This window comes from Thioalkalivibrio sp. ALMg13-2, from assembly GCF_000381185.1.
In the GTDB taxonomy this organism is placed as follows: domain Bacteria; phylum Pseudomonadota; class Gammaproteobacteria; order Ectothiorhodospirales; family Ectothiorhodospiraceae; genus Thioalkalivibrio; species Thioalkalivibrio versutus.
This window is the reverse complement of sequence record NZ_KB906109.1, coordinates 1-101,454: the sequence shown is the minus strand read 5'-3', so window position 1 is coordinate 101,454 and position 101,454 is coordinate 1. Positions and strand designations below refer to the sequence as shown.

General features: G+C 65.8%; 89 protein-coding genes, 4 tRNA genes, 1 other RNA gene and 1 pseudogene. 53 read left to right on the top strand and 42 right to left on the bottom strand.

What is annotated here, in order from left to right:
• Window positions 1-254: 254 nt before the first annotated feature.
• Window positions 255-455, bottom strand: a pseudogene (locus tag F618_RS0108530) (GGDEF domain-containing protein); the annotation flags it as partial.
• A gap of 35 nt (window positions 456-490) precedes the next feature.
• Window positions 491-1,987, bottom strand: coding sequence for an FAD-linked oxidase C-terminal domain-containing protein (locus F618_RS0108525; RefSeq protein ID WP_019568306.1), 1,497 nt, complete (start codon window positions 1,985-1,987; stop codon window positions 491-493).
• 81 nt (window positions 1,988-2,068) lie between these two features.
• On the opposite strand from F618_RS0108525, the gene crcB reads away from it, so the two are divergent.
• The 4 genes from crcB to F618_RS0108505 all read left to right on the top strand — a co-directional run bounded on the left by crcB (window position 2,069) and on the right by F618_RS0108505 (window position 5,399).
• Complete coding sequence (crcB, locus tag F618_RS0108520; RefSeq protein ID WP_018145538.1) at window positions 2,069-2,479, top strand: fluoride efflux transporter CrcB; 411 nt, start codon at window positions 2,069-2,071, stop codon at window positions 2,477-2,479.
• Between the two features lie 85 nt (window positions 2,480-2,564).
• Window positions 2,565-3,851: a serine--tRNA ligase gene (serS, locus tag F618_RS0108515; protein WP_018176703.1), complete on the top strand. Its 1,287-nt coding sequence runs from the start codon at window positions 2,565-2,567 to the stop codon at window positions 3,849-3,851.
• A 55-nt stretch (window positions 3,852-3,906) separates the two neighbouring features.
• Window positions 3,907-4,947 carry a thioredoxin fold domain-containing protein gene (locus F618_RS0108510; RefSeq protein WP_019568305.1) on the top strand — a complete coding sequence of 347 codons (1,041 nt, stop codon included), beginning with the start codon at window positions 3,907-3,909 and terminating at the stop codon, window positions 4,945-4,947.
• A gap of 29 nt (window positions 4,948-4,976) precedes the next feature.
• Window positions 4,977-5,399, top strand: coding sequence for a hypothetical protein (locus F618_RS0108505; protein ID WP_018169893.1), 423 nt, complete (start codon window positions 4,977-4,979; stop codon window positions 5,397-5,399).
• 21 nt (window positions 5,400-5,420) lie between these two features.
• On the opposite strand, the gene cyaY is transcribed toward F618_RS0108505, so the two are convergent.
• From cyaY to F618_RS0108490, 3 genes are read right to left on the bottom strand one after another with little or no spacing between them, the layout of a single operon-like run.
• Window positions 5,421-5,744, bottom strand: a complete 324-nt coding sequence (gene cyaY, locus F618_RS0108500; RefSeq protein WP_018951914.1) for an iron donor protein CyaY — start codon at window positions 5,742-5,744, stop codon at window positions 5,421-5,423.
• Between the two features lie 52 nt (window positions 5,745-5,796).
• Window positions 5,797-6,183 (bottom strand): DUF423 domain-containing protein, encoded by a 387-nt coding sequence (locus F618_RS0108495; RefSeq protein ID WP_018951915.1) that lies wholly within the window; start codon window positions 6,181-6,183, stop codon window positions 5,797-5,799.
• A complete protein-coding gene (locus tag F618_RS0108490) occupies window positions 6,183-6,518 on the bottom strand; it encodes a hypothetical protein (RefSeq protein WP_018145544.1) in 336 nt (111 codons plus the stop codon). The genes F618_RS0108495 and F618_RS0108490 overlap by 1 nt, the downstream gene beginning before the upstream one ends.
• Before the next feature lie 371 nt (window positions 6,519-6,889).
• Between F618_RS0108490 and F618_RS0108485 the strand changes: the two genes are divergently transcribed.
• Entirely contained in the window at window positions 6,890-7,450 is a 561-nt protein-coding gene (locus F618_RS0108485) for a hypothetical protein (protein ID WP_018169891.1), read from the top strand.
• A 129-nt stretch (window positions 7,451-7,579) separates the two neighbouring features.
• On the opposite strand, the gene F618_RS0108480 is transcribed toward F618_RS0108485, so the two are convergent.
• The 7 genes from F618_RS0108480 to F618_RS15940 form a co-directional block, all read right to left on the bottom strand.
• Window positions 7,580-8,350, bottom strand: a complete 771-nt coding sequence (locus tag F618_RS0108480) for a class I SAM-dependent methyltransferase (protein WP_019568304.1) — start codon at window positions 8,348-8,350, stop codon at window positions 7,580-7,582.
• A 5-nt stretch (window positions 8,351-8,355) separates the two neighbouring features.
• Window positions 8,356-8,574 carry a SlyX family protein gene (locus F618_RS0108475; RefSeq protein WP_019562587.1) on the bottom strand — a complete coding sequence of 73 codons (219 nt, stop codon included), beginning with the start codon at window positions 8,572-8,574 and terminating at the stop codon, window positions 8,356-8,358.
• Window positions 8,575-8,579: 5 nt separating this feature from the next.
• Window positions 8,580-9,551 carry a D-2-hydroxyacid dehydrogenase gene (locus F618_RS0108470; protein ID WP_026331198.1) on the bottom strand — a complete coding sequence of 324 codons (972 nt, stop codon included), beginning with the start codon at window positions 9,549-9,551 and terminating at the stop codon, window positions 8,580-8,582.
• Window positions 9,552-9,654: 103 nt separating this feature from the next.
• Window positions 9,655-10,344 (bottom strand): Bax inhibitor-1/YccA family protein, encoded by a 690-nt coding sequence (locus F618_RS0108465; RefSeq protein WP_019568302.1) that lies wholly within the window; start codon window positions 10,342-10,344, stop codon window positions 9,655-9,657.
• 122 nt (window positions 10,345-10,466) lie between these two features.
• A complete protein-coding gene (locus F618_RS0108460; protein WP_018938583.1) occupies window positions 10,467-12,539 on the bottom strand; it encodes a SulP family inorganic anion transporter in 2,073 nt (690 codons plus the stop codon).
• Window positions 12,540-13,029: 490 nt separating this feature from the next.
• Window positions 13,030-13,119: transfer RNA gene (locus tag F618_RS0108455), tRNA-Ser, on the bottom strand.
• A 68-nt stretch (window positions 13,120-13,187) separates the two neighbouring features.
• A tRNA-Ser gene (locus F618_RS15940) sits at window positions 13,188-13,347 on the bottom strand.
• A 145-nt stretch (window positions 13,348-13,492) separates the two neighbouring features.
• Here F618_RS15940 and F618_RS0108450 point away from each other — a divergent pair.
• A tRNA-Val gene (locus F618_RS0108450) sits at window positions 13,493-13,567 on the top strand.
• A gap of 95 nt (window positions 13,568-13,662) precedes the next feature.
• Here F618_RS0108450 and F618_RS15490 read toward each other — a convergent pair.
• The 3 genes from F618_RS15490 to pdxH form a co-directional block, all read right to left on the bottom strand.
• Window positions 13,663-13,793, bottom strand: a non-coding RNA gene (locus tag F618_RS15490) — RtT sRNA.
• 53 nt (window positions 13,794-13,846) lie between these two features.
• Window positions 13,847-13,936: transfer RNA gene (locus tag F618_RS0108445), tRNA-Ser, on the bottom strand.
• 105 nt (window positions 13,937-14,041) lie between these two features.
• Window positions 14,042-14,686: a pyridoxamine 5'-phosphate oxidase gene (gene pdxH, locus F618_RS0108440; protein WP_018938584.1), complete on the bottom strand. Its 645-nt coding sequence runs from the start codon at window positions 14,684-14,686 to the stop codon at window positions 14,042-14,044.
• Between the two features lie 120 nt (window positions 14,687-14,806).
• Between pdxH and F618_RS0108435 the strand changes: the two genes are divergently transcribed.
• The 3 genes from F618_RS0108435 to F618_RS0108425 all read left to right on the top strand — a co-directional run bounded on the left by F618_RS0108435 (window position 14,807) and on the right by F618_RS0108425 (window position 19,334).
• Window positions 14,807-16,369 carry a glutamate synthase-related protein gene (locus F618_RS0108435; protein WP_019568301.1) on the top strand — a complete coding sequence of 521 codons (1,563 nt, stop codon included), beginning with the start codon at window positions 14,807-14,809 and terminating at the stop codon, window positions 16,367-16,369.
• Window positions 16,370-16,486: 117 nt separating this feature from the next.
• The gene (locus tag F618_RS0108430; protein ID WP_018938586.1) at window positions 16,487-16,885 is read left to right on the top strand and encodes a globin; all 399 of its coding nucleotides are present in this window, start codon (window positions 16,487-16,489) and stop codon (window positions 16,883-16,885) included.
• 139 nt (window positions 16,886-17,024) lie between these two features.
• On the top strand, window positions 17,025-19,334 hold the full coding sequence (locus F618_RS0108425) for a YgiQ family radical SAM protein (protein WP_019568300.1): 2,310 nt from the start codon (window positions 17,025-17,027) through the stop codon (window positions 19,332-19,334).
• Between the two features lie 12 nt (window positions 19,335-19,346).
• Here F618_RS0108425 and F618_RS0108420 read toward each other — a convergent pair whose 3' ends face one another.
• Genes F618_RS0108420 through hpnD form a run of 3 tightly spaced genes read right to left on the bottom strand, consistent with a single transcriptional unit; the run spans window position 19,347 to window position 22,343 of the window.
• Window positions 19,347-20,135: an SDR family NAD(P)-dependent oxidoreductase gene (locus F618_RS0108420; protein WP_018938588.1), complete on the bottom strand. Its 789-nt coding sequence runs from the start codon at window positions 20,133-20,135 to the stop codon at window positions 19,347-19,349.
• Entirely contained in the window at window positions 20,132-21,478 is a 1,347-nt protein-coding gene (gene hpnE / locus F618_RS0108415; RefSeq protein ID WP_018938589.1) for a hydroxysqualene dehydroxylase HpnE, read from the bottom strand. Before hpnE ends, F618_RS0108420 begins: the two co-directional genes overlap by 4 nt.
• Before the next feature lie 4 nt (window positions 21,479-21,482).
• Window positions 21,483-22,343, bottom strand: coding sequence for a presqualene diphosphate synthase HpnD (hpnD, locus tag F618_RS0108410; RefSeq protein WP_018176714.1), 861 nt, complete (start codon window positions 22,341-22,343; stop codon window positions 21,483-21,485).
• Between the two features lie 178 nt (window positions 22,344-22,521).
• Here hpnD and hemN point away from each other — a divergent pair, with 178 nt between their 5' ends.
• Entirely contained in the window at window positions 22,522-23,910 is a 1,389-nt protein-coding gene (gene hemN, locus F618_RS0108405; RefSeq protein WP_018938590.1) for an oxygen-independent coproporphyrinogen III oxidase, read from the top strand.
• A gap of 301 nt (window positions 23,911-24,211) precedes the next feature.
• The gene (locus F618_RS0108400) at window positions 24,212-24,409 is read left to right on the top strand and encodes a DUF2283 domain-containing protein (RefSeq protein ID WP_018145559.1); all 198 of its coding nucleotides are present in this window, start codon (window positions 24,212-24,214) and stop codon (window positions 24,407-24,409) included.
• Between the two features lie 48 nt (window positions 24,410-24,457).
• Here F618_RS0108400 and hpnC read toward each other — a convergent pair whose 3' ends face one another.
• From hpnC to F618_RS0108360, 8 genes are all read right to left on the bottom strand, one after another.
• Window positions 24,458-25,321, bottom strand: a complete 864-nt coding sequence (hpnC, locus tag F618_RS0108395) for a squalene synthase HpnC (protein ID WP_019568299.1) — start codon at window positions 25,319-25,321, stop codon at window positions 24,458-24,460.
• A gap of 49 nt (window positions 25,322-25,370) precedes the next feature.
• On the bottom strand, window positions 25,371-26,060 hold the full coding sequence (gene gph / locus F618_RS0108390) for a phosphoglycolate phosphatase (protein WP_019568298.1): 690 nt from the start codon (window positions 26,058-26,060) through the stop codon (window positions 25,371-25,373).
• Window positions 26,057-26,803, bottom strand: a complete 747-nt coding sequence (gene ubiG, locus F618_RS0108385; RefSeq protein WP_019568297.1) for a bifunctional 2-polyprenyl-6-hydroxyphenol methylase/3-demethylubiquinol 3-O-methyltransferase UbiG — start codon at window positions 26,801-26,803, stop codon at window positions 26,057-26,059. The genes gph and ubiG overlap by 4 nt, the downstream gene beginning before the upstream one ends.
• A 284-nt stretch (window positions 26,804-27,087) precedes the next feature.
• On the bottom strand, window positions 27,088-28,422 hold the full coding sequence (locus F618_RS0108380; protein WP_019568296.1) for a TRZ/ATZ family hydrolase: 1,335 nt from the start codon (window positions 28,420-28,422) through the stop codon (window positions 27,088-27,090).
• An 82-nt stretch (window positions 28,423-28,504) separates the two neighbouring features.
• Window positions 28,505-28,897: a DoxX family protein gene (locus tag F618_RS0108375; protein WP_018951927.1), complete on the bottom strand. Its 393-nt coding sequence runs from the start codon at window positions 28,895-28,897 to the stop codon at window positions 28,505-28,507.
• Window positions 28,898-29,029: 132 nt separating this feature from the next.
• The gene (gene wrbA / locus F618_RS0108370) at window positions 29,030-29,650 is read right to left on the bottom strand and encodes an NAD(P)H:quinone oxidoreductase (RefSeq protein WP_018951928.1); all 621 of its coding nucleotides are present in this window, start codon (window positions 29,648-29,650) and stop codon (window positions 29,030-29,032) included.
• Between the two features lie 108 nt (window positions 29,651-29,758).
• On the bottom strand, window positions 29,759-32,551 hold the full coding sequence (locus F618_RS0108365) for an EAL domain-containing protein (RefSeq protein ID WP_019568295.1): 2,793 nt from the start codon (window positions 32,549-32,551) through the stop codon (window positions 29,759-29,761).
• A 192-nt stretch (window positions 32,552-32,743) separates the two neighbouring features.
• Window positions 32,744-33,643: a phosphate/phosphite/phosphonate ABC transporter substrate-binding protein gene (locus tag F618_RS0108360; RefSeq protein ID WP_019568294.1), complete on the bottom strand. Its 900-nt coding sequence runs from the start codon at window positions 33,641-33,643 to the stop codon at window positions 32,744-32,746.
• 340 nt (window positions 33,644-33,983) lie between these two features.
• Between F618_RS0108360 and F618_RS0108355 the strand changes: the two genes are divergently transcribed.
• Together F618_RS0108355 and F618_RS0108350 are read left to right on the top strand one after the other, a co-directional pair.
• Complete coding sequence (locus tag F618_RS0108355) at window positions 33,984-35,039, top strand: hypothetical protein (RefSeq protein WP_019568293.1); 1,056 nt, start codon at window positions 33,984-33,986, stop codon at window positions 35,037-35,039.
• A complete protein-coding gene (locus tag F618_RS0108350) occupies window positions 35,039-35,806 on the top strand; it encodes an OmpA family protein (protein ID WP_026331197.1) in 768 nt (255 codons plus the stop codon). Before F618_RS0108355 ends, F618_RS0108350 begins: the two co-directional genes overlap by 1 nt.
• A gap of 11 nt (window positions 35,807-35,817) precedes the next feature.
• On the opposite strand, the gene glnD is transcribed toward F618_RS0108350, so the two are convergent.
• Together glnD and map are read right to left on the bottom strand one after the other, a co-directional pair.
• Window positions 35,818-38,493: a [protein-PII] uridylyltransferase gene (gene glnD / locus F618_RS0108345; protein ID WP_019568291.1), complete on the bottom strand. Its 2,676-nt coding sequence runs from the start codon at window positions 38,491-38,493 to the stop codon at window positions 35,818-35,820.
• Window positions 38,494-38,551: 58 nt separating this feature from the next.
• Window positions 38,552-39,337 (bottom strand): type I methionyl aminopeptidase, encoded by a 786-nt coding sequence (gene map, locus F618_RS0108340; protein ID WP_019568290.1) that lies wholly within the window; start codon window positions 39,335-39,337, stop codon window positions 38,552-38,554.
• A 244-nt stretch (window positions 39,338-39,581) separates the two neighbouring features.
• Between map and rpsB the strand changes: the two genes are divergently transcribed.
• The 13 genes from rpsB to lpxA all read left to right on the top strand — a co-directional run bounded on the left by rpsB (window position 39,582) and on the right by lpxA (window position 52,171).
• Entirely contained in the window at window positions 39,582-40,358 is a 777-nt protein-coding gene (gene rpsB / locus F618_RS0108335) for a 30S ribosomal protein S2 (RefSeq protein ID WP_018938603.1), read from the top strand.
• Between the two features lie 59 nt (window positions 40,359-40,417).
• On the top strand, window positions 40,418-41,287 hold the full coding sequence (tsf, locus tag F618_RS0108330; protein ID WP_018145573.1) for a translation elongation factor Ts: 870 nt from the start codon (window positions 40,418-40,420) through the stop codon (window positions 41,285-41,287).
• Window positions 41,288-41,390: 103 nt separating this feature from the next.
• On the top strand, window positions 41,391-42,128 hold the full coding sequence (gene pyrH / locus F618_RS0108325; RefSeq protein ID WP_018145574.1) for a UMP kinase: 738 nt from the start codon (window positions 41,391-41,393) through the stop codon (window positions 42,126-42,128).
• On the top strand, window positions 42,121-42,678 hold the full coding sequence (gene frr, locus F618_RS0108320) for a ribosome recycling factor (protein ID WP_018169869.1): 558 nt from the start codon (window positions 42,121-42,123) through the stop codon (window positions 42,676-42,678). The genes pyrH and frr overlap by 8 nt, the downstream gene beginning before the upstream one ends.
• Before the next feature lie 12 nt (window positions 42,679-42,690).
• Entirely contained in the window at window positions 42,691-43,440 is a 750-nt protein-coding gene (gene uppS, locus F618_RS0108315; protein ID WP_019568289.1) for a polyprenyl diphosphate synthase, read from the top strand.
• Complete coding sequence (locus tag F618_RS0108310) at window positions 43,433-44,269, top strand: phosphatidate cytidylyltransferase (protein ID WP_019568288.1); 837 nt, start codon at window positions 43,433-43,435, stop codon at window positions 44,267-44,269. Before uppS ends, F618_RS0108310 begins: the two co-directional genes overlap by 8 nt.
• A gap of 21 nt (window positions 44,270-44,290) precedes the next feature.
• A complete protein-coding gene (gene ispC, locus F618_RS0108305; protein WP_018145578.1) occupies window positions 44,291-45,493 on the top strand; it encodes a 1-deoxy-D-xylulose-5-phosphate reductoisomerase in 1,203 nt (400 codons plus the stop codon).
• Entirely contained in the window at window positions 45,490-46,851 is a 1,362-nt protein-coding gene (gene rseP / locus F618_RS0108300; protein WP_019568287.1) for an RIP metalloprotease RseP, read from the top strand. Before ispC ends, rseP begins: the two co-directional genes overlap by 4 nt.
• A 72-nt stretch (window positions 46,852-46,923) precedes the next feature.
• Window positions 46,924-49,257 carry an outer membrane protein assembly factor BamA gene (bamA, locus tag F618_RS0108295; RefSeq protein WP_369772993.1) on the top strand — a complete coding sequence of 778 codons (2,334 nt, stop codon included), beginning with the start codon at window positions 46,924-46,926 and terminating at the stop codon, window positions 49,255-49,257.
• 44 nt (window positions 49,258-49,301) lie between these two features.
• Window positions 49,302-49,805 carry an OmpH family outer membrane protein gene (locus F618_RS0108290; RefSeq protein ID WP_018176726.1) on the top strand — a complete coding sequence of 168 codons (504 nt, stop codon included), beginning with the start codon at window positions 49,302-49,304 and terminating at the stop codon, window positions 49,803-49,805.
• Complete coding sequence (gene lpxD / locus F618_RS0108285; RefSeq protein WP_018176727.1) at window positions 49,783-50,796, top strand: UDP-3-O-(3-hydroxymyristoyl)glucosamine N-acyltransferase; 1,014 nt, start codon at window positions 49,783-49,785, stop codon at window positions 50,794-50,796. The genes F618_RS0108290 and lpxD overlap by 23 nt, the downstream gene beginning before the upstream one ends.
• Before the next feature lie 101 nt (window positions 50,797-50,897).
• Window positions 50,898-51,392: a 3-hydroxyacyl-ACP dehydratase FabZ gene (gene fabZ / locus F618_RS0108280; protein WP_018145583.1), complete on the top strand. Its 495-nt coding sequence runs from the start codon at window positions 50,898-50,900 to the stop codon at window positions 51,390-51,392.
• The gene (gene lpxA, locus F618_RS0108275; protein WP_018145584.1) at window positions 51,389-52,171 is read left to right on the top strand and encodes an acyl-ACP--UDP-N-acetylglucosamine O-acyltransferase; all 783 of its coding nucleotides are present in this window, start codon (window positions 51,389-51,391) and stop codon (window positions 52,169-52,171) included. The genes fabZ and lpxA overlap by 4 nt, the downstream gene beginning before the upstream one ends.
• Window positions 52,172-52,237: 66 nt before the next feature.
• Here lpxA and lpxB read toward each other — a convergent pair whose 3' ends face one another.
• From lpxB to F618_RS0108260, 3 genes are read right to left on the bottom strand one after another with little or no spacing between them, the layout of a single operon-like run.
• Window positions 52,238-53,404: a lipid-A-disaccharide synthase gene (gene lpxB / locus F618_RS0108270; protein ID WP_019568285.1), complete on the bottom strand. Its 1,167-nt coding sequence runs from the start codon at window positions 53,402-53,404 to the stop codon at window positions 52,238-52,240.
• A 40-nt stretch (window positions 53,405-53,444) separates the two neighbouring features.
• On the bottom strand, window positions 53,445-54,542 hold the full coding sequence (locus tag F618_RS0108265) for a DegT/DnrJ/EryC1/StrS aminotransferase family protein (RefSeq protein ID WP_019568284.1): 1,098 nt from the start codon (window positions 54,540-54,542) through the stop codon (window positions 53,445-53,447).
• Window positions 54,539-55,540: a Gfo/Idh/MocA family protein gene (locus tag F618_RS0108260; protein ID WP_019568283.1), complete on the bottom strand. Its 1,002-nt coding sequence runs from the start codon at window positions 55,538-55,540 to the stop codon at window positions 54,539-54,541. The genes F618_RS0108265 and F618_RS0108260 overlap by 4 nt, the downstream gene beginning before the upstream one ends.
• Window positions 55,541-55,659: 119 nt before the next feature.
• On the opposite strand from F618_RS0108260, the gene rnhB reads away from it, so the two are divergent.
• The 16 genes from rnhB to F618_RS0108180 all read left to right on the top strand — a co-directional run bounded on the left by rnhB (window position 55,660) and on the right by F618_RS0108180 (window position 72,670).
• Window positions 55,660-56,268, top strand: a complete 609-nt coding sequence (gene rnhB / locus F618_RS0108255) for a ribonuclease HII (protein WP_018145588.1) — start codon at window positions 55,660-55,662, stop codon at window positions 56,266-56,268.
• Window positions 56,265-59,738 carry a DNA polymerase III subunit alpha gene (dnaE, locus tag F618_RS0108250; RefSeq protein WP_019568282.1) on the top strand — a complete coding sequence of 1,158 codons (3,474 nt, stop codon included), beginning with the start codon at window positions 56,265-56,267 and terminating at the stop codon, window positions 59,736-59,738. The genes rnhB and dnaE overlap by 4 nt, the downstream gene beginning before the upstream one ends.
• Window positions 59,739-59,843: 105 nt before the next feature.
• On the top strand, window positions 59,844-60,809 hold the full coding sequence (locus F618_RS0108245; RefSeq protein ID WP_019568281.1) for an acetyl-CoA carboxylase carboxyltransferase subunit alpha: 966 nt from the start codon (window positions 59,844-59,846) through the stop codon (window positions 60,807-60,809).
• Between the two features lie 76 nt (window positions 60,810-60,885).
• Window positions 60,886-62,082 (top strand): tRNA lysidine(34) synthetase TilS, encoded by a 1,197-nt coding sequence (tilS, locus tag F618_RS0108240; RefSeq protein WP_026331196.1) that lies wholly within the window; start codon window positions 60,886-60,888, stop codon window positions 62,080-62,082.
• 98 nt (window positions 62,083-62,180) lie between these two features.
• Window positions 62,181-62,906, top strand: coding sequence for an ABC transporter substrate-binding protein (locus tag F618_RS0108235; RefSeq protein WP_019562560.1), 726 nt, complete (start codon window positions 62,181-62,183; stop codon window positions 62,904-62,906).
• On the top strand, window positions 62,899-63,489 hold the full coding sequence (locus F618_RS0108230) for a SiaB family protein kinase (protein ID WP_018145593.1): 591 nt from the start codon (window positions 62,899-62,901) through the stop codon (window positions 63,487-63,489). The genes F618_RS0108235 and F618_RS0108230 overlap by 8 nt, the downstream gene beginning before the upstream one ends.
• Window positions 63,489-63,881 (top strand): DUF1987 domain-containing protein, encoded by a 393-nt coding sequence (locus tag F618_RS0108225; protein WP_018938619.1) that lies wholly within the window; start codon window positions 63,489-63,491, stop codon window positions 63,879-63,881. Before F618_RS0108230 ends, F618_RS0108225 begins: the two co-directional genes overlap by 1 nt.
• Before the next feature lie 59 nt (window positions 63,882-63,940).
• Window positions 63,941-64,747, top strand: coding sequence for a GGDEF domain-containing protein (locus F618_RS0108220; RefSeq protein WP_019562557.1), 807 nt, complete (start codon window positions 63,941-63,943; stop codon window positions 64,745-64,747).
• The gene (locus F618_RS0108215) at window positions 64,747-66,423 is read left to right on the top strand and encodes a SpoIIE family protein phosphatase (protein WP_019568279.1); all 1,677 of its coding nucleotides are present in this window, start codon (window positions 64,747-64,749) and stop codon (window positions 66,421-66,423) included. Before F618_RS0108220 ends, F618_RS0108215 begins: the two co-directional genes overlap by 1 nt.
• Window positions 66,424-66,528: 105 nt before the next feature.
• Window positions 66,529-68,196, top strand: coding sequence for a CTP synthase (locus F618_RS0108210; protein WP_019562555.1), 1,668 nt, complete (start codon window positions 66,529-66,531; stop codon window positions 68,194-68,196).
• 61 nt (window positions 68,197-68,257) lie between these two features.
• Complete coding sequence (kdsA, locus tag F618_RS0108205; RefSeq protein WP_018169851.1) at window positions 68,258-69,100, top strand: 3-deoxy-8-phosphooctulonate synthase; 843 nt, start codon at window positions 68,258-68,260, stop codon at window positions 69,098-69,100.
• 66 nt (window positions 69,101-69,166) lie between these two features.
• A complete protein-coding gene (gene eno / locus F618_RS0108200) occupies window positions 69,167-70,444 on the top strand; it encodes a phosphopyruvate hydratase (protein WP_019568278.1) in 1,278 nt (425 codons plus the stop codon).
• 190 nt (window positions 70,445-70,634) lie between these two features.
• Window positions 70,635-71,042: a cell division protein FtsB gene (gene ftsB, locus F618_RS0108195; RefSeq protein ID WP_018145600.1), complete on the top strand. Its 408-nt coding sequence runs from the start codon at window positions 70,635-70,637 to the stop codon at window positions 71,040-71,042.
• A complete protein-coding gene (gene ispD, locus F618_RS0108190; RefSeq protein ID WP_019568277.1) occupies window positions 71,035-71,781 on the top strand; it encodes a 2-C-methyl-D-erythritol 4-phosphate cytidylyltransferase in 747 nt (248 codons plus the stop codon). Before ftsB ends, ispD begins: the two co-directional genes overlap by 8 nt.
• A complete protein-coding gene (gene ispF, locus F618_RS0108185) occupies window positions 71,778-72,278 on the top strand; it encodes a 2-C-methyl-D-erythritol 2,4-cyclodiphosphate synthase (protein ID WP_018169848.1) in 501 nt (166 codons plus the stop codon). Before ispD ends, ispF begins: the two co-directional genes overlap by 4 nt.
• Entirely contained in the window at window positions 72,275-72,670 is a 396-nt protein-coding gene (locus F618_RS0108180; protein WP_019568276.1) for a VOC family protein, read from the top strand. The genes ispF and F618_RS0108180 overlap by 4 nt, the downstream gene beginning before the upstream one ends.
• 680 nt (window positions 72,671-73,350) lie before the next feature.
• Here F618_RS0108180 and F618_RS0108175 read toward each other — a convergent pair.
• The 7 genes from F618_RS0108175 to F618_RS14795 form a co-directional block, all read right to left on the bottom strand.
• Window positions 73,351-74,199 carry a pirin family protein gene (locus F618_RS0108175; RefSeq protein ID WP_019568275.1) on the bottom strand — a complete coding sequence of 283 codons (849 nt, stop codon included), beginning with the start codon at window positions 74,197-74,199 and terminating at the stop codon, window positions 73,351-73,353.
• Window positions 74,200-74,284: 85 nt separating this feature from the next.
• Window positions 74,285-74,650: a hypothetical protein gene (locus F618_RS0108170; RefSeq protein ID WP_019568274.1), complete on the bottom strand. Its 366-nt coding sequence runs from the start codon at window positions 74,648-74,650 to the stop codon at window positions 74,285-74,287.
• Window positions 74,651-74,655: 5 nt separating this feature from the next.
• On the bottom strand, window positions 74,656-75,522 hold the full coding sequence (locus tag F618_RS0108165) for an ABC transporter ATP-binding protein (RefSeq protein ID WP_019568273.1): 867 nt from the start codon (window positions 75,520-75,522) through the stop codon (window positions 74,656-74,658).
• Window positions 75,522-76,493, bottom strand: a complete 972-nt coding sequence (locus tag F618_RS0108160; protein WP_019568272.1) for an iron ABC transporter permease — start codon at window positions 76,491-76,493, stop codon at window positions 75,522-75,524. The genes F618_RS0108165 and F618_RS0108160 overlap by 1 nt, the downstream gene beginning before the upstream one ends.
• Before the next feature lie 139 nt (window positions 76,494-76,632).
• Window positions 76,633-77,544, bottom strand: coding sequence for a cobalamin-binding protein (locus F618_RS0108155; protein WP_019568271.1), 912 nt, complete (start codon window positions 77,542-77,544; stop codon window positions 76,633-76,635).
• 246 nt (window positions 77,545-77,790) lie between these two features.
• Window positions 77,791-79,737 (bottom strand): sensor histidine kinase, encoded by a 1,947-nt coding sequence (locus F618_RS0108150; RefSeq protein WP_019568270.1) that lies wholly within the window; start codon window positions 79,735-79,737, stop codon window positions 77,791-77,793.
• 5 nt (window positions 79,738-79,742) lie between these two features.
• Complete coding sequence (locus F618_RS14795; RefSeq protein ID WP_019568269.1) at window positions 79,743-80,474, bottom strand: response regulator transcription factor; 732 nt, start codon at window positions 80,472-80,474, stop codon at window positions 79,743-79,745.
• Between the two features lie 240 nt (window positions 80,475-80,714).
• Between F618_RS14795 and F618_RS0108130 the strand changes: the two genes are divergently transcribed.
• The 10 genes from F618_RS0108130 to cobS all read left to right on the top strand — a co-directional run bounded on the left by F618_RS0108130 (window position 80,715) and on the right by cobS (window position 98,253).
• Complete coding sequence (locus F618_RS0108130; RefSeq protein ID WP_019568268.1) at window positions 80,715-89,015, top strand: GLUG motif-containing protein; 8,301 nt, start codon at window positions 80,715-80,717, stop codon at window positions 89,013-89,015.
• A 266-nt stretch (window positions 89,016-89,281) separates the two neighbouring features.
• Entirely contained in the window at window positions 89,282-89,893 is a 612-nt protein-coding gene (gene rrtA / locus F618_RS0108125) for a rhombosortase (RefSeq protein ID WP_231362668.1), read from the top strand.
• 259 nt (window positions 89,894-90,152) lie between these two features.
• Entirely contained in the window at window positions 90,153-90,914 is a 762-nt protein-coding gene (gene bluB / locus F618_RS0108120) for a 5,6-dimethylbenzimidazole synthase (RefSeq protein WP_019568266.1), read from the top strand.
• Window positions 90,911-91,813 (top strand): adenosylcobinamide-phosphate synthase CbiB, encoded by a 903-nt coding sequence (gene cbiB / locus F618_RS0108115; RefSeq protein WP_019568265.1) that lies wholly within the window; start codon window positions 90,911-90,913, stop codon window positions 91,811-91,813. The genes bluB and cbiB overlap by 4 nt, the downstream gene beginning before the upstream one ends.
• Before the next feature lie 10 nt (window positions 91,814-91,823).
• Entirely contained in the window at window positions 91,824-92,831 is a 1,008-nt protein-coding gene (gene cobD, locus F618_RS0108110; RefSeq protein ID WP_019568264.1) for a threonine-phosphate decarboxylase CobD, read from the top strand.
• Window positions 92,831-94,315 (top strand): cobyric acid synthase, encoded by a 1,485-nt coding sequence (locus tag F618_RS0108105; RefSeq protein WP_019568263.1) that lies wholly within the window; start codon window positions 92,831-92,833, stop codon window positions 94,313-94,315. The genes cobD and F618_RS0108105 overlap by 1 nt, the downstream gene beginning before the upstream one ends.
• A complete protein-coding gene (gene cobU / locus F618_RS0108100) occupies window positions 94,312-94,833 on the top strand; it encodes a bifunctional adenosylcobinamide kinase/adenosylcobinamide-phosphate guanylyltransferase (protein WP_019568262.1) in 522 nt (173 codons plus the stop codon). The genes F618_RS0108105 and cobU overlap by 4 nt, the downstream gene beginning before the upstream one ends.
• A gap of 801 nt (window positions 94,834-95,634) precedes the next feature.
• The gene (gene cobT / locus F618_RS0108095) at window positions 95,635-96,696 is read left to right on the top strand and encodes a nicotinate-nucleotide--dimethylbenzimidazole phosphoribosyltransferase (RefSeq protein WP_026331192.1); all 1,062 of its coding nucleotides are present in this window, start codon (window positions 95,635-95,637) and stop codon (window positions 96,694-96,696) included.
• The gene (locus F618_RS0108090) at window positions 96,693-97,259 is read left to right on the top strand and encodes a histidine phosphatase family protein (protein ID WP_019568260.1); all 567 of its coding nucleotides are present in this window, start codon (window positions 96,693-96,695) and stop codon (window positions 97,257-97,259) included. Before cobT ends, F618_RS0108090 begins: the two co-directional genes overlap by 4 nt.
• A gap of 220 nt (window positions 97,260-97,479) precedes the next feature.
• On the top strand, window positions 97,480-98,253 hold the full coding sequence (cobS, locus tag F618_RS0108085; protein WP_019568259.1) for an adenosylcobinamide-GDP ribazoletransferase: 774 nt from the start codon (window positions 97,480-97,482) through the stop codon (window positions 98,251-98,253).
• Between the two features lie 11 nt (window positions 98,254-98,264).
• On the opposite strand, the gene F618_RS0108080 is transcribed toward cobS, so the two are convergent.
• The gene (locus tag F618_RS0108080; RefSeq protein WP_018937530.1) at window positions 98,265-98,474 is read right to left on the bottom strand and encodes a hypothetical protein; all 210 of its coding nucleotides are present in this window, start codon (window positions 98,472-98,474) and stop codon (window positions 98,265-98,267) included.
• A 17-nt stretch (window positions 98,475-98,491) separates the two neighbouring features.
• Window positions 98,492-98,914, bottom strand: coding sequence for a putative toxin-antitoxin system toxin component, PIN family (locus F618_RS0108075; protein ID WP_026331191.1), 423 nt, complete (start codon window positions 98,912-98,914; stop codon window positions 98,492-98,494).
• Between the two features lie 86 nt (window positions 98,915-99,000).
• On the opposite strand from F618_RS0108075, the gene F618_RS0108070 reads away from it, so the two are divergent.
• A complete protein-coding gene (locus tag F618_RS0108070; RefSeq protein ID WP_019568257.1) occupies window positions 99,001-99,627 on the top strand; it encodes a YIP1 family protein in 627 nt (208 codons plus the stop codon).
• A 509-nt stretch (window positions 99,628-100,136) separates the two neighbouring features.
• Here the strand turns inward: F618_RS0108070 and F618_RS0108060 are convergent.
• Entirely contained in the window at window positions 100,137-100,634 is a 498-nt protein-coding gene (locus tag F618_RS0108060; protein WP_019568255.1) for a hypothetical protein, read from the bottom strand.
• Entirely contained in the window at window positions 100,631-100,930 is a 300-nt protein-coding gene (locus tag F618_RS0108055; RefSeq protein WP_018951967.1) for a nucleotidyltransferase family protein, read from the bottom strand. Before F618_RS0108055 ends, F618_RS0108060 begins: the two co-directional genes overlap by 4 nt.
• Between the last annotated feature and the right edge of the window lie 524 nt (window positions 100,931-101,454).

The window sequence follows — 101,454 nt, the reverse complement described above, 5'->3', positions numbered from 1 at the left end:
GGGCCAGGGCATGAGAGGCCGGTGAGGAGAACCCCTGGCGCTCCTATGAGGTGCGCCCTTCCCCGGAAGGGCCGACCCTCGACTGTAGAGAAGGGCAGCTCCGCGACGAAGTGAAGTCCGGTCGGTAACCAACCCACGTATATCAGAGTGATCCACCGTCGCAATTCGCTTCTCGTGCCCTGACCCGAAGACATTGAAACAAGGAGGCCTCTATCGAACGCTATAGCCAACCGTTGACAGGTCAATCCATATCAGGAGTGCTGCCAGCTGAATGCGGCCCCGGGGCGGATGCGCGGTGCGTGGCCGTGGGTGTGCAAAACCACCCAGTCGTCGGACTCGACCCGCGTGAGCATCCACATGTCCAGCGGGATCAACGCCTGCAGGGCGCTCAGCGTGGCGTCGACGGCTCCGGAGAAGTCGTCGGCCAGCGCGGTTGCAAGGGTGGCCCTGGGCATCGGAGGCTCAGCTCGGTTGGGTCGAGCCTGTCATCCTACAGGCGCGGGAGTTCCGGGTGCGACAGCTGCCCACCGTGGACGTGCTGGCGCCCGAACTCGGCGCAGCGGGCGAGCGTGGGGATGGCCTTGCCGGGGTTGAGCAGCCCCAGCGGGTCGAACGCGCGGCGCAGGTGGTGAAACTGCTCCAGTTCCGGCGCGGCGAACTGCACGCACATGCCGTCCAGCTTTTCCACGCCTACGCCGTGTTCCCCGGTGACGGTGCCACCGACCTCGACGCAGAGTTCGAGGATCTGCTGGCCGAAGGCCTCCGCGGTTTCCAGTTGCCCGGGCTGGTTGGCGTCGTAGAGGATCAGTGGATGCAGATTGCCGTCGCCGGCGTGGAACACGTTGCACACGCCGAGGCCAACCTCGCGCGACAGGGTGTTGATTCGTTCCAGCACCATCCCGATCTGGTGGCGCGGGATGGTCCCGTCCATGCAGTAGTAGTCCGGCGAAATACGCCCGGCGGCAGGGAACGCGGCCTTGCGTCCGGCCCAGAACAATGCGCGTTCGGCGTCGTCACGGGCGGTGTGCACCTCGGTGGCGCCCAGATCCAGGAGCTTCTGGCGTACCACCATGACGTCCTCGGAGACCTCGGCGTTGGTGCCGTCGAGCTCGCACAAGAGGATCGCGGCCGCGTCTACCGGGTAGCCGGCGTGGACGAAGTCCTCCGCAGCGCGGATGGCAGCGTTGTCCATCATTTCCAGCCCGGCGGGAATCAGTCCGGCGGCGATGATGCCTGCCACTGCGCGTCCGGCGGCCTCGGCCTGGTCAAAGCTGGCCAGCAGGACCTGGGTGCGCTCGGGGCGGGGCAGCAGGCGCACGGTGACTTCGGTCACGATGCCCAGCATGCCCTCCGAGCCAACCATGAAGGCGAGCAGGTCCAGTCCGGCACTATCCAGCGTCTTGCCGCCGAGGCGGATGATCTCGCCATCCAGGGTGACCAGCTCCAGCCCGATCACGTTGTGCACGGTGAGTCCGTACTTCAGGCAATGCACGCCTCCCGCGTTCTCGGCCACGTTGCCGCCGATGGAACACGCGATCTGCGAGGACGGGTCGGGTGCGTAGTAGAGCCCCTGTGGAGCCGCCGCCTCGGAGATCGCGAGGTTGCGCACGCCGGGCTGGACGACCGCGCAGCGGTTGTCGGCATCGATCTCGAGGATGCGATTGAAGCGCGCCAGGGACAGCAGCAGCCCAGTCTCGCTGGGCAGGGCGCCGCCGGACAGCCCGGTGCCAGCCCCGCGCGGCACGATCGGGACCCCGTGCTCGCGGCAAAGCCGCAGGCAGGTCAGCAGTTCCTCGTGGGTCCGTGGCAGGGCCACGGCCCCGGGGATCTGGCGGTAGGCGGAGAGACCGTCGCACTCATAGGCTCGGCGTTCCGCGGCCTCGACCACCAGGGCGTCCGAGGGCAGCTCGGTGGTCAGACCCTCAATGACCGCGGCCAGCGCCTGTGCGGCGGCCTCGGTCGGCGGTGTGGCGGGATGGGCGCTCATGGCCTCGATGGTAGGGGTCTGCTGGGTCCGTGCGAGGTGATCGCATAAACTGTGGGTCTTTTCCGCAAGCGGGACGTGATGATGGGCATTGGGCTGGGCTCGTATCTGGCAGTGGCGGCAGGCGGTGCGCTGGGCTCGGCACTGCGGCTGGGGATGCAGGAGTGGATGGTGGCGCACTTCGGGCGTGCCTTTCCCTGGGGTACGTTGAGCATCAACATCCTCGGCTCGTTCCTGATCGGTGTGCTGGCCGTGGTGCTGGTGGAGCGCCTGGAACTGCACCCGGCCTGGCGCTTGTTGCTGGTCGTCGGGGTGCTGGGTGGCTTTACGACATTTTCCACCTTCTCCCTGGAAGTCGTTCACATGGTGGATGTAGGCGCCTGGGCGCGTGCACTGGGCTACATGCTCGCGAGCCTGCTGGTCTGCGTGCTGGCTGCGGCAGCCGGGCTCCACGGAACTCGATTCCTGCTGGGGGTCGGGCCGGTCGCCTCGTGAGGGCATTGGCCGCGACCGTGGACGCCACGGGACGGCAACCGTAGACTTCCCCGTCGTTCTTTCCACCCCTTGCCGGAAATCCGTCATGCTTGATATCCACAGCCTGCGCCAGGACCTGGATGCGACTGCCACCGCTCTGGAACGCCGTGGCTATACCCTGGACCGCGAACGCTTCAAGGCCCTGGAGGCCCGGCGCAAGGCGTTGCAGATGCGCACCCAGGAGCTGCAGGCCGACCGCAACACCCGCTCCAAGGGTATCGGGCAGGCGAAGGCGCGGGGCGAGGACATCGAGCCGCTGAAGGCCGAGGTCGGGCGCCTGGGCGACGAGCTCAAGCAGTGCGAGACCGATCTGCACGGGGTCCAGCAGGAGCTGGATGCGATGCTGATGCAGATCCCGAATCTGCCGCAAGCGGACGTGCCCGACGGACTGGACGAGAAAGACAACGTCGAGGTCCGCCGCGAGGGGACCCCGCGGACCTTTGATTTCACGCCGCGCGATCACGTGGACCTGGGCCTGCCCGGTGGCTGGCTGGACTTCGAGGCCGCGGTGCGGGTGGCCGGTTCGCGTTTCGTGGTGATGCGCGGTCAGATGGCGCGCCTGCACCGGGCACTGACCCAGTTCATGCTGGATCTGCACACCGGCGAACACGGCTACCAGGAGACCTACGTCCCCTATCTGGCCAATCCCGAATCGCTGGAGGGGACCGGGCAGTTGCCGAAGTTCGACGATGACCTGTTCTCGGTCGACTGTGACCAGCGTTACCGTCTGATCCCCACCGCCGAGGTCACCCTGACCAACCTGGTGCGCGAGCAGATCCTCGATGCCGAAGCCTTGCCGCTGAAGATGGTGGCCCACACCCCGTGTTTTCGTTCCGAGGCGGGCAGCTATGGGCGCGACGTGCGCGGCCTGATCCGGCAGCACCAGTTCGAGAAGGTGGAGCTGGTGCAGATCGTGCAGCCGGAGAGCTCGGATGCCGCACTGGAGGAACTCCTGAGCCATGCCGAGCGGGTCTTGCAGGCGCTGGAACTTCCGTACCGCGTGATGCTCCTGAGCGCCGGGGACATGGGCTTTGCCGCGGCGCGCACCTATGACCTGGAAGTCTGGCTGCCGGCCCAGGATGCCTACCGCGAGATCTCCTCTTGCTCGAACTTCCAGGCCTTCCAGGCGCGCCGCATGCAGGCGCGCTTCCGACCGAAGGCGGGCGAACGCCCGGAGCTGGTGCATACCATCAACGGCTCCGGGGTTGCGGTGGGCCGGGCCCTGGTCGCGCTGCTGGAGAATCACCAGCAGGCAGACGGCTCGATCCACATCCCCGAAAAACTGCGCCCGTATCTCGGGGGAACCTCGGTAATGGAGCCGCCGTCCGAATAGGAGGTCCACCGGGAGTCTTCTCGACGTGAATAACGCCCTTGGCAGGAAGAATTGGTTGGGTTGGCTGGCGAGCGTCGTCTCGCTGGTGGGCATGGTGGTGTTGTTCGCGACCGCCTCTGTGGCGGACGAATCCGTCGAACCCGACGAGGGGATCGTGTTCGATGACACCCCGCGCCCGATTGGGCTGCATACGCCCGACTGGTTCGAGCTGAGCTTCCTCGATCTGCGCGAGGACCTGGAAGACGCGGTGGAGCAGGGAAAGATGGGGCTGGCCGTCTACTTCGGCATGGATGACTGCCCCTATTGCGAGGCGCTGTTCGACAAGAACTTCGCACAGGACGATATCCGCGAGTACCTGGCGTCACACTTCAACGTGGTGGCCATCGACGCGCTGGGCACACGTGAAGTCACGGACCTGGACGGCGAGACCTGGCTCGAACGGCGCTACGCCGCCGAACAACGGCTGAACTTTACCCCTTCGATTGCCTTTTACGATGAGGACGGCGAGCGCATCCATCAGATGCGCGGTTACTACCCGCCATACCGGTTCCGCGCGCTTCTGGAATACGTGATTGACCGGCATGATCGCGAGGAGAGTTTTCGCGACTATCTGGAGCGTGCCGACCCACCGCCGAAGTTCGATCTCGACGACATCAACCAGCGGGAGTTCTTCATCAACCAGCCGTATGCGCTGGATCGGAGCCGAATCCCCGCCGAACGCCCACTGGTGGTGTTCTTTGAGCGCGAGGCCTGCCATGCCTGCGATATCATGCACTCCGAGCCGCTGCAGCAGGACGAAGTGCTGGAGCGCATCGGCCTGATGGATGCGGTGCAGCTGGATGCCGACGATGCCGATACGCCGGTGCTGACGCCGGGTGGCGACCGCACCAACGCAAAAGACTGGGCCGCGGAACTGGGTGTGCACTGGGCGCCCACGCTTATATTCTTCGACGAGCGTGGCGAAGAGATTATCCGCATCGATTCGGTCGTCCATCAGAATCGGCTGCGCAACGTGCTGGACTTTGTCCTGACCGGTGGCTACGAGGAGTATCCGACCTTCGAACGCTGGCGTGCCCAGCAGCCGCCGCGCCCCTGACCACGCCGCTGACTCAAGGAATCATCCCTTTGCATTTCGACCGTGACTTCGTAATCCGCAACCGTGAAGTGCTGGAAGGCATCGTTGCCCGTTCCCACCGCGTAGCGCTGGGAATCTTCGCGCTGACCTTCGGGGGCTACGGGGCAGCGGTATGGCTCTGGTTCCAGGACAACGTGTGGGCCGCCCTGGTGGTGGCGACGCTCAGCTATCTGGTGTTCCGCCAGTTCCGCATGCTGGCGCTGGGAGTCGCGCGCATGCCGCTGCGCGGTGATGCGGAGGCGGTGGAGGCGCTCAAGGCGATCGATATGGCGCTGGAGCAGGACAAGCCCCACCCGGTACTGGCCGAGGTCGAGGCGCATCTGCGGGCGCTGGAAGAGGCGCCCGCAACGCAGGAGGAACGCGAGGCCGCGGGCCCGGACGATTCGAAGAAGGGCGCCGGCAAGGGCGACTGACAGCGACCTGTGGTCGCCGGATCAGAGCTCGACGGGTACGCCCAGTTTCTGCTCGATGACCCGCACCAGGGTCGCGTGCAGCTCTTCGCCATTGCGATCGTCGATCCAGGTGCCTTCCTCCTCGGAATAGCCGAAATGGGCCGGTCCTTCGGGCGAGGAGAGCCAGATCTGCTGTGCGGCCTCCTGGCGGTTCAGGATCAACTGGGCGCCATCGTCGAATTCGATCGTCATCACGCCGTCGATCAGGTCAATGTCCAGGTCGTCCAGCGCGCTTTGCTCGGTGAGGCGGGTCTGGATGTCGTCCAGGGTGTTTTCGGCGAATACGGCGAAGGAGGTCTGGCTCATGGGGATCTCGATACGGTCGGGAAGAGGGGGGTGACTGCGCCGTGATTATAGGTCAGCCGCGCCAGGCGGCAATGGCCAACCCGGCCCAGCCGAGGATAAACGCGGTGCCGCCCAGCGGTGCAATCGCGCCGAGGATACGGGGTGCGCCGAGCGCCAGGGCATACAGGCTCCCAGAGAACAGCAGGATGCCGATCACGAACGCCACAGCACTGGCAGCGGCCCAGCCGTTGGCCAGGTGGGCCCACAACGCCGCGACCAGCAGCAGGGCCAGGGCATGGATGAAGTGATACTGGACGCCGGTATGCCAGGTCGCGAGGGCCTGTTCCGTCAGGCGTTCCTGCAGGGCGTGGGCGCCGAAGGCGCCGAGGACGACGGCAGTCCCTCCCAGCAGGGCAGCGATGACAACAAGGGGGCGAATCAGCGGTTCGCTGGCCCCCATCAGGCGTCGTCGCCCATCTCGCTGTCGATGTCCTGGCCGGCGACCCAGCCGTGCTCGCGGGCGCGCTCGATGGCTTCGTTATGGATGCGCTCATGGCGCTCGCGCAGCTCGGGCGGGAGGTTGCTGATGCGCAGGCTGTATTTGTCCCACTCGGCGTTGACCTGGTCATGCAGCATCTGGATGCGCGAGACATCCCAGCCATCGCAGGTTTCGTCCTCCGGGAGGATGCCGAATACCCAGGCATCGCGGATGAAATTGCCGATGGGGGTCATGCCGGCGTACATATCGTTGTACAGGCCTACGTAGGTGCGACTGGAGCGTTTGGGTTCATTCATGCTGCATAGTCTAGGGAAATACTGATGAATGTACACACTCGCGTTGGCACCCCAGGTTGCCCGAGACAAGGCGCGCCGTGCAGCGGGTAGTGGTTCTACCCGCAAGCGGCGCAACGCAGGATCGGGGAACCTGGGGTGCCAACCCCATAAACCATTGAATGAAGGGGCTCGGCCGCTTTTGCGTGCGCCCAGCGTTGCGGCTCGCTTATGTAGCTCGGCTACACTTCGCTCACCGCGCCTTGTTCGCACGCAAAAGCGACTCGAGCGCGAGGGTGTACATTCATGAGTATTTCCCTCGGCGTGCGTCCGTCTCAGGCAAAGCGATTTCGACGCGGGTTCCGGGGGGTTCCGGACGCGAACGGGGATACCAGGTGCACGCAACAAACGACTCGCTGACTCGGGTACGCATCCGCGCCCTGATCAAACTGATGGTTCTCGGGGCCGCCCTGCTGCTGGTTGGGGTGATGCTCCGGTACGCCTTTTCCGGACCGGGCGATACCCGTGGCGAGACGCTGCGGGTGGATCTTGCCGAGATTGCCCCGGGCGAGGCCCTGCGTGTGATTCACGGTAGCCGCCACGTGCTTGTGGTCCATCGCGATGCTGCGTGGCAGGCCGCCCTGGCCGGTGATGACGAGCTGGTCGACCCGGAGGCCCGCCGCGGCCAGCAACCGGACGGGCTGGATCGGCCATTGCGCAGCTTCCGGCCCGAGTGGCTGGTGGTGATCGGCGAAAGTGCGGATCTGGGTTGCGAGCTGGACCTGGTCCATCCGGACGAGGCCGACGGCTGGAGCGGTGGCTTTGTCGACCGCTGCCGGGGCGGACGTTACGACGGCGCCGGCCGCGTATATGCGGATCAATCGGCCCGGCGCAACCTGCCCATCCCCGACTATCGCTTCGCCGGGGATGACCAACTGATCCTGGGCAGACCGTGAAGGTGACCTCCCAAGCTGCCCTGGCTCTTTCACCGGGCCCCAGGGGTGACGTGGTTCCGGCAGGCGCCAACTCGCTATGCGGGTGCCTCTGCGGACGCGGAAAACCGTGTCCGGCCTGGACGGTCTGAGTCAGCCGTCCTCCACCTTCGCGAGGGTGATGGCAGGGTAGAGGTCAAAGCGCACGCTCTTGCCCTTGATGCTCGCCTGGGGCGAGTCGGGACCGAGGGCGGGCGCATGCAGCGGGCGCTTGACGATGACGCGACGTTCCACGTGCTGGCGCAGGGTGGCCAGGGTTTGCTCCGAGTCGGGGTCGGCCGCCTCGGGCATCAGCGCCTGTATCAGCTGCATGTCCTTTTTCACCGCGGCCCGCTTGGCCCGTTCCGGGAACATGGGATCGAAGACCGCGGCCATTGCCGGGACGGCGAGATGCGCTGGATCGGCCTTCCCCTCGTGCAGGGTGATGCGTCCGATGATGGGCGCGAGTTCCGGACTGGCCGCCGCGCGTTCCAGCGCGTCGGCGAGCAGGTGGTACACCACGGGATGCCGCTCCCAGGCCGTGACCCGGAAGCCGTGCGCGGCCAGCAGGAGGGTGTCGCGGCCCAGGCCGGCGGAGGCATCCAGCACATGACCGTCACGCGGGAGTCTGCCGAAGGCGCGGATCAGGCCCTCGCGCTGGTGACCGGCATGGGCGAGGCGGTAGCCCTGGCGCCCGGCGGCAAAGTCCAGCTGCAGTCGCAGCGGCGGGTGTACGTCCTCGCGGACCAGTTCGAGCCCGCGGTCTCCCGTCTCCAGCACGAGCGTGGCTTCCCCGGCATGGGCGTAGCTGCGCGCCGCCAAGGCCAGGCGCAGTGCGTTGGCGGCGGACTCGTGGCCGGGGGCCGCGCGTACGGTGAGTGGCATGGGCGTCAGTAGTGCGGCGGGGGTGGTTCGGCGCCCTCCGGCCCGCCGCCGTGCTCCTCGAGGTCGCGCATGCGAGCGCGCAGCCACTGGACCTGCTGGCGCAGCTCGGTATTGGCCTGTTGCAGCTCCAGTTGCACGCGGGCCTGCTCCTCCTGGGTGTATTCCTGATGGGCCAGGCGGATCTCCAGATCCTCGATGCGTTTTTGCAGGGCTTCCGAATCCATGTGCGTTACTCCACCACGTTGCGCGGCTGGTCGCTCGCGTAGCCGTGGATATTGGCCGTGACCTCGTCGATCACCCGCTGCCGGGCGGTTCGCGCGGCCCAGGCGGTGTGGGGCGTGAGGACGAGGTTGGGGATATCGTCGGCCAGCAGGGGATGTTCCGCCGGTGGGGGTTCCGGTTCCAGTACGTCGATGCCGGCGCCGCCGAGATGCCCGCTGCGCAGGTACCTGGCCAGGGCCTCGGGATCGACCAGGCCACCCCGGGCGGTGTTCAGCAGCAGGGCCCCCGGACGCATCTGGCGCAGGGCGGCATCATCGATGAGGTGCCGGGTCGTCGCGGTCAGGGGGCAGTGCAGGCTGATGACGTCGCATTGTCCCAGCAACCGTTCCAGCGGCACGCGATCCTCTTGTGCTGCGCGGTCCGGATTCAGACTCTCGGCCACCAGCACCTCCATGCCAAAGGCCTCGGCGACGCGCGCGGTGGCCCGGCCCAGTACGCCCCAGCCGATGATGCCGAGGCGCATTCCGGCCACCGTGCCGATGGGGTGGTCGAGGAGACAGAACTGATCGGAGGCGCTCCAGCGACCGGCGCGAATGTCCGCGCGGTAGGCGTCCAGTTGGGTGACCAGCGTCAGCAGCAGGGTGAAGACGTGCTGCACCACGGAGTCGGTGGCGTAGTCGCGCGCATTGCTGACGACGATACCCAGGCAGTGGGCTGCTTCCTCGTCGATATTGTTGGTTCCGGTGGCGGCGACGCAGACGAGTCGCAGGCGAGGGGCTGCGGCCAGTACCTCCGCATTCAGCTCGACCTTGTTGGTGACGATCACCTCGGCATCACCGATCCGGCCCAGCCGCTGATCCGGCTCGGTGTGCTCGTGGAAGGACCACTCGGGAAGGCTGGCCCGGAGTTCGGTCAGGTCAAGATCGTCGCGGTCGACCGTGGCGAGATCGAGAAAGACGCCGCGTTGAAGGTGGCTCATGATCGGCGTGTATCCGTATTCAATGAAGATGGTGTCCAATGAAAAGGGCCCCGCTGTGCGGGGCCCTGGAACGCATTCCTGCCGTGCTGTGCAGCGCGGAACCCTAGTTGTCGCCCATGAAGGCGTGGAACAGGTTCAGCAGGTGCAGGAACATCACATAGAGGTTCGCGTACAGCGAGACCGTCATCACGATGTAGTTGGCCTCGGGATCGTGAATCATCCGGCTGGTGTCGAACAGGATGGCGGCCGACAGCAGCAGGACAACCGCGGCCGAGATGGCCAGCGACAGGGCCGGGATCGCCAGGAACAGGTTGGCGACGATGGCCAGCAGGGCGACGATCAGGCCGACGACCAGGAAGCCGCCGAGGAAGCTGAAGTCCTTCTTGGTGGCCAGGGCGTAGCCGGAAAGCGTGACAAACGCGACCGCAGTGGCGGCGAAGGCGTTGCCGACGATCTGTGGCCCGTTCGGCAGACCCAGGTACATGGTCAGGATCGGGCCGAGGAAGAAGCCCAGCACGCCGGTGAAGGCGAAGGTCAGCACGATGCCCAGCGCCGAGTTGCGCGCGGCGTGGATGGCGAACGGGCCGCCGATCAGCACCCCCAGCATGATGATCCAGTGCACTGGCGGCGCGTTGACCGCCATGGCGATGAACGCGGTGATCGCGCTGAACGCCAGGGTGAGCGACAGCAGCATGTAGGTCTGCCGGATCACCTTGTTGGTGGAGATGGTCTCGCTGATGGAACCAGTGCTGGACGGATTGCGACTCGAGCGGACGATCTGGTCTCGGGACACGGGTCAACTCCTCATTGGATTCGAAACAAGCACAGTGTAGCGACAAGCGTTCCCGGTTGCAGCGTTTCCCTTGCGGTTTCAGGGCATGCGGGCCGATCACGCGGTGATCGGCCCGGCGCGGGTTACTTGATCGGCTCGCCGACCTTTTCCGAGATGGTCTTCACCGCATGGTCGGTGGACTTGAAGATGTTGTCCTTGCCGATGATGTCGTCCAGCCCCGTGCGCTGCATGACCTCCATGATCTGGGCCTTGACGCCGGCGAACACGAGCGTGATGCCGCGCGCCTTGAGGCGGTGCACCAGTTGATGGATGACCTCTTCGCCGGAGGCGTCGATCTCGTTGATGCCCTTGCCGACGACGATCAGATATTTGGATTGTGGGTGGCGGGCCAGCAGGTCCAGTACGGCATCTTCGAAGTAGGGCACGTTGGCGAAGTACAACGACCCATCGAAGCGCATGATGCCGACCTTCTCGTTGGTCTCCAGGCCGTAGCGCTGGGCCTCGCGCAGGGTGCCGTCCTCGTAGCGTGCCAGTTCCGAGACGCGCGGCTTCATGGTGCGGTACAGATACAGCACGATGGCCAGACCGGCACCGGTGAGGATGCCGTAGTCCAGGTTCGGAGCCATTGCGAGGGTCGCAACGAAGGTCACCACCGCGGCAGCGCCATCGTGCTTGTTGGCCACCCATGCGTGCTTGATGGCCTTGAAGTTCACGAGCCCGGCAACCGCCATCATGATGATCGCAGCGAGGACCGCCTGTGGCAGGTGATAAATCAGCGGCGTCAGGAACAGCAGGGCCAGGCCGATGATCACCGCGGTAAAGACCGAGGCCAGGCCGGTCTTGGCGCCCGAATTCAGGTTGACCGCTGATCGCGAGAACGAGCCGCTTACCGGGTAACCCTGAGTGAAGCCGCCGGCGATGTTCGCCAGACCCTGACCCATCAACTCCTTGCTGGGGTCCAGGCGCTGCCCGGTCCGTGCCGCCATGGCCTTGGCGATCGCGATGGCCTCGGTGAAGCCCACCAGCGCGATGACGAAGGCGGTGGTCAGCAGCGTGGTGAAGGTGCCGAAGGTGATATCCGGGATCGAGAACCCGGGGAGGCCCTGGGGCACATTGCCCACTACGGCGCCGCCGCCATTCAGATGAACGGAATCTTCACCGACCCGTTCGATGCGCCATGCGGCGCGATCGGCGCGTGCACGTTCGGCATCGGTCAGGTGATCGTCTGCAATGAACCGCGCAGGCTGATCATTCTCGCCGGGGACGCGACGCAGCGTGATGTCGCGGATCTCCTCGCGCATGCCGGCAAGTTCGGGGCGCAGTTCATCGCGCTGCAGACGCAGCTGGTCGGCCTCGTGGCGCAGGCGCACGGCCTCGGCGCCCTCCTGTTCCTGGAGCTCTGCTTCCAGCCGGCGGATCTGCTCGTCGAGATCGGCGAGGCGCTTGCCATCGCTCTCGATGGACTGTGCGAGAGTCAGAACCTGGGCCGGGGCGATCTGCTGAAGGGACGTCTCGGCCTTCTGCTCGTAGCCGATTGCCCAGCTCACCAGGATCGCCACGACTACGGCGACTAGTACCCCCGGGATCTTCGGCACGAACCGTTTCATCAGCACCATCAGGCCAATGGCGCCGAGGCCGAACGCCAGTGTGGGCCAGTGGACGCTGCCCAATTCCGTCATCACGCCCCAGAGGCCCAGCATGAAGTGGCCGCTGGTATCAATCGGGACGCCGATGATCTTGTTCAACTGCGACAGGGCGATGATGATGGCCGCGGCATTGGTGAAGCCGACGATGACCGGATGCGAAATAAAGCTGACCAGCGCGCCAAGCTTGAACAACCCCAGCATCAACTGGATCAGGCCCACGATGAATGCCAGGGCAATGGCCAGCATGACAAATTCGGACGAGCCCTCGGCGGCCAGCGGTATCAGCGCCGAGGCGGTAAGCAGCGAGACCACGGCGACTGGGCCGGTGGCGAGCTGGTTCGATGAACCCCACAGCGCGGCGACCATGACGGGCAGGAGGGAGGCGTAAAGCCCGTACACCGGCGGCAGCCCGGCCAGCTGGGCATAGGCCATGGACTGCGGGATCAGGACCAGGGCGACCGAGATCCCGGCGATGAGGTCCGCATTGAGGGTTTGCTTCGTCGGGCGCCAGCTGAGGAAGGGGAACACTCGCAGCAGAATCGAATTCATCGGGTCGCTCGCTTGGCCAGTTCGTGGGGTTGACGACGGCCGGAACCGATGCAATGGGCCCAAAGGCAGTCCGGGCCGGGGCTTGCCAGGGCCGTCGTCACAATACTGGCAGCCGGTGCTGGGCCCGGTCGGATGCGCGGGCGCAGTCGCGAAAGTAGCGCCAGATTATAGGCGGTCAGTCCATTTTCTTCTATCTAACTTGTTCTATATGACACATAACAGATGGGCTATGTGTTGGGGTGGGGCCGAGAGGGAAACGTTACCGGGGAGGGCCGAGAAAGGCCTTCGGCCCGGGACACAGGAAATGGCGGAGAGGGAGGGATTACGGCCAGCGCGGCTGGCCGCCCTTCGGGCCGCCTTCGCGTTGCTGCGGCGTTCCGGTGTCGCGTTGCGCCACCGGTCGAACCGGCTTTCTGGATTCTCGGGTTCGAATCCCGGAACGCTGGGGCTGGGCGGCACAGTGCTTCGGCTAAATCTTTGAAATTGGAAATGGCGGAGAGGGAGGGATTCGAACCCTCGAGGGGCTTTCACCCCTGCCGGTTTTCAAGACCGGTGCAATCGACCACTCTGCCACCTCTCCGGGGCTGGGCATTGTCTGGCAAGGAGGGCGGGCTGGCAACCGAGGGTGGCCCGCGTGGCCTGGCGGCCACGAGAGGGAGGGATAGATTCGGACCTGCGGTCCTCACCCTCCGGGCGTTGCCTGGCGGCAACGTCCTGCGGCGGCTGCGCCGCCTTGTCGAACCCTCGAGGGGCTTTCACCCCTGCCGGTTTTCAAGACCGGTGCAATCGACCACTCTGCCACCTCTCCGAGGCTGGGCATTGTCTGGCAAGGGGGACGGGCTGGCAACCGGGGGCGGTGCCAGGTCTCCTGGCGAAGGGGGCGATGGGAGCGCGATATTCGGCATGCAACGCTTGACGTTCGCTCGCTTGAACCCTAATCTTGTCCGCGCTTCGGGCGGTTAGCTCAGCGGTAGAGCACTGCCTTCACACGGCAGGGGTCACTAGTTCGAACCTAGTACCGCCCACCAGCTTTGAATAACAAGAAAGCGGCCTCGGGAAACCGGGCCGCTTTTTTTGTGCCTGTAAGACGGTCGCATGTGACATGAGAGGTGCTTGCGGAATCTGGCGGAGAGGGAGGGATTACTCGGCACTTCGCGCCTCGCCCTTCGGGTCGTCGCCTGCGGCGACGTTCTGGCATCGCTGCGCGCTGCCAGTCGAACCGTCATTTTCGATTCCTCGGGTTCGAACCCCAAAACTGCAGAGGCCAGACATGCAAAAGGGGCCACTCGGGCCCCTTTGCTTGAATCTGGCGGAGAGGGAGGGATTCGAACCCTCGGTACTCGCGAGAGTACAACGGTTTTCGAGACCGCCCCGTTCGACCACTCCGGCACCTCTCCGAATCTTCTTGTCATGCGGGGTCGAACCGCCACGACGGAGCGAATCCTAGCAGATTCGGTTGGCCGAGCGGTAGCCGGGCCGGGGATGCGCGGATCAGCGTCTCTCTAAGGCATCAGGCGGGTGATTTCCCAGTCGCTTCCCGCACGGTGGTATTGGAACCGGTCGTGCAGCCGATTGGGGCGGCCCTGCCAGAATTCGAACAGTTCGGGCTGCAGGCGGTAGCCGATCCAGGCGGGGTCGCGCGGAATGTCGCCCTCCGGGTATTGCTGCTCCAGCGAACGTACACGCTGCTCGAGTTCGTCGCGGCCGGCGACCGGGTGGCTTTGGGTCGAGGCCGCCGCGGCAATCTGGCTGCCGCGCGGGCGCTGGTGGAAGTAGGTATCGGCCAGGTCGCCCGGGAGGGCGGTGACCGGGCCTTCGACCCGGATCTGGCGCTCGGTCTCGGGCCAGTAGAACAACAGGGCGGCCCGCGGGTTTTCGCTCAGGTCCTGGCCCTTGCGGCTGCGCGAGTCGGTGTACCAGGCCAGGCCCTCGGGATCGACGTGCTTGAGCAGAACGGTGCGAGCGGAGGGCTGGCCGTCGGCGTCGGCGGTGGCCAGGATCATGGCGGTGGGGTCCGGGTTGCCGGCTTCGCGGGCGGCCTCCAGCCACTCATTCAGCAGGCTGAGCGGGTTTTGGTGCAGGTCGCCGCGGCGAAGTTCGGCGCGGGTGTAATCGCGGCGGGTATGGCGGTGGTCGGCGGTGCTCATGATGTTCCCCGGGGCTGGATGCGACGACGTCATCATACGGCGCCGGCGAGGATTCGGAAATTTGTGCGACTTTCACTGTCACAGATGAGGACGATTCAAACCGAGCGCAAGGAGCATCCGATGGCTGAACCGATTATCGCCGCAGTGGAACCCCGGGGAGTGGAACTGACAAAGGGCGAGGAGTATGCGTTCTGTCGCTGTGGGCGCTCGAAGGATCAGCCTTTCTGCGATGGGTCGCACGAGGGCTCCGGCATCGAGCCGTTGATCTTCACGGCGGAAGAGGACGGCGAGGCGTACCTGTGTCAGTGCAAGCAGTCCGGCAATCTGCCGTACTGCGACGGGACGCATGCGCAATTCGATCAGGACGCGGTGGGTCAGCCCGCGAGCGCGGCGGAAGGGGATTCCGAGGCATCGGATCAGGGCGATCAGGCCCCGAGTCCCCGTAACAGCGCGGTTGAACCGCATGTCGAGTGGATTCACGCCCTGGCCCGCGACGGGCTGGAGGGGGTGGGACGCCATGGCACAACGGTGGCCATGGGTGTCCCGCGCGATCGGTTGCCCGCGTGGGACGGGCTGCAGCTCCTGGCGGCGCAACTGGCCACACGCCCGCTCGACGAAGATGCCGACGTGGGCACCTCGCTGGTGATCGGCCCCGAGGCGAAGCGCCCGCTGGAGCTGGCGATTCCGCTGCTGGTGTCGGACATGAGCTTTGGTGCGCTTTCGCGCGAGGCAAAGATCGCCCTGGCGCGCGGGGCAGAGCGGGCCGGGACCGGTATCTGCTCCGGCGAGGGGGGCATGCTGGACGCCGAGCAGGCAGAGAATTCGCGCTACCTGTTCGAGTTGGGGCCGGCGCAGTTTGGCTATTCGGACGAGGTTCTGGACAAGATTCAGGCGTTTCACTTCAAGGCCGGCCAGGCCGCGAAGACCGGGCTGGGCGGGGTTCTTCCGGGCAGCAAGGTAAGTGACGAGATTGCGCGGGTGCGTGGGATCGAGGCGGGGCAGGATGCCCATTCACCCGCTGCCCATGCCGATTTGCAAAGCCCGGACGATTTTCGCCGGTTTGCGGACGCGGTACGCGAGAAGACGGGGGGTGTGCCGATCGGATTCAAGCTGTCGGCCAACCACATCGAGGCGGACCTGGCCTTTGCCCTGGAGGCTGGCGCCGACTACCTGATCCTGGATGGCCGAGGCGGCGGCACGGGCGCCGCGCCGGCCCTGCTGCGAGATCACATCAGCGTGCCTACCATCCCGGCGCTGGCACGGGCGCGGCGCTTTCTCGATGCCAACGGGGCCACTGGACGGGTGACGCTGCTGGTCACCGGTGGGCTGCGTACGCCCGCGGACTTCGTGAAGGCCCTGGCCCTCGGTGCGGACGGGATTGCCCTCGCCAATTCGGCGATCCAGGCCGTGGGCTGCGTGAGTGCGCGGATGTGCCATACCAATCAGTGCCCCAGTGGTGTCGCGACCCAGGATCCGAAACTGCGCAGCCGGCTGGACCCGCAGGAGGGGAGCGAGCGGCTGGAGCGCTTCCTGAACGGTTCCACCGAGTTGATGAAAGTACTGGCGCGGGCCTGTGGGCATTCCAGTCTGGAGGACTTCGGGCCGAATGATCTGACCACGTTCGATCGCGATCTCGCACGTCTCGCCGGTATCCAGTACGCAGGGGTTCTCGAGGGACGTTGATGGCCGTCCTCTGTAGCTGGGAAACCCTGATGTGTTCCTGCTCCCGGGGTTGATCTGGATTAGCCCCCCTCGGAGCAATCCCGGTAGAATCGCGCTTTTTCGGGAATGGGGGTTTTGATGAGCTACTCCGATGTTCACCAGAGCTACGGGCGTTGTCGGCGGGCCGGCAACTTCGTGGATCGCTTCTACGAACGTTTTCTCGCCGCCGACGAGCGGGTGGCGCAGGCGTTCACGACCACCAACTGGTCGCAGCAGAAACGGGCCCTGGGCCAGGCGGTTTCCACCGCGATCAGCTACGCCGAGGGCGAGAGCTTCGTGGCCCCGACCATGGAAAAGATGGCCGAGGTGCATAGCCGTCATGGCCGCGTACCGGTGGCACCGGAACTCTACGGGGTGTGGCTGAACTGCATGGTGGAGACGGCCCGCGAGGTGGATCCGCGCTGGGAGGAGTCCCTGGCGCAGCGCTGGCGCGGCGCGCTGAGTCCTGCGATCGATCTGTTCATCGAGCGCTACTGACGCGAGCCGGGCCGTTTCCGGCGGCCCGGTCAACCACTGCGAAGTCCCGCCCGCGGGCGTGCCCTGTTGATCTTGGGGCGCCCCCGGCGTGTAATGCGCGCATTTCCTGTTGCCGGCGTCCGCCGGAAGAAGCCTGGTCATGTCCGCAGCACCCGATTCCCTGTTCGCCCGCAAGCCCTACTGGGCCAAGCGCTTTGGCACGGCGCCGTTTCTGCCAACCACGCGCGAGGAAATGGACGATCTCGGCTGGGACAGCTGCGACATCGTGCTGGTGACCGGCGATGCCTACGTGGACCACCCGAGCTTCGGCATGGCGATCATCGGCCGGTTGCTGGAGGCGCAGGGGTTCCGCGTGGGGATCCTTGCGCAGCCGGACTGGACCTCGGCCGAGCCGTTCCGGGCCCTGGGGCGACCGAACCTGTTCTTCGGCGTAACCGCCGGGAACATGGACTCGATGGTCAACCACTACACCGCGGAGCGGAAGATCCGCTCCAACGATGCCTATACGCCGGGGGACGTGCACGGCAAACGCCCGGACCGCGCGGTGATCGTCTACGCCCAGCGCGTCCGCGAGGCCTACAAGGACGTGCCGGTCGTGGCCGGCGGGATCGAGGCCAGCCTGCGGCGTATCGCGCACTACGACTACTGGCAGGACAAGGTGCGTCGCTCCGTCTTGCTGGATTCGCGCGCCGATATCCTGCTGTTCGGCAACGCCGAGCGTGCACTGGTGGAACTCGCCCATCGCGTGGCCGCGGGCGAGCACCCGCGCGAGATCACGGACCTGCGCGGGACGGCCCTGCTGCGCGATACCGTGCCCGCCGGCTACGTCGAGCTGGATTCCAGCGAGGTCGATACCCCTGGACCGGTGGATGCCAACCCCGACCCCTACGCCATGGTCTCGCCCGAGACCTGCGCCGATGCCGAGGCACAGGATGCGCAGGCGGCCGAAGCGGAGGCGGGCGCGAAGGTCGTGCGTTTTCACCGGGATATCCCGCGCGGCACCCCGCGCGACCAAACGGTGATCCGTATTCCGGCCTTCGAGCAGGTGAAGGGCGACGCAGTGCTCTACGCGCATGCCTCGCGGGTGCTGCATCTGGAGACCAATCCGGGGAATGCCCGCGCGATTGTGCAGCGCCACGGGGACAAGGAGGTCTGGCTCAACCCGCCACCGATCCCGCTGTCGACGCCCGAGATGGACGCGGTGTTCGATCTGCCCTATGCCCGGGCCCCGCATCCTTCCTACGGGGCTGCGCGCATCCCGGCGTGGGAGATGATCCGCTTCTCGGTGAACATCATGCGCGGCTGTTTCGGCGGCTGTACGTTCTGTTCCATCACCGAACACGAAGGGCGGATCATCCAGAGCCGCTCCGAGGACAGCGTGCTGCGCGAGATCGAGGAGATCCGCGACAAGGTGGACGGGTTCACCGGCGTGATCTCGGATCTGGGCGGCCCGACCGCCAACATGTATCGCCTGGCCTGCAAGGACCCGAATATCGAGCAGAGCTGCCGGCGACTGTCCTGCGTGTACCCGGGCATCTGCAGCAACCTGGACACCGACCACGCGCCGCTCATTCGCCTGTACCGCAAGGCACGGGCGTTGCCGGGCATCAAGAAGATCCTGATTGCCTCCGGGCTGCGCTACGACCTGGCGATCGAGTCACCGGAGTATGTGAAAGAACTGGTGACCCACCATGTGGGGGGTTACCTGAAGATTGCCCCGGAACATACGGAAACCGGACCACTTTCCCGCATGATGAAGCCGGGCATGGGGACCTATGACCGGTTCAAGGCCATGTTCGAGAAGTACTCGAAGGCGGCCGGGAAGGAGCAGTACCTGATCCCGTATTTCATCGCCGCGCATCCCGGGACCACCGACCAGGACATGCTGCAGCTCGCGCTCTGGCTGAAGCGCAACGACTTCCGCGCCGACCAGGTGCAGGCGTTCCTGCCCAGTCCCATGGCCCTGGCCACCGCCATGTGGCACTCGGGGCGTGACCCGTTGCGCGGCATTCGGCGCACCACCAGCGAACGCGTCCCGGTGCCTCGCGGGGTGCGCGCGCGGCGTCTGCACAAGGCGTTCCTGCGCTATCACGATCCGAACAACTGGCCGCTACTGCGTGATGCCCTGCAACGGATGGGGCGTGCGGACCTGATCGGCAATGGCAAGCATCACCTGGTGCCGACCTGGCAGCCGGCTGGGACCGGTCAGGGTGCGGCACGCCCGTCCACCGGCGGGCGCATCACCCGTGGCGGCAAGGCGCTGAAAAAGCGCGGCCAGACCTTCCAGACGCAGCACAACGGCGTCGAGGCTGCGGCGCGTCCCGGTGGCAAGCCAGCGCCAGCGGGCAAGGCCGGGGCACGCTCTGCCGCGCCCAAGGGCGGCAAGCCGCGCGCGGGTAGTGGGAAGGTGCGCAAAGGGCGCCCGGCCGGAAAACGACCGCGCGCCTGACGCCCCTGCGGTTCAGGACGCCGCGTGGGGGACCGGGACCTGGCCTTCCAGGCTGATGTTCAGACCGGTGGTGGTGCGGTCGCCGGGGTCCAGGAAGTACAGATAGGGGCCAACCACGGCCTCGGGCTCGGGCAGTAGGTCGGGGTTTTCCCCGGGATAATGCCCGGCGCGGAAGCGGGTGCGCACGGGGCCGGTGTCGATACCGTTCACGTGCAGGAAGCGCGGTTCGTTGCGATGCTCGTGCGACAGGATGTCGATCAGGCCGTCCTGGGCCGCCTTGGCCATGCCGAAGGCGCCCCAGAAGGCCTTGCGCGCGTTCTGGGTGGACACGACCAGGCTCCCGGTGGGACTGGCCTCCAGCAGCGGCAGGACGGCCTGCGTGAGGAAGAACGGGCCGTGCAGGTTACTGTTGATGACCTTGAACCACAGCTCCGGGTCGTAGTTCTTCATCGGCATCAGGGCGCCGGCCCAGCCCGCGTTCAGTACCAGCCCGTCCAGGCGGCCCAGCGAGTCGCGGATGTTCTCCGCCAGGTCACCATAGTCCTTGACCGTCGCGCCTTCGAGATTCAGTGGGTAGATCGCGGGCTGCGGGTGACCGGCCTGTTCGATCCGGTCATAGACCGCTTCGAGGCCCTTCAGGTCCTTGTCCAGCAGGACCACGATCGCGCCGGCCGCGGCACAGGCCTCGGCAACCGCGCGGCCGATGCCGTCGGCGGCCCCGGTGACCAGGATCACGCGTTCATCGAAGGCGCCGGGTTCCGGGCGGTAGGCGAGCAGGCGGGGAATATCGAGATCGGTCAAGGATGGTCCTCCAGGTACAGGTGCGCCGATTCTAGTCCAGATTGTACGGCCGCTTCGAGCGTGGACGGCAGTGCAGGCGTCAGGTAATCCCCGGCCAGATAACACCCCGGCCAGGGCGTGCGGGCCGGCGGGCGACGTGCATCCAGACCGGCTTGCGCGTCCAGCGTCGCGCGGCGTTCGCAAATGCTGTGGCCGGTCTCGGGTTCGCCCAGTTCGGGGAAGGTTTGGGCCAGGGAGCGGGCGACGGTGCGCCATCGTGCATCCGCCGTCAACGGTTCGAGGTCGTCGGCCGCGGAGATCACGACCGCCAGCCAGTGTGGCGCCCCGGCGACATTCCGCGCGATCAGCCATTGGCCATGCTGGTCCAGCAGCCCCTGTAGTGGCGGAAGATCATCAAGGCGCCGCGCATAGCGCAGGTAGACCGTGCAGATGCTGCGGGCGCCCATGGCATTCAGGCCCTGGTGCGTCGCCTCCCAGCCGGTTTCGTGCGGAAGCAGGGCAGCGGCGGCGGCTGGAGGGGCGGCCAGGATCACGCCGCGCGCCGGGCTCGCCACGCCCTGGCGATCGCGCAGGCGGTAGGGGGCGGCGTCGTGAGTCGTGCTGCGCTCAATGGCGGTGATGCGGCGGCCAAGATCCACTCTAGCGCCACGCTCCCGGAGTTCCTGGACAGCCGGTTCCGGGAACAGCTCGCCGAGTGGCCGCGCGGGGAGGAGAAGGCGCGCGGCCTCCGGGCCATGATTGAGTGCCAGGCGCAGGACGTTCTGGAAGATGCGGGCCGAGGCGGTTCGGGTCGGGGTGTTCATCACCGCCAGGCACAACGGGTCCCACAGGCTCCGAATGAGGGCGTCGGGCTGACGACGCTGGCGCAGCCAGTCGAGGACGGGGAGATCGTGGCGCAGGGGCCGGTGCAACATGGCGGCGGCGCCGGACAGTGCACGCAGGCGTGTACCAAGAGAGTGCTTCGCAAGCGCCCGGTAAAGCGCGGCGGCCAGGGCGGGCAACCGGGGCGAACGTGGTTCCAGCTGGAACGCCGGGTCCTGCGGCCGGGCGGTGGGCTCGAACATGCGCAGGCCGAAGGGCAGGGCCTGAAACGCCTGCTCGGGGTTGATGCCGACCGAACGGATCTGCTGCAGGGTCTGCTGGCAGGCCCCGACCAGGATGTGCTGGCCGTTGTCGAGCGGGGTGCCGTCCAGGTCGAGGCTGCGGGCACGGCCACCGGGGGCCTTGCCGGCCTCGATCAGGTGCACGGGGTGCCCGGCGCGTGCAAGCGCCAGCGTGGCGGTCAGGCCGGCCCAGCCCGCGCCGACCACGACGACGGGCGCGTGGGGTGAGCCGGAGATCATGGCATCAGGTCGCGCGGCGGCGTTGTTCGCGCTTCAGGCGGCGTGCGGTGCGCCACGCGATCCACAACTTGCGGATCGGGGTCAGGCGCACGCGGTGTTCCAGCACGCGGTAGCCGTCGTCGGCGATCTCGTCGAGCAGGGTGCGGTAGATGGCCGCCATGATCAGGCCCGGGCGCTGGGCGTAGCGGTCGGCGTCCGGGAGGTGTTCCTCGGCGCGTTCGTAGTAGCGTCGCGCCCGTTCCGCCTGCTCCGCGAACAGGGCGCGGTGGCGGTCGTCGGTGATGTTGATCTGGAATTCCTCCGGCTTGACCCCGTGCTTGCTGAGCTCGTCCATGGGGATGTACACCCGGCCGCGCATGGCGTCCTCGTGGACGTCGCGCAGGATGTTGGTGAGCTGCAACGCCATGCCGAGGTCGTGGGCGTACTTCAGAGTGCGCCGATCGGTGTAGCCGAAGATGTGGGCGGACAGGATGCCCACGACGCTGGCCGCGCGGTAGCAGTACAGCGACAAAGTGGTGAAGTCCGGATAGCTGTCGTAGTCCAGATCCATCTGCATGCCGTCGATGATCTCGTCGAAGTACTCGCGACCAAGGTCGAAGGCGGCGATGTGCGGCTGCAGTGCCTGGGTGATGGGGTGGCGGGGTTCGCCGGCGAACAGGCGTTCGATCTCCTGGCGCCACCAGTCGAGCTTGGTGCGCGCAATGCTCTCCTCGCTCACCTCGTCGACGATGTCGTCGACTTCCCGGCAGAAGGCGTACAGCGCCGTGATGGCGCGACGGCGATCCGGCTCCAGAAAGCGGAACGCGTAGTAGAAGCTGGAGCCGCTTTGCGCGGCCTTCTCCTCGCAATACTCGTCGGGGGACATGCGCTCTCGCGTGGCGGGTGTCGAACAGGGAGGAGAAGGCTAGCACAGGCAGCACAGGGGGCGGGAGAGGGCGCCATGAAGGCGGATTGTTGACCTGTATCAAGCTCGGGCCTGGCGTGCGGCCGTAGTCTGCAGAACCAAGGTCGCGAGTGCGCGGCGCACGGTTGTGGAGCCCCGAATGGAACAACGCCTGGTGTTTGACCCCGAAATCCTGCGCCGCTACGACGTGAGCGGGCCGAGGTACACGTCGTATCCCACCGCGCCACAGTTTCACGAGGGCTTCGACGACCGCGCCTATGCCGAGGCGGCGCAGGCCACCAACGGGGCGGACCCGGCGCGGCCGCTGTCCCTGTATGTTCATGTGCCGTTCTGCGACACGGTGTGCTTCTACTGCGCCTGCAACAAGGTCATCACTGGAAATTACCAGCGCGCTCAGCGCTACCTGCAGTATCTGGAGCGCGAGGCCGAACTGCAGGGCGAGCTGTTCGACCGGGAACGCACTGTCGGCCAGCTGCACTTTGGGGGGGGCACGCCGACTTATCTTGGCGATGACGATCTGCGCCGGGTGATGGCGACGCTGGCGAGGCACTTCCGCCTGGACGAAAGCGATGCCCGCGAGTTCTCCATCGAGATTGATCCGCGCGCGGTGCGGCCCGGCACCATCCCGCTGCTGGGCGAGCTGGGTTTTAACCGGATCAGCCTCGGGGTGCAGGATTTCGACCCGAACGTGCAGCGGGCGGTGAACCGCATCCAGCCGTTCGAGGTGACCGCGCGGGCGGTGGAGCAGGCGCGGGCCAACGGCTTCGAATCCACCAACCTGGACCTGATCTACGGCCTTCCCCTGCAGACGGTGGAGACCTATACCGCCACGCTGGAACGCGCGCTGGAGCTGCGTCCGGAGCGCCTGGCGATCTACAACTACGCGCACCTGCCGCAGATGTTCAAGACTCAGCGCCAGATCCGCGAGGCCGATCTGCCGGACGCCGCGGAGAAGCTGGCGATCCTCGAGACCACCATCGCTCGCCTGACCGATGCCGGCTATGTCTACATCGGCATGGACCACTTTGCCCTGCCGGACGACGAACTGGCCACGGCCCAGCGCGCCGGGACGCTGCAGCGCAATTTCCAGGGCTATTCCACACGGGCGGAGTACGACCTGGTGGCACTGGGTCCGACGGCCATCGGCAAGGTGGGCGCCACCTACAGCCAGAACCTGCGCGAGCTGGATGCCTATTACGCGCGGCTGGATGCCGGGCGCCTTCCGGTGTTTCGCGGACTCGAACTGAGTGCCGACGATCGGCTGCGCCGGGACGTGATTACCGAGCTCATGTGCCATTCGCGCATCGATTTCGCCGCGATCGAGGTGCGCCACGGGATCGCGTTCGGCGAGGTCTTTGGGGATGCACTGGAGCGGCTTCAGGGCATGGAGGCCGATGGACTGGTGCGGATCGGCGCGGAGCGGCTGGAGATCCTGCCGCGCGGGCGGTTGCTGCTGCGCAACGTCGCCATGGCCTTCGACGCCTATCTGAAGACGGAGGGCGCGCCGCGCTACAGCAAGGTAGTGTGAGCGGCTTGACGGCGATCCGTTCTCGGCGGAAGCTTTGAACAATAGCAACCGGTAACAGGGACGTTCCGGTGAAGACGACACGTTACTTCGAGACTGTACGCGAGAGGCCGGATCGGCGAATGATCCGGGATCACTGGATCAGTAGTGCAATCGACCAACCGTTGTGCGAAGAAGTCCAAGGCGATGGGCGTATCCGCAGATGGGCTCGTGTCGAGGAGGCTGAAGGACGCTACCTTCGCGTTGTTCTGCTGCCGGATGGAGAAACCGTTCACAACGCCTTTTTCGATCGAGGGTTCCAGCCATGAAACTCCAGTACTTCGGGGATACGGATACGCTTTATATCGAATTCCGAGGCGATAGCGTGGCCGAAACCCGCTCGCTTGACGAGAACACGACCCTGGATGTCGATGCCAGTGGTGGTGTTTGCGCCATTACCTTTGAGCACGCAAGCGAACGAACTGACCTCCAGCACCTTACGGTCGAGGGCATTGCCGCTTGATGCCTTTTAAGCCCTCAGCTTAACCAGGGGTTCTCGGCGGCTCGATCCCTACGGTCTTCGGCGGCGCGGTCGAAGGCTGTGGCTCAGGATGATCCAGGCGTCGCGGGTGCGCAGGCGCGGTCGGGCAAAGACGTCGTCCTGCTGGCGCAGCCGCCAGAGGATGCGTGCCCCGCCGTTGATGATCGCCCGGATCTCCAGCCCCATGCGCCCGCGCAGCAGCCCGCCCAGCGGCGCCCCGGCGCGCAGCAGCCGGTCGGCGCGGGCGTATTGAAACTGCATCAGGTTGCGTAGCTGGAAGGTGGTCTGCCCGGTGGCCAGCATCGCCTCGGTCACGCCGTACTGGTCCATCTCTTCCTGCGGTAGGTAGATGCGGTTGTTCTCCCGCAGGTCCTGCTGCAGGTCCTGATAGAAGTTGATCAGCTGCAGCGCCGAGCAGATGGCGTCCGAGTACCCCAGCATCTCGTCGGTCGGGTTGCCGTTCAGGTGCAGCATGAGCCGGCCAACCGGGTTGGCCGAGCGGCGGCAGTAGTCCATGACCTCGCCGAAGGTCGCATAGCGGGGCTGTTCCAGGTCCTGCAGGAAGGCGTCGATCAGGTCGGAGAACGGCGCGGCCGGGAGGTCGAAGCGGGCGCGGGCGTCCGCCAGGGCAATCCATTCGGGTTCGTGCTCGGCGGCGGGGTCTTCCAGGACCTGCACGCGTTCCTGCATCGCCAGCAGTGCCTGGCGCCGCTCGGCGACCGGGCGCGGGTCCTCGTCGGCCAGGTCGTCGGCGTCGCGGGCGAAGCAGTAGATCGCCGCCACGGGGCCGCGCAGGCGGCTGGGCAGCAGCCAGGAGGCCACGGGGAAGTTCTCGTAATGCGCCTTGGCACGCTGGCGACAGTGGCGGTAGGCCGAACGGATACGGGGCGACATGGGTGCTCAGGCCCTGTTTCCGGCGTGCGGGGCGCCGAGGTGGGCGGATTCAGCTCGCAAGTCCGGGCTCCGTGGCGGCTCCGTCGGCGTACCAGGCCCAGAAGTCGTTCGGCTGTTCCAGGGCGGCATCGGCGCCCCATTGATCCGGACGCTGGTTGGCGTCGATGTAGCCCCAGTTGGCGATCAGGGTGGGCATGCCGGCGGCCCGTCCGGCCGCGATGTCGCGTTCTGCATCGCCCCAGTAGCAGTGGCGTTCCGGCGGCAGGCCGGTCTGCCGGGCGGCCAGCCACATGGGTTCCGGGGCGGGTTTGCGCTGGGGCAGGGTATCGCCGCTGACGACGGCTGCCATGCGCGAATGCAGCCCGAGGGCCTCCAGCAGCGGATCGGTCAGCCAGCCCGGCTTGTTGGTCACCACGCCGACGGGCCAGCCGCGGGCCTCGCAGGTGTCCAGCAGGTCCGCGAGTCCGGGAAACAGGGCGGTGGTCCGGCACAGGTCGCGGGCGTAGATCTCCAGGTAGCGCTTCTTGAGATGCTCGGCGAAGGCGGGATCGGCGTCCGGGAAGGCGAGATCCACCAGGGCCCGGGACCCGTGGGAGACAAAGTTACGCACGACCTCGAACGCCAGCGGCGCACGGTCGTGTTCGGCCATCAGGGTGACCAGGGCCGCATGCATGTCGGGAGCGGTGTCCAGCAGGGTCCCGTCGAGGTCGAACAGGACCGATCCGAGTTCGCGGGTCATTCGTCGGGGCCGGCTTCGTCGCGGCGGGCGGCCATCAGGTAGTTCACGTCGGTGCGGGCGACCAGACGATAACGCCCGCTCAGGGGTGAATAGGTCAGGCCGGTCATCGCGGTGACCTCGAACCCGTGGCGGCGCAGGGCGGTGCCCAGTTCGGAGGGGCGAATGAAGCGTCCGTACTCATGGGTGCCGGTGGGCAGCATGTGCAATACGTATTCGGCCCCCACGATGGCCTCGGCAAAGGCGCGCGGAGTTCGGTTGATGGTGGACAGGAATAGCCAGCCGCCGGGGCGCACGAGCGTTGCAAGGGCGTCGATCACGGCGTCCGGATCGGGCACGTGCTCCAGCATCTCCAGGCAGGTCACCACATCGTAGTCGCCGGCGTGACGTTCGGCGTGCGCCTCGGCGGTGGTGTGCAGGTAGTGGATCTCAAGCCCTGCCTCCACCGCGTGTTCGCGTGCCACCTCCAGGTGTTCGGCGCCGGCGTCCAGCGCGGTGACCTGAGCGCCGCGAACCGCCATTGCCTCGGAGAGGATGCCGGCACCGCAGCCAACGTCCAGTACCTTCTTGCCGGCGAGGTCCGCCTGGCCGTCGATCCATTCGAGGCGCAACGGGTTGATCGCGTGCAACGTGGCGAAGGGGCCCTTCGGGTCCCACCATTCGTGGGCCCGACGGGTGAATTTGTGGATCTCGGCGCTATCGACGTTTGCGTGCGCAGAAGTTTGGGAGAGGGGTTCGGGGCTCATGGCGTCTGTCTCGCTCAGGGAAACACTGATTGATGTACACGTTCGCGCTCGAGTCGCTGTTGCGTGCGAACAAGGCGCGGTGACTGCCGTGCAGTCATTCTGCACAAGGGAGCCGCAACGCCGTGCGCGCGCAAGAGCGGCCGAGCCCCTCGGGGTTGGCACCCCAGGTTCCCCGATCCTGCGTTGCGGCCCTTGCCGGTAGAACAACTATCGGCTGCGCACCGCGCCTTGTCTTGGAAAACCTGGGGTACCAACGCGAGCGTGTACATTGATCAGTGTTTCCCTCAGGCAGTGGGCTGCTGCGTTTCCAGCACCCGGATGCGCCAGTACTCGGCTTCGGCGCGGAGGTCCTGCGAGTTCAGCGTAAGCAGTTCGCGGTTGCGGAGCAACGGCCGTCCGGCCACGTAGACATCGCGCACGGCATCGCGGGTTGCGGCGTAAACGATCTGTGCACTGGGGTCGTGCGCCGGTTGCAGTTCCAGCGCCTGCAGGTCTACTGCGACCACATCGGCCTGTTTGCCGGGCTCCAGCGAGCCGATCCGATCCGCGAGTCCCAGGGCGGTGGCACTCCCGAGGGTGGCCATCTCCAGCGCCGCGGTGGCGGGCAGGGCGGCGGCATCGCCACTGACGCCCTTGGCCAGCAGTGCGGCGGTGCGCATCTCGCCGATCATGTCGAGATCGTTGTTGGAGGCGGTGCCGTCGGTCCCGAGGGCGATGTTGATGCCAGCGTCCTGCAAGCGTGTGACAGGACAGAAGCCGGAGGCCAGTTTCAGATTGGATTCCGGGCAGTGGGCGATGGAGACCGGGCGTTCGCGCAGCAGGTCCAGGTCGGTATCGTCGACCTGGGTCATGTGCACCGCGATGAAGGGCTGGTCCAGCATGCCAAGGCGTGCGAGGCGGGCCAATGGCCGTTCGCCCTGGTCGCGCAGGGCGTCAGCGACCTCGCTGGCCGTCTCGTGGACATGCATGTGGATGGGCACGTTCAGTTCGCGGGCACGGGCCGCCACGCGCTCCAGGCTTGTATCCCCCACGGTGTATGGCGCGTGCGGGGCGACATTGAAGGCGATCCGGTCATGGTGCCCCCAGTTCGCGACGACGTCCGCGCCGCGCTGGAAGTATTCGTCTGCCGTGCTGGCCCAGGGCGTGGGGAAGTCGAACACGGTGAGACCCAGCGAGGCACGGATCCCGGTCTCGTCGACCACCCGGGCCGCATCGTCCACGAACAGGTACATGTCACTGAAGCACGTCGTGCCCCCGCGCAGCATCTCGGCTATGGAGAGGCGGGTGCCTGCGCGAACGAATTCGGGGGAGAGCAGCTTGCCCTCGGCGGGCCAGATGTATCCCTTGAGCCATTCCATCAGCGGGCGGTCGCTGCCGATGCCACGCAGCAGGCTCATGCCGGAGTGGGTGTGGGCGTTCACCAGGCCGGGGATCAGGATATGGCCGGGGTGATCGCGGTATTCCGCCTCGGGATGGTTGGCGCGCGCGGTGGCTTGCGGTTCGATCGCGTGGATCTTTCCGTCGCGGATGATCAGGGCGTGGTCTTGCAGAAGGGTGTCGCGGGGGACTACCGGGAGGATCTGTGGGGCAGCGAGGATCAGCGTCTGGGCATTGCTCATGGCGGACGGTCTGCGCGGGGATCAGGGTCGCGCATGGTACCTGAAAGGGGCGGCATTGCGCCGCCCCAAGATGCCGTGAGGACTACAGGCGGTTGATCGCGAACCGGCCCGGACCGGTCAGGGCCAGGGCGATCGCCGCGAACAGGAACATCCCCTGCAGCTCGAGGGCCCAGCCGCCGGTGCTGGTGAGCAGGAAGACCTCGTGAGCATGGGCGAGCGCGATGGCGAAGACCATGTTGATGGCGATAATCACCGCGCCGATGCGCGAATACAGCCCGATGATGACGAGGATCGGGGCGAGGATCTCGCCGATGTAGACGCCATAGGCGAGGATCGCCGGGAGTCCCGCGTTCGTAACCATGCCTTCGATGCCGCTGATGCCGCCGGTCAGTTTGGCGATGCCGTGCAGCAGGATCATGATCCCGAGGGCCAGGCGGAGTACGAGCTTGCCACTGTCGTCTAGCGTGTTGTCCATTTCCATCCTCTCCTTGTAATGCTGCGGATCGATGTCCCCAGTCGGTGCGGCCGGGCCTGTGCCCGACCGGGTTTGCGCCCAGGCAACATCCGGTCAGGGCGTGCGGCCCCTGTCGGACGTGCCTGTGGCAGGTCAGCCGGCGTCGCGCCCCAGGCGCTGGGCCCGCGCGACCTCTGCGACGTGACGCCCCTGCGAGGCGGCCATGCCCAGTTCGTTCTCGCTCGGCTGGCGCGAGCCGTCGCCGTCCGCCAGCGTGGTCGCCCCGTAGGGGGTGCCGCCGCAGACCTCGCTGACATCGAGCAGGCGCTTCTCGGTGTAGGGTAGACCAACCACGGTCATGCCGTAGTGCAGCAGGTTCACGATGGTCGAGATCAGGGTGGTCTCCTGGCCGCCGTGCTGCGAGGCGGTGGAGCTGAACACGCTCCCGACCTTGCCGACCAGCTTGTCGCCGAACCACAGGGCACCGGTCTGATCGAGGAAGTTGGCCATCTGCGCGGCCATCCGGCCGAAGCGGGTAGGGGTGCCGATGATGATCGCGTCGTAGTCCGCCAGTTCTTCAGGCTTGGCGATGGGGGCGGCCTGGTCGAGCTTGGCCCCGGCATTGCGGGCCACGTCATCCGGCATCAGTTCGGGGACGCGCTTGATCGTGACTTCGGTATCCGGTACCTCGCGGGCGCCGCGGGCCACAGCTTCGGCCATCTGCTCGATGTGGCCCCAGGTGGAGTAGTACAGGATCAGGACCTTGGTGCTCATGGCGATTCGCCTCCGGTTGACTAGGTTGCAATACCCGTCACCTTAGATCCGATTTATACGAATGAAAATGGCGAAAAACGCCTCCAGCCATTCGAAGAACACGAACGGTTAGGGGTGGGCTGCGGGATTTCCGTTGTCGCTCTGGCGCAGTACCAGGGCCTCAAGTTTTGCCAGCGTGTCGGGATGGCCGTACAGGTAGCCCTGAAAGTGGCGACAGCCGAGGCCGAACAGGAAGGCCCGCTGCTGGTCGTTCTCCACACCTTCGGCGATGACGTCCAGGTCGAGGGTGTGAGCCAGGTTGACCACCATCTGGGCGATCGCGGCATCGTTGGGATCGTCCAGGACGTCGCGGACGAAGGATTGATCGATCTTCAGCTGAGCGAGGGGCAGTCGCTTGAGGTAGGCGAGAGAGGAGTAGCCGGTCCCGAAGTCGTCCAGAGAGAACTCGATGCCGAAGCTCCGCAGTTCCTCGATGTGGGCAATGACGGTCTCCACGTTTTCGAGCAGCATGCTCTCGGTCAGCTCCAGCTTCAGGCGGTGCCCCGGGGCGCCGGTAGCCTCGAGCGTCTGGGCGAGATCGCGCACGAAGTACTTGTGCCGGAATTGGCGCGCGCTGACGTTGACCGACAGGGTGAGGTCCCGAAAGGCGGGCTGGTGTTTCCAGGCAGCCAGCTGTTCACAGGCCTTGCGCAGCACCTTGCGGCCAATCGGGACAATCAGACCGGTCTGTTCTGCCACGGGGATGAACTCGGCGGGCGAGATCATCCCGCGGCTGGCGTGCTTCCAGCGCACCAGGATCTCGGCCCCGATGACCGCGCCCGACGTGTTCACCTGTGGCTGGTAGTGCACGCTGAAGGCATCCTGATCCAGGGCGTGGCGAAGCTCGCTCTCCAGCTCGAATCGGGCCTCGACGGCGCGGTGCAGCTCGGGGTCGTAGAAGCGCACGGTGTTGCGCCCGGCGTTCTTGGCCCGGTACATGGCGAGGTCCGCCTGCTTGAGGATCTCCTCCACGCTCAGATTGCGGCCGCTGAACAGCGTGGCGCCGATACTGGGCGTTACGTGCCGCCTCTGTCCCGCCAGCTTGAAAGGATCGCGCAGAATCTCGATGAGCTTGCGACCCACGGCCTCGGCCTGGGTCGCCGCGCGTGCCTGGTCCGGGTGCAGATCGTTGAGGATGATGACGAACTCGTCGCCCCCAAGGCGGGCGAGGGTGTCCGCCTCGCGCACGGAGTTCAGCATGCGCTCGGCGACCTGGCGTAGCAGGTCATCGCCGACTGCATGGCCGAGGGTGTCGTTGATGTCCTTGAAGTTGTCGAGATCGATGAACAGCAATGCGCCATGCAGGCGGGTGCGTTCGGTATTGGCGAGACTCTGACCCAGCCGGTCGTGCAGCAGGGTGCGATTGGGCAGTTGGGTCAGCCCGTCGAAGAAGGCGAGACGCCGGATCTCGTCTTCGGCCTCCTTGCGATCGGAGATGTCGGTCATCGTGCCGAAGGTCGCCATCACCTGGTCGTGGTCATCGAAGCGGGCACTGGCGTAGATGCTGACCCAGCGGATGTCACCGTCGCGGGTGCGCAGACGGATCTCCTCGGATTGGGAATGGGAGCCGCCTTCGAGGAGGGTGGCACAGAAGCTATGGGCGTCGTCGTGGTCCTCGGGGGCTACGAAGTCGCACAGCGGGCGGCCGAGAGTCTCTTCCACGCTGAACCCCGTCAGGGCCTCCCAGGCTGGATTCAGCAGGGTCCAGTGGCCTTCGGCATCGGTGCGGAAGATGACCTCGGAGATGTGGTCCACCACGTCGCGGTAGCGGTTCTCGCTTTCCGCCAGTGCATCGGTGGTGCGTCGGTGGGTGGTGATATCAAGGGTCAGGCCGCGCAGGCTCTCCCGGCCGTCCGCGTCACGGGCCCAGGAGAGGATGTCTCGCAGCCACAGCCACTGGCCGTCGCGATGGGCGAAGCGGTAGTCCACCGTGCGCGGGCTGGTCCGGCTCTCGCGGGCGGCATTCTGCACGCGCGGCAGGTCGGCCGGGTGGATATGCCGGGCGCGCAGCTCGCCCCGGCCCAGGTTGTGGGCCGGGAAGCCCAGCAGACGGCGGGTGTCGCCGGACACGAACTCCCATTCGTGGGTGCGCGGATCAGCCTCCCACAAGATCGCGTTGGCACCGCCGAGCATGGACTCCAGGCGGGCGACCGAGCGGTTCAGTTGTTGGTTCTGCTGTTCCAGGGTTGTTTGGGTGGACCCCAGGTGGGCGGCGACGTCGTTGAAGGTGCGGGCGAGGTCACCGAATTCGTCGTGCGAGCGCACCGGGATGCGATGGTCCAGACGACCGCCCTGCAACGCCTTGCCGCCCTGGTTCAGCAGGCGCAGGCGGCGAGTAACAACCAGGCTGAAGACCACCGCGGCCAGCATGGACAGCACGAGTACGCCCAGCGCCAGCAGTACGTTGCGCTGCAGGAGGGTGGCGGACAGGGCGTCGATCGCATCGGTGGAATAGCCCACCGCCAGAGTCCCGAGTGGCTGCCCGGCCAGCTCAATGTCGCGCAGGATCTCGATCTGCCCGGGCGTGGTGCGCGTGCCGTCTGCGCGTTCCGGGATGGTGTCGGGCGAGATGCCCACCGACGCCATCGGCTGGTCCTGGGCGTCGAGCACCACGGCGTAGAGGACATGGGAGTCGTCCGCGACGAGCTCGAGCAGGTCCTGCAGCATCGCCGGATCCGCATAGGCGAGCCCGGGGGTCAACGCGCTGGAGAGCAGACGGCCCTGTTGCTCGGCAAAGCGTTCCAGCATCTGCGACTGGTTCTGCTGCACCTGGGAGATGCCGCTGAACATCAGCGCTGCGACCATCGCGACCTGGATCGCGACGGTGCCGATGATGATCTGCCAGGCGAAATTCAGACGCATGCGGGGGGCGCCGGCGCCTGTGGGACGATGCAGGCCGAGATTGGGCCAGAGCAGGTTGGAGCCGGGCCGCGGCGAGTCATGAAGGACATCCGGGGCGCGTACGCGCCAGTCTTCGATGGTGGGACGGGAATTGATGCAAAGCTTGCCACTCTACCGGGGCTGGCCGGCGGATGCCCATCAAGGTCACGCAAATTAGTGCTTCCCTTGGTCGTTCTTTGCGTCTCCAAGGGAAGGTAATTCCCTTCCAAAGGCGCTTTGACGAAAAGGGCGATAGTCGGTCTCCTCGATCGCGACGAATCCTCGGTGGCGGATGGCTCGGAGTACTTCCAGGCCATGGGGTGTGTCCTGCATGCGGATCAGCTGGTCCTCCAGGTCCGGTAAACCTGCAAGCACTTCTTCGCGGGCCAGGAGGGTCATGCCCGGAAAACTAGGTGATTGCGAAATGACTCGAACGAGCGTTCCATCGTACAGCGACATCAGCGTCTGCGCACTCTCGTCACGACGTTGATCATCGATCAGATCGCCGTCCGTGACCAGGACCAGGGCTTCTGCTTCTCCGCGCAGAAATGTGGTGATGGCACCACTGTGGTGATGGTGGTGCCGGACGGTCGGGGGTGATGATCCGTCCGGCCAAACAAGGTTCGAGAGCATGTGGTTCAGGAACGCGGCTGCAAGGCTTTCCTCGAACGGTGCGGCGATTTTGCTGTTCGCCAAGTCTTCGATGCGGTTGAACCGTGCCTCCGGCATTACGGCGACCAGGATCGCCAAACGGTCCTGGGTTGCCGCTACAGCTCGATAATTCGTCTCCTCGATCAAGAAAGGCACAACGTGCGGTGACGTGAACACGAGATCGTAGCGTTCGGTCCAAATTCTGCCGTGGAAAACGTCGCGTGTGCGTGCCGACTCGATTCGGACGGGCACCCCGAGTTGCTCGGCAAGCCAGTCGCGCAGCGGCGCGTAGCGCTCGAAGAGAGCTGGAGCACTAAGAAACGGCTGGATGCCCAGCAGGCGTGTTTCCGTTCCGTGTGCAGGCGCCAGAGCGACGAGCATCAGAATCAGGCAGGACACTGCGGCCCGGGAGCCCTTGGTCAAGAGGGGTAATTCCGGGGAGGGTCGTCGACCTAGTCGGACTCTGAACATGTCTGTGTGCCGGCCTATGTACAGGTTGTGGATTGCGCGGTGTGAGGTTGGGGTGCATCCGTGCTTGGCTGACTGCACGGATGTTTCCCAGAACCAGAAACCGGTTATCAGGGTAGCCAATAAAGTGACGCCTCTCTGGGGGGGGCAGCGCGCTTCCGCTCCATGGGCGTCAATAATTGGTCGGCCGGGCGCCGGGTGCGGCCTGGTGCCAGCCTTGCCTGCACTGGCTTCTTTCTTGCTTGGAATGAAGACGGCGATGCAAGAGCGTACTCATGGTACGACAGGAGAAGAGATGACCGGAATATTCGAAAGGATTGCCGAGGCGCTGTTGGCCACGTTGCAGGGGCTGAGCCCGCTGACGGTGATTGGTCTGTTCGCGTTGTTGCTGTTCGGGCTGTTCCTGGTGGCCCTGATGGCGACGGCCCTGCGTCGAGCGGAGGCGCTGCAGGGAGCGGCGCCGGCGCTGCTGACCACCGTGGGGATTCTCGGCACCTTCCTCGGGGTCGCCATCGGACTGCTGGATTTTGATGCTGGACGGGTGGAGGCCAGTATCCCGGCCTTGCTGGAGGGGCTCAAGCTGGCCTTCGTGACCAGCATCGTGGGCATCTTGCTGGCGGCGGTGTTGCGGATGGTTCAGGTGATGGTACCCGCACCGACGGCATCCCCCGAACCGTCTGCTGAGGGTGCGTCGGATGCACCATTGGATAATGCGCACCTGGCGGCACAACAACGGGATGCCTCGCTGGCCGTAGTGGAGGCGGTGCGGGCCCTCGATCAGCGCCTGGATGCCCGGCTGGAGCAACAACACCGCGAATTGACCGGCGCGCTCGATGGCATGGCCGAGCGCATCACCGAGATGAGCAGCGGGCACCTGGTAGAAGCCCTGGAGCGGGTGATCCACGATTTCAACGATCGCCTGGGTGAACAGTTTGGCGAGAACTTCCGGCGTCTGGATGACTCGGTCGCTCGCCTGGTGGAGTGGCAGGATCAGTATCGCGAGCAGATGGACACCCTGCATCGGGCCTTCGACCAGGCCCGTGCCGGGGTCGAGCAGACCGAGCAGACCCTGGAGCGCATGACCGGGCAGGCCTTGCAGATCACCCGGCACGTGGAGGATCAGGAATCGACGCTCTCCAGTCTGCGGCGCGAGACGGTGGAACTGGAGGCCCTGCTGGGGAGCATCGCGGCCCTGCGGGATCGTGCCACCGAGGCCTTCCCGGCGATGGACGCACGGCTGGAGGCGATGCTTGAGAGTATCGAGAATGCCGTCCAGGCAGGGCTCGCGGCGGAGACGCGCTGGGGTGGGGAACGCTCCGCCGCCATCGCCTCCGCGGGCGGGCGTAATTGATGTTTTCCTGGTTAGCGCGCCGCCGTCGGCGACAAGGTATGGCCGCGGGAAACGAGGCCGACCAGGGTTCGCACTGGCTGGCAGTGGCGGACCTGATGGCCGCGCTGATGATGATCTTCCTGTTCCTCGCGCTGCTGCACATGGTTCAGGTGGAGCGCGAGAGCGCGGTGCATACCGAGGTTCGCAACGAGGCGGCCGCCTTGCGCGCGGCGATTTATTCGGTTCTGGAGGAGGAGTTTCGCGAGGATTTGCCGCGCTGGAATGCGGAACTGGACCGCGACAGCCTGACCTTGCGCTTTCGCGAGCCGGAGGTCCTGTTCGAGCGCAGTTCGGCACGCATCCGGCCGCGCTTCGAGGCGATTCTCGAGGACTTCATGCCGCGCTACGCGGAACAGTTGCGTCCGTTCGCCGAGGTCATTCGGGAGGTGCGGATCGAGGGCCACACCTCCAGCGAGTGGGCCGGCAGCGACGATGCGCTGGAGGCCTATTTCGGAAACATGGATCTTAGCCAGCGCCGCACGCGCGCGGTGCTGGAATATGCCTATCAGCTGGAGCCCTTGCAGGAGGCGGACTGGTTCCGCTCGCGGGTCGCGGCCGTGGGGTTGTCCTCATCACGCCGGGTGCTGGACGAGCGCGGCGAGGAGGATCGTCGGGCATCCCGCCGAGTCGAGTTCAGTGTCCTGACCGATTTCGAGGCGCGCCTGCTGGGCGCGGGGGCGGCGTCCGACGAGGCAGGGCCCCGACCTCTGGAGGCGCGCGGGCGCTGACCCGGTTGCCGTCAGATGGCGCCGAGCAGGGCCTTGCGCAGGTGGGCCTGATCCTCGTCGTCGAGCGCCGCGTGGCCGGGGCGGCTGAGGAGGAAACTGTCCTCGACCTGTTCCCCGGCCGTGGCGATGCGTGCAGTCCGCACGTCGATTCCCTGCTCGGCAAGGACATGCCCGATGGTCGACAGCAGGCCGGGTCGGTCCAAAGCGCGCAGCCGCATGCGCGTTGCCTGGCCGCCCGCAGCGGGTTCGAATTCGATCTGCGTATCCACGTCGAAGTGCTTGAGGCGGCGTGGAAGCTGGCGTGAGGCCGGGTTGGGGATGGTCCCTTCGCGTTCGAGTTCACGTTCGAGGCTCTGGCGGATCTCTTCGGAGCGATAACCGGCATCCACGGTCTGGCCCCCGCCGCTTTCGAGAACCAGAAAGGTATCCAGCGTGCGGCCGCCCGCGGTCGTGATGATCCGTGCGTCCACGATGTCCAGTCCCAACTGGGTCAGGGCGCTGGTGATGCGCGCGAAGATCCGGGGATGGTCGCTGGCGTAGACGAAGATCTCCGTGCTCCCGCGCGAGGTCTTCGGGCGCACCAGGATCAGGGGGAGGGCGTCCGGGGGGAGTGGCAGCAGGGCCCGGCCGTGCCAGGCGATCTCGTCAGCGGAATGGCGCAGGAAGTATTCGTCGTCCAGTTCGTCCCACAGCTTCCGGGCCTGATCGGTATCGAAGCCTTGTTGTTCGATTAACGCGAGTGCCTCGGTGCGGGTTTGCCGGATCTGTTCGTCCATGTCCGGCGGGGTATCCAGACCCCGGTCCAGGACATTGCGGGTGGCGTGATAAAGGGTCTGGAGCAGGGAATCCTTCCAGCTGTTCCACAGCTCCGGATTGGTTCCGCGGATGTCGGCAATGGTCAGCAGATAGAGAAAGTCCAGGCGTTCGCGGGTGACCACCTCGCGGGCGAAACCCATGACGACCTCGGGATCGGAGATGTCCTTGCGCTGGGCCGTCAGCGACATCAGCAGGTGGGAACGCACCAGCCAGGCAACCAGGCCGGCATCCGCGTCCGACAGGCCGTGATGCTGGCAGAAATGCAGGGCATCGTGGGCCCCCAGCTCGGAATGATCACCCCCGCGGCCCTTGGCGATGTCGTGAAACAGGGCGGCCAGCACCAGGCGTTCGGGGCGCACCAGTCCGGAGTAGATCTGGTGCGCCAGTGGCTGTTCGTGCGCGAACTCGGGCAGCGCCAGGCGGCGCGCGTTGCGCACCACGTTCAGGGTGTGCTCGTCCACGGTGTAAGCGTGGAACAGGTCGTACTGCATGCGTCCGATGATGCGCCCGAAGGCCGGCAGGTAATTGCCCAGCACGCCGTAGCGGTTCATGCGGCGCAGTTGGCTGGTGATCCCGCGCGGGGCGCGCAGGATGTCCATGAACAGCTCGCGGCACACCGGATTGCGCCGGAAGTGCCCATCGATCAGGTGGCGGTGGGCCCGGATCAGGCGGATGGTGGAGGCGCGGATGCCCTGGATCTCCGGGTGTTCCTGGAGCAGGCGGAAGACCTCCAGCAGCGCCGGCGGATAGATCATGAAGACCTGGTCGTGCGCCGCCTCGAGGTAGCCGCCCCGGACCTGGAAACGCTGGTGGATGCGTACGGGGTCCTGCAGGGCTTCCGGATCGTCGAGGATGGCCTCGTTGAAGTGTTGCAGCAGCAATTCGTTCAGCCGCTCGAGATCGTTGATGGTGCGGAAGTAGCGCTGCATGAACTGCTCGACCGCCCGGTTGTGGTTCTGGTCGACGAAGCCGAAGGTGTTGGCCAACTGGCGCTGCAGATCGAAAAGCAGGCGGTCCTCGCGGCGGCCCGCGAGCATGTGCAGGGCAAAGCGCACGCGCCAGAGGAAGTTCTGGCCCTCCATCATCTCGCGGAATTCGCCCTCGCGCAGGAAGCCCAGTGACACCAGCTCCTCGATGCGCTCGGCGCCGTAATGACGCTTGGTGACCCAGCCGATCATCTGGATGTCGCGCAGGCCGCCGGGGCCTTCCTTGACGTTCGGCTCGAGGCGGTAGGCGGTCTCGCCAAAACGTCGATGGCGGGCTTGTTGTTCGGCCAGCTTGGCGGCATAGAAACTGCGCGAGTCCCAGATGCGGTCGGGCTCGATGGCGCCACGGAAGTCGTTGAACAGGCTGAGATGGCCGGCCAGGTAGCGGGCCTCGATCAGGTTGGTCGCGACGGTGATGTCGTCGCGCGCCTCGCGCGTGCAGTCGTCGATACTGCGCACGCTGTGCCCGACCTCGATGCCGATGTCCCAGAGGAACGTGACGAAGTCGCTGATCCGGTCGAAGAGGGCGGGGTCATGTTCGCCCTCGAGGATGATCTGGATGTCGATATCGGAGGCCGGGTGCAGTTCGCCGCGACCATAGCCACCGACCGCGATCAGGCATAGCTGGTCGTCATCCGCGAGGCCCTTCTGGGCCCAGATCAGCTTGAGCAGCTCGTCGATGCGCCGGGCGTGGCCATGGATCAGCTCGGCGATCGGCATGCCGTCGCGAAAGCCCTGGTATTGCTGTTCCAGGATGGCGCGCCGGCGGTCCCGAAACAGCGCAATATTCCCCGGGTTGCGGCTCAGCCGCTGGTAGTCCTCGCCCCAGCCGGGGGTGAAGGCCGGAGTATCGAGTTCGCCGGGGGTGCTGCCCGCAGGATTCATTGGAGCTCCGTAGGTTGGGCGGTTCGAATCAGCGGGGAACAGGCGTGATGGCCTTCGATCAGGCCGCGATCTCCTGAGGTGGGGTTTCGTCCTTGCGCAGGGTCAGGATCTCGTATCCGTCGGCGGTGACCAGCAGTGTGTGTTCCCATTGTGCCGACGGACTGTGATCCTTGGTCACGGCGGTCCAGCCATCCGCCAGGATGCGGGTGTGGCGGCGGCCGGCATTGATCATCGGCTCGATGGTAAAGCACATGCCTTCTTTCAGGGTCATGCCGGTGCCAGGCTTGCCATAGTGCAGGACCTGCGGATCCTCGTGGAAGCCGCGCCCGATCCCGTGGCCGCAGAACTCGCGCACCACGGAGCAGCGTTGTGCCTCGGCGTACACCTGAATCGCGTGGCCGATATCGCCCAGCGTTGCGCCCGGGCGAACCTGCTGGATGCCGAGGTACATGCTGGTACGTGCCACGTCGATCACCCGCTGGGCCTGGATGCCGGCCTTGCCGATCACGAACATGCGGCTGGTGTCGCCGTGGAAGCCGTCCTTGATCACGGTGATATCGATATTGAGGATATCGCCGTTCTTCAGCTTGCGATCCCCCGGGATGCCGTGGCAGACCTGATGGTTCACCGAGGTACAGATCGACCTTGGGAAGCCGCGATAGTTGAGTGGGGCCGGGATCGCGTCCTGGGTGTTCACGATGTAGTCGTGACAGATCCGGTCCAGTTCCCCGGTGGTCACGCCGGCTTGCACGTGGGGCTCGATCATCTCGAGGACTTCGGCGGCCAGGCGGCCGGCGACGCGCATGTGTTCGATCTCTTCGGGGGTCTTGATGGAAACGGACATGGGGGCTCCCGCCGCGGCGCCCGGAGGGGCTCGGCGTTTGGTTCGGGTAAGTGTCCTATGCTATAAAGCGCGCGCCTCGCTGGCAATTCGGCGGGGCCGGAAGCCGCCTTTTGCGGGGCGACTCCCGAAACCTTAATCCACACACGCATCGGCACGATCTGTCGGGTGCCCGCCCTCGAAGAAGATTCGGTTCGGGTTTCAGATCGGGATGCGTGGAGGCTCAACCCGTTACAGGAGAAAACTCATGTCCCTCGTGACTATGCGACAGATGCTGGAGGCCGGTGTGCACTTCGGCCACCAGACGCGTTACTGGCATCCCAAGATGGCCCCGTACATCTTCGGGGAACGCAACAAGATTCATATCATCAACCTCGAGAAGTCCCTGCCGATGTTCAACGATGCGTTGAACTTCCTCGGCAAGATCGCTGCCGACGGTGGCCAGATCATGTTCGTCGGCACCAAGCGCTCTGCGCGCGACGTGGTGGCCGAAGAGGCAAACCGTTGCGGCATGCCGCACGTGAGCCACCGCTGGCTGGGCGGCATGCTGACCAACTTCAACACCGTCAAGCAGTCGATCAAGCGCCTGAAGGACCTCGAGACGATGGACGCCGATGGCAGCTTCCAGGTCCTGAACAAGCGCGAGGCCCTGAGCCGTCGCCGCGAAAAGGACAAGCTGGATCGCAGCCTGGGCGGTATCAAGGACATGAACCGCATGCCCGATGCGATGTTCGTGATCGACGTCGGCTACGAGAAGATTGCGGTGGCCGAGGCGAAGAAGCGCGGCATTCCGGTCGTCGCCGTGGTGGATTCCAACCATTCCCCGGTAGGCGTGGATTACGTGATCCCGGGCAACGATGACGCGATGCGTGCGATTCAGCTCTATGTGGCTGCGATCGCCGATACCATCATCGAGGCCAAGGGTGCGGTGACCACGGGTGGCATGGGCGAAGCAGAAGCCGCCGAGCCGGCCGCTGCAACGACTGACGCCCCCGACACCGCGTCGCCCGCCAACCCCGCTTGATAACAGGAGCCGGTCGCCAGCTGGCGGCCGGCTCGAGCATGATTCAGGAGCAAGCAACGATGCAGATTACTGCTGCACAAGTAAAAGAACTGCGCGAGCGCACTGGCGCCGGCATGATGGAATGCAAGAAGGCCCTGACCGAAACCGGCGGTGATCTGGAAGCGGCGGTCGAGGCAATGCGCAAGTCCGGCATGGCCAAGGCCGACAAGAAGGCGGATCGTGTCGCGGCCGAAGGTCGCGTCGAGATTGCCAGCGACGGTTCGCGCGCGGTGATCGTCGAGATCAACTGCGAGACGGACTTCGTCGGCAATGACGACAACTTCCGTGCCTTCACCAGCGCCTGCGCCAATGTGGCGCTGAACACCGCCGCTGATTCGGTGGAAGGCCTGATGACCGAGACCGTCGATGGTCAGACCCTGGAAGAGCAGCGTACTCAGCTGATCGCCAAGGTCGGCGAGAACGTCCAGGTCCGCCGTTTCGAACGCATGACGGCGGAAGGTGCGCTGGGTTTCTATCAGCATGGTGCCCGGATTGGCGTGCTGGTTGGCCTGAACGGTGGTGACGAGCAGCTGGCCAAGGATATCGCGATGCATATCGCGGCGAGCCATCCGGTGTGCATCGACGAGAGTCAGGTGCCGACCGAGATGCTCGACAAGGAACGTGCGATCTTCAAGGCCCAGGCCGAGGAATCGGGCAAGCCGGAGAACATCATCGAGAAGATGATCGAGGGGCGTATCCGCAAGTATCTGGGCGAGATCACCCTGGTGGGCCAGCCGTTCGTGAAGGATCCCGATCAGACGGTCGCACAGCTGCTGGAAAGCAAGGGTGCTTCGGTCTCCGGCTTCATCCGCTTCGAGGTGGGCGAGGGGATCGAGAAGAAGACCGAGAACTTTGCCGAAGAGGTAATGGCTCAGGCGCGCGGCGCCTGATCCAGAAGGACTCCGGGGCGGCCGCTTGATGCGGCCGCTTCCGGATAAAAGGGCCAGAAAAAACTGGCAAGCGAGAACAACCGAGCCCGAGATAAGGAACCCCATGAGTCAGGACAGCCAGCCCGCGTTCCGGCGCATCCTTCTGAAGTTGAGTGGGGAGGCCCTGATGGGTCAGCAATCCTACGGGGTTGACCCGGATGTCCTGGCGCAGGTGGCCGAAGAGGTCTCGGAGCTCTCCCGCATGGGGGTCGAGGTCGGCATCGTGATCGGTGGCGGCAACATCTTCCGCGGTGCGGGTCTGGCACAAGGCGGCATGGACCGGGTGACCGGCGACCACATGGGCATGCTGGCAACGGTGATCAATGCGTTGGCGCTGCAGGATGCGATCGAGCGCGCCGGGCGTTTTTCGCGGGTGATGTCGGCCATCCGCATCAACCAGGTGTGCGAGGACTACATCCGCCGGCGCGCGGTACGCCACCTGGAAAAGGGGCGCATCGTGGTGTTTGCGGCCGGTACTGGCAATCCTTTCTTCACCACGGATTCCGCGGCGAGCCTGCGAGCGATCGAGATCAACGCGGACATCATGATCAAGGCGACCAAGGTCGACGGGGTCTACGATGCCGATCCGATGACCACCAAGGATGCCCGACGCTACGAGCGGCTGACGTTCGACGATGCGCTGGAACAGCGTCTGGGCGTAATGGATACCACGGCCCTGGTGATGTGCCGAGACAATGGCCTGCCGATCCGTGTAATGAACATGTTTGCCAAGGGCGACCTGCAACGGCTCGTGATGGGCGAGGCGGTCGGCACCTTGGTCGAGGGAGCCCGTAATGAGTGACGCCACCCTGAAAGATGCGCGCGAACGCATGGACAAGAGCCTGGAAGCGCTGCGCAACGAGCTATCGAAGATTCGAACCGGCCGTGCGCACCCCACGCTGCTCGAACATGTGCATGTGGAGTACTACGGCATGGATGTGCCGATCAACCAGGTCGCGAACATCAATGCCGAGGACGCACGCACGCTCTCCGTGGTCCCGTACGAGAAGGACATGGTCGGCAAGATCGAGAAGGCCATCATGACTTCGGATCTGGGACTCAATCCGGCGAGCATGGGGACGACGATCCGTGTGCCGCTGCCGGCGCTGACCGAAGAGCGTCGGCGTGACCTGGTCAAGGTCGTCCGGGCCGAAGCCGAGCACGCGCGGGTGGCCGTGCGCAATATCCGGCGGGATGCCAACAACGCCTTCAAGCAGCTGGTCAAGGACAAGGAGATGTCCGAAGACGACGAGCACAAGGCGCAGGAGCTGATCCAGAAGCTGACCGACGACCACATCGCCAAGGTCGACGCGATGCTTGCGGACAAGGAAGCCGAGTTGATGGAAGTCTGACCGGCGCAGGCGATGCCGGTTACTACTTCACCCAGCGAGGCGCTCCCGGCGCACGTGGCCATCGTGATGGACGGCAACGGGCGGTGGGCCGAGGCCCGAGGTCTGAGTCGTTCCGAAGGCCACCGGGCGGGACTGGAGGCGACGCGGCATGCCGTGCGGTTTTTCGCCGAACAAGGCGTGGGCACCCTGACGCTGTTCGCCTTTAGCAGCGAGAACTGGGGCCGCCCGCGCGAAGAGGTCGAGGCACTGTTCGATCTGTTTGTGGCCGCCATCGAGGCGGAACTCCCGGAACTGATCGAGCGCGGGATCGCGCTCACCTTTATTGGCGATCGCGCAAGCTTCCCGTCGGATCTGCAGACGCGGATGGCGGAAGCCGAGCAGGCCTCTGCCGCCAACGAGGGTATGCGGGTTGTCGTGGCACTGGGATACGGTGGCCGCTGGGACATCCTGCAGGCGGCCCGCCGCTGGGTGGCCGCCGGCGACGAAGGGGCGAATCCCGAGACTTCCTTCGCCGGCTATTTGAGCACGGCCGGGATGCCGGACGTCGATCTGTTGATCCGCACCGGCGGCGAACGCCGCATCAGCAATTTCCTCCTGTGGCAGGCGGCGTATGCCGAGTTGCTCTTCATCGAGACGTTCTGGCCGGACATCACAGCCGATGATCTGCGACAGGGGCTGGCGTGGTATGCGAGTCGCCAGCGGCGTTTCGGCTGCGTGACCGGAGCCGCCGAGGCAAGTGCGCGGGAGGTGCCGAGTGCTTAAACAACGGATTCTGACCGCCGCGGCACTGGGTTTGCCGGCGCTGGCCCTGGTGGCCTGGGGCCCGAACTGGGCGGTGCTGGCGCTGGTCGCGCTGGTCCTCGGGTTGGCTTCCTGGGAGTGGGGTGGACTGGCGGGGCTCGAAAACCCGTTGGCACGCGGTGCGCTGGTGGCGGCCGTGGTGGTTCCCGTGGTTGCGCTCGGTCTGGCGCCGGTTGCGGGGTTGCACTACCTGATCCTGGGTCTGGTGTTGCTGTGGTGGCTGGTGATCCTGTTGCTGTTGCCGTTTTATCGCGAGCGCGAGACGGCCGCGCCGGCATCCCGTCGGACCCTCTTTGCGGTGGCCGCGATCATGACGTTGGTGCCGGCGGGAATGGGCCTGGTTTGGCTGCATGCCCTGGCACCGTTGCTGGTGGTCTATCTGGTGGTGCTGGTTGGCCTGGCCGACACCGGGGCGTATTTCGCCGGGAAGGCGTTGGGGCGCAACCCGCTGGCGCCACATATCAGTCCGGGGAAGACCCGCGAGGGCTTGCTTGGCGGTCTGCTGACGGTGCTGGCCTTCGCAATCGTGGTCGCGGCCGCTTGGGGCCTCGAGCCGATGGACGCGATGGTATTCCTGCTGCTGTCGGTACTGATCGGGCTGGTCTCGGTCGTGGGGGACCTGTTTGAGAGCATCCTGAAGCGACAGGCTGGCGAGAAGGACAGTGGTTCCTTGCTGCCGGGCCACGGGGGTATTCTGGACCGGTTCGACAGCATGGTCGCGGCGGCTCCGGTTTTCCTGGCCGGGTTGCTGTGGCTGGCGCTGATTCCGGCCCCGCCGGTGGCGGCATAGCGCGAACGGACGCAGGTACCCATGAAGACGACGCAGATCACTATTCTCGGATCAACCGGCAGCATCGGGTTGAGTACGCTCGATGTCGTGGCGCGTCAGCCGGAACGCTTCCGCGTGTATGCCCTGACGGCGCATCGCAATGTGGAACGCATGCGCGCGCAGTGCCTGGCGCATCACCCGGAGGTGGCCGTGATGGTCGATCCCGATGCCGCCGAGGCTCTGCGCACGGCTTTGGCGGCGGTCGGCTCGCGTACCGAGGTGCGGGCGGGTGCGGAGGCCCTGGCTGAGGTCGCCCGGGAGCCCCGGGTCGACGCGGTGATGGCGGCGATCGTGGGCGCAGCCGGGCTGTTGCCGACGCTGGCCGCGGCCGAGGCGGGTAAACGGGTGCTGCTCGCCAACAAGGAGGCGCTGGTCATGTCCGGGGCCTTGCTGATGGATGCCGTGCGCCGCTCCGGTGCCTGTCTGCTGCCGATCGATTCCGAGCACAACGCGATCTTTCAGTGCCTTCCCAATGGCTACGTCTGCGCCGAGTCGGTGACACCGCACGGGGCACGCCGGATCTGGCTCACCGCATCGGGGGGGCCGTTTCGCGACCGTCCGCTGGACAGCTTTGCCGGGATTACGCCGGACGAAGCCTGCGCCCACCCCAACTGGGATATGGGGCGCAAGATCTCGGTGGACTCGGCGACCATGATGAACAAGGGGCTCGAGGTGATCGAGGCCTGCTGGTTGTTTGCCGTGGCGCCCTCGACGATTCAGGTGGTACTTCACCCACAGAGCATCGTGCATTCGATGGTGGCCTACGATGACGGGTCGGTGCTCGCGCAACTCGGCAACCCCGACATGCGCACACCGATCGCCCATGCGCTGGCCTGGCCCGAGCGTATGGAGTCGGGCGTTGAACCGCTGGATCTGCTCACGATGGGCAAGCTGGAATTCTCCGAGCCGGAAGCGGCGCGTTTCCCGGCGCTCGGTCTCGCCTACGCGGCACTGGAGCGTGGAGGGACGGCCACCGCGGTTCTCAACGCGGCCAATGAAGTGGCGGTGGATGCCTTCCTGGGAGAGCGCCTGGCCTTCAGCGAGATCCCGGCGGTGATCGCCACGACCCTGGAGGCGATCGAAGCCGAGGCGGCCGATTCGCTGGAGCGCGTCCTGGGTGCGGACCGGCGAGCTCGCGAGGTCGCGAGCGAGTATGTCGCGAACGCACGACCCGTCCTGTCATGACGTTCCTGACGAGCCTGCTGGCGTTTTCGGTGGCCATTGGCGTACTGGTGACCGTGCACGAATATGGGCACTACCTCGCCGCACGTCTGGTGGGGGTGAAGGTGCTGCGCTTCTCGGTGGGTTTCGGCCGGCCGATTTTCAAGCGCTACTTCGGGCGGGACCGGACGGAATTCGTGATTGCCGCATTGCCGCTGGGTGGCTACGTGAAGATGCTCGACGAGCGCGAGGGTCCGGTGGCGCAGGAAGAGGTCCCGCGGGCTTTCAACCAGAAAGGTCTTGGGGCCCGTACGTTCGTGGTGTCGGCCGGTCCGGCGGCGAATTTCCTGCTGGCGATCCTAGTATACGCCGTGATGTTCATGGTGGGTGTGGGCGGGATCAAGCCCATTCTCGGCGAGGTGGCGCCGGATACGCCGGCCGCCGAGGCAGGCCTCGAGCGGGGGCAGGAGATCCTGCGGGTGGGCGATCGTGAAGTGGCGGACTGGGAGCAGGCCAACCTGCGACTGCTGGACCATGCGGTTCGCGGCGAGGCGGTCACCCTGCTGCTGCGGGGCACGGACGGTCGAGAGATCGAGCGGGAGGTGGACCTGCGGGATCGTCAGGCGTTGCTGGCAGAGGGGCAGTTCCTCGACAAGCTGGGATTGCAGCCCTATCGGCCGATGCTGGAACCGCGGATCGGAGCCGTCGAGGGTGGGAGCCCGGCGGCGGCGGCCGGACTGGAGGTCGGGGATCGTGTGCTGGCAGTGGACGGCGAGCCGGTCGCGGACTGGAATCGCTGGGTCGAGGTGGTGCGTGCGCATCCAGAAGCCGATCTGCGGGTCACCGTGGAGCGCGACGGGCGCACCCTGGAACTACGGATGACGCCGGAGGCGACGGATCACGAGGGGGTGGCCATTGGCCGTATCGGCGCGGGCGTGGATACGGATCAATCGGCGGCACGGGACATGGCCGTACTGGTGCGCCAGGGTCCGGGATCGGCATTTGTCTCGGGGGCGGAGCGGACGTGGGATGTGACCGTCCTGACACTGGGCATCCTGTGGCGAATGATCACCGGGGATGCGTCGGTTAAAAATATCAGCGGACCGGTTACCATAGCCGAGTTTGCGGGGGTCTCGGCATTGATCGGGATTTCGGCGTTCCTGGGATTTCTCGGGCTGGTGAGCGTGTCGCTCGGGATCATCAATCTGCTGCCGATCCCGATGCTGGATGGCGGCCATTTGCTGTACTACGCCGCCGAGGCGGTGAAGGGCAGCCCGGTGTCGGAGCGCACCCAGATAATCGGTCAGCAGGTGGGTCTGCTGGCGATCGCGGGGCTGATGATACTGGCCCTGTACAATGATTTGACACGACTGTTCGGTTAGGCGAAGGCACGCTGGAGCCCATCCCGGGTGCCTCGATCAGCCCACCGAACGGCCTATTTTTTGGCGGAGAGCATGGCGCGAAACAGCTTGAGAGGAATGGCCCTGGTCGGTTTGCTGGGCCTGGCGGGGACGGCCTGGGGCCAGGCCTACGAGATCGAGGATATCGAGATCGAGGGGCTGGAACGGATCACCGCCGGTACCGCGCTCAGTTATCTGCCCGTGCAGGTTGGGGATACCTTCGACGACAATCGCAGTCCGGAGGTGATCCGCGAGCTGTTCCAGACCGGCTTCTTCGACGATGTGGAGATCGCCCGGCGCGGGGACGTCCTCGTTGTGATTGTCTCGGAACGCCCCGCGATCAACGAGATCAATTTTTCCGGTAACCGGGATATCCCCGACGAGGGCTTGCGCGAGGCGCTGGATTCGGCGGGCCTGCGTTCCGGGCGGGTATTCAACCGCACGATGCTGGACCGCATCGAGAGCGAGCTGCGCCAGCAGTATTTCGCGCGCGGGCGCTACAACGTCCAGGTCGATGTGGAGATCGTGGAACTGCCGCGTAACCGCGTGGACATCGAGATCGACATTACCGAAGGGCCGGTGGCCAAAATCCGCCAGGTCAATGTGGTGGGTAACGAGAGCTACTCGGGTCGTGAACTGACCCGGCGTTTCGAGTCCGGCGTGCCACGCTGGTGGGCCTTTTTCAGTCGGCGGGACAATTACTCACGCGAGAAGCTGTCCGGGGATCTGGAACAGCTGCGTTCGCATTATCTGGATCAGGGTTTCCTGGAGTTCGATATCGATTCCACTCAGGTGACGCTGACGCCGGACCGGCGGGATTTGTTTATCACCATCAACGTCGACGAGGGCGATCGCTATACGGTGACGGGTGTGGATCTCGCCGGGGAGTTCGTGATCCCGCGAGAGGAGCTGGAAAGCCTGATTGACGTGGACATCGATGCGCCGTTTTCGCGTAGTCAGGTGACCGAGTCCGCCGAACGGATCAGCGAACGCCTGACCCGGGAGGGTTTCGCGTTCGCCAACGTGAACCCGGTGCCCGACGTGGACGAGGACAACCGCGAAGTCGCGATCACGTTCTTCGTCGACCCGGGTCCGCGTGTCTACGTTCGGAACATCCGGATCACCGGCAATCAGAACACCGAGGAACGGGTGTATCGCCGCGAGATGCGGCAGATGGAGAGCGCCTGGTACAACGGGGCATTGGTCGAACGTTCCCGTGTGCGTGTCCAGCGGCTGCCGTTCGTCCAGAGCGTGAACGTGGAGACCGAGCGGGTCGCCGGCACCGATGACGAAGTAGACCTGAATATCACCGTGACCGAGCAGCAGTCCGGGGCCTTGTCGCTGGGCGCCGGGTTCTCGCAGAACCAGGGGCTGCTGCTGACCGCGAGCCTGACACAGGACAACTTCCTTGGGACCGGCAATCGCTTCTCCACCGAGGTGAGTACCAGCAAGGTCAACCAGCTGTTCCGGATGAGCGTCACCAATCCGCACTTCACCCCCTCCGGTGCGAGTCGCGGGTTCTCCGTGTTCTATCGCAAGATCGATGCCGAGGAGGCCAACATCTCGCGGTATTCATCCAACCGCTTTGGTTTCGACGTGACCTACGGGATTCCGCTGTCGGAGTTCGACCGGATTCAGGTGCGCCCGGGTTTCGAGAACATTGAAATCGAGACGGTCGAACGCTCCAATAATCGTATCGGAACCCCGGACGAGATCATCGACGAGCTGGACGAATTTGGCGATTCCGCGAACCTCTACAAGCTGGAGACAAGCTATATTCACGACACTCGGGACAGCACGACCTTCGCTTCGCAAGGCCGTCGTCATCGGGTCGGCCTGGAAGTCACGGTGCCGGGCAGTGACCGCGAGTTCTACAAGCTCACCTATTCGGGTCAGGAGATCTTCCGGCTGTCCGATCGGTACTCCTTCAGCCTCTCCGCCGGGCTCGCGTACGCGGATGGTTACGGAGGGGATGACGTCCCGTTCTACGAACGGCTGTTTGCCGGGGGCATTCGCTCGGTCCGCGGTTACGAGGACAACCAGCTGGGCGATCTGCGACCGATCCGCGATGGTCAGGTGGCGACGCGCGATTCCAATGATGATCCCTACGGTGGGCGTTTCCGGACTACGCTGTCCGCGGAATTGTTCTTCCCGATGCCGTTTGCGGCCGACAATGATGCAGTCCGCATGAGTACCTTTGTGGACGCGGGGAATGTGTTCCATGATGTGTCGGACTTTGATACCAGCGAGTTGCGGGCATCGGCGGGTGTGGCGGTGACCTGGTTCTCGCCGGTGGGGCCGCTGAGCTTCAGCGTGGCCGAGCCGTTCAACGATCAGCCTGGTGACGAGCTGCAGCGCTTCCAGTTCCTGCTGGGGGCCAGTTTCTGAGGATGATCGATGCAAGCGCATCGGGAGGCGTCATGAGATCCGGGATGGCCTGGTTCGCGGCGGTGATTCTCGTCGCCAGCGGATGGCTGGTAGTACCCGCTGTCGCCGGGGCGCAGAACGTGGCATTCGTGACGATGAACCGGATTCTCGAGGATTCGCCGCAGGCCGAAGATGCCATGCGCGAACTGGAGCGGGAGTTTTCGCCGCGCGATTCGGAGCTGGTGGCGGAACGTGAGGAGCTGCAGCGGCTGCGTGACCGGCTGGAACGTGACGGGGACCTGATGAACCCATCGGAACGGGCGGATCTGGAGCGGGAGTTCTCGCAACGTTCGCGCGAATTCCGGCGGGCGCAGGAGAGCTTCAGCGAAGACCTGAATGTACGCCGCAACGAAGAGCTGGCCAAACTGCAGCGACGGATCAACGATGCCATCGTCGATCTCGCCCGGGAACGCGACATTGATCTGATCCTGACCGAGCGCAACGTGCTGTATGCCAGTGACCGGATCGACATCACGGACGACATCCTTGCCACAATGCAGCGAGACTGACGGCGGGTATTCGGCCCGCGAGCTGGCGGAGGCGCTGGGCGGGCAGCTCACGGGCGATGACCAACGCCGCTTCACCGGGTTGAGCGCGCTGGCCACCGCAGGCCCCTGCGATCTGAGTTTTGTGACGGATGCCGGGCGTCATGCCGAGGCCCTGGCAGCGAGTGCCGCGGGTGTCATCCTGGTACCGGTGGCCGCGGGGCTGAAATCGACGGCTTCCCGAACCCTGATCCACCTGGATGATGTCTACCTGGGCTATGCCCGAGCGAGTCAGTGGCTGGGCAGGCCACGTCGCGCCCGAGCTGCGGGTGTCCATCCGGGTGCGTTTGTGGATCCCGAGTCCTCGGTTGCTCCCGACGCATTCGTGGGGCCTGGGGCGGTGATCGGCGCGGGGGCCACGGTGGGACCCCAGAGTGTCGTGGGGGCGCACTGCGTGGTGGGCGAGGGGGTGATGGTGGGGGCCGATACCTTCCTGCACCCCCGTGTGACCCTGCTTGAAGGCGTTGCGGTGGGGGATCGCTGCATCCTGCACAGTGGTTGCGTGATCGGGGCCGATGGCTTTGGCTTTGCCCCCGCAGGCGACCACGGTTGGGAGAAGATCGAACAGCTGGGCCATGTCGTGATCGGTTCCGATGTGGAAATTGGAGCGAACACGACCATCGATCGCGGGGCGTTGCGCGCGACGCGGATCGGTAGGGGTGTGAAGATCGACAACCTGGTTCATGTTGCCCATAACGTCGAGATTGGCGACCATACAGCCATCGCCGGCTGTGTGGGGATTGCGGGCAGTGCCCGGATCGGCGCGCATTGCGCAATCGGGGGCGGTGCCGGGATCCTTGGCCACCTGTCGATCGTGGATCACGTCACCATTCACGCGATGACCCTGGTCACGCGCTCCATTACGCGTCCGGGTCACTACGCCTCTGGAGTCCCGCATCAAGAGGCCCGGTTGTGGAATCGCATGCTGGCCCGACTGCGCCGTCTGGCGCGTTAGGCAAGCGAGGGGCGATCAATCGGCCCTGGTAGTAACTGGCCTTGCCGCGTGTGGGGAGGCCGAGTCGAACGTCGTATTGCACGTCCCGCGCAGCGGTCCGGATGCGGCACAACAAGATCAAGAGAAAGGACACCGGCGTGGATGACTTTAATGTCCAGGAGATCATGCGCTACCTGCCGCATCGTTACCCGTTCCTGATGGTGGATCGGGTGCTGGAGTGGGAGGCGGGCAGCTATCTGACGGGGATCAAGAACGTCAGCATCAACGAACCGTATTTCCAGGGGCACTTCCCGATCAAGCCGGTGATGCCCGGGGTTCTGATCCTCGAGGCCCTGGCACAGGCCACCGGCCTGCTTGCGTTCAAGACCGAAGAGGCGCGTAACGAGAACCAGGACAAGCAGCAGCTATACCTGTTTGTCGGGATCGACGAGGCGCGTTTCCGGCGCCAGGTGGTACCCGGGGATCAACTCCACCTGCGGGTCGATCTGAAGCGCACGGTGCGGGGCATCTGGCGCTTCGACGCGGTCGCGAAGGTGGGCGACGACGTGTGCGCCACGGCGCAGCTCATGTGTTCCGGTCAGGAAATCCCGGCGTGATCGATCCGCGCGCGGACGTCCACCCGAGTGCCGAGATCGACAGCTCGGTGACGATCGGGCCGTTCTCGGTCATCGGTGCCAATGTGAAGATCGGCGCGGATACCTGGGTGGGCCCGCATGTGGTGATCAATGGACCGACCGAGATCGGGCGGGAAAACCGAATCTTTCAGTTCTCCTCGATCGGGGAGGAGCCACAGGACACCAGCTATCGGGGTGAACCCACGCGGCTGATCATCGGCGATCGCAATGTGATTCGGGAGTCGGTAACGCTGCACCGAGGAACCGAGAAGGGCCTGGGTGAGACGGTCATCGGGCACGACAACCTGATCATGGCGTATGTCCACATCGCGCACGACTGCACCATCGGGAACGGCATCATCTTCTCCAATGCCACTTCGCTTGCCGGGCACGTGGAGATCCAGGATCACGCAACGCTGGGTGGGTTCACCCTGGTGCATCAGTTCTGTCGCGTGGGCACCTACGCCTTCACCAGCATGGGTGCGGCGCTGAACCGTGACCTCCCGCCGTATTGCCTGGCGAGCGGCAACTATGCGCGGTTGATCGGGATCAACAAGGTTGGCCTCAAGCGCAACGGTTTCTCCAATGACGCCATTCAGGCGCTGCACCGGGTATTCATCCAGGGAATGCGTGGACGCGCCGGGCGCGAGAGTCATCTGGACGCCATGTTCGAGGAGACCGAGGTGCCCGAAGTGCGCAATCTGATCGGTTTCGTGCGCGGCAGTCGTCGCGGCATTCTGCGCGGCGGTCGTCCGCACTGACGCGGTCGCCGCGGGACAGAACCCTGCGTGCTGCCCAAGCGTTTGCCCCCAAACGAACCGTCGCCCTTAAATCGCCTTCTCGTTGTCCCTTAGTTGGCCGTGGTGCAGGAGTTCCTGCGCCATTTCGGCCACGCGGCGGTCGGCTCCACCATTGCCCAGGCGATCGCGCACCTGTGCCAGGCGATCGCGCAGCGCTTCCAAGGCCGCGGGGCGGTCGAGCAGATCCGCGGCGTCGCGGGCCAGGCGCTCGGCGGTGGCTTGCTGTTGCAGGTATTCGGGCACCAGGCGCTCGCCGCCCACGATGTTGACCAGGGCGATGTTCTCGACCCGCACGAGACGCGAGAAGACGGCGTGGCTCAGGGTGCCCATGCGGTAGAACACCAGCATCGGGGCCTGGAGCAGACCGGCCTCCAGGGTTGCCGTGCCCGAGGTGATCAGCAATAGATCCGCCCCCGCCATCAGGGAGTGGGTGGCGGTGTCGCCGCCCACGAAATGGACGGGGAGATCGTCACAGGTGGCGAGGGCCCCCAAGTGTTCCGTGGTGACCCCCGGCGCCATGGAGGCCACGAACTGGATGTCCGGGTGCGATACGTGGAGGCGGCGGGCGGTGTCCACGAGCATGGGCCAGTGGCGCTTCAGTTCGCCGTTGCGGCTGCCGGGGAGAAGCCCGACCAGGCGCGTATTGGCCGCGAGGCCAAGCTGTTCACGAATCGGCTGTTGGGGCGGCTGCACCCGATCCACAAGCGGGTTTCCGACATAGCGTACTGGCACCCCGGCCTTCTCGTAGACGTCGGTCTCGAAGGGAAAAAGTACCGCCATCGCGTCCACGCTGCGCTGGATGCGCTTGATCCGGCCCGAACGCCACGCCCACAGTTGCGGGCTGACATAGAACAGCACGCGGATACCGAGGCGGCGGGCGTGGGCGGCCAGGCGCAGGTTGAACTCCACGTAGTCCACCAGGACCAGCAGGTCCGGGCGTTGGGTCTCCAAATGCTGGCACATGCGCCGGAACAGGCGGCGCAGGCGCGGGTAGTTGACCAGCACATCAACCAGGCCCACCACGGCCAGTTCGGAGACGTCGATCAGGGTGTCGACCCCAGCGGCGCGCATCTGCGTCCCGCCCATGCCCGTGTAGCGGAGACCGGGCTCCAGTGCCGAGAGTTCGTGGACCAGCCCCGCCCCGAGAGCGTCACCGGAGCTCTCGCCGGCGCAGATCACGACATGCTGCGTCATGACCGGTTGAGCCCCCCTGTGGAAGCGATGTCGCGTGGCGTCACGCGAGGGCGGCGCGGATCTTCCCGCAGATCATGTCGATAGTCGCATCCTCGAGTTCCGGGAACACCGGCAGGGACAGACAGCGCGCGGCGACGTCTTCGGTGACGGGCAGCGATTCCGGCCGGTTCGGGAGATCGGCGAAGGCCTTTTGCTGATGCAGGGGTACCGGGTAGTAGATCGCGCAGGCCACGTCCGCGGCCTTGAGCGCCTCCATGATCGCGTCGCGGTGTTCGGTCAGCAGCGTGTACTGGTGGTAGACGTGGACCCCGATGCCGTCCTCGAACGGCACTTCGACCGGCAGCCCGGCCAGGCCGTCGCGATAACGTGCCGCCACCTGGCGGCGTTCGGCGTTGTAGGTGTCGATATGCGGCAGCTTCACCCGCAGGATCGCCGCCTGCATCTCGTCCAGCCGGCTGTTGTAGCCGATCTCGTCGTGGTAGTAGCGCACGCTGGAACCGTGGTTGCGCAATCGGCGCAGGGTATCGGCGGCAGACGGGCAGTTGGTGGTCACCAGACCCCCGTCGCCGAAGGCCCCGAGGTTCTTGCTGGGGAAGAACGAAAAACAGCCGAAGGCGGTGGCCGCGCCGGTCTGTACGCCATCGACCGTCGCGCCGAAGGACTGTGCGCAATCCTCGACGATCATCACCTTGTGTTTCTCGGCGATGGCCTGCAGGCGCGGCATGTCGGCCGGCTGGCCGAACAGGTGGACCGGCAGGATCGCGCGGGTGCGCTCGGTGATGGCCGCCTCGACCTGGTCCGGGTCGATGTTGAAGGTCCGCGGGTCGATGTCCACGAATACCGGGTCGGCCCCGACATAACGGATCGCCTCGGCGGTGGCAATGAAGGTAAACGGGGTGGTGATGACCTCGTCGCCCGGGCCGATGCCGGCCGCGGCCAGCGCCAGATGCAGGGCATCCGTGCCGGAGGCACAGGTGATCGCGTGTTCCACGCCCAGGTACTCGGCGAGCTCCTGTTCCAGGGTCTGGACGTTGGGGCCGAGGATAAAGCGCGCACCGGCCAGCACCTCCTGTAGCGCGGCATCGATTTCGGGGCGCAGGGTCTGGTACTGGCGCTGCAGGTCGACCATCGGGATCACGGCTTGACTCCTTCGAGGTGGCTGTGCGGACCGTCGGCCCGGCTCATGATGTTCAGGTTCTCGTAGACCAGGTCGGTGATGCGGCTGGCCGTTTCCAGGGCCCGCTGGCCGTCACGGCCGCTGACCACGACCGGCCCCTGACCGCGCACGGCGGCGACAAAGGCCTGGATCTCGGCCAGCAGGGCATCCGCCTCGTCGAAGACACTCTCCGTGCGGTGAATCGCAGGGGCTCCCGTCTCCGGATCGGGTTCGCCAATATGGTTCAGCGACAGGATGCGGTTCTGGAAGTCCACCGAGGCGTAGGCATGTGACTGGAAGATGCGCATGCGCCGCTCGGACTTGGTGCTGATGCGACTGGAGGTCACGTTGGCTACGCAGCCGTCCGCGAATTCCAGCCGGGCATTGGCGATGTCGATGTCGCCGGTCAGCACGCGTGCGCCGGAGGCGCGAATCTCGGTCAGCGGGGCATCCACCAGCGACAGGATGATGTCGATGTCGTGGATCATCAGATCGAGCACGACCGACACGTCGGTGGCGCGCGGCTTGTAGGGTGCCAGGCGGTGCGACTCGATGAACCGCGGGTGCAGCGGGGTCTCGGTCAGTCGGCGCAGTGCGGCATTGAAGCGTTCCAGGTGCCCGACCTGGAGGACCACGCCCTGTTGCTCGGCGATCCGGTTCAGCGTCTCGGCCTGCTCCAGGGTGGCGGTAATCGGCTTCTCGACCAGAACATGACAACCGGCCTCGAGGAAGTCCCGGGCGATGTCGAAGTGCAGGGTGGTCGGCGCGGCGATGGAGACCGCATCGACCTGACCGATCAGGGCGCGATGGTCGGTCTCCGCGCGGCAGCCGTGCTCCGCCGCGACGCGGCTGGCGGTTTCGGAATCGGCATCGACTACGGCAACCAGTTCGGTGTCCGGCAGCGCGGCGTATTTGGCGGCATGCCATTTGCCAAGATGGCCCACGCCGATGGCGGCGCAGCGTAACGGAGATTGGGACATGAGTAGGCTCGGATCCGGAGGGGGTGTGCTAGGATTTTCGGCGCTATTGTAACGGATCCCCGGCGCGGCGCATGTTCGCGTTCGGGCGATTGCCCGCAGTTCACCGTGGTGGAGACTCCATGTCCGATTTAGAGGCAGCGCAGCGCTACGTCGCCGGCGTGGACGAAGTGGGGCGCGGGCCGCTGGCCGGGCCGGTCGTGGCGGCCGCCGTCATCCTGCCGGAAGGCTACACCTGCCCCGGCCTGACCGACTCCAAGAAGCTCAGCGCGAAACGCCGCGAGACGCTGGACGTGCAGATCCGTGCCGACGCGCTGGCATGGTCGCTGGGCCGGGCCGAGGCCGCGGAGATCGATGAACTGAACATCCATCATGCGACGCTGCTCGCCATGCAGCGGGCGGCGGCCGGGCTCGCCATTGCGCCGGCACATCTGCTGGTGGACGGGCGCTTCACACCGCAGGGTCCCTGGACTGCCGAGGCGATCGTCGGCGGGGATGGCTCGGTGGCTGCGATCAGCGCCGCCTCCATCGTCGCGAAGGTGGCGCGCGACGGCTGGTTGCGCGATCTGCATCACGATTACCCCGATTACGGCTTCGATCGCCATTCCGGCTACCCCACGGTGGCGCATCGTGAGGCCCTGGAACGGTTGGGGCCGTGCCCGCAACACCGCCGTAGTTTTGGCCCGGTCGCGCGTGCGCTGGCGGCGCGTGAACAGGAGATGGGGGCATGAGCGAAGGCCATACCGGTTTCGTGCACCTGCGGGTGCATTCGGAGTATTCCCTGATCGACGGGCTGGTCCGCCTGAAGCCACTGGTGAACGCGGTGGCCGAGGGCGGGATGCCGGCCGTCGCAGTGACCGATCACTGCAACCTGTTCGGGCTGGTAAAGTTCTACCGTGCAGCGATCGCAAAGGGTGTGCAGCCCATCATCGGTGCGGACGTTCTGGTGCGCGATGCCCGCGCCGACGGCAGCCTGGCACGCATGACCCTGCTGGCGCAGAACGACCCGGGTTATCGCAATCTGACCCGGCTGATCTCGCGCGCCTGGCAGGAGGGTCAGGAGAAGGGCATTCCGCGAGTGGACTGCGCCTGGCTGGATGCGGCCGCCGAGGGTTTGATCGCATTGTCTGGCGGGATCGACGGGTTATTCGTGAACGGTTCGGGGGCCGCGCGCGCGCTATTGGCCGAGGATCTCGAGCCGTGGATGCAGCGCTTCCCGGGTCGCTTCTATCTGGAACTGGTGCGCAGCGACCGCCCGGGCGAAGAGGCCTGGATCGAACAGGCGCTGGCCGCGGCCGAGGCGTTCGATCTGCCGGTGGTGGCCACCAATGATGTTCGCTTCCTGCGGCCCGAGGACTTCGAGGCCCACGAGGCGCGCGTCTGCATCCATGACGGCGTGACTCTGGACGACCCACGGCGCCCGCGCCGTTACTCGGAGGCGCAGTACCTGCGTACCGCGGAGGAGATGGCGGAGCAGTTCGCGGATATCCCCGAGGCCCTGGCCAACAGCGTGGCGATCGCCCGGCGCTGTTCGGTGAGCCTGACCCTGGGCGAGTCGGTCCTGCCGGACTTCCCGGTTCCCGAGGGCTATACGGTCGAAGACCACCTGCGCGAGACCTCGGCGCAGGGGTTGGCAGGGCGCCTGGAGCGCTTCTGCTTCGCGCCGGCGGCGGATTACGAGGCGCGCTTGCAGCGCGAGCTGGATGTGATCTGCCAGATGGGCTTCCCAGGCTACTTCCTGATCGTGGCGGACTTCATCCAGTGGGCCAAGGACAATGGCATCCCCGTGGGCCCGGGGCGTGGCTCCGGTGCGGGGTCCCTGGTGGCCTATGCACTGGGCATTACCGACCTGGATCCATTGCGTTACGATCTTCTGTTCGAGCGATTTCTAAACCCTGAACGTGTCTCCATGCCCGACTTCGATGTCGACTTCTGCATGGAGCGACGCGACGACGTCATCGACTACGTCGCCGAGCGCTACGGGCGCGACAAGGTCTCGCAGATCATCACCCACGGCACCATGGCCGCCAAGGCGGTGGTACGCGACGTCGGGCGTGTGCTGGGCCATGGCTACGGCTTCGTCGACCGCATTGCCAAGCTGATCCCGTTCGAGCTGGGCATGACCCTGCAAAAGGCCCTGACCGAGAGCGCGGACCTCAAGACGCAGTACGACGAAGACGAGGAGGTGCGCGCGATCATCGATCTCGCGCAGAAACTCGAGGGCCTCACCCGGAACGCGGGCAAGCATGCCGGCGGGGTGGTGATTGCGCCGTCGGCGCTGACCGATTTCTCGCCGCTGTACTGCGAGGACGATGGCGGCTCGCTGGTGACCCACTTCGACAAGGATGACGTCGAGGCGGTCGGTCTGGTGAAGTTCGACTTCCTCGGCCTGCGCACGCTCACCATCATCGACTGGGCGGTGGACAACATCCGCAAGATGGATGCCGCGGTACAGGTCGATCTCGACGCCATCCCGCTGGATGACGCCGAGACCTTCCGCCTGCTGAAGGACTACCAGACCACCGCCGTGTTCCAGCTGGAATCCGGAGGCATGAAGGACCTGATCCGTCGCCTGCAGCCGGACAGCTTCGAGGAGATCATCGCGCTGGTGGCGCTCTACCGCCCGGGCCCGCTGCAGTCGGGCATGGTGGACGACTTCATCGACCGCAAGCACGGTCGTGCCCAGGTGGAATACCCGCATCCGGATCTGGAACCCATTCTCCAGCCCACCTACGGCGTGATCCTGTACCAGGAGCAGGTGATGCAGATCGCCCAGGTGTTGGGCAATTACACCCTGGGCGGCGCGGACCTGCTGCGCCGCGCGATGGGCAAGAAGAAGCCCGAGGAGATGGCCAAGCAGCGCGAGATCTTCCTCGAGGGGGCACTGGGGCGCGGTGTGGATGAAGGGGTTGCGACCTACATCTTCGACCTGATGGAGAAATTCGCCGGCTACGGCTTCAACAAGTCGCACTCCGCCGCGTATGCCCTGGTTGCCTACCAGACCGCCTGGCTCAAGGCGCATTATCCGGCGCCGTTCATGGCGGCGGTGCTGTCCGCGGACATGGACAACACCGACAAGGTGGTGGGGCTGATCGAGGAATGCCGCAACATGGGCCTGGAGGTCCTGCCGCCGGACGTCAATCAGTCGGACTACCGTTTTACCTGCCACGATGCACAGACCGTGGTGTACGGCCTGGGCGCGATCAAGGGCGTCGGGGAGTCGGCCATCGACACCCTGCTCAAGGCGCGCGGCGAGGGCGGCGAATTTCACGGGCTGGTGGACCTGTGCCAGCGGGTGGATCTCGGCAAGCTGAACAAGCGTGTGCTGGAGACGCTGGTGCGCGCCGGCGCGATGGATCGGATCGGCGCCAACCGTGCGACGCTGCTGAACGACATCCCGATGGCGGTCGCGGCAGCCGAACAGAGCGAGCGCAATGCCAATCTGGGTGTGGTGGACCTGTTCGGGGATCCGGCCGCGGCCGTGATCCCGGATAGCGCGACCCTGGCCGAGATGGAGGACGACGATCGTCTGCGCGGCGAGAAGGACACCCTGGGGCTTTATCTGACCGGTCACCCGGTGGAGCGCTACCGCGCCGAGTTGCTGCGCCTGACCGGCACCACGCTGCAGGCGCTGGAGGCCAAGCTGGAGGATCGCCCGGACGAGCCCCAGGGCCAGAAATGGCGGGGCAAGCAGGAAACCGTGCGCATCGCCGGGCTGATTGTCGGGGTGCGGGTGCGCAACACGCAGAGCGGCCGCATGGGCATCGTCACCCTGGATGACCGCAGCGGGCGGGCCGAGGTGGTGCTGTTCAACGACGACTTCACCACCTACAAGGACCGCCTGGAGCCGGACGCCCTGCTGGTCGCGGAGGGTACGGTCACGCTCGACGACTATGCCGGCGGGATCCGCATGCGGGCCCGTACCGTGTACAGCCTGGACGAAGCGCGGGTCCAGTGGGCCCGCGCGCTGCACCTGTGCCTGGAAGGGGTGGTTCCCGAGCAGGTGGCCCATCTGCGTGGGCTGATGGAGCCGCATCGTGAGGGGCCTTGCCGCGTGCACCTGTGCTATCGCCGCGACGGGCTGGAGGCGGATATCAGCCTGCCGGAGGGGTGGACCATCCGCCCGGACGAGCGGCTGTTGCGTGGCATTCAGCAGTCCCTGGGTCCGGGTTGCGAGGCCGAGGTGCTCTACGGCCGATAGCTGGAAACAAGGCGTCGCCGCACCTGTATTGGAGCGGGGATCGCCGCAATTGGTTACAATTCGCGTCCTTCGTCGGTATCCACAACCAAGTCTTCGGGACCCTGCATGAATCCGGACTTTCTCGACTTCGAACAGCCCATTGCCGAACTGGAAGCGAAGATCCGCGATCTGCGCTACGTCGGCGACGATGCCGAGGTCAACATCCAGGAAGAGATCCAGCGCCTGGAAGGCAAGTGCCGGTCTTTGACCGAGAGCACCTTCGCCAAGCTGACCCCGTGGCAGGTCTCGCAGATGTCGCGGCATCCGCGGCGACCCTACACCCTTGACTACATTCCCGACTTGTTCGACGAGTTCGAGGAACTGCATGGCGACCGGGCGTTTGGCGACGACCCGGCGATCGTGGGCGGCGTGGCGCGCCTGGACGGGCGGCCGGTGATGCTGATCGGGCACCAGAAGGGGCGTCAGACCCGCGACAAGGTCTACCGCAATTTCGGCATGCCGCGCCCGGAGGGCTACCGCAAGGCCCTGCGCTTGATGGAGATGGCCGAGCGCTTTCGCATGCCCGTGCTCACCTTCATCGACACGCCGGGTGCCTACCCGGGCGTGGGGGCGGAAGAACGCGGCCAGAGCGAGGCCATCGCGCGCAACCTGCGAGTGATGGCGCGCCTGGACACGCCGATCATTGCCACGGTGATCGGCGAAGGCGGCTCCGGTGGGGCCCTCGCGATCGGGGTGGGCGACGCCACCCTGATGCTGCAGTACTCGACCTACTCGGTGATTTCGCCGGAGGGCTGTGCCTCCATCCTCTGGAAGAGCGCCGAAAAGGCCTCGGAGGCCGCGGAGGCCCTGGGCATCACGTCGGAACGCCTGCGCGAGCTGGGGCTGGTGGACCGCATCGTGCCGGAACCCCTGGGCGGTGCCCACCGCGACCCCGACACCATGTCCTCCAGTCTGCGCGCCGCGCTTCTGGAAACCCTGGACGGCCTGGAAGGGCTGGACCCGGGCAAGCGCCTGGAGCGGCGCTATCGCCGGCTGATGGATTACGGTGCCTTCCAGGAAGCCGCTTCCTGATCCCGGTGCCGGGGCGCTCGATCCTGTAGCCGCGGCGTTGCGGGACTTCCTCCAGGCGCATCCCGGCTATCGTCAGGTGCGCATCGCCTTCAGCGGCGGCCTCGATTCGACCGTTCTGCTCCACACTGCGGTGCGCCTGGGTATCCCTAACCTCGAGGCCATGCACGTGGATCATCGCCTGCGTCCGGACTCCGGCGAGCAGGTCGAGCACTGCCGCGCATTCGCGCAGGCACTGAACTGCCCGTTCCGGCTCCGTACCCTCGATTCTCTCGACACCCGTGGCTTCGGCGTGGAGGCCGCGGCGCGCGAGGCACGCTACGCGATGCTGCGCGAAGGGCTGGGCGAGACGGGCATCATCCTTGCCGCGCAGCATGCGGACGATCAGGCCGAAACGTTCCTGCTGGCCGCCCTGCGCGGCAGCGGGCCCGAAGGGCTGCAGGCCATGCGGCCGCTGCGCCGCGAGGGCGAGACCTGGCTGGGGCGACCCTTGCTGGGCCTGCCCCGCGAGGCACTGGCCGCCTTGGCGGAGCAGGAGGGCCTCGACTGGTATGACGATCCCAGCAATCAAGATCCCCGATTCGACCGCAATTTCCTGCGCCAGTCGGTGCTGCCCTTGTTGCAGGAGCGATTTGATGGCGCGGCCGGACTGGCGCGCGCTGCCGCCTGGCAGCAGGAGGCGGTCGGGCAATCCCGTCAGCACTTTTCCGGGCTACTGAAAGGGCTGCGAGACCCGCTGGACGGTAGCCTGGATCTCCGCGCCTTGCGCGCGCTCGACTCGAGTACCCAGCGCGGGCTGCTACGGCACTGGCTGCGCGAGCAGGGCCTTCGTCCGCCCGGCCACGACCGCCTGGGTGAATTCCTGCGCCAGGTCCTCGTGGACAACCCCGAGGCCTCCCCCGCCGTGGAATGGGATGGCGGATGGATGCGGCGTTATCGCGATCAGCTGCACGCCGGGCCGAAGGAGGAGGCTGCAGGTCCGCCGCCCGAACAGCCCTGGCCGGCCGGTCAGCCGGAACTGGTTCTGGCAGACGGGCGCCGCCTGACCCGGGAGATGCTGCCGCGGCTCGGCGTTGACCGCGAGGCCGCCCTCACCGTTAGCTATCGAAGCGGGGGCGAGGTGGTCGCCACCCCCGCCGGGCGCCGATCCCTGAAAAAGCTGATGCAGGAGCGCGGGATCGCCCCCTGGGAACGCAGCCGGATTCCGCTTTTGTGTCAGCTGGATGGAGCGATTGTGGCGGTGCTCTGGCCCGGGATGGTTCACGCTGGGAGTTGACGCGCCCGTCCAAATCGGACAATTCTTGGGTCGTATTCAGGGGTGCGGGTGAGCGGTACGTGACAGGTTTCGCGGCACAGTGCGGACGACGTACGGGCATGGGGGTGCTGGCGGCCGGGATGTTGCTGGCCGCGCCTCTGGCCGCGGATTCGCTGATGCTCACGACCGAGAGCTACCCCCCGTTCAATTTCGAGACGGAAACCGGCGAGCTGGACGGGATCTCCATCCGGGTGATGGATGCCCTGCTGGATGCAGCCCAGGTGGACGCCGAGATCCGCCTGCTGCCGTGGAGTCGGGCCTACGCCGAGGCTCAGTCGGAACCGGGTACCTGCGTCTTTTCCACCACGCGCACCTCCGAACGCGAAGACCTGTTCACCTGGGTCGGGCCTCTCGTGGAAAACCAGTGGCATGCGTTTGTGCTTGAAGATGCCAAGGTGGATGCGCAGTCTCTGGAGGATCTGGAACGCTACCGCGTCGGGGGCTATCGAGACGATGCCGTCGCGCTCTTCGTGGAGGGCCGGGGCATCCCCGTGGATACCGCACCGAATGACCGGCTGAATGCGCGCAAGCTCGCGGCCAACCGGATCGACGTATGGGTCAGCGGCGAGCATCTGGCCCCCTGGTATGCCCGCCAGGAGGGGATCGGGGAACTCCGGTCCCTGTTCGCGTTCAACGATACCGTGATGTCCCTGGCCTGCCACCCGGAAACCGCGCGAGCCCCGCTGGATCGCATGCAGGAGGAACTGGATGCGATGCGCGCGGACGGGCGCTATGCGGCCATCGTGCAGGATGTCCTGGACAGTAATGGAGAGCGCAATGACTGACGCAGCCGAGGCCCGGACGGAATCGTCGGCCCTGATCGCCGAGGAGGTGCTGGGCTTTCAGCGCAACATGACGCGGCGCGGCATCATCTTTTCGTTCACTGGCTACATTTCCGAGGGCATCCTGAAGGCCCTGGGGGATGCGCTGCGGCAGAAAATCCGACTGGAGTCCACCGATACGAAGACCGTGAACCGCGTCTTCTCCGTGTTCGTGGAACAGGTGCAGAACGTGATTCGCTATTCAGCCGAGCGTATCGAGCACGATGCGGAGCCCCCCGTCGAGCTGAGCTCCGGGATGATTACCGTCGGGTCGGAAAACGGCCGCTTCTTCGTTATTTGCGGCAATGTGATCGGGCGCAAGGATGCCGACACCCTGGCCGTGCGCCTGCGTGAGCTCGCGGGCATGGACAGCGATGAGTTGCGCCGTTTTTACAAGGAAAAGCTGCGGGAACCACCGGACGAAGGCAGCAAGGGCGGCAGCATCGGCCTGATCGAGATCGCACGCCGCGCAAGCGAGCCCATCCAGTTCGACTTTCAGCATCTCTCCGATGCGCAATCCTATTTTGTCCTGAAGGCCTATATCTGATGGCAGTCGTCGAGACCATTGAACACGAGGCAACCGACCGGACCCCGGCTGTCGTTTTCGATTTCGCGGCGGGGCAGTACCGGCTGTCCGGCGAGTCGTATCCGGAAGATGCCGCGAACTTCTACGGCCCGCTGACTCAGGGGTTGCGGCAGGCGGTCGAGGACCGGGCCAGCGACGAGGTGGAGTTCACCGTGGAGATGATCTACTTCAACAGTTCGACTGCGAAGGCCTTGATGAACATGTTCCAGATCCTGGAAGACGGCGCCGAGTCGGGTCTGAACGTACGGATCAACTGGTGTTACCACGATGACGACGAGACCATGGAGGAGTTCGGCGAAGACTTCTCCGAAGATTTCGAACACGCTGACTTCCGAATGTGTCCGCTGACATGAAGGCCCCCTCCCGAGACGACCCGATGAATCCTGCTAACCGGCCACGGGAGGGCCAGGAAATGGAGAGGCTCGCGGACTTCTCCCTGTTCGAGCAGGAAAAGTCCGTCATGCAGCGCTCCGAACAGATGCTCGAGGCGCTGGATGCGGTAGGCGATGGCGTGAAGGTGCTCGCCAAGGCCTATTCCGAGAGCTATCGGGCGCAGCGTCGCATGATGCGCATGAGCGACCGCATGCAGGCGGATCTGCAGGAGGCCAACCGCCAGTTGCGCGAGCAGGCGGAGCATCTGGCACAGCTCAACAATGCATTGTCCGACGAGGTGCGTGAGCGCGAGCGCCTGACGGCCGAGCTGGAGCGCCTGGCGCTGGAAGACGCCCTTACTGGGCTGTTCTCGCGCCGCCGCGTGATCGACTGTGTGGAGGGTATGGCGGATCGCGTTGGCGAGGAATCGCGTTCGCTCACCGTGATGATGCTGGATCTCGACGACTTCAAGGCGCTGAACGACACCCACGGCCATGCTGCTGGCGATTTCGCCCTCGAGAGCTTTGCCGACATCCTGCGGGGCGAGCTTGGGGCGGAACAGTACGCTGGGCGCATGGGTGGGGAAGAGTTCCTGGTAGTGGCGGCGGATCTGGATGCCGAAGAGGCAGTCGCACTGGCCGAGCGCATTCGTTCGTCAGTGGAGAATGCGTCGCTGCACTGGAAGAACGAACCGCTCGCGCTGGCAGTTTCCATTGGCCTGGTCATCACCACGAACCCGTGGCCGGATGCCGGCGAGCTGGTGGCTCTGGCCGATGACCTGCTCTACCGGGCCAAGAACGAGGGACGCAACCGTGTCATCGTGCAAATGCACGGCGAACGCGGGTGATGGCGGGCGGCACCCGCCGGAATCGTAGCCTTGTCGCCAAGCTGGCCGTTGTCACGCTGCTGGCGGCGCTGGCGCTGAGCCTTCTCAGCAGCGCCTATGTCATTGCCTCGGACTGGCATGCCTTCCGTGCCGAGACCGGCGAACAGATCGACCGTCTGCAACGCCTGGTCGAACCACCCGCCGCCGAGGCGGCCTTCCAGTTGAGCGCTGCCCAGGCCGATTCCCTGGTCCAGGGTCTGCTGGTTTTCGACGAGATCCGGCGGGTCGAGATCCTCGACGACTTTGGCAACACCCTTGCGGAAGATGCCCAGGAGCGCACCCAGACCGGTGGCGAGTGGGCACACTGGCTCTTCGGCGATCTGCAAACCCATGAGCGCGAGCTGCGCCACCCTGATACCCGCGGAAATATCCAGGGCGTGGGCGTCCTGCGCGTGGAACTGGACCCCGGCGTGCTGGGGCGGGCCTTCGTCAACCGGCTGCAGACCGGGGTCGTGACCAGTGTGACCCAGGCGGTGATCGTCTCTCTGGTGGTGGTTGTACTTTTCTATCTGCTGATGCTCCGTCCGATGTTGAAGATTTCACGTGCGGTGGCGGACACCGACCCGGAGCAGCCCGCGCACTGGCCGATGCCGCGCCTGGGCCATCACGAAAACGATGAGCTGGGGGCGCTGGGGCGTTCGCTGGATCGTTTGCTGCGGGCCTTTCAGGCGGGGCTGGACGCGCGCGACGGGGCCCGGGGCGAGCTCAAGGCCCTGAATGCGGACCTCGAGCGGCGCGTCGAGGACCGCACCCGGCAGTTGGAGGCCGAGAAATCCGAGACGGAACGGGCGCTGGCCAAGGTGGACGAGGCCAACCGTGAGCTCGAGCGCAGTAATCGCCTGGTGGTGGAGAGCATCCGTTATGCCCGCCGCATCCAGACTGCCATGCTGCCGGACAAGCATGCCCTCGATGGTCACATGGACGAGGTGCAGATCTACTGGGAGCCCCTGCACCTGGTGGGTGGCGACTACTTCTGGGTCGAGGCCATCGACGGACACAGCATCCTGGTGGTGGCGGACTGCACCGGCCACGGTGTACCGGGTGCCTTCATTACCCTGGTGGTGGCCTCGGCGCTGGATCGCATCCTGCACGAACACCGCTTGTTGGAGCCCTCGGCCATCCTGCGCGAGATGGATCGACTGGTTCGCTCGCGGTTGCGTCAGGATGGCTATGACTCCGACTCGGACGACGGGCTGGAGGCCGCGGTCTGCGTGTATCGACCGGAGGACCGCAAGCTGGCCTTTGCCGGGGTCGGGCTGCCGTTGCTGATCGACCGCGGCGGCGAGGTCGAGGAGATCCGGGGCGTACGTGGCGGCCTTGGCTACCGCAGCCTGGAGCCGGCCCAGCCCGTGGACCACGAGGTCGACGTGGAGCCGGGCACCGAATTCTTCCTGATCACCGATGGCGTGCACGATCATGTCGGCGGAGAGCCGCCGCGATTGTTTGGTCGGCGGCGGTTGCGCCAGGTGCTGACGGACAAGAGTGGCCGCGATCTGTCGGCCAAGATCGATGCCGTGGTCCGGGTGCTGGAAGATTATCGCGACGGCGAGCCGCGGCGTGACGATATGACCCTGGTGGCCTTCCGGCCGTTGTCATCCCGGGCTGGAAACGAGGCACTGCCCCCACCTTCCGATTGAGCGGGGGCGGGTGCTCTGGTACTCTCTCAGGGGTTTTCCGCCTGCCCCGGATTGCGTGTGCGAACCGGGGCAGGGTGCTTGTCAGCTCCCAGCCAGGTTTCCCGCATGACGCGTTTTGTTTTCATTACCGGAGGCGTGGTCTCGTCTCTGGGCAAAGGTATTGCATCCGCCTCGCTGGGGGCGATCCTGGAGGCGCGTGGCCTCAAGGTGACGCTGCTCAAGCTGGACCCGTACATCAACGTGGATCCGGGCACCATGAGCCCGTTTCAGCATGGCGAGGTGTTCGTCACCGATGACGGCGCCGAAACGGACCTGGATCTCGGGCACTACGAACGCTTCGTGCGCATTCGCACCTCGCGGCGCAACAATTTCACCGCCGGGCAGATCTACGAGAACGTGATCCGCAAGGAGCGTCGCGGGGATTATCTCGGCGGCACGGTGCAGGTCATCCCGCACATCACCGACGAGATCAAGCGCTCGATCCACGAAGGGGCCGGCGATGCCGACATCGCCCTGATCGAAATCGGCGGTACGGTCGGTGACATCGAATCCTTGCCGTTTCTCGAGGCGATCCGTCAAATGGGCGTGGAGCTGGGGCACGACAACGCCCTGTTCATGCATCTGACGCTGGTGCCGTATATCGAGGCCGCCGGCGAGATCAAGACCAAACCGACCCAGCACTCGGTCAAGGAACTGCGCTCCATCGGTATCCAGCCGGATATCCTGCTGTGCCGCTCCACCCAGGCGATCCCCGAGGGTGAACGGCGCAAGATCGCGCTGTTCACCAACGTCGAGGAGAAGGCGGTCATCTCTGCAGTGGACGTAGACAACATCTACAAGATCCCGCTGTGGCTGCATTCGCAGAAGCTCGACGAGATCGTGCTGCGCAAACTCCATATCGAGGTCCCGCAGGCCGATCTTTCGGACTGGAAGCACGTGGTCAATGCCATGGAGTTCCCGGAGTCCGAGGTGACGGTCGGCATGATCGGCAAGTACGTCGATCTGACCGAGTCGTACAAGTCGGTGAACGAAGCCCTGACCCACGCGGGCATCCAGGCGGGTACCCGGGTCCGGATTCGTTATCTCGATTCGGAAAAGCTGGAAGGGGCCGAGAACGAGGCTGCGCGCGAACTCGAGGGCCTGGACGCCATCCTCGTTCCGGGTGGCTTCGGCGAACGCGGCGTGGAGGGCAAGATTGCCGCGGTGCGCTACGCCCGCGAGAACGATGTGCCCTATCTTGGAATCTGCCTCGGCATGCAAGTGGCGGTCATCGAATTTGCGCGCGATGTGGTCGGGCTGGAAGGTGCGCACAGCACCGAGTTCGCCCCTGACACGCCGCATCCCGTCATCGCGCTGATTACCGAGTGGCAGGACAAGGAAGGCCGCATCGAACAGCGCGATGCCGACAGTGACCTTGGTGGCACCATGCGTTTGGGCGCCCAGAGCGCGCGCCTGACCCCGGGGTCACGCATTGCCGAGGCCTATGGTCGCGAAGAGGTGGGAGAACGCCATCGTCATCGCTTCGAATTCAACAACGCTTATCGTGAACGCCTGGAGGCCGCAGGTCTTCGACTCTCCGGGGTCTCGGAATCCGGCGAACTGGTAGAGGCCGTGGAGCTGGCCGACCATCCTTGGTTTGTGGGCTGCCAGTTCCACCCGGAATTTACCTCGACCCCAAGGGATGGCCACCCGCTGTTCACCGCGTTTGTGTGTGCCGCCCGGGATTACCAGGATGCCCGCGAACCGGAAACCACCACGGCGCTGACGGAATAGGCGCCCGTTCACTTTTTTGTGGCCGCACCCGGAGGGTGATGGCCACCAGACAGGACAGAGCATGCAGCTTTGCGGTTTTGAAGTTGGCCTTGATCGGCCCTTTTTTCTGATTGCCGGCCCCTGCGTCATCGAATCCGAGGCCATGGCCCTGGAGACGGCCGGCGCGCTGAAAACGATGGCGGACGATCTCGGCATTCCGTTCATCTACAAGTCCTCGTTCGACAAGGCCAACCGGTCGTCGACGAAGAGCTTCCGCGGCCTGGGCATGGAAGAGGGCCTGCGCATCCTGGACAAAGTGAAGTCGGAGATCGGCGTGCCGATCCTGACGGATGTCCACGAGGACACCGCGCTGGACGAAGTTGCCAGTGTTGTTGATGTGCTGCAGACCCCGGCCTTCCTTTGTCGGCAGACCAACTTCATCCAGAACGTTGCGCGTCAGGGCCGGCCGGTGAACATCAAGAAGGGCCAGTTCCTCGCGCCCTGGGACATGGGCAATGTCGTGGACAAGGCCCGCGAGGTCGGTAACGATCAGATCATGGTTTGCGAGCGCGGGGTCTCGTTTGGCTACAACACGCTGATCTCCGATATGCGCGGTCTGGCCCAGATGCGTCAGACCGGCTGTCCCGTGGTCTTCGATGCGACGCACTCGGTGCAGCAACCGGGCGGGCAGGGCGCCTGCTCCGGTGGGCAGCGCGAGTTCGTGCCGGTGCTGGCACGGGCGGCGGTGGCCGCTGGCGTATCCGGCCTGTTCATGGAGACCCATCCGGATCCCGAGAAGGCCCTGTCCGACGGCCCCAACGCCTGGCCGCTGCCGAAAATGGCCGAGCTGTTGCAGACGCTCAAGGCGCTGGACGCCGCCGCCAAGGCGCAGCCGTTTGCGGAAGCGGAGTACGGTCTCGGTTAACGACCGAAAGAATCGATAAAACGTCCCGGACGGGCCCGTCCGGGCAGGTATTTTCAAGGAGAGAGCATGTCCAAGATTGCGGAGATTCACGCCCGCGAGATCATCGATTCTCGGGGCAACCCGACGGTCGAGGCCGATGTTGTCCTGGATTCTGGCGCCATGGGGCGAGCGGCGGTGCCCTCCGGTGCCTCCACAGGGGCCCGTGAGGCCCTGGAACTGCGCGACGACGAAAAGCGTTACGGCGGCAAGGGCGTGCTGAAGGCCGTCAGCCACGTGAACGGCGAGATCCGCGACGCACTGCGTGGGATGGAGCTGGATCAGACCGCGGTCGATCGCCGCATGCTGGAACTGGACGGGACCGACAACAAGGCACGCCTGGGCGCCAATGCCCTGCTGGCCGTCTCCATGGCCACTTCGCATGCCCTGGCCGCGGATCGCGAACAGCCACTGTTCGAGACCCTGGGCGGCGACGACGCCACGCTGCTGCCGGTACCGATGATGAACATCATCAATGGTGGTGCCCACGCCGATAACAGCGTGGACATGCAGGAGTTCATGATCCTGCCAGTGGGGGCGGACTCGGTACGCGAGGCCGTGCGCTACGGCGCCGAGGTCTTCCACGCGCTGAAAAAGGTGCTGTCCAAGCGCGGGCTGGCGACGGCGGTGGGCGACGAGGGCGGTTTTGCGCCCGACCTGCCGTCCAACTCCGCCGCGATCGAGGTGATCCTGGAAGCGGTTCACAACGCCGGCTTCAAGGCGGGCGAGGACATCTGGATCGGCCTCGACTGCGCCAGCTCCGAGTTCTACCGTGACGGGCGCTATCACCTCGATTCCGAAGGCAAGGCCTTCTCTGCCGACGAGTTCTCCGAGTATCTCACCCACTGGGTGGACCAGTACCCGATCCTGACTATCGAGGACGGGATGGCCGAAGATGACTGGGACGGCTGGAAGACGCTGACCGAGCGCCTGGGCAATCGCGTGCAGCTGGTGGGTGACGACCTGTTCGTGACCAATACCCAGATCCTGCAGGAAGGCATCGACAAGGGCGTTGCGAATTCCATCCTGATCAAGCTCAACCAGATCGGCACCGTGACCGAGACGCTGGAAGCCATCGAGATGGCGCGCAAGGCCAATTACACTGCAGTGATCTCGCATCGCTCGGGCGAGACCGAAGACGTGACCATCGCGGACCTGGCCGTGGCCACGCGCGCCGGCCAGATCAAGACCGGTTCGCTGTCGCGTTCCGATCGGGTCGCCAAGTACAACCAACTGATCCGGATCGAGGAACACCTGGGTTCGCGGGCGACCTATCCGGGCATGTCGGCGTTCACCTTCGGGCGCTGATCGAGACCCGGGACGGCCTTGGTTACCACGCAGTCCTCAGCCTGCGGCGCGGTTCCTGTCCCCGGTCGTCCGGGGCTCGTAGAATGCCGGGCATGCCGGCCACTTGCGAAAGCCCTCGTCTCCACGTTGTCGCGTCTGTCGCGGTGCGCGGGCGAGGGCTTTTTCTGTTCAACCATACGGAGTGCGGGTGATGCGCGGCCTGTTGATCGGTCTGGCCCTCGTGCTGCTGGCCCTGCAATGGCCCCTGTGGCTGGGCGAGGGGAGTTGGCGCGATGTGCGCGATCTGCGCGAGCAGGTTGCGCAACAGCAAGCCGCAAATGCCGAGCTGGAACAACGCAATCAGGCCCTGGAGGCCGAGGTGCGCGATTTGCGCGGCGGTACCGCGGCGGTCGAGGAGCGTGCGCGTCGCGATCTGGGGATGATCCGCGAGGACGAGATCTTCTTCTTCGTGGTGGGCGAGGACGAGCCCACGAGGCTGCAGGTCGAGCCGCTACCGGGCCCGGCTGGAGAGACCGATCCGGGCCCGGACGCGCAAGTCCCGGAGGATGCCGAGCCCGCCACCGACACCCTGCCACCCGAGGACCCCTTTGATGGCTGACGCGGAATACGTGCCGACTCGGGAGCCAGCGTTCTGGGCGTTGATCCCGGCGGCTGGCATCGGTCGGCGCATGGGATCCAACCGTCCGAAGCAGTACCTGACACTCGGATCGCACACGATCCTGTCCCACACCCTGTCGATCTTTCTCGAACACCCGCGGATTCGCGGGGTGGTTCTGGTACTCGGTCCGGACGTCGACCCGGATGCCCTGGACCTGCCGCTGGCCGGCGGGAGGCTGTTCCGTGCGGCCGGAGGGGAGGAGCGCGCGGATTCGGTCCAGAACGGGCTCGACTTCCTAGCCGAACGGGCGCACGAGGACGACTGGGTACTGGTGCATGACGCGGCACGACCCTGTCTGCCGCTAGCGGATGTGGACCGGCTGCTGCACGAGTTGCGTGACGATCCGGTGGGTGGGCTGCTCGCCAGTCCCAGCACCGATACCATCAAGTGGAGTGATGGTGCCGGGAAGGTCGATCGGACGCTGGATCGCGAACGGGTCTGGCGGGCCCTGACCCCGCAGATGTTCCGGCTGGGGATGCTCCGCACGGCCAACGCGCAGGCGCGTGCCGAGGGGCATCCGGTGACGGACGAGGCGAGCGCCATCGAGTTCCTGGGCCAGGCACCCCGACTGATCGAGGGCTCCCCGATGAATATCAAGATCACCCGCAGCGAAGACCTTGAGCTTGCTCGCCTGTATCTGATGCAGCAGGGCCGCCTGGAAGGCGGGTTTCGCGCATGAGCGGCTTGCGGATTGGCCAGGGCTTCGACGTACACGCCTTCGGCGAAGGCGACCACTTGGTACTCGGTGGCGTGCGCATCCCGTTCGAGCGTGGATTCGTGGCCCATTCGGATGGGGACGTGCTGATCCACGCGGTGTGTGACGCCCTGCTGGGCGCCGCGGCGCTGGGGGATATTGGCCTGCACTTTCCGGATACCGATCCGGCGTTTCGAGGGGCGGACAGCCGCGTCCTGCTAAGGGAGACGCTCGAACGAGTGGCCGGGGCCGGCTGGCGCCCGGTCAACATCGATACCACGGTGATCGCGCAGGCGCCCAAGCTTGCACCGCATGTGCGCGCGATGCGTGAGAACCTGGCAGCCGATACCGCCCTGAATATCGCCGATGTCAGCGTGAAGGCGACCACCACCGAGCACCTCGGCTTCACCGGGCGCAAGGAAGGGGTGGCGGCCCAGGCCATTGTGTTGCTCGAACCGGCCTCGGGGGTGATGCGGGTATGACTTCGGCGAAGGGGGTAGAACCCGGCATCCTGCGTTTGCATCACGCAAGCCTGGTGATTGCGGACACGCGGGTGGCGGCGGCCTTTTACGGGGAGCAGCTCGGCCTGGTGCCACTGGAACGCCCGGATCTCGACTTTCCCGGTCTGTGGTATGACCTGGGGAGCGGACAGGCTCTGCATCTGTTGCAGGTGCCGAACCCCGATCCGACCGAGCGCGGGGTGCGCTGCGGTCAGGACCGTCATCTGGCGTTGCGCGTCCGTGGCCTGGAGGCGCTGGCAGCGCGTCTGGAAGGGGCGGGGATTGCCGTGGAGCGCAGTCGTTCCGGACGCCCGGCCGCATTCGTTCGCGATCCCGATGGCAACACCATCGAGCTGATCGAGGAAGGCGTCTGATCCCGGACGCGGGGGCCGGCCACGAACAAGCGACCTTGCACCCGTTGCGGGGCCATCCTTCTCCACGGAACGGATCGTGGGATCACCGGATCCAGCCCCAAGCCTAGCTGGGTGGCCCGCGACGCCATCCATAGCGACCTTGGCTCCCAAAGCCCCTTCATCGCAGCCGTAACGAACCGAAGAGCCGTGGTTTTCTGCATGGGTGCGAGATAGCGGGTCGGGGCTCGTTCCACGCAGTGAGATCCCGGATAACCGCTGCGCGGTTTCCGGGATGACGAAAGCGGTAGGTGGCGAGGGAGCAAGGATCACCGGTCGGGTGATCTTCCTTGACGTCATCCCGGCCGCACCGGAGCGAAGCGCCGGGATCTCCGGCGCGGGTGCCAGTCGGGAGGTCGGGGCTTGGGCCACGCGGTGAGATCCCGGATAACCGCTGGGCGGTTTCCGGGATGACGAAAGTGGTAGGTGGCGGGGGGATGCAAGGATCACCGGTCGGGTGATCTTCCTCGGCGTCATCCCGGCCGTAGCGGAGCGAAGAGCCGGGATCTCTGGCGCGGGTGCCAGGCAGCAGGTCGGGGGTTTGGGCTACGCGGGGAGATCCCGGATCACCGCTGGGCGATTTCCGGGATGACGGAGAGGGGGACTCGCGCGAGGAACTTGTTGGATGATGGGCTGGCTCGAGCTCAGTCCATGCTGGCCGGTTCGGCGGCGAGCTGGCCCGACTGGTAGTCGCTGATGGCCTGTTCGATCTCGTCGGAGGTGTTCATCACGAACGGGCCGTAGTGGGCGATCGGTTCGCCCAGGGGTCGCCCCTTGAACAGCAGTACCCGGGCATCCTGCTGCGCGATCAGGTGGACCTGGGTGTGGCCGTGCCAGACGCCCAGTTGGCCCGTGCCGAGGCCGGTCAGCTCGCCGTCGAACACGTAGGCCAGCACGCGATCTTCCAGTTGCACCGCAAGCGACAGGCGATAGCCGGCCGGTAGCGTGAGATCGGCCATGGCGGCGCCTTCGCCGATCTGTGGAAGCGCGCCTTCGGTGTCCCCGGCGCTGGTCTGCCAGGAGCCGGCAATGGCCTTGAAGCGCAGCGAATCGTCGTCTTCCGGCAGGTGGCGCATCGCGTCGGCGCGCACGTCGCGGTAGCGCGGCGGGTCCATCTTGCGCGCGGCGGGCAGATTTACCCAAAGCTGGAAGCCGTGCATGCCGTCCGCGTCCAAAAGCGGCATCTCGGAGTGGATTACGCCGCGCCCGGCGCTCATCCACTGGGCCTCGCCGGCCTCCACTCGGCCCTGGTTGCCCATGGAGTCCTCGTGAGTCAGGCCGCCGTGGACCAGGTAGGTCAGCGTCTCGAAACCGCGGTGCGGGTGCGAGGGGAAGCCGCCGATGTAGTCCTCGCGCGCGCTGGCCTTCAGTTCGTCCAGCATCAGGAAGGGATCCAGCCCGCCACTAAAATCATGGATGCGCCGAATCTTCACCCCGGCCCCGTCCTGGGTGGGATGAGAGGTCTTCACGCTGTCCGGCGGTGTCGGGTTCATGGCGTTCTCCTTCGCAACAGATCTGCACCATACCGACCATGAAACGAAAAGAAAATTGCATCGTTTCCCTTCATGGAGCGTTCTGTCAGGGCACGGGGAGCTCCCAGGAATCGGCAAACGCCTCGAGGCTCTCGACGAAGTCCGGGTCGTGCTCCTGGCGATTGATGGTCAGGTGCAGGATGACGGCGTGCGCGGCGGGCGGATGACCCGTGGTCAACGTCCAGACGAGGCCATTCGGGCATTCCGGCAGGGAAAAGCGAACGCCACCGTTGATGACTTCCCGATGGACGCGAAACTCGCCCCACAGGCAGTACACGACGCCGGCATCAGGGCCCTCGTCGGCGATCAGCGTATCGATCGCGGCACTGGCGTCGGGTAATGCGGACACGGTGAGGCTTCGCTGCAGGTTTTCGGCATCCAGGCCGGAATGCAGGGTGCGGAAGAATTCCATGGGCACTACTCGTTGCGGGGCAGGAAGACGGGCAGGCCGTCCACCTCGCCCACGCTCAGGCGTTGGTTGTACAGGCGCTCCAGTGCGCTGGGCACCAGCATGGTGGCCGTGGGGCCCCAGCACGCCTGTCCGTCAGGGAATAGCAGTAGCAAGTGATCGCAGTAGCGCGCCGCGAGGTTGACGTCGTGCAGGACCAACACCGCGCCTCGGTCTTCCTGACCGACGATGGCCTGCACGCGGTTGAGCACGGCCACCTGATGATGCAGGTCCAGCTGGCTGGTGGGCTCGTCCAGCAGGAGCAGGCTGGGGTCCTGCGTCAGCACGGTCGCGATCGCCAGGCGCTGGCGTTCCCCGCCGGACAAGGTGTCCACCATGCGGTCCTCGAGGTCGGCGAGATCCATCGCCGCGAGTGCCGCACGGGCGCGGGCGTAGTCCTCGGAGGACTCGATATCCCAGGGCCGCAGATACGGGTGGCGTCCGATCAGGGCCGTCTCCAGCACCGTGGCGGGAAAGCCGTCGTGGTGGGTCTGGAAGACCAGGCCCAGGCGACGGGCCAGTTCCGCGCGGGCGAGGGTCGCAATGGATTGTCCCTTGACCTTGATGGTTCCGGCACGCGCGGCCCGCAGGCCGGCGAGGGTCTGCAGGAGGGTGCTCTTGCCGGCCCCATTCGGGCCCAGGATGCCCCAGCACTGGCCCGGATCCACCGTCAGGTCCAGCGGCGAACCGGGCGGCCGCTCGGGCACGTCGATGACGAGCTCATGCGTGGCGAGCAGGGTCTTGGGCCCCGGTTCCTGGTGGACGCTGCGCGCGCCCAGGCCCGGCGTGTCGTGTGGCTGGGTCGCCGCGGGGGCTGGGAGATGTGTACGCGGCATCAGCGGCTCCGGTAGAGCAGGAACAGGAACACCGGGACACCCAGCATCGCGGTGATGACGCCCACCGGCAATTGTTCCGGGGCGATGATCGTGCGGGCCAGGGTGTCGGCCAGGGTGAGCAGGATGCCCCCGCCCAGGGCCGAGGCCGGCAGGATCACGCGCTGGTCGTTACCGAAGATCAGGCGCAGCATGTGCGGCACGATCAGCCCGACAAAGCCGACCGCGCCGACCTGGGTGACTGCAGTCGCGGTGATCAGGGCCGCCACCACATAGATCGTCCATTCCACCGGGCGTACGGCCACTCCGAGGGCCGCAGCCTGCATGGGCCCGCGCGCCAGGACGTTCAGGGTGCGGCCAAATGGCAGGGCGAGCAGGGCGACGACCACGAGTACGCCCCAGGCAGGGTAGGGGTTGCGGGCATGGGAGACGTCGCCCATCAGCCAGTACAGCATGCCCGGGAGCTCCGCGGTGGGGCTGACCGCGAGGATGAAGCTGATCATTGCGCCCCAGCCGGCGGCCACCACGACACCGGTCAGCAGCAGGCGGGTCGGGGTCCAGCTGCCCGTGCCGTGGGCCAGGCCGAACACCAGAATGGTGGACAGCAGGGCCCCGACGAAGGCCGCGGCCGAGACCGAGACCATGGACAGCCCCGCCAGCATCGCCAGCAAGGCGCCCACCGAGGCACCACCGGAGAGCCCCAGCACGTAGGGATCGGCCAGTGGATTGCGCAGCAGGACCTGCATCAGCGCTCCGGCCAGGCCCAGCAGCCCGCCGGCGGCGAACGCGGCCAGCGCGCGCGGCAGGCGCAGATCCAGCACCAGGGTGCTGTGCAGTCGCGAGGCCTCGCCTAAGAAGACACTCAGCAGGTCAGGGAAGGGAATCTGCACACTGCCGTAGGCCAGTGCCACCAGGACGGACAGCACAGACGCGGGCAACAAAACGCCCAGGGCCAGGAGGAACGAACGGGTCAAGCGGTAGCCCTCCGCTCCAGGCGGGCGAAGCGGTAGGTTGCCGGAACAGCGGGAGCGCTGCCTTCAGCGCACCTACAACGCTCCTTCATTGGTGTCCCGCGATATCCTTTCCAAGAGACTGCGAGGCGGACCGTCATGGTCATGGGGCGGGACGCCGCGTGCGGGCGCGTTCGAGCTCTTCGCACATCAGGGCCGTGCCTTCCGCGATGCGTCCGGTATGGCGTTGCAGGAGCGAAGGGGGAATGAAGAACAGATTGTCGCGCTGGACCGCGGTCATATCCTCCCATTGGCCCCAGGCGACCACCCAGTCGGGGCGGTCCTCGCCCATGCCGCCGCCGATGATGACCTCGGGGTCGGCATCCAGTACGGCTTCGCGGCCAATGCGTGGTACCAGGCGGTCGAGATTGCCGAACACGTTCACGCCGCCACAGACGGCGATGGCCTCGGCGATCAGGTGGTCGTCATTGACCGTCATCAACGGTTGCTCCCACACCTGATAGAACACCCGAATCGGGTCCCGGTCGCCGTACGTGGCGCGGAGCGCGTCCATTCGGTCCAGGAAGTCCTGTGCCGCGGCCTCGCCCTGGTCATGCGTGCCGGCGAGCGTGGCCATGCGCCGCATGCTCGAGGCCACACCCTCGAAGCTGCGTGGTTCCGATACGTACACCGGCAGTCCCAGTTCGCGCAGGCGTTCGACCTGAGAGGCGGAGTTGCCGCTCTTCCACGCGATCACCAGATCGGGGTCCCTTTCCAGTACCCGTTCCAGGTCAATCCGGCTGTAGCCGCCAATCCGCGGGATGGCCTCCGCCTCGGGCGGATAATCGCTGTACTGCGTTGCGCCCACGATGCGGCCCCCCGCACCCACGGCAAACAGCACCTCGGTGATGTGCGGGGCCAGGCTGACGATGCGGGTGGCCGGGGCTTCCAGGCGTACCTGCCGATCCGTGTCATCCGTCACCGAGACGGCATCGGTATCGGCATGGCTGGCCGGGCTCACCAGGAGGGCGCAAGTGGCGAGCAGTGCCAGCACCAGTCTCGAACGGTATAACATACGAAAGGTTCCTTGGTTCCGTAGGGCCGGGCAACGGTGCGGGCGGGGCTGCCGCGGGTGTTCGCCGGCGATATTCGGCGGTGGCATGCCCAGCCGGAGGGTCCAGCTTCTCCGGCGGCCCATCCCGACAGCGCGCGTCATGATAACAGCTGCCCTGGCGGGCACGCCGCTTCCCCGTTGGGACTGGTGACAAGCGCTTGAGCGGGCCGCAGACCCGCTGTGCCCGGATGCCCCGCCGTGTGCGCTTTACGACTTGATCGGGAGGGTCAGGGAGGCGGTCGCACCACCGTCAGGACCGGCCATGAGGTTCGCATCCCCGCCATGGAGCCTCGCAATGCGCCGCACAAGGTAGAGCCCCATTCCCACCCCCGCGATCCGCGACATGTTGTCGCCCCGGGTGAATTTTTCGAAGAGTTTTTCCGGGGCGGCGTTCTGCAGGCCCGGTCCCGCGTCGACCACCTTCAGATTCACGCCATCAGGGTCATCGGGCTCCGCGATGACAGTGATCTGCGTGCCCTCGGGGGCGACCTTGGCTGCGTTGTCGATGAGATTCAGGAGCGCCACGCGGATCAGGGCGGGGTCGAAGGTCATCTCGCTGGGGATGTCCCCGACTTCCAGTACCAGTTCGTGGCGGGTTACGGATTGGCGAGCCTGCTCAACCACCTCCTCCAGAAATGCGCATGAGGCAACGTTTTCCGCCCGCACCCTCCAGGCGTCCGATTCGAAGCGGTCCTCCGTCATCAGATTATCCATGAAGCCGGTCATGCGGCTGACCGCGCGACGGATGCGTCGCAGCACCCTGGCGGGCGGAATGGTGTCCTGCTCGCGCTGGGCTTCCAGCACCGTGCAGGCGGAGGCGATGGATGCAATGGGGGAGCGTAATTCGTGGGAGATCATGGCCAGGAACTGGCGATGTTCACTCAGGGCGTTCTCGGCGGTCTGGCGGGCGGTGTCGAGTTCGCGGGTGCGTGCGTCCACCAGGCGTTCCAGCTCCGCCCGCTGCTCTTCCTTGATGCGCATGCGCTCGCGCCGCTCGAGGACCACGCGTGCCCCCAGCCCGGAGAGGACGATGACCGAGGCCAGCAGCACCGAGATCGCCATGGCCGGCTCGGAGAACGTAGCGGGTACCCGGGGCAGCCAGCCGATGCTGGAAAAGTAGAGCAGCTTGGTCACCTGCCAGGGCAGCACGTAGCCGGCGAAGGCGTAGCCCCACAGCACCACCCCCTTGCGCCACGCCATGTACCCGAGAACGGGACTGAACAGGGCGATGCTCAGCCCCCACAGCGTCAGGAAATGCATCATCGGCCGATGGGGGAGGAACAGGAACAGGACGCCGATCAGGGCGAAACTGAAGATCAGGCCGATCAGCACCCGGTCGATGCGCGGAAACAGCTCGCGGGTCCGCAGCAGGATGCGGTGCAGGATCAGCAGCAGCATCCCCACCAGCGACAGCGAGAGGCCGATGGCCGGCCGGGTCCAGTCGGGGGATTCGGGCCAGAATTCGCGAAAGGCCATCCCCTTGATGCTCCAGCGGAACAGGAGGAAGGCAAGGCTCAGCAAGCCGAAGACCAGAAAGCCCGGCTCGCGCAGCATCAGCCACATCACCACCCCGAACAGCAGCATCAGGATGACCGCGCCGGCCATGAAATATTCCAGCCGCGTGGCGTTGCGTTCCCTTTCGAGTAGCTCCGCGGTGGCATGGAGTTGCGGGTGGATCACGATGGGCGTGTCGCTGGCGACGCGGACCAGCAGCTCCTTTGACGCATGCGCGGGGATATCCACGGAAAACACCTGCGTCAGGGTCGGCAGTTCCCGTTCCGATAAGGGTATGGCCCGGCCTCCGGGGCGGGTGACCCAGCGGCCATCAATGCGTTCGTGATAGGTCACCTCCCGCAGCCGCGCCTGACCGACCTCCAGCCAGCGCAACACCGCTTCAGGGCGATCGTTGGTCACTTCCAGCTTCAGCCAGAAGGCGGAATCACTGGTGCCAAGCCGGTGGCGATCCTTCGCCAGCGGCAAGGGGCTGAGCGGGATGGCGCCGGCCGCCACCTCCGCTGGACCCAGTTGTCCACTGGGGTCTTCGCCCATTACCAGACCCTTGACGCGAACGTCGTCGGCGGCTGCGAGGAGCGACGGGGCCGGTAAAAGCGCGAGCAGCAGGGTCAGCAGCAGGGCCGGGCGGATGCGGGGCACCGGGCTCAATCCATCGTGAACGGCCGGGTCAACTCCAGCCGTTGCCGTGGGGCGGTGGCCAGGGGCAGGGCATCGCCCGTGTGCGACTCGACCTTCTTGCGCAGGCGACTCATCAATACATCGATGCGGTGGAAGCGGAACTGGGATGGGTTATCGCTCAGTACGGTGGCGAGATCGAGCCGCGAGACCTTGCCGCCACCGTGGACGAGACACTCCAGGAAGGCGAATTCGTTGGGGGTCAGATCCACGCACTGGCCATTCGGTGAGTACAAGCAACGCCCTTCCCGGAGTATGCGCCAGGTGGGTTCGTGCCCTGGTGGGGCGGCATCCGACTGGTCGCTGCCGGCCGCCAGGCGTCGCGACAAGGCTTCGACGTGGGCGGCCAGTTCCCGCAGGTCGACCGGTTTGGTCAGGTAGACATCGGCGCCCGCCTCAAGCCCTGCCAGGCGATCATCCAGACGGGAGCGCGCACTCACGATGATGATGCCGATGCCGGTCTCCATGACGTGGCGCGCCAGACTCAAGCCGTCTTCCTCGGGCAGACCGATGTCCAGCACCACCACATCCACCGGTTGGGCGACCAGCTGGCGGTAGAAGCCCGCGGCACTTTCCTCCGTCCATACGGTGCAGCCCTGCATGGCCAGGTACTCCGCCATGCTGGCGCTCTGATCCACATCGTCCTCGACAATGGCGATGCGGATGGCACTGGGTTCGCTGTGATTGAGGGCGTCTTGCATGTTCCGACTGAACGCCTGGTCGGTTACAGATGGGAGGCCTGCGGTCATAAGACACCGCAGTGCGGCCGTTTAGCTGGAGGCCAAAGAGTACACCTTTATGCCGATTGGCCAAATGTTCAGGAGTTGTTTCCGGATCCGAGATGAGAGGAATGGTGAGAGTCCGTGAGTGGACGGGCGCGGCCGCGACGGTTCCAATGTGACGAAGTTCAAAAAAACCGTGACAACACGGGAGAATTTGCCATGTCCGCCAGTCCCCGCCGTTCCCTGAATGCCCTGTCGCAGGTTCTGGGCCTTGGGCTGAAGCATTCGCCCTTGGTGCTGGGGGTAGTCGGCATGCTGGGCTGCGGACTGGCCTGGGGTGCGGGAGAGGCGGAAGACGACCTAAGTATCCAGGATTTCAACGAGCTGTTTGAAGAGGCCCCCGAGGCCCCTTGGCAGATCGTCGAGGATGCCGTGTACCAGGGCGATGAGGCCTGGGTGCGACTGACAGAGAATGTGGAACATCAAGTTGGTGCGCTGATCTACGATCAGGCCTTTGAACGCGACGTTGGTGTGGACGTGGCATTCCGCTACTACATGGAAAAGGATGTGGTCACCGATGCCGATGGTCCCACCGACGATCACGGTGCCGACGGGCTGGCATTCTTCCTATTCGATGGTAGTCACGAGTTTTCTGGGCTGGGCCCCTCGGGTGGAGCCCTCGGTTACGGCCGTGATAGCGACTTCGACGCCGCGGAGAACGACGAGCATGGGTTGCCCCATGCTTACATGGGATTGGGCTTCGATCTCTATGGCGGATTTACCCGTGGCGAAGGGCCGTATGACACCGGAAACCGCAACCAGGTGACCCTGCGTGGCCCGGGCCACGAGCAAGAGGGCTACCGAAAGTTCGCGAGCGAGCATTTCTGGGTTGCAAATAGCCAGTATGTCGATGTCCGTGTGATCCTGACCGACGAACAGCGCCTGCTGGTATTTGTTCGGAATGTCGGTGATGGCGCGACCTGGTCCGGCACTGACTACTGGGGTAGCCCCATTATCGACATCGACTATGCCGCGGTAATTGACGCTGCCGATTTTGTCGGCCCCGATACCCTGAAATTCGGCTTCGCGGCGGCCACGGGAGGGCTGACCAACGTTCATGCCGTCGAACAGGTTGCCCTGCGTACGGTATCCGACCTGCCGACGATCAGCGAGGAGTTTGCCAGCGAACCCGAGATGCCCTGGGACTTCGGCGGCGGCGATCAGGACTCCTTTTACGATGCGTCCAACGAGCACCTGGTTCTGACCGAGGCTGTGGATAACCAGGTGGGCTACCTGCTGTACGACCGCGCCTTTACACGCGAGGCCGGGCTGGACCTGACCTTCTCCTACACCATGGAAGACCCTCATGGAGCGGATGGTTTGTCGTTCTTTCTGATGGATGGGTTGTATCCGGTCAATGGTATTGGGCCCAGAGGCGAAGGCCTTGGCTATAAAAACACCACGGGCAACGATGGACTGCCCCGAGCGGTGCTGGGGCTGGGATTCGACCGCTGGGGTAATTTCTCGGACGATCCCGATCCCCATAATGCTGAGGGTACAACCTCCGATCATGTGGTCCTGCGTGGCTCGGGCCACGAACAAGCAGGGTATGCCCAGTTGGAGGCCACACCCTTTGCCGAAATGGCGGGCGCAGGAGAGCGTCTGGTCAATGTCGTGTTGAGCCAGGATCAACTGCTAACCGTCAAGGCCAGCACAGATGATGGCGAGACCTGGGTCACTCTGTTCGATGCCTTTGATCTTGGGCCCAATAACACAGGCCCGCATAAGGATGCGGAGATCCTGAAGTTCGGTTTTGCCGCTTCCACCGGGGGTTCCAATAACCTGCATGCCATCAATTGGGTGTCGGTGAATGCCGAATCCAACATGGAGGTCTCTGCGCGGGCAGAGCCGACAGACGGGGGTGCGGTAACCGGGGCTGGGATCTACAACGACGGCGACGAGGCCCGCCTGAACGCGATCCCCGAAAAAGGCAACCTGTTCATTGAGTGGCGAGAGAACGGGGCCGCCGTCTCTGTAGAGCCGGAGTACTCGTTTACGGTCGATGTCACGAATGATGGCGAAAGTCGTGACCTGGTCGCGCACTTTGAGCCGGCCTTTGCCGCTGGTGAAGGGAGTGCCGAAAACCCCTACGAGATCGCCGACTGGGAGCAGTTGCACCGGGTCCGCGACTACCTGGATCACCACTTTGTCCTGACGGCCGATCTGGACGCCGATGCACCTGGCTACGATGAACTCGCCTCGGCCACAGCCAATGGAGGCGCAGGCTGGCAGCCTGTCGGTCAAGCGCACGACAACTACTTCAGAGGTTCCCTGGATGGTCAGGGGTATCGCCTCGAAGGATTGCGGATTGATCGCTCCGCCGAAAATGCTGTCGGTCTCTTCGGCCGGACGGGGGCAGACGCCGAGATCGCTAACCTGACCCTGGCGGATGCTGCCATTACCGGGGATTCCGATGTGGGGGGGCTGATTGGTTATGCCGAACAGACTCAGATCAGCAACACGCACGTGGACACTGCGAACGTCACCGGGTCTGGCAATTACGTTGGCGGTCTGGCTGGACGACTGGAGACCTCATCGGCAGTGACAGACAGCACGGCAAGCGCAGACGTGGTGTCGTCCGGTGATGCCTATGTCGGCGGCTTGGTGGGCTTTGCTGATGTCGCCACGATCACCGACAGCCATGCCAGCGGCTCTCTGACTCTGAATGGCAACGAATCGGCCGGTGGGCTGATCGGCGAAGCGCGTGACGCCACCATCGCACGGAGTTCGGCCGCGGTCGATGTGAATGGTCCGCACGGCGGTTTGTATAACGGCGGCCTCGTCGGTCTGCTAAAGGGCGGCGAGATCCGCGAAAGCCATGCCACCGGCAGCGTGACCGGTGCGGCCGGGGGAGCCGGTGGCCTGGTGGGTTACGTCTGGCAGGACGGACGCATCATTGAATCCCATGCCACGGGGACGGTGCTGGGCGACGACTATGTCGGTGGCCTGGTCGGGTGGCTGGACAACGGCCAGGTGACCGACTCCTTTGCTGCCAATACGGTCGACACGGGTGCCCAGCATTACGGCGGACTAACCGGCAACAATGCTGCGACGGTAACGCGTGCCTACTACGATCGCTCGATCAATCCCGGCATGCCGGACGAGTCGACTCGCGGGCTCACCACTTCGCAACTCAGTAATCTGGCTGTCTTCGATGGCTGGGATATGACCGCCGTGCCCGGTCTGGCTGCCGGCTATCCTGTCCTGGCGTGGACCCAAGAGGCGACTTACGGCTCGACCTGGGTGATCAGCGAACAGGTGTTGTTCGACGCCGGGGACGGTTCCGAGCAGAGCCCCTATGTCGTCTCCATGCCGGAGCAGCTGGACCGTGTCGCCGACGACCCAACGGCGCACTACGTTCTCGCCGACGACCTCGACTTTGCTGGCACCGACTGGCAGCCCATCGGGAGCGAGGCGGAGCCGTTTACCGGTTCGCTGAGCAGCGAGTACGGCGAACCCGTGGTCCTCGGTGGCCTGGATGGTCGCCCGTTGTTCGATGTCATCGGCCCCGGTGCCGAAGTCTCCGATCTGGTGATCGAGGGCAGCGTGAACGCAGCGGCGGATACAAACTCCGGCCTGCTGGCCAATGCGATCGAAGGCACGCCAGGGGCGCCCGCAATGATCGACAATGTCACCATCGACAGTACCAGCAGTATCGATGGCGGGACGAACGATTACATCGGCGGTCTGGCCGGTACCATCAGCCACGCCGAACTGAGTGCTGTCACCATCGATGGTGCTGTCACCGGCCGCGACTATGTGGGCGGTGTCGGTGGCGATATCAGCGACAGCGGTCTGGCCGACACCACCGTCAATGGCAAGACGACGGGGCGCAATGATGTCGGCGGCGTTGGTGGCCGGATTAACAACGGCAAGTTGATCCGGACGGAGGTCAACGGCGACACCGAGGGCAATGGCTATGTTGGCGGCGTCGGCGGCACCATCGAGGACAGCGAGCTGAGCGATACCACCGTCAATGGGGGTGTGCAGGGTAGTGGCAGCAATGTCGGCAGCGTGGGCGGTCAGATCAACCGATCGGAAAACGCCAACTGCGTTCTGGAGACGATTCGTGCCAACGGCAGTGTCTCTGGGGGAAACAAGACCGGCGGCGTGGGCGGCAGCATGGATGGCTGCAGCGTCAGCGACGCCGAGGTCGCCGGTGATGTTACCGGCGGCGACGACACCGGTGGTGTCGGCGGCACGATCACCGATGGCGATATCAGCGCTGTCACCGTCGATGGCGACGTCGCGGGGGATGATCGGGTTGGTGGAATCGGTGGCACCATCGACGAGAGCACTGTCGACAACGTGACCGTTAATGGGAATGTCTCCGGCGATTCCAATGTCGGGCCCATTGGCGGCCAGATCACCGACAGCGAAGTGACCAACGAGGCCGTGACGGGGCAGGTCTCCCAGCCGCCCACCAGCGGCGACGGGACCGCAGGCTCGCCCTATGTGATCGACACGGCCGAACAGCTCGCCTGGATGCACAACGAACCGCAAGCGCACTACGAGCTGAACAGCGACATCGATGTGAGTCAGGTCGACTGGCAGCCCGTGGGCAGCGACGCAACCCCCTTTACCGGTTCGCTCAAGGGCGACAAGGAAGGGGAGCCGGTGACCCTCTCGGGTCTGGACGGCAAGCCGCTGTTCGACGAGCTGGGTCCGGGCGCCGAGGTGTCGGACCTGACCATCGAGGGCAGCATCAACGACAACGCCGACGAGGGCTCCGGGCTGCTCGCCAACCGCATTCAGGGCGACGACGGCAACCCAGTCCGGGTCGACAACGTCACCATCGATGGTGGCAGCCGGATCGACGGCGGCGAGAGCGACTCCATCGGCGGCCTGGCCGGCACCATCGAGCACGGCGAGCTGAACGGCATCACCGTGGACGCCGAGGTGAATGGTGGTGATGGAATCGGCGGCATCGGTGGCACGATCACTGACAGCGAGATCCGCGATAGCACGGTCAATGGCAACGTCGAGGGCAGCGACCGGGTCGGCGGGGTCGGTGGCACGATCACTGACAGCACCATCGAGAATGTGGCGGTCCACGGGAATGTCTCCGGCGATTCAAATGTTGGAGGCATCGGCGGTCACATCACCGACAGCGAAGTCAGCAACGAAACCGTGACAGGACAGGTCTCCCAGCCGCCCACCAGCGGCGACGGGACCGCAGGCTCGCCCTATGTGATCGACACGGCCGAACAGCTCGCCTGGATGCACAACGAACCGCAAGCGCACTACGAGCTGAACAGCGACATCGATCTGAGTCAGGTGGACTGGCAGCCTGTGGGCAGCGAGACAACCCCCTTCATCGGTTCGCTCAAGGGCGACACGGGGGCGGGCGAACCTGCGAACATCTCCGGCCTGGACGGTAAGCCGCTGTTCGACGAGCTGGGTCCGGGCGCCGAGGTGTCGGACCTGACCATCGAGGGCAGCATCAACGACAACGCCGACGAGGGCTCCGGGCTGCTCGCCAACCGCATTCAGGGCGACGACGGCAACCCAGTCCGGGTCGACAACGTCACCATCGACGGTGGCAGCCGGATCGACGGCGGCGAGAGCGACTCCATCGGCGGCCTGGCCGGCACCATCGAGCACGGCGAGCTGAATGGCACCACCGTGGACGCCGAGGTAAAGGGCCGTGACTACGTCGGTGGTATCGGTGGGCAGATCACCAATAGCACCATCAGCGACGCCACCGTCACCGGGGACGTCGAGGGTCGTAATCACGTCGGTGGCGTTGGTGGCGAGGTTGACGGCAGCACGGTCAACGACACGACTGTCACGGGTGATGTCACGGGTACTGGGGACCATGTCGGCGGCATCGGTGGTGGCGTGAACGACAGCGAGGTCCGTGATGGCACGGTCGATGGAAACGTGGAGGGGAACGACCGGGTTGGCGGTGTCGGTGGTGAAATACGCGACAGCGATATTCGCGATACCACGGTCAGCGGTGATGTGACCGGTTCAGGTGATCACGTTGGCGGCATCGGTGGCTTCGTGGAGGGCGGCACGACGGAAAATGTCGACGTCGAGGGCGAGGTAACCATCCTTCCTTCCATCGTCGGCGAGGATGGCGAGCCGCTGGGCGACCAGAGCATCGCCACCGGACAGCCGGTGCGTTTCCAGATCCCGTCGGATGCCGATGTCGTGGTGGACGGCAATGTGACGCGAGGTGGAGCGACCACCGATCTGCAGGGCGGCATTGGGATTTACCCGGTGCTGCTTCGCGATGCGGATGACGATGTGTTGCGAATGGATGACGAGGGCTACTACGTCTTCGAAGCGCAGCGCGGTGGCCTCTACGCGCTCACCTTTGACGGTGGCGAGACCTTCCACCTGAGCATCGAGTTCGAGGTGCGCCCGCAGGTGGCCTTCAGCAGCACGCGCCAGCTCGGCACCTACGGCGAGGAGGTCGAGATCCGGGCCGTGCTGGAAGGCACGCCAGGGCAGTATCCGGTGGTGGTTCCGTACACCCTCTCCGGGGTTTATCTCATCGGTGACTCCGAGGGCCTGCAAACTGGTGGGGCGGGTCTACTGGCAACGGGCGAGTTCACCTTCGCAGCGGGAGAGCACGAGCGAATCCGCCCCTTGAAGATAACGCCGAATGCGGATACCGGGACGATTGGCATTACCCTTACTCAGGGCGACGGGCCCGAGCACGCCGTCCTGGGCGATCCGGCGGAGCACGTCATCGAGTTGCGTTCTGCGCAGGAGATCCCACTGTCGGTGCGGGTGACCGTCGAGCAGGGCACTGGAGGTGCAGCCGAGGAAATTGCAGATGGCGTGGTTCAGGTCGGGGAGGGTGATGTCACCCTGTCGGTGACCCCGGGGGATGCCGGCACCTATTCCTACGACTGGAACGGGAGCGATCCGAATCTCGGTTTCAGTGGCAATGGTGGTCACACGATCACCATCACGGATGACGCGAATGGGCTGGAACAGTTGGCCGGGGACGGCCATGGCTTCCAGGTCACGGTCACCGATGGCGCTCGGCGTGGGGCGGCGCTGGGTCGCCTGCGCGTGGTCGAAACCATTCCGGATGAGTATCAGGAGGCCATTCGCGACCGGGACGAAGCCCATCGCCTGCCCATCTGTCCGGAGGGTACGTTCCGCCTGGTCGGCGCCGACCACTGCGCGAGCAGTGATCGCGAGGTGATGCTCGCTACGCCGGAAGGCTATAGCATCCGGATGGGCGATACCTCGGAGCGGGTTTCCTGGGACGCGGGTCGTTTCGGCACCGGCATTCACTCGGATGATCTGCACGACGGTGGCGGCAACCTGGCCCTGAACCGCGATGATCCGGATTTCGAGCACCTGGGGTACCTGGTCGATTTCGAGGTCTTCGATCTGCAGCATCCGGGGCAATCGGTACCCGTGGTGATCCCGTTGGCGGACGACGAGTCCATTCCGGCGGATGCCACGTGGCGCAAGTGGCACGGTGCTGATGGCTGGAAGGATTTTGTCCAGGACGATGCCAATCGCCTGCATTCGGCGGCACGCAGCGGAGACGCGTGCCCCTGGCCAGGTTCCGACCGCTGGGAGGCGGGCCTTAACGAGAGCTACCACTGTGTGCGGTTGATTCTCGAGGATGGGGGGCCCAATGACCTGAGCGGCAATGACCCGAACGGGGTGATTGCCGACCCGGGTACGCTGGCGGTGCCTGCGGGCGCCGGAGGCGATGAGGATGCCAAGCTGACCAGTGGGGGCGGTGGCGCCTTCGGTGGCTGGCTGATCGTGGGTCTCGCAGGCTTGCTACTGGCCGCTCGGATGGGTCGTGGCCGGGGTGTCCGGCGGCGCCTGTCCCCGGGAGCGATTGGTGGAGCCGTCCTGTTGGTCCCGGGGCTGCTGCTGGCACCCGTGACGGCCCAGGCCGGCGCCGGCTCGGACAAGGAGGCCCACCCCTGGTATGTGGGGGGGCAACTCGGATATGCACGCACCGGCGGCGTCAGTTCATCGAGCGTGACCGGCGATATGGAACGTGCGGGGATTGCGGGTAGCGCCCGGGTCAGTGACCGTACGCGCGGGGCGTGGCGGTTGTTCGGTGGCTACCACTTTACCGAGCATTTCGGACTGGAGGGTGGTTATACGGATCTGGGCGAGATCACCACGAGATTCCGGGATGTGGATGCCGGGCTCGAGGTGGATGACCTGGAGGGTATCCGGCCGACTTCGGGGCGGGGCCTGGAACTGGTGGGCACGGCGCGCTGGGCGGTCCATGAGCGCATCGATGTGTTTGCCCGTGCGGGTGTCTGGCACTGGCAGGCCCGCTATAACCTGCGCGTAGGCAGCGAGCGGGAACGCCGTACGGTGTACGGCACGTCGGGCGTGATCGGTGCCGGCGCGTCCTGGCACTGGAACGAGCGCTGGTCTTCCCGACTGTCGGTGGATCGCTATCGCAGTGACGGATCGGATCACGACTTCTTCGGCATTGGTCTGGTCCGGCGTTACTGACACCTTGTGGCGCCGGCGCTCGATTCCAGCAAAACGCCGATACAGTTAGGAACACGCTGATTGATCGGCGTCCGCGTGGGGCTCCATGTTTTTCGAGACCGGCGTGGGGTGTGGCGCCCAGACCGATCGTCATGCTGCTGGCTCCTTTCTGAACGCATCGGGGTGCAACGCGGGACCGGGATGCATTGGGCGCCGTTGCCGTCCCGCCGCGACCCCGGGGCGGTTGTCACCGGTCCGGGCGGAACGGGTTCAGAGGGTTCGAATTTGTGACGCTGAAACGGTCTCTCCGCTGGCACTTGTTCCCCTTCCTGGTTGCGCTACCGGCTTTGCTGATTGCCCTGTCAGGCGAGACGGTCGGCGCCGTGATGCAGTACGAGCGGCCGGCTGTGAGCGACGGTGAGGTGTGGCGGTTGGTCACGGGGCACTGGGTGCATCTGGGGTGGCGACACCTGGCCCTGAATCTGGCGGGGCTGTTTCTCGTGTGGCATCTCTTCGGACGGATGCTGCCCTTGGCCGGGTGGCTTGCCGTGCTGTTGGTGATCGCCTTGAGCCAGTCCGCGGCCCTGATGGTCTTCCATCCCGAAGTTCTCTGGTATGTCGGGCTTTCCGGACTGCTGCACGGATTGCTGGCGGCCGGGGCACTCGCGGCGCTTCGCCACATGCCTCTGATCGGCGCGGGTGCATTGCTGCTGTTACTGGCCAAGTTGGCGCTGGAGGTCCTGCAACCAGGTGCAGGGGTCGCGGGGGCGGGCGACTGGCTGGGAGGCCCGGTTGTCGTGGAATCCCACCGCTATGGAGCGCTTGCCGGGCTGCTGATCGGCGCACCGGCCGTCTGGTACACGGCGCGTCAGGCGGCCCGCCGTGCCGGAGAGGCCTGAGGAGGCGCGAGCTGGTTCGGGTGGTTGCTCCGGTGCATGGCGCCGCGCTGGTTCGCCGGTCCCGGTCGCATGCCAAGAGCCTGGGCGCAGCCAGAGTTCTGCGGTTCCCGGTCCACGTGGCGGGGTCACTGGAGAGGGGGGAGGGGAACGCGTATCATCCCGCTTTCCCGTCCGGGCACGCGTGGGTACGGCTGAGCGGTGTCCGGGCCCCCGCTGAACCCTTGTGCCCATCTCGCCCGCAGCCGGGAGCCGCCTTCGCATGTCCTGCAATACCCCTCCATCCGCCGATCCCGGTGCTGCGTCCCGGACAGACTTTTCGCCGGACGAGGTGGCCGCGGTTTATCGCGCGATCAACGAGCGCCGGGACATGCGGCATTTTCGCCCGGATCCGGTGGACGCCGAGACCCTGCGGCGGCTGCTGGAGGCGGCGCATCGCGCGCCGAGCGTGGGTTATATGCAGCCCTGGCGTTTCCTGCGCATTACCGACCCGGCGGTGCGCGAGGCGCTCCACGCCCATGCGGCGGACGAACAGACCCGCACCGCGGAGGCCTGTGGCGAGCGCGCGGCCGAGGTGCATCGCTTGAAGCTGGAGGGCATCCGCGAGGCGGGCGAGCTGCTGGTCGTGGCCCTGACCGATGGCCGCGAGCGCTACGTGCTCGGCCGGCGGACCCTCCCCGAGATGGACCTCTGTTCCGCCGCCTGCGCGATCCAGAACCTGTGGCTGGCTGCCCGCGCCGAGGGCCTGGGCATGGGCTGGGTCTCCCTGTTCGATCCGGACTGGCTGGCCGATCGGCTGGACATGCCCGAAGGCGGGTACCCGATCGCGGTGCTGTGCTTGGGGCATGTGGAGCGCTTCTATGACCGGCCGATGCTGGAGACCGCGGGCTGGGATACCCGGCGCCCCCTGGAAGACCTGGTCTTCCAGGATCGCTGGGGTGCGCCGTGCGAACTGGCCTTGCCCACGGTTGTGCGGGAATCCGCCGCTCGTCCGGATGGGCTATCCGGGGGTGGCGACACATGAGTACCTTTCTGATCTTGATCGGCGCCCTGATCCTGGACCGACTGTTTGGCGACCCACGGCGGTTCCATCCGCTGGCCGGATTCGGCCAGCTCGCGGCCTGGGCCGAATCCCGCTGGCATGCGCCCAGTCGTGCACGCGGAGCGCTCCTTCTCGCGGCGCTGGTCCTGCCCTGGGTGGCGCTGGCCGCACTGGGCGCCTCGCTGGCCTGGGGCTGGGTTCTGACGCTGGCGATCCTCACGCTGGCAATTGGCTGGCGCAGCCTGGACGAGCATGCGGAGGTGGTGGCCGAGGCCCTGGAAAAGGATGACCTGTCTGGGGCGCGCACCGGTGTCGGCATGCTGGTCAGTCGCGACACGGCGGCCCTGGACGCGCGCGGGGTGAGTGGCGCGACCATCGAGTCGGTGCTGGAGAACGGCAACGACGCGCTGTTCGCCACGATCTTCTGGTTCCTGGTGGCTGGCGCGCCGGGCGTGGTGGCCTATCGCCTGGTGAACACGCTGGACGCGATGTGGGGCTATCGCAATGACCGGTTTCGCTCGTTTGGCTGGGCCGCCGCGCGCCTGGATGATGCGATGAACCTGATCCCGGCCCGTCTCACAGCGCTGGGCTATGCCCTGGCCGGTCGTGGCCGGGACGCGCTGCAGTGCTGGCGCGAGCAGGCCGCCGGCTGGAAGAGCCCGAATGCGGGGCCGGTGATGGCCGCGGGGGCGGGTGCGCTGGGTGTGGTCCTGGGCGGAGCGGCGCCCTATAGCGGGCAGCGCGAGTGGCGACCCCGTCTGGGGATGGGCCGCATGCCCGACGCGACAGGCATTCGCCAGGCCATTACGTTGCTGGATCGTGCGCTGGCCATCTGGATGGCCTTCATTGTGGCCGGAGTAATTGTCGTTGTCCTGTTCTGAAGCCCAATCGGTGCAGACGCCGGGACCGAAGGCGCTGATCCAGGTGCACGGGGGTGGTATCCGTCAGGCGGCCGCGCGCTACCGGATCCCCGAGGCCGACTGGCTGGATCTCTCCACGGGCATCAACCCGCATGGCTACCCCGCGGGCGAGGTCCCGTCAGCGGTCTGGGCGCGCCTGCCGGAACCGGATGACGGCTTGGAGGCGGCGGCCGCCGACTATTACGGGACCGGGGCGCTGTTGTCAGTGGCCGGCTCCCAGGCTGCGATCCAGTTGCTGCCGGCGCTACGGGAAGGCACGGCGCGCGTGGGTATCCTCGAGCCCAGCTACAACGAGCATGCCCGCGCCTGGCGCGAGGCCGGGCACGACGTCGTCCCGCTGGATGGGGATTCGATCGAGGCCGCATTGCCCGGCCTCGACGTGCTGGTGCTGGTCAACCCCAATAACCCGACCGGACAGCGGTTCCACCGGGCGGACCTGCTGGCGTGGCATGCGGCCCTGGCCGCGCGCGGCGGCTGGCTGATCGTGGACGAGGCCTTCATGGACGTGACACCGGAGGCGAGCCTGGCGACGGACGCGCCGCGCGAGGGTCTGGTGGTACTGCGCTCGCTGGGCAAGTTCTTTGGCCTGGCCGGGGCGCGCGTGGGATTTGTCATTGCGGCCGAGCAATTGCGGTCGCGCCTGGCCGCCCGGCTGGGGCCGTGGAGCCTGTCCGGGCCGTCGCGCTGGATCGCGGCTCGGGCCCTGGCGGACCTGGCCTGGCAGGCGGAGACGCGCGGCATGCTGCGGGTTCGAGGACAGCGCCTTGAAGAATTGCTGCGCGCCCGCGGACTGGAACCCGCCGGCGGCACCGCATTGTTCCAGTGGTGCCGCGTGGCCGATCCGGCGGGCTGGCAGGACAAGCTGGGCGCGCAGGGCATCCTGGTCCGACGGTTTGATCAGCCGGGCAGCCTTCGTTTTGGCCTGCCGGGGCAAGAGCACGAATGGAAGCGCCTGGAACAGGCACTGGGGACGTCCTGATGGGTACGACGCTGATGGTGCAGGGCACGACCTCGGATGCTGGCAAGAGCGTGCTGGTCGCGGGGCTGGCGCGCGTGCTGTACCGGCGGGGGCTGTCGGTGGTGCCGTTCAAGCCGCAGAACATGGCGCTGAACAGCGCGGTCACTATGGACGGTGGCGAGATCGGGCGCGCCCAGGCCCTGCAGGCCGCGGCCTGCGGCCTGGACCCGCATACGGACATGAACCCGGTACTGCTCAAGCCCAGCTCGGATCAGGGGGCGCAGGTCATCATCCACGGCCGGCCGGCGGCGGAGCTGGATGCCCGGGCCTACCACGACTACAAGCCAGTGGCGCGCGAGGCGGTGCTGGCATCGCATGGCCGCCTGACCGCACAGTACGACCACGTCCTCGTGGAGGGCGCCGGTTCGCCGGCGGAGATCAACCTGCGCGCGGGCGACATCGCCAACATGGGCTTTGCCGAGGCGGTGGACTGTCCGGTGATCCTGGTCGCGGATATCGACCGGGGCGGGGTGTTCGCGCATCTGGTGGGCACGCTGGCGCTTCTGAGCGAGACGGAGCGCGCCCGGGTGCAGGGCTTCGTGATCAACCGCTTTCGCGGCGATATCGGCCTGCTGCAACCCGGCCTGGACTGGCTGGAACAGAAGACCGGAAAGCCGGTGCTCGGCGTGATTCGGTACCTGCACGGGCTTTATCTGGATGCCGAGGACGCGCTGCCGCGCGAGGCGATGCCCGAGAAGGCTGCGGACGCACTGAAGGTGGCCGTGCCGGCATTGCCGCGCATCTCCAACCACACGGATTTCGATTCGCTGCGCCTGCATCCGGCGGTGGATCTGCGCTTTGTGGGGCCGGGCGAATCGTTGCAGCCCGCGGATCTGGTCATCCTGCCGGGCTCGAAGTCCGTGCGCGCCGATCTCGCCTGGCTGCGCGAGCAGGGCTGGGAAGAAGCGCTGCAGCGGCATGTGCGCTATGGCGGCAAGGTGCTGGGGATTTGTGGTGGATTCCAGATGCTGGGCCACGCCGTGCACGATCCCGATGGGGTGGAGGGCCAGTCGGGCTCCACGCCGGGGCTGGGCTGGCTGGATATCGAGACCCGGCTCGCACCCGAGAAGCACCTGGAGCGGGTTCGCGGCGACCGCGTGCTGGATCGGGAGGCCCGTGTGGAGGGCTACGAGATCCATGCGGGCGTGACGACCGGGCCCGGCCTGGAGCGGCCGCTACTGCACCTGGAACACGGTCCGGATGGCGCGCGTAGTGCGGATGACGTGGTGGCCGGCACTTATGTCCACGGCGTGTTCGATACATCGGACGCCGCCGCGGCCTTGCTGCACTGGGCGGGTATGCGGAGCTGGATGGAGACCGGGGAAGACCTGGCAACGGCGCGGGAACGCGGCCTGGAGCGCCTGGCCGATTCTCTGGAAGAACACCTGGATATGAAATACATACTGACCCTTCTGCAAGCCGAATCGAAGGAGCCAGTCGCATGAAGACCCTGGTACTGGGTGGCGTGCGCTCGGGCAAGAGCCGGCTGGCAGAACAACTGGCGGCGGCCAGCGGCCTGCCCGTGACCTACGTGGCGACGGCGCGCGCCGACGACGCCGAGATGGCGCGCCGGATCGAGCGCCACCGCGCCGACCGCCCCGGCGACTGGGGTCTCGTCGAGGCGGGCACGGGCCTGGCTCGGGCGCTGGAGCAGGCCGCTGGACCGGAGCAGTGCCTGCTGGTGGATTGCCTGACCCTGTGGCTGACCCAGCTCCTGTGCACCGATGACGAGGGCCGGATCGAGCGTGATCGCGAGGCCCTGATCGAGACGGTTCCACGCCTGCCGGGCACGTTGGTGTTCGTATCCAACGAGACTGGCATGGGCATCACGCCCATGGACGCGCTATCCCGCCGCTTCGCCGACGAGGCCGGCTGGCTCCACCAGCGCTTGGCCCCAACAATGGACCGCGTCGTCCTCACCGTCGCCGGCCTCCCGCACGTCCTCAAGGGTGACCCGCTGTGACAAACCGGCCAACATGCATTCCGCCCTCCAGACACATAGACAAGCACGCCGGCAGGCCGGCACCAACGCAGGATCCCGACCCCAACCGTCACCCCTGCCCCCTAACCCTCGTCATCCCGGAAACTGCGCAGCAGTTATCCGGGATCTTCGTCGTGAGAAGTGGCGCAGACGTCGGGGTGTTCCCGCGTGGGAGATCCCGGCTCTCCGCTTTGCTACGGCCGGGATGACGGGAAGTGGTTCGCGAAGACGGGCAATGGATGGCCGGGATCACGAAAAGCAATGGGCCGGCATGACAGTTGGGCGGGTGGCCAGGATTCCTGTTCCAGACGGTCGGATGTTCCCCCCCAACGTCGTCATCCCGGAAACCGCGCAGCGGTTATCCGGGATCTTCGTCGTGAGAGGTGGCGCAGACGTCGGGGTGTTCCCGCGTGGGAGATCCCGGCTTTCCGCTTTGCTACGGCCGGGATGACGGGAAGTGGTTGGCGAAGACGGGCAATGGATGGTCGGGATCACGAAAAGCAATGGGCCGGCATGACAGTTCGGCGGGCGGCCAGGATTCCTGGTCCAGACATTCGGATGGTCCCCCAACGTCGTCATCCCGGAAACCGCGCAGCGGTTATCCGGGATCTTCGTCGTGGGAAGTGGCGCAGACGTCGGAGTGTTCCCGCGTGGGCAGATCCCGGCTCTCCGCTTCCCTGCGGCCGGGATGACGGGAAGTAGCCGGCCGGGATGGCGAGGAGTCATGGGCCGGGATGCAGGAAAGTGGAAAAGCACGCACGAGAGACCAATGAGGACCAACAAGTGACCGAAGACTGTGACTGGCTGCAGGTGCCGCCGGCGACCCTCGACGCCGCCGCCCGGCAGGCCGCGGCTGAACGGCAGGCCCAGCTGACCAAGCCGCCCGGGTCGCTCGGGCAACTGGAGGCTATCGCGGAACGCCTGGCCGGCATGCAGGGCCAGGAAAAGCCCAGCCTGGAGAACGTCCACATCGCGGTGTTCGCTGGCGATCATGGCGTGGTGGCCGAGGGGATCTCGCGCTTTCCGCAAGCGGTGACGGCGCAGATGGTCGCGAACTTCGCCACGGGCGGGGCGGCGATCTCGGTGCTCGCGCGGTACCTGGGCGCCTCCATCGAAGTGATCAACCTGGGCACGGTCGCGGAGCCGCCCGCTGTTAGCGGTGTGCAGCAACTGAACCTGGGCCCCGGCACCGCGAACCTGGCTCGCGAGCCGGCGATGACTCCGGCGCAGCTGGAACGCGCCCTGAACGCCGGCCGCCAGTGCGCGGAACGCGCTCGGCGTAGCGGCGCCCAAGTGTTCGTCGGCGGCGAGATGGGGATCGGCAACACGACCTCCGCCGCTGCTCTGGCCTGTTCCCTGCTGGATCTGGCGCCCGCCGATCTGGCCGGGCCCGGCACGGGGCTGGACGCGAATGGGGTGCGGCACAAGGCCGAGGTCATCGAGCAGGCGCTGCAGACCCATGCGGCCGTGCGGGGCGACGCCCTCGGCAGCCTGCGTTGCCTAGGCGGCTTCGAGATTGCGGGGCTGGCCGGGGCGTATATCGCCGCAGCACAGATCGGCCTGCCGGTGCTGGTGGACGGCTTCATCAGCACCTCGGCGGCGCTGGTGGCCGAGCGCCTGTGTCCGGGCACGGCGGACTGGTTCTTCTATGCACACACCTCGGCGGAGCCGGGTCATCAGCGCCTGTTGGCGGCGCTGGAGGCCGAGCCGCTGCTCGATCTTGGCATGCGCCTGGGCGAGGGGAGCGGGGCCGCCACGGCCGTGCCCCTGCTGCGCCTGGCCTGCGAGCTGCACTCGGGCATGGCCACCTTCGCCGAGGCGGGTGTCAGCGGAGAGGCCAGTTGACTATCCGCCACGCCCAAATCGGCCTGCTGCGCCACGGAGAAACGACTGGGAACGGCTTCTGCGGCCGAGGCAGCGATGTTCCGCTGACCGAGGCCGGGTGGACCGCGATGCGCGATGCGCTGGCCGGAGATACTGTCTGGGGTCGCATTGTCTGCTCGCCGCTGATGCGTTGCCTTGCCCCGGCGCAGGCGTTTGCGGAAGAGGCCGGTGTACCGCTCGCCGTCGACGACCGCCTGGCCGAACTCGACTTCGGCGACTGGGAAGGCCGCACGGCGGCGGCGCTGATGGAGACGGACGCCGATGCACTCGGCCGTTTCTGGCAGGACCCGGTGAATCACCCGCCCCCCAAAGGCGAGTCGCTCCTGGAGTTTCGCGAACGCGTTGTCGCCGGCTGGAATGACCTGGCGCCCGACGAAGGCGAGCGCGTGCTCGTGATCGCGCACGGCGGCGTCATCCGCCTGCTCCGCGCCCTGCGCGAGGGCTGGCCATTGGAGAAGCTGCTCGGCATCGACGTCCCGCTCGCCTCCCTGCATATTGTCGAGCCATGGAAGCCCTATCCATGAATCCCCTGCCCTTGGTGCGGAAAGCCCCTGTGGGTGATCTTGTGAGGGCTCTTGTGGGAGCGTGCTTGCACGCGAAGCCCCTGCCAAAGTCAGACGCGGGCAGGGGCTTCGCGGCCAAGGCCGCTCCCACAACTATGTGGAGGACCTTCGGTGGCCTAGCCCCCTGCGGGAGCAGCCCTGGCCGCGAATGCCTCGCGCCAAAGTCCGGCCAGGCACCCACATGAGCGTCGTGTTGACACCCTTCTGGCTGGCCCTCCAGTTCCTCACCCGCCTGCCCACCCCCGCGCTAGACCCGCAGCCGGCCGACCTGGGCCGTTCGGTGCTGGCTTATCCACTGGTCGGTCTGATCCTGGGCCTGCTCGTGGTGCTGGTCGGTATCGCGCTGGCGGCCATACCCGGCACGCCGCCGCTCTTGGTCGCGGCACTGGTGCTCGCGTTATGGGTCGGTCTGACGGGTGCGCTGCACCTGGACGGCCTGGCGGACACGGTGGATGCGTGGGTCGGCAGCCATCAGGACCCGGAGCGGGCCCAGGCCATCATGAAGGACCCGGCCAGTGGCCCGATGGCCGTGGCAGCGCTGATCCTGGTGCTGCTGATCAAGTTCGCAGCCCTGGTAACCGTGGTGGAGACGGGTGCCTGGATCGCATTGCTGGTCGCCATCGTGCTGGGGCGCGCGGCGCTTACCGGGCTGTTTCTGTTGGTGCCCTATGTGAGGGAGCAGGGCCTGGGTGCCGAGATGGCCGCACACCTGCCTAGCAGCCCCGCCCAGATGGTGCTAGTGGCCACCGGTGTGCTGATCCTGCTACTGGCGCTGGTCACCGGCGTTTGGGGCCTGATCCTGGGCCTGGCCGTTGCGCTGGCGTTGGTGTTCGCCATCGCCGGCTTCCTGCGCCGCTGGCTCGGCGGCTTCACCGGAGACACCGCCGGCGCCACCCTGGAGCTGGTGGAGGTGGTGGGGATTACCGTCATGGCGCTCGTGCTCGCCCTGCATTAGGGAGTCGCCTCTCAATGAGGCGAGGTGTTCCCCATCGCCTTGTCCAGCAGCGCCAGACCTTCCTGTTCCCGGCCCTGACCACGCTGGGCGCGCACCCGGAAACGGGTCTCGGCATCGTGCTCTGCAATCAGCAGCGTGGCCATCTCGTCGACAAGGCGGTTCACGCTGGTCCCACGTTCGCGTGCCAGCGCCTTCAGCCGTTCGTACTTGTCGTCCGGCAAACGTACGGTTAAAGCAGTCATGCGCTAATAACCTCCAACAGTTCAGCGGGATCGAGAATTCGAATATCCGGGAACTGCAGCTCCATCTGAAAAAAGTCTCGTTTGTTTCGCGTCACAATCGTTTGGCAGTCACCCGCTACCGCGAGTTCAATCAGGTGGTTATCGCCCTTGTCGCGAAGATTGGGGCGCCAACCAAAGTAGATGCGGGACCATACACACCGGGCGGCGAAAATATCGAGTAGGCGTTCGCGTTCGGCGATGTCCAGCAGACTTCCTTCGAAGATCTTGACGCGGCCCAAAACGTCCTCGTACTCCCGGAATAAGGCCGTGCCCATCACCGGTGTAACTCGTCCTTCAATACACGCCTGTATGGCGTAATTGGCCGGGCCTACGCCAAGACAGGCACCGACGAAGACGTTGGTATCGAACACGGCCTTCATGGTCAGATGGTAGCAGAAATGCCACCAAGGGGGGGCATAAGACGGCTTGTAATAGAATGGTCATGTAGTTGCCACATACTCCGGGCATGACCGTTCGTGCCTGCATCAATCCCGCCCGCATGACCCTGCGCGCGCTCGTAAACCCGCTTGGGGCGGTGCGCGATGCGCGGGCAATCGAACCCGCCCCGCCGTGGTGGCAGACATTCCTTTGGCTGGCGTTGCCGGTGCTGCTGGTGAGCGTGGTCGCGAGCCAATGGCTTTACCTGGTGATCCCGATTGGCCTGCCGCCCGAGGCCATGCCGGGCGCCTGGGGCTTTGGCGTCTACAGCGTGCTGGCGATGAGCATCGGGGTGCTGGGGATGGCCTGGTCCGCGCACTACCTGACCGAGCTGTTCCAGGGCTACTCGCACCCGGACCGTGCGATGCTCGCGGTCACGGTCGGGCTGTTGCCCGCCTGGGTCGGCAAGGTGGTCGCGGCGTTCCCCTGGCCCTGGGGCAACGGCATCGCCTTGTTGCTGATCCTGTACTCCCTCTGGCTGCTCTACTGGTCGCTGCGCGAGATCATCGGCCTGCGCCGCGGCAACCGCATCGGCCTGTTCGTGGCCACCATCTTCTGCGGCGCCTTCATCACCCTGATCTTCGGCTGGCTCCTGATGGACCTGATCCCCGGTGCCACCCCCGACCACCGCATCGGCACCACCTGGCTGATCTAGTCCGCGCCTGCCATGGCAATCCCTGACCTTTGCAGCAGTCGCCCTGCATATACCCCGTCATCCCGGAAACCGCGCAGCGGTTATCCGGGATCTCCGCCGTTGGAGCCGGCACAAGCGTCGGGGTGTTCGCACGTGTGGAGATCCCGGCTCTTCGCTTCGCTACGGCCGGGATGACGCGGAGGGGAGCGCTGCGGCCGGGGTGATGGCGAAGGAGGGGCTCGTCGGGATAACGGCCGGGGGATACGGGCTGGATGGAGGCGCCCACGTTGGGAATGACCACCCAACCCCCGTCATCCCGGAAACCGCGCAGCGGTTATCCGGGATCTCCGTCGTTGGAGGTGGCGCAGACGTCGGGGTGTTCCCGCGTGGGGAGATCCCGGCTCTCCGCTGCGCTGCGGCCGGGATGACGAGGAGGCAAGCGTTGTGGCTGGGATGGCGGGGAGCGGCGCGGCCGGGCTAGAGTCGGGGCGGTCGGGATGATGCGAGGGATAGCCAGCGGCTTTGAGACCTTAAAGGCTGGCAGGTCCGATCTTCAGATGACCCTGCGCATATGTGCGCAGCGCGTGGTAGTCGGCGTGCATCTGGTCGGTGAAGCGGCAGGCGCGTTGGAGGGCCGGGGCCAGGTCGGCGGGCCTCTCCATGTATTCATGGACGAGGCGGTTGCGCAGCTGGCGCATTTGTAGCCAGGCGTCGGCGTCCTGGAGGAGGGCGAGCTTCTCCAGACGTGACAGGTTGTCGATGGCCGGGCCCGTGTTTTCCCCGGCGCAGGCAAGAAACGTGGGGACGAGCTTGTCCATGATGGTGTCTTGCATGCGGCCGAACTTCGCGCCGAAGGACTCCAGGCGATCGACCCCGGAGTCCGTGGCAAGGATACCCTGAACGCGTTCGGGACCGACTGTGCAATGGCCTTCCAGCAGGCGTTCGCGCACGGCGAGCAGGTGCTCGTCCTCGCGATCAACCAGATCAATGAGCCGGGCGAGTCGTTGCTGTGGCGTTGTGGCGGTCACAGGGCGACACCCGTGCGGTCGGCATGCGTATCAATGGGGCGGGGCGGCGCGCCGCGCGGATGCACGACGATATCCACACGGCGTTCGCCCAGTTGGCGTTGCAGTGCCACGTACAGGCGCAGTTCCTGGTCCAGCAGCTCATCCGGTGTGCCGTCCGCCTCGATGTAGAGGTCGATGTCGCCGCCACGCGCGGCATCGTCCACGCGCGAGCCGAACAGCTTCACGCGAGCATCCGGCCCGAATGCACGGCGCACTTCCTCGCGGATGATCGTCTGTTGTTCGTCCGTCAGGCGCATCGCTCAAGTATATCAAGGCCCTGGGGCATATACCCGAACCGTCTCACCTCCGACCTCCACCACCGTCAGCCCGCGAACCAGCCGCGAATCCACCACCTCTGTCATTGCGAGGAGCGCAGCGACGAAGCAATCGCTCGGGACAAGCAGAGTGCTGGATTAAAACGTCTTGCGCCCTGCCAGCCGATTGCCACGTCGCCTGCGGCTCCTCGCAATGATGGGATGTAATCGCCACCCTTGAGCGGCCGGGTCGCGGCCCTCGTTTCCGTACAATCCTGCCACCCCCGTCATCCCGGAAACCGCGCAGCGGTTATCCGGGATCTCCGTCGCTGAATGTGGCAGAGACGTCGGGGTGTTCGCGCGTGAGGAGATCCCGGCTCTCCGCTGCGCTGCGTCCGGGATGACGTGCAGGGGGTATTGCGGTCGGGATGCCGGCGAGGAAGGGTGCCGACGGGATAATGGCGTGGATATGGCCTGGATAGATGCAGGCACGTTTGGAATGGCCACCCATCCGTCGGATTGCCCAC

Coding starts and splice junctions, on each gene's coding strand:
- F618_RS0108525 (WP_019568306.1), bottom strand. CDS start 1,987: ATGAGCGCCCATCCCGCCACACCGCCGACCGAGGCCGCCGCACAGGCG.
- crcB (WP_018145538.1), top strand. CDS start 2,069: ATGGGCATTGGGCTGGGCTCGTATCTGGCAGTGGCGGCAGGCGGTGCG.
- serS (WP_018176703.1), top strand. CDS start 2,565: ATGCTTGATATCCACAGCCTGCGCCAGGACCTGGATGCGACTGCCACC.
- cyaY (WP_018951914.1), bottom strand. CDS start 5,744: ATGAGCCAGACCTCCTTCGCCGTATTCGCCGAAAACACCCTGGACGAC.
- F618_RS0108495 (WP_018951915.1), bottom strand. CDS start 6,183: ATGGGGGCCAGCGAACCGCTGATTCGCCCCCTTGTTGTCATCGCTGCC.
- F618_RS0108490 (WP_018145544.1), bottom strand. CDS start 6,518: ATGAATGAACCCAAACGCTCCAGTCGCACCTACGTAGGCCTGTACAAC.
- F618_RS0108480 (WP_019568304.1), bottom strand. CDS start 8,350: ATGCCACTCACCGTACGCGCGGCCCCCGGCCACGAGTCCGCCGCCAAC.
- F618_RS0108475 (WP_019562587.1), bottom strand. CDS start 8,574: ATGGATTCGGAAGCCCTGCAAAAACGCATCGAGGATCTGGAGATCCGC.
- F618_RS0108470 (WP_026331198.1), bottom strand. CDS start 9,551: ATGAGCCACCTTCAACGCGGCGTCTTTCTCGATCTCGCCACGGTCGAC.
- F618_RS0108460 (WP_018938583.1), bottom strand. CDS start 12,539: ATGAATTCGATTCTGCTGCGAGTGTTCCCCTTCCTCAGCTGGCGCCCG.
- pdxH (WP_018938584.1), bottom strand. CDS start 14,686: ATGAGCACCGCCGACCACCGCCATACCCGCCGCGATTACACCCGCGCC.
- F618_RS0108435 (WP_019568301.1), top strand. CDS start 14,807: ATGGCTGAACCGATTATCGCCGCAGTGGAACCCCGGGGAGTGGAACTG.
- F618_RS0108430 (WP_018938586.1), top strand. CDS start 16,487: ATGAGCTACTCCGATGTTCACCAGAGCTACGGGCGTTGTCGGCGGGCC.
- F618_RS0108425 (WP_019568300.1), top strand. CDS start 17,025: ATGTCCGCAGCACCCGATTCCCTGTTCGCCCGCAAGCCCTACTGGGCC.
- hpnE (WP_018938589.1), bottom strand. CDS start 21,478: ATGATCTCCGGCTCACCCCACGCGCCCGTCGTCGTGGTCGGCGCGGGC.
- hpnD (WP_018176714.1), bottom strand. CDS start 22,343: ATGTCCCCCGACGAGTATTGCGAGGAGAAGGCCGCGCAAAGCGGCTCC.
- hemN (WP_018938590.1), top strand. CDS start 22,522: ATGGAACAACGCCTGGTGTTTGACCCCGAAATCCTGCGCCGCTACGAC.
- F618_RS0108400 (WP_018145559.1), top strand. CDS start 24,212: ATGAAACTCCAGTACTTCGGGGATACGGATACGCTTTATATCGAATTC.
- hpnC (WP_019568299.1), bottom strand. CDS start 25,321: ATGTCGCCCCGTATCCGTTCGGCCTACCGCCACTGTCGCCAGCGTGCC.
- gph (WP_019568298.1), bottom strand. CDS start 26,060: ATGACCCGCGAACTCGGATCGGTCCTGTTCGACCTCGACGGGACCCTG.
- ubiG (WP_019568297.1), bottom strand. CDS start 26,803: ATGAGCCCCGAACCCCTCTCCCAAACTTCTGCGCACGCAAACGTCGAT.
- F618_RS0108380 (WP_019568296.1), bottom strand. CDS start 28,422: ATGAGCAATGCCCAGACGCTGATCCTCGCTGCCCCACAGATCCTCCCG.
- F618_RS0108375 (WP_018951927.1), bottom strand. CDS start 28,897: ATGGACAACACGCTAGACGACAGTGGCAAGCTCGTACTCCGCCTGGCC.
- wrbA (WP_018951928.1), bottom strand. CDS start 29,650: ATGAGCACCAAGGTCCTGATCCTGTACTACTCCACCTGGGGCCACATC.
- F618_RS0108365 (WP_019568295.1), bottom strand. CDS start 32,551: ATGCGTCTGAATTTCGCCTGGCAGATCATCATCGGCACCGTCGCGATC.
- F618_RS0108355 (WP_019568293.1), top strand. CDS start 33,984: ATGACCGGAATATTCGAAAGGATTGCCGAGGCGCTGTTGGCCACGTTG.
- F618_RS0108350 (WP_026331197.1), top strand. CDS start 35,039: ATGTTTTCCTGGTTAGCGCGCCGCCGTCGGCGACAAGGTATGGCCGCG.
- glnD (WP_019568291.1), bottom strand. CDS start 38,493: ATGAATCCTGCGGGCAGCACCCCCGGCGAACTCGATACTCCGGCCTTC.
- map (WP_019568290.1), bottom strand. CDS start 39,337: ATGTCCGTTTCCATCAAGACCCCCGAAGAGATCGAACACATGCGCGTC.
- rpsB (WP_018938603.1), top strand. CDS start 39,582: ATGTCCCTCGTGACTATGCGACAGATGCTGGAGGCCGGTGTGCACTTC.
- tsf (WP_018145573.1), top strand. CDS start 40,418: ATGCAGATTACTGCTGCACAAGTAAAAGAACTGCGCGAGCGCACTGGC.
- pyrH (WP_018145574.1), top strand. CDS start 41,391: ATGAGTCAGGACAGCCAGCCCGCGTTCCGGCGCATCCTTCTGAAGTTG.
- frr (WP_018169869.1), top strand. CDS start 42,121: ATGAGTGACGCCACCCTGAAAGATGCGCGCGAACGCATGGACAAGAGC.
- uppS (WP_019568289.1), top strand. CDS start 42,691: ATGCCGGTTACTACTTCACCCAGCGAGGCGCTCCCGGCGCACGTGGCC.
- ispC (WP_018145578.1), top strand. CDS start 44,291: ATGAAGACGACGCAGATCACTATTCTCGGATCAACCGGCAGCATCGGG.
- rseP (WP_019568287.1), top strand. CDS start 45,490: ATGACGTTCCTGACGAGCCTGCTGGCGTTTTCGGTGGCCATTGGCGTA.
- bamA (WP_369772993.1), top strand. CDS start 46,924: ATGGCGCGAAACAGCTTGAGAGGAATGGCCCTGGTCGGTTTGCTGGGC.
- F618_RS0108290 (WP_018176726.1), top strand. CDS start 49,302: ATGGCCTGGTTCGCGGCGGTGATTCTCGTCGCCAGCGGATGGCTGGTA.
- fabZ (WP_018145583.1), top strand. CDS start 50,898: ATGCGGCACAACAAGATCAAGAGAAAGGACACCGGCGTGGATGACTTT.
- lpxB (WP_019568285.1), bottom strand. CDS start 53,404: ATGACGCAGCATGTCGTGATCTGCGCCGGCGAGAGCTCCGGTGACGCT.
- F618_RS0108260 (WP_019568283.1), bottom strand. CDS start 55,540: ATGTCCCAATCTCCGTTACGCTGCGCCGCCATCGGCGTGGGCCATCTT.
- rnhB (WP_018145588.1), top strand. CDS start 55,660: ATGTCCGATTTAGAGGCAGCGCAGCGCTACGTCGCCGGCGTGGACGAA.
- dnaE (WP_019568282.1), top strand. CDS start 56,265: ATGAGCGAAGGCCATACCGGTTTCGTGCACCTGCGGGTGCATTCGGAG.
- F618_RS0108245 (WP_019568281.1), top strand. CDS start 59,844: ATGAATCCGGACTTTCTCGACTTCGAACAGCCCATTGCCGAACTGGAA.
- F618_RS0108235 (WP_019562560.1), top strand. CDS start 62,181: ATGGGGGTGCTGGCGGCCGGGATGTTGCTGGCCGCGCCTCTGGCCGCG.
- F618_RS0108230 (WP_018145593.1), top strand. CDS start 62,899: ATGACTGACGCAGCCGAGGCCCGGACGGAATCGTCGGCCCTGATCGCC.
- F618_RS0108225 (WP_018938619.1), top strand. CDS start 63,489: ATGGCAGTCGTCGAGACCATTGAACACGAGGCAACCGACCGGACCCCG.
- F618_RS0108220 (WP_019562557.1), top strand. CDS start 63,941: ATGGAGAGGCTCGCGGACTTCTCCCTGTTCGAGCAGGAAAAGTCCGTC.
- F618_RS0108215 (WP_019568279.1), top strand. CDS start 64,747: ATGGCGGGCGGCACCCGCCGGAATCGTAGCCTTGTCGCCAAGCTGGCC.
- F618_RS0108210 (WP_019562555.1), top strand. CDS start 66,529: ATGACGCGTTTTGTTTTCATTACCGGAGGCGTGGTCTCGTCTCTGGGC.
- kdsA (WP_018169851.1), top strand. CDS start 68,258: ATGCAGCTTTGCGGTTTTGAAGTTGGCCTTGATCGGCCCTTTTTTCTG.
- eno (WP_019568278.1), top strand. CDS start 69,167: ATGTCCAAGATTGCGGAGATTCACGCCCGCGAGATCATCGATTCTCGG.
- ftsB (WP_018145600.1), top strand. CDS start 70,635: ATGCGCGGCCTGTTGATCGGTCTGGCCCTCGTGCTGCTGGCCCTGCAA.
- ispD (WP_019568277.1), top strand. CDS start 71,035: ATGGCTGACGCGGAATACGTGCCGACTCGGGAGCCAGCGTTCTGGGCG.
- ispF (WP_018169848.1), top strand. CDS start 71,778: ATGAGCGGCTTGCGGATTGGCCAGGGCTTCGACGTACACGCCTTCGGC.
- F618_RS0108180 (WP_019568276.1), top strand. CDS start 72,275: ATGACTTCGGCGAAGGGGGTAGAACCCGGCATCCTGCGTTTGCATCAC.
- F618_RS0108175 (WP_019568275.1), bottom strand. CDS start 74,199: ATGAACCCGACACCGCCGGACAGCGTGAAGACCTCTCATCCCACCCAG.
- F618_RS0108170 (WP_019568274.1), bottom strand. CDS start 74,650: ATGGAATTCTTCCGCACCCTGCATTCCGGCCTGGATGCCGAAAACCTG.
- F618_RS0108165 (WP_019568273.1), bottom strand. CDS start 75,522: ATGCCGCGTACACATCTCCCAGCCCCCGCGGCGACCCAGCCACACGAC.
- F618_RS0108155 (WP_019568271.1), bottom strand. CDS start 77,544: ATGTTATACCGTTCGAGACTGGTGCTGGCACTGCTCGCCACTTGCGCC.
- F618_RS14795 (WP_019568269.1), bottom strand. CDS start 80,474: ATGCAAGACGCCCTCAATCACAGCGAACCCAGTGCCATCCGCATCGCC.
- F618_RS0108130 (WP_019568268.1), top strand. CDS start 80,715: ATGTCCGCCAGTCCCCGCCGTTCCCTGAATGCCCTGTCGCAGGTTCTG.
- bluB (WP_019568266.1), top strand. CDS start 90,153: ATGTCCTGCAATACCCCTCCATCCGCCGATCCCGGTGCTGCGTCCCGG.
- cbiB (WP_019568265.1), top strand. CDS start 90,911: ATGAGTACCTTTCTGATCTTGATCGGCGCCCTGATCCTGGACCGACTG.
- F618_RS0108105 (WP_019568263.1), top strand. CDS start 92,831: ATGGGTACGACGCTGATGGTGCAGGGCACGACCTCGGATGCTGGCAAG.
- cobU (WP_019568262.1), top strand. CDS start 94,312: ATGAAGACCCTGGTACTGGGTGGCGTGCGCTCGGGCAAGAGCCGGCTG.
- cobS (WP_019568259.1), top strand. CDS start 97,480: ATGAGCGTCGTGTTGACACCCTTCTGGCTGGCCCTCCAGTTCCTCACC.
- F618_RS0108075 (WP_026331191.1), bottom strand. CDS start 98,914: ATGAAGGCCGTGTTCGATACCAACGTCTTCGTCGGTGCCTGTCTTGGC.
- F618_RS0108070 (WP_019568257.1), top strand. CDS start 99,001: ATGACCGTTCGTGCCTGCATCAATCCCGCCCGCATGACCCTGCGCGCG.
- F618_RS0108055 (WP_018951967.1), bottom strand. CDS start 100,930: ATGCGCCTGACGGACGAACAACAGACGATCATCCGCGAGGAAGTGCGC.